The following is a 103,258-nucleotide window of genomic DNA, read 5'->3' as shown; positions in this document are numbered from 1 at the left end:
GACCAGCGTGTTCTGCGGCATCGACTGGGCCACCGACCACCACGACATCGCACTGCTCGATGAAGCCGGCACCCTCCTGAACAAGCTCCGCATCGACGACACCCCCGCCGGCCTCAGCCAGCTCCTGGACCTGCTCGCCCAGCACGGCGACAGCCCAGAGCACCCGATCCCGATCGCCATCGAGACCTCTCACGGACTCCTGGTCGCCTGCTTACGCGCCACCGGCAGACCCATCTACGTGATCAACCCACTCACCGCCGCCCGCTACCGCGACCGCTACGCACTCAGCCGCAAGAAGTCCGACCACCTCGACGCCAAGGTCCTCGCCCACATCCTGCGCACCGACCCCGCAGAACACCGGCCCCTGCCCGCGGACAGCCACCTCGCCCAGGCCATCACCGTCCTGGCCCGAGCCCACCAGGACGCCGTCTGGGACCGCGTCCAAACCGGCAACCGCCTCCGCTCCCACCTGCGCGAGTACTTCCCCGGCTTCCTCACCGTCTTCCGCCACTTCCGTGAAGGCCTCGCCTCACCCGTCACCCGCACCCTGCTCGCCGCAGCCCCCACCCCCACCCAAGCCGCCCAGCTCACCCGCCCGCAGCTGCGAGCGATCCTCAAGAAGGCCGGACGTCAGCGTGAGATCACCGGTGAAGTCGAACGACTCCACGCCCTGCTCCGCGAGCCGCAGATGCACCAGCCGCCCACGATCGAGCAGGCCATGGGCACCAAAGCCCTCGCTCTGCTGCGGCAGTTCAACGCGGCCTGCGCCAGCGCCGACGACCTGGAAGCAGCCACCACCGCCGCCTTCACCACCCACCAGGACGCCGAGATCATCACCAGCTTCCCCGGCCTCGGCGCACTGACCGGCGCCCGCGTCCTGGCCGAACTCGGCGACGACCACACCCGCTTCACCAACCCACGCGCCCTGAAGGCCTACGCCGGATCCGCACCCATCACCAGATCCTCCGGACGCAAGACCACCGTCCTGGCCAGGCACATCAAGAACCAGCGTCTCGCCTCAGCCGGCTACATCTGGGCCTTCGCCGCCCTCACCGCATCCCCCGGAGCACGAGCCCACTACGACCGCCGCCGCCAAGCCGAAGACCGACACGTCGCAGCCCAACGCAACCTCTTCAACCGGCTACTGGGCTGCCTGCACCACTGCCTCATCCACCGCATCCCCTATGACGAGCAGACCGCCTTCCCCAGCACCGCTTGACTGATCAACCGCATCGGATGTCTGTCTCCGCCCCGCTCCAGCCCGGCCGGGGGCCGGGCCGCGCTCAAAGCATGCAGCCGCCTGATGCCAGAGAAGGGGCACGTCGTGGCTCGGGCGGTCGGCTCCGCGATTTTAGGCAGCCACTTTGGCGCGAGCCTCGAAGATCATGGCCCCACCGTCGTGCTTTACCGGGCAGGTCCACAGACTGCCCGACGCGCCGGAAGCTTACGGGGCCATGATCACTCACGCCAAAGCAGCGCCACCCCAAAGCCGCTACGCCGACCTGCGTTGACATCGACACGACAGACTTCGAGGGCTAGCAGACCGTCGGCGCCAGTGTTTTCACCAGATATCGAACAAACCCATGATCTCAACTTACCTGCTAGTAGCCCTTCGGAGCGGGGTCTGAGGCCCCTATGATGTGGCGGTTTCAACACGTGAAAATGAGGGGGATCCATGTTCGAGACGGCCAAGGCTGCAGGCGATGACCAGGATGCTGTCGTGGACGGGCTCGACGTACTGGTGTCCATCGACGACACCGAAGGGCGTTCCGACTCAGGGGACATGGGCATTTTCAGGGGCCGGAGCCAGGACGCCTCGGTCCGGCGAATCCCCACCGCCGTCCTGCGTGAGAACCTCCAGCACACAGTGCGCGCCCTGCAGCAGGTACTCACGGACCTCAGGGTGCCCGACGGCGGGATGCCGTTGCAGCAGGCGCAGGTCTCATTTGAGATCACCGCGACCGGGGGTATCACTATTGTGGGGACTACGGCCCAAGTGGGCGCCAAAGGATCGATCACACTGACTTTCGGCTCCTGATCAGCCGGGGACCACGATGCACTCCTCGTGCCGTGCCCTCTTGATCGGGGTACCAGCGTATCGCGACCCCAATATCGACGACCTGACCTTCGTCACGGATGATATTGCCGAGCTGGCGGAGGCACTAACTGCCGTTGGGTACGAGGTACACGTCCACGACGTAGAAGAGACCGACAGGGAGAGCATCGACTACGCCATCGAGACGTTCTTCCAAAGCGCCGCTCCGGACGAGACACTGCTCCTCTACCTCAGCGGCCACGGGATCCACCATGGCGGCAGGGACTACCTCGTTCCCAGGGGCGCGCGCACGGCCTCCCATGACTTTCGCGGAAAATGCCTCTCGCTCGACTTCAGCGGCTACGTCGAGCGCAGCAATGCTGGCGACGTAGTCGTATTCGTGGATGCCTGCCGTGAGGGTATCGATCTTAGGGAAATGTCGGCGGGCAACGCCGTTGGCTGGTCCGATATGCGAGTCGCGCGTGTCGGCGAGCGCCACTACTGCCACGTATACGCCTGTTCCCCCGGAGAGCGGGCCCGCTACACCCGTGCCGGAAACAGCACCTTTAGCATCTTCTCTCGCGCCCTCAGCACTGTCGTAGCGGACGAGGCGGGCCCCAGCACGCTGCGCGAACTCAAGGAACAGCTGCAGAGCGCGGTGGACGCACTGACTGCCGAACACAAGCTGTTTCGTCAGCAGATCAGGGTACGCACCGAGACGGAGACTGACGACTTCATCGTCTTCAGGCGGCCTGACCAGACCATAAACGGGACCGCAGGTGATCATTCCTGGGCAACAGCGGCCCGCAACCATCCGGCGTGGAAGCAGATCGGCGACGTCCCCGGCGCCGTGGCCATGCGCGCTGCCGCTATGGCCCTCGTCGCCGAGATCGCTCCGCAGGCCGCCCGGGACGAGGCCCTTCTAAGCGAAGACCCCTGGCGGCCCGTCGACTTCGCCGAGCGAATGTCCGCCGGGGTGGGCTGGCTATTGTCGAAGGTTCTCAACCCGGAGAAACTAGCTCTGTCTCCAGCCGAAGCTGCCCTACTGGTCGCCGTGCCCTACCTCTACGTGACGTGTGCGAACCGCGCTGCGGTAGAGGCGCTGGACGTTCAACCCACGACCCTCGACCACATGCCGTCTCCAAGCCCCGCACGGGCGAACTACGAGCAGTTCTTCAACAACCGACAGCGGCTGGTCCGCCGAGCCGTGCTCGCGGCTCAATCGCCCGGCGAGGGCGATCGTGCTGCCGGCATCGCCTGGTGGCTGTTCCGCCGCTGGCTGGCCCGGAAGCCCGGCGGAGCCCAGGAGAGAATCCTGGACGGCCTGCTCGGCCCCGTGGAGAGACTGCTTGATGACGTTCCGGACGAGGCCGACCGCAAGTTGGTCGCTGAACTGTTCGAGCTGAACACCTTGCCGATGTTGCTGCGCTCGCTGCGCACTTCGTTCGATTCAACCACGATCCGGCCGAAACGCCAGCTGGCAGGCGGTGCCGAGGCAGAGCAGCACATCAGGGAGCAACTACTGGTTGTCCTGCTGACGGTAGCGCACCACTTGGCGATCGATCCGGTCCTGCTGTCGGACGTCGTCGTGGAACACCTTGGCATCAGCTACTCCGCAGACGTAAGGCAACTCCACCGGACCATTCAGACGGCCCGCTGGGATCAGCACGGCCGTACCCGCGTCCTCAATGCTGCCTGTCACCATCCGGCAATAGGCCTGGCTTTGCGGCATCAGGCGGCCGCCCTAGACGCCCTGTTCGGCGCGGTCGATGTCCTAGCCAGCAGTGAACCCCAACTGGAGCCATTGCAGGATCTACCAGCGCATGCCACTGCCGACCAGGTACGGCCGGCCGTCGATGCCGGAGGGGAGCCCGCGTACGAGTCGACGGACCTGCGTTTCCGTCTCGCCGACGACCGCATCCAAGAACTCCTCATGGGCGAGCAGTTGTACGGAGATCCGTCCCTGGCCATCCGCGAGCTTTACCAGAACGCCCTGGACGCCTGCCGCTATCGGGGAGCACGCACGCAATACCTGCGGCTGCGGCACACCGAACTCGCGCCTTGGTCAGGTCGTATCACATTCAAGCAGGACGTGGACGAGCGCGGCCGGGCCTTCATCGAGTGCACGGACAACGGCATCGGTATGGGGGAACGTGAACTTCGTGAAGTCTTCTCCCACGCCGGTATGAGCTTCGCCGACCTCCCCGAGTACCTCGATGAGCGAGCTGAGTGGCGTGCGGCGAATATCGAGTTGCACCCCAACAGCCGCTTTGGCATCGGCGTACTCAGTTACTTCATGATCGCCGATGACGTCTCGGTGACCACATGCCGCCTGGACCGCGAAGGTCACCCGGGACAGCGCCTGCGAGTAGACATCGCTGGACCGGGCTCTCTCTTCCATATCCGGGACCTTGGACGGGGGTTCGAGGCCGGCACAACTGTACGTCTATATCTCCGCCCATCCGCCAAATTGCCCTCTTGTACCGATCTGTTGCGACGATTGCTGTGGATCTCTGAGTATTCGGTAGTCGCACAGGACGCAGAGACCCGCTTCGAGTGGGAACCGGACACGTTGTCGCCCGTGGCGCCACTAGGCCCCAGTGATCCGCATATGCCGGGTACGGTTCGCGCAACCGACGCCGTGGTCGATGCCACGTCCCGTGAGGATGTGTGGTGGGCGAGTACCCGGGGCGGCCTCCTCGCGGATGGAGTGTGGATCGGCGTTCCACTGTTCGGAGCCGTGGTCAACCTCACCGGTACGCATGTTCCGCAGCTGACCGTCGATCGCAGGAACACCCTCTCCTACGACAAGGCTCATGTCATGCAGCTGCTGCGCGAGGAGATCCCGGCGCTGCTGCGGGAGGGAGCCGAGGTCTTCAGCCACGATTGGCTGTCAGCACTTGTGGCCTACCACCCGGCGCTGGCAGACGAGATAGCGGAGGCCGCGGTGGCCTGTCGACACACCCCTTGGGTGGTGGGCTGGCAGGAGTTGGACATCGCCTCGGCAGGTTGCTTCTCAATGGACACACATATTTTGGGTGGGGAAGTTTGGGCGGGCATTCCCCCCGCTAGGTTTCCGAAAGCACTCGTCACATGGCGAGTCAAGGTCTGGGTAGCGGCCGGAGCGTTTCCTGGCGTGACGCTCACAGATCCCGAGTTGGTGCCACGCGCACGACCCACGGACATCGGTCTGTTTGTCGAATCAGGATTCGACGAGGGCCCGGGGAGCAAGTTCAGCTCGGAGAGGCGCTACCCGGACGACTGGATTGATGACGAACTTCCAGTACACCTAGGGCACGTGCTGCAGTTCGCATACCTGGTGCAGTGCAGTCCGCAAGAGGTGGCAAACAGGCTAGTGCAGCTCGGCTTACGGCTTCAGGATGGTGTGGTCCTTCCCGAGACCGTCGTGGGTGACGACCTGCTCATCCTCAGTCGTGATCTTGATCGGGAAGCGCCGTGGCTGGATGTCACCGATCCGGTCTCGTTGGGACATGTGCTCGCGGTAGCTGAGCGGACAAAGCGTCGTCCCGCGGAGGTGATCGCCAGACTCGCAGAGTTCGGACTGCGACTCGCCGAAGGAACGGTGTTCCCCGAGGCCGTCGAACCCGGGGATGTAAGCGTCCTCTCCAGAAGAGATCACCTAGGACAGCGCGGTTGGCTGGATGTCACCGATCCGGTCCCGTTGGGACATGTGCTCGCGGTAGCTGAGCGGACAAAGCGTCGTCCCGCGGAGGTGATCGCCAGACTCGCAGACCTTGGGCTGCACCTGCATGACGAAGCCGCCCCGCCAGCGGCCGTGGAGTCAAACGACTTGATCATCTTGAAGGAAGGGCTCAACCCGAACAGGCCGTGGTGGGATATCAGGACGCCGGTGCCGTCGGCGCACGTTCTCTTGGCCGCCCACGTGGTGGGTCAGGCTCCTGAGGATGTGAGGGCCAGACTGGTGCAGCTCGGCCTACGCCTACATGAGGGGGAGGCGGCGCCCGCAGCCCTGGAGCCCAGAGACCTCGCCTTGCTCAATGCGGGCACCGAGCATCAGAGAGAATGGTTGAACTTCGCAAGGCCAGTTCCATTGGGGCATGTTCTGGCGGTGGCTGAGCAAACGAAACATCGTCCCGCGGAGGTAGCGGCCAGGCTTGAGGAACTAGGGCTGCGTCTACCAGAAGCCGCTGTGCTGCCTGAGATCGTTGAGTTCGACGACCTCCTCATACTCAGCAAAAGGCACACCAGGAAGGGTCCCTGGCTGAATGTGGCCGACCCGGTTCCGTTGGGGCATGTAGTGGCAGCGGCCACGCGAATCAATTGGCGTCCCGCGCAGGTAGCGGCCAGGCTTGCGGAGTTCGGGCTGCGTCTGGCGGAGGGTACGGTGCTGCCTGGGAAAGTCGGACCGGATGATCCGGCCATTCTTAGCGTCGATCTCGATCGGGTAGCTCCATGGCTGGACGAGACGACACCAGTGCTGCTGAGCCATGTGTTGCGCGCGGCTGACCGATTGGGGCGTCGCCCTACGGAGGTGGCAGCCCGACTCATGGCATTTGGTTTGCAGGTTGCAGACGGGCCGCCCCAGCTCGATAAAATCGAGCTTGAGGATCTCCGGATGTTCAGTGACCGCGAAGGGATGAACGAATGGCTGGACAGCAAGGCGCCCGTCGAGTTGTGCCATGTCTTCCAGAGTTCCGTTTCCAGCGGACGCCCTATGCCGGAAATCGCGCGTCGTCTTCGCGAACTCGGATTCACCTTGACCGACGACGTGATCTACACCCATGACTAGTAGCGCGCTGTTACGTCGCATAACTTCAATGGTGCAGCGTGGAGCACCAGTCGAGCTCCTGCTTGGCGTCAAACCGTCACCTTCGTGCGTCCCCGCAACCGGCGGCTCCCCAGGCCCCCAATCGGTTTTGTCCTCAACGTGTGGGGCAACACGATCTACGACACATCCTATCGCCTCGCCGGCTTGAGTTTGTTCGTCAGTGGCCTGCTCTCGCCCTCCTTGCGTTAAGCCGTGGAGAGGATTCACCGACGTTGCCTGAACTCCGAAGCGGATCCACCAATGGGGTCAGCAAAAACTGGGACAGCGGCTGGAAACGCCCGAACGGCTACACGAAGGGACCCGGGCGTGCTGCGCTGGCACCTGATGGAACTGGCGCCAAGCCTCAAAAGCCGGCAAGCGCTAGCCGCGGACTATCTGTGGACTAACGGGGGCAGCCTGACACCCCCCGGTCTGCTGGAAGCGCCGTTACCTACGCGGCCTCCGAAGCCGTGTGTTACTCGGTCGGCAAGCCAGGAGACAGCACCGAAGAAGAGGCAGCGTGCTCCGCGCAGACAGCCCACCAGCTCTCGCCACCAGTGTCCACGACACGAACGCTCCACATCGCCGGCGCGGGGCACGGTGCAGCCCAGGAACACTCGCCCCGCGCCGATGCTGTGTCCATGCGGTGGTGGGTCTCCGCCCACGGGCCCAACCACTGAAGTTCCATGCCCCATAGTGAAGCCAACGTTCAACCAGCATCGCTACGCTTGTGCCAGAACTCTGCGACTGAAGCCAACGGAGCATGAGTGTCTAATTGCGTGACAACGCCGACGAACACCGGCGAACGGGTGCGAACGTCTGCGGACCATCAACGCAGGTGAAATGCACACCAGCCCGCGGCAGCGCCCCCACCCCAGTTGCTTCGGGACGAAGAGGTCGTGGGTTCAAATCCCGCCACCCCGACACAGGTCAGAGGCCCATTCACGTGATCGTGAATGGGCCTCTGTCGTGCGTACAGCAGCGGAGTACAGCAACCGCTATGACTCTTGCCGGCCGTCCTCGGCCGTCTGCTCTTCCGCCCGCTTCTGCTGCTTGCGCTTGCCCTTCTTTCCCTGCCCCTCCTTCTTCTGCTTGCTGCCGCCGCCCAGTGCCTTTCCGAGCTTGCGGAGAGCGCGGCGGGTGTCAGCGGAAGGTACGTGGGTGTAGACCTCCATCGTCACCGCGATCTCGGAATGGCGAAGGATCTGCATCGCGATCCGCGGGTGGACGTCGAGCGCGGCCAGGAGCGAGGCGCAGGTGTGTCGGGTGTCGTGCACGCGGATGCGGCGGACGCCGGCGCGCTCACAGCGGCGGTCGAACTCGCGGGTGAAGTTCCTCGGCTCGACCGGGGTGCCGTAGCGGGTCGTGAAGACCATGTCCGATTCCGTCCAGAGATCCTCGGCCCGCTCCTTCGCCGCCTGCTGTTCCTTCTGCCGGAGCCGGAGGGCGGTCAGGCAGATGTCCGGCAGCGGGAGCACCGCCTCCGAGGCCTCCGTCTTGGGCGTGTCGGTGTGAAGGAGACGCCGGCGGACCCGCTGAAGCTGGTGCCGGATGTGCAGCTCCCCCGCTTCCAGGTTCACGTCCGACCATGTGAGGCCGAGCACCTCCCCCTTGCGCAGGCCCAGGACGGGAATCAGTGCGTAGGCGCAGTAGAGGTAGTCGTGCCGGAGCTGGGCGCTCTCCAGGAAGCTGCACGCCTCCTCGACCGACCAAGGTTCGGGACGCTTGCGTCGGGCCCGCTCGACCTTGACGGGCTGGGCGACGTTCTGGCCCACTCGTTCGTCCGGCGTGTGGCGGACCGCGCGGACGTGCCCCGCGAGCTCGCGGAGGCCGGGATCCACGCAGTCCTGGCCACCCTGAGGGAAGCGGTCGGCGGCCAGGAGTTCCGCGACGCGACCGCCCAACTGCCCAGGGAGTACGACATCCTGCTGTCCACACCCGCGGGCCCGGCCGACGCCGGGTAGCGACCGTTTCGCCGGCTGCGCCGCAACTGAGCACCACAGTTGGCCACTTGGTGCTCATCGGGCCAAGGGCATCCGTTCAGTCAAGGACCGCGGTGGCTTCGATCTCGACCAGATGGTCGGGAACGTCCAGTGCCGCAACGCCCAGCAGCGTGGCCGGCGGGACCGGGGTGGTGCCCAGCTTTGCGGCCGCCCGGGAGATCCCCTCGAGCAGCGGTGGCATCTTGTCGGGGGTCCAGTCGACGACGTAGAAGGTCAGTTTCGCCACGTCGTCGAAGGAGCCGCCGGCCTCGGCCAAAGCGGTGCCGATGTTGAGGTAGCACTGCTCGACCTGCGCGGCGAGGTCGCCTTCGCCGACCGTGATCCCCTCGGCGTCCCAGGCGACCTGCCCAGCGATGAAGACCAGCTTCGACCCAGTGGCGATCGACACCTGCCGGTAGACGTCGATCTTGGGCAATCCACTCGGGTTTACCAGGTTGACGGCCATGCTGCCTGCCTCCTTGTCCTGAGCGCCTGTGGGCTCGTGTACGCCCCACGAGGGCACCCTCGGTCTCTTGTGGTTACTCAGGAACCGTAGGAGAGTGAACGCTGACGTGGAAGAACGCACTTTCCAGTGACTGGGGAACCCGATGGTGACCAAGCAGATCAAGGGCCCATCCGAGGAAGCAGACCTCAGGCGCGCGGACTCATTGGCGCGAGAGATCTTCTCCGACGTTGCCAACAAGTGGGCATTCCTGATCATCGAGACTCTCGGTGAACGCACTCTGCGCTTCAGCGAACTGCGGAACGAGATCGAGGGCATCAGTCACAAGATGCTCACCCAGAACCTGCGCATGCTGGAGCGCAACGGCCTGGTCGAGAGAAACGTGCACCCCACCGTCCCGCCGCGTGTCGAATACACCCTCACCGAGCCGGGCCAGGGCCTACGCGCAACCGTCGACGGAATGTGCGACTGGACGCACCGCTATTTCGGGCACATCGAGGCCGCCCGCCACCGCTTCGACGCCTGACAGCTGATCACGGTCTACAGCCGGAGTATTGGACGAGGGTGGCCCCGGACACCGGATCCAGGCCGTCCGCGGCCTTCCTGGACGCCTCCGGCATGGTGGCCCCGGCGGCGGTGTGCACCGCCGCCGGGGCCCATGTGCCCTCTATCCGCCCAGGAGTTCGCAGCCCTGGCCGCACCGACCGCAGCCCGCCTTGTCCGCGGTCGCGGGCGGGGAGCTGTGCGTGCTGTATGCGGGCGTTGGCCGGACCTGCGCTAGAAGGTCAGGTTCCAGGCGTCGATCTTGCCTGTGTCGGAGGCGGCGTTGTCGTTGACGCGCAGCTTCCAGGTGCCGTTCGCGACCTCCGAGGAGGCGTTCACGGTGTAGGTCTGGGCGATGTTGTCGGCGCTGCCGCCGGCACGGTTGTGCAGCGTGTAGACGGTGCCGTCCGGCGCCACCAGGTCGACCTTCAGGTCACCGATGTAGGTGTGCTTGATGTCCACCCCCACCTTGAGGGTGGCCGGGGCGTTGCCGGTCACGCCGGTCACGGCGATCGGGCTCTCCACGGTCGCGTTGTCGTTGACGGCGAAGTCCGCGAGGTTCTCGAAGTACTTGCCGGGCGGCGGGGTGGTCCCGACGGCCTTGAGGGCGTCGACCTGTCCTTCGCCGAAGAACGAGTTGCTGGCCGTCGTGCCCGTGCAGCGGCTGTCCGACGGGCAGGCGATGTCGTTGGCCTGGGCGGCCAGCTTGGCGCGGAGCTGCGCCGGGGTGATGCCCGGGTTGGCGCTGGCGAGGAGTGCCGCGACGCCGACCACGTGCGGGGTGGCCATCGAGGTGCCGCTCTTGCTGCCGTAGCCGCCGCCGGGGACGGTGGAGTACACGTTGCTGCCCGGCGCCGCGACGTCGATGACGCCCTGACCGTAGTTGGAGAACGAGGCCTTGGTGACACCCGTGCCGTTGGCCGCGACCGTGACCACGCCCGGCAGCTCGGTCGGGATGTCGAGGCAGGCGTTGGTGATGGTGCGGGTGACCGGCGTCGAGTCGTTCGGGCTCGCGGAGTCGGTCGTCTTGTGGGCGAGGTCGTAGTTCTCGTTGCCCGCCGCGGCGACCTGGAGGGAACCCTTGCTCTCGGCGTACTCCTGGGCGCGCTTGACGCCCTCGATGATGGCGGCCTGGTCGATGTTGTCCGGGCAGTTGAACTGCCACGGGTCCGTGTAATAGCTGTTGTTGGTGACCTTGAAGCCGTGGTCACCGGCCCAGACGAAGCCGCAGATGGTGTTCTCGGCGAAGAAGAAGGAGTTGCCCGGCTCGGCGACCCGGACCGCGGCGATCTTCACCCCGGGTGCCACGCCGACGACGCCCTTGCCGTTCTTGGCCGCGGCGACGGTGCCCGCTACGTGGGTGCCGTGCGTGTCGACGTCCCGCCACGCGCCGGTACGGGTGTCGGGCTTGCCGTAGGCGCAGGAGACCGAGTCGGCCGCGTCGAAGTTGGGCGCGAGGTCCTGGTGCTGGTCGTCCACACCGGTGTCCAGGATGCCGACCGTGACGGAGGCGGAGCCCGGGTTCACGGCCCAGGCCTGGTCGGCCTTGATCTGGCTCATGTCGGCCCGGACCGGTTCTCCGGCCGGGGTCGAGGACTGGGCCGGATTGGCCGGGAGCGCCGGGTTGTAGGCGTCGGCCGGGACGTCCGAGGTACGCGTGGCGCCGACCTGTTGCACGCCGGCGACGCCGCGCATGGTGGCGGCGAAGGTGCTGGACGCCGAGTGGGCGACGATCACGCCGATGGCGTCGAAGCTCGAGAAGACGGTGCCGCCGTTGGCCGTGATCGCCGAGCGGACCGCCGAGCTGTCACCGGGGGCGGTGATCACGAGGTAGGCACGCGTCCCGGCCACCCAGGCCGCGCTCTGGGATGCCGGCGCGGCGGCAGGAGCGTGGGCCTTGGCGGCCGGCGCGGTGGAGGTGACGACGGGAAGCGTGCCCGCGAGGGCTCCCGGGGCGCCGAACGCGAGAGCGGCACCGAGCGTGGCCGCCAGCACCAGCGTGCGTCTAGGGCGGCTGGATATACGGGGTATCAATGCGTCCTCCGGAGACGGCCCGGCCGTGCTGAGGGCACCGGACGGGCCGTACGAAACGAGTGGTGGATGCAAGATGTCAGGTGCATGCTCTTGCAGGGAAGTGCCTTTCCGCGCAGGGTCGTTCTAGAGGCATGGCTGGAAACAGACGCACTCCGGGCGTCGAGGATCGGGATCCACCGAGAGCTCGGCGACGTCGACCGCCCCCTGGCGTACGCCGCCGGCCTGATGCCGGCCGTGCTGCCCGCACCAGAGCGCCGGACCCGCGCGGGGACCGACACCGCCCGCGCCCGGGTGGCCGTCGGCCACTACCAGGCTCCGACCGCCGTCAAGCGGAGGCCGCCGCCCTGCGTGAACGGCGGCGCACGACGAGGACGCCTGCGGAGGCGAGGGCCGCCGCGGCGGCCGCGGCGGTGGCGACGGTCGTTCGGGAGGAGCCGTGCGGGAGGGGCTCGCCGGTGACCGTGAGCAGCCGGTTTGTGGTCTGCCGGCCGTGATGGCTGAGCGCTGTCAGGGGGTAGCGGCCTTCCGGTACGTCGCCTCGCAGTCGGGCGTGGCCCGCGTACACCGTCCCGCCGTCGTCGCATTTGCAGCCCGGGTCGTCCGCGCTGCCGGTCGTGAGGGCCACCGGGGTGTCGAAGACGGGTGAGCTGACGGTCACCGACTTCTCCCCCGGTTCGGCTCGCAGATCGGTGAGGACCAGCCGGACGTCGCTCCCCGGCCGTACCGGCGCGGAGTCCTCGCCGCCCGGGAAGGCGTCCGGGGGGCCGATGACGAAACGGCTGATCTCCGCCGAGCCCTCGGCCGCGACCTTGAGCCGCGTGGTGGCGACGGTACGGCCGTGACTGGTCGCGGTGGCCGGGTAGGCGCCCGGTCGCAGGCCCGGGCGGATGCGGTGCTCCGTTCCCGCCTTGTTCGTCTGGACCGACTCCGTCGACCCCTTCTTGAGGGGGGTCAGGGTGATCGGCTGCACCAGGGCCGGGGACGTGATCTCGACCCTGTCCCACCCCGGCGGCATTCCCTGGACGCTGAACCAGAGCGTGTCGCCCGCCTCCAATGTCCTGCCCTGAGGCACGTGGTAGTCGAGGCGGACCGCCGTGGAGGGGCCGTCGGCCCTCGGCGGGTTCGCGGCTTCGGCCGACGCCCGATGCGTCGGTCCCGGTAAGGGCATGAGGGCGATACCGGCGACGACCATGGCTCTGGCGACGGTGTCGTGGAACACGATTCCTCCCAGGCGGAGAGGGCTGGGCCGGTGCGGCCCCCATCGATCGGTCGGCCGGGAAGAGGGCTTCGGCGCCCGCCGGGTTGCCGGTTCCCCTGTTTCCGAGCGAAGGGCGAGCTTTTAGTTTTGGGCATATCGGATATAGGGGATGTATCAGTGAGGTTTCTCAGGAAGCGCGGATGGGTCTCGTGGGTCTCGGTGGTGGTCTGGCGGCTGTGAGGCGCAGGGCGCTTGCGCGGGTGGGCATGGCGGTCATGGTCATGGGGGCCTGGGGGCTGGTCGGGGGGTGCGGGGAGGGGGGCGGGGACGGGCCTTCCGTGGGGCTGCTGCTGCCCGGGGGCGGGGACTCCCGGTTCGGGCAGTTCGACCGGCCGCTGATCGAGGGGAAGCTCAAGGAGCTGTGCCCGGACTGTCCTGCGGCCCTGGTCGCCGCCACGCCCGATCCGGCCGTGCAGCGGCAGCAACTGGAGTCGATGATCACCAGGGGCGTGGATGTGCTGATCATCGCCGCCGTCGATCCGGAGCTGCTGCGTCCGTCCGTCGAAGCCGCGCACCGGGCCGGCATCCCGGTCGTCGCCTACGACAGGCTCGCGCAGGGGCCGGTCTCCGGGTACGTGACCTTCGACGGCGCGGAGGTCGGCAGGCTCCAGGCCCAAGGGCTGCTGAAGGCCATGGCCGCCAAGGGGCGGAACGAGCAGATCGTGATGATGAACGGGGCCACCACCGACCCCAACGCCGAGTGGTTCAAGCAGGGGGCGCTCGCCGTCCTCAAGGGCAAGGTGAAGATCGGCGAGTCGTACGACACGGTCAACTGGCGGCCGGAGAACGCCTTCGTCAACATGCGGGGAGCCCTCGCCACGCTGGGCGGGAACAGCATCGACGGTGTGCTGGCCGCCAACGACGCCCTCGCCGGCGCCGTGATCTCCGCGCTCAACGCCACCGAGGTCCGGCCGCTGCCCCCGGTCACCGGTCAGGACGCCGACCTCGTCGCGGTACGGCGCATCGTCAGGGGCGAGCAGTACATGACCGTGTACAAGCCCTTCAAGCCGGCCGCCGACGCCGCCGTCCAGATGGCCGTCGCCCTCGGTCGCGGGCAGGCGGTCGGGTCCATCGCCACCCGCACCGTCGACAGCGCCACCACCGACGACATCCCCTCCGTCCTCCTCCCCTCGGTCTCCGTGACGGTCGACAACATCAAGGACACCTTGGTGAAGGACGGTATGTACACCATCGACCAGGTATGCCCTCCTAGACTTCGGTCGGCGTGCGACGAGGCCGGGATCACCGGCTGAGCGCTCACGGAAGGAGGTGGCCTTGTCGCCAGGCCGCGAGCCGGGCCCCGAGCCAGGGCCCGAGCCAGGACCCGTCCACGGTCGGCCCCTTCTGGCGATGCGCGGCGTGTCCAAGCGGTTCGCCGCCGTCCAGGCGCTGGTGGACGTCGAGCTGGAGATCAGGGCAGGGGAGGTGGTCGCCCTGATGGGCGACAACGCCGCCGGCAAGTCCACCCTGGTCAAGGTGATCTCCGGGGCCGGCCCGGCCGACCGGGGCGTCATCGAGTGGCAGGGCGACGCCATCCAGATCAGGCGCCCCCAGGACGCCCAGGCCCTGGGCATCGCGACCGTCTACCAGGACCTCGCGATGTGCGACAACCTCGACGTCGTCGGCAACCTCTTCCTCGGCCGGGAGATCCACCGGTTCGGCGTCCTCGACGAGGTGGAGATGGAGCGCCTGACCCGCGAGCTGCTGCACACGCTGTCCATCCGCATCCCCGACGTGCGCGTGCCGGTCGCCGCACTGTCCGGCGGGCAGCGGCAGGTCGTCGCGATCACCCGCTCGCTCCTCGGCTCGCCCCGGCTGCTCCTGCTGGACGAACCCACCGCCTCCCTGGGCGTCGAGCAGACCGGTCAACTCCTCGACCTCATCGAGGAGCTGCGCGACCGGGGCCTCGGCGTTCTCCTCATCAGCCACAACATGGGCGACATCAAGGCCGTCGCCGACCGGGTGGCCGTCCTACGCCTCGGACGCAACAACGGCGTCTTCGACGTGAACACCGCCTCCCAGGAGCAGATCATCTCCTCCATCACCGGCGCCGCCGACAACGCGGCAGGCCACCGACCCACCCGCCCGGAGGAGGCATGGCCGTGAGGGGGAGGCAGGGAGACGGGCCGGAGGTGGCCGGCGGCGAGGCGGAGAAAGACGGCGGGCGGCGGACGGTCGCGCGGATCAGGGCGTACGTCGTCCACGGCGTACGCAGGCGGCTGCACGAGCACGATCTCGGTCCCGCCCCCGTCCTCCTCGCCCTCGCCGTGATCTGGGTGGTCTTCCAGAGCCTCAACGGGAACTTCCTCTCCCCGCGCAACCTGTCCGTGCTCAGCGTGGACATCGTCGGCACCGGCATGGTGGCCGTCGGGATCGTGTTCGTGCTGCTGATCGGCGAGATCGATCTGTCCGTGGGCTCGCTCGCCGGGCTCGCGGGCGCCGTGTTCGCTTCACTGAACGTCAACCTGGGGATGCCGGAATGGCTCGCCGTGATCACCGCGCTGTGCTGCGGCGCCGCCGCCGGGGGACTGCACGGGTTCTCCTTCGCCAAGATCGGCGTGCCCGCGTTCGTCGTCACCCTCGCGGGTCTGCTCGCCTGGAACGGGGTGATGCTGTACCTGCTGGGGCCGGACACGTCCGTCAACTTCAGCGAGGACGGCCTGGTCGCCCAGCTGACCAGCCGCTACTTCGGCTCCGGCTTCGTCGTCTACGGGCTGCCGGCGCTCGTCACGGCCGTGTACCTGCTCGCCGCCCGCCGTGAGCGCCGGCGCCGGGCGGCCGCCGGGATGCCGTCCCGGCCTCCGGGCGTGATCTGGGCGCGTACGGCGGTCCTCGCGGCGGTCCTGTTCACCGTGGTCTCCGTCCTGGACCGGTTCGAGGGGCTGCCGCTGGCTCTGCTGATCTTCCTCGCGGTCATCACCGCCTCGGACCTCTTCCTGCGCCGTACGACCTACGGTCGGCAGATCCTCGCGCTGGGCGGCGGCGTGGAGGCGGCCCGGCGGGCCAGCGTCGACGTGACGCGCGTGCGGATCGCGGTGTTCATGGTGTCGGGGACCCTGGCGGCCGTCGGCGGGCTGTTCGTCGCGTCCCGGCTCACCTCGGCGAGCCAGGTGCCGGGCTCCGGGATGCTGCTGATCAACGCGATCGCCGCCGCCGTCATCGGGGGCACCAGCCTGTTCGGCGGACGCGGGTCGGCCTGGTCGGCGCTGCTGGGGGTGCTCATCATCCAGTCGATCGCCTCGGGCATGTCCCTGCTGGGCGTGGCGTCCCCCGTGCAGTTCATGATCACGGGTGGGGTGCTGTACACGGCGGTGGTGGCCGACGCGTTGACCCGACGCGCCCCGAGCCCGCTCGGGCGGCCCTGAGCCGGAGGGGCTCAGGCCCGCCCGGGCGGGCCCGAGGCGGAGGGGGGCGGAGAGGGGTACCGCCGCGGCACCCCTCCCCCGTGCGTCAGGCGCCCAGGTAGACCGGGGCCTTCTGGCGGGGCTTGCCGTGGATGTAGTTGCTGACGGTGCCGTCGGCGGCCAGGACGACCACCGTGTTGTCGTCCTGGAGGACGACGGGGCGGGCCTTGGCGTAGGCCACGGGGAACGTGCCGTGGCCGGTGGTCAGGCGCACCCCGTAGACGCCGTTCCGCTTGACCAGCTTCACGGTCGAGCCGTCGGCGAGCTTGTAGCGGCCGAGCCGGGGGTGGGCCGCGGTGGCCGCGCCCGTCCAGGTGAGGTTTGTGCCGTCGGGGGGGAGCACCAGCGTGCGACCGCCGAACAGGGCGGCGCCGGAGCGGGCGTTCGCGTCGATGAAGCGGATCAGCTTGCCGCCCTGGAAGACGCGGGCCTGGTAGTGGCCGCCTGCGTTGACCCGGAAGATCTGCGCGGTCGTCCGCGCGTCGAGGCGCACGGTGCGGACGAGCTTGCCGCGCTGCGTGCAGTCGGCGGTCAGCGCGGGGAAGGCGACGGCCTGCCACGGGGTGGAGCCGCCCTGGCTGCGCTGGTGGAAGACCGGCTTCGCGCCCAGCACCCCGGTGATCTTCAGGCCGCTGGACAGGTTGACGGGCCTGCTCTGGTCGACGGTCGCGACGACGGCGCCCCGGGAGGTCAGGAGCTTGGCGGACGCGCCGTCGTCGGCGCTGTTGACCAGCCGGACCTTCATGCCGCCGAAGGCGGAGGGGACCGTCCTGACGGCGACACAGTTCGCCTGGTTGGTCGTGGGCACGGCCGGAGCGGCGGCGACCGCGGCGGTCGCGGAGGCGACGGCGGCGGCGGCCGTGCCGACGAGGGCGACGGCGGCGAAGGCGGTGCGGAGTGCGGGGCGCATGACGGCTCCTGGGTACCTGGCATCTGCGGTGACGGTCTCGGTGACCTGCGATGACAACGGTAGAAATCGTCCGCCGCGGAACAGTCCGATCCATGTCACAGCCGTGTGACGAGGCGTCACATCCGCGGTTCCGCGACTCCCCGCGCCCGCAATCGCGCGCCTGGTCGCGTCAGTTGTTCCACGACTCGTCGTACGGGTCCCGGGGCTGTGGCGTGGGGGTCACCGTCGTCGCCTCGAACCAGGGGATCGGGCCGTCGTTGACCGGGTCCCGGCTCTGGCGGGGGGTGTACACGCCGGTGACGCGCAGCCAGGTGTCCGGCTGGAGGACCGGCGGGATGCGGCCGGTGAGGCCGATCTTGACGGGCTGGGCGTCGGCCGCGCAGCAGTTGAGGGCCATGCGGACGAGGTACGGCGTGCCGTCGGCGTCCAGGACGAGGAAGCCGGTGATCTCGATGCGCCGGCCGGTGAGGGTGCGGCCGTGGTCGTACGCGGCGCGGGTCGCGTAGTCGACCACGCTCAGGCGCAGGGGGCCGGTGGGCGGGAGGGCCGCGTAGGCGGGGGGTTCCTGGAGGGCCGTGCCGGTGCGGGTGGCGCTGTAGGAGCCGAGGGCGGGCGGGGCGACCAGGATCAGGGCGAGGAGGGGCAGGAGCAGCAGCCAGGCGATCCGGGGTTCGCGGTGGCCGGCACCGGTGTGTTCCGCGCCGCGCTGCCGGCCTCGTTCGTACCAGGCCGTGGCCAGGGCCGTCGCCACCAGGACCGCGCCCGAGGCGAGGAGGAGGGGTTGCAGGCCCGCCTTGACGTAGCGGAGGTAGAGGTCGGTGGCGCCGGCGTGCAGGAGGGTCGCGCCGAGGAGGAAGAGGACGGCCGACTGGGCCAGGCGGTTCACAGGAGCACCGCCCCGGTCAGTGCCGCCCCCGCCACCGCGAGGACGAACGTCGCCGGGGCGAAGCGCAGGGCGAAGCCCCGGCCGAAGGTGCCCGCCTGCATCGCGAACAGCTTCAGGTCGATCATCGGGCCGACGACCAGGAAGGCGAGGCGGGCCGTCAGCGAGAACTGCGTCAGGGACGCCGCGACGAACGCGTCCGCCTCCGAGCAGATGGACAGGACCACGGCCAGCACGGCCAGCGCGAGGATCGCGACGAGGGGATTGTCCGCGGCGGTGCGCAGCCAGCTCTCCGGGGCGACCGCCTTCAGCGTCGCCGCCGCCATCGCGCCCACGACGAGGAAGCCGCCGGCGTGCGTCACGTCGTGCCGGACCGCGTCCCAGAACGCCGCGCCCTTGGTGCGGCCCACGTGCGGCGGGTGCGCGGGCGGGCGGAGCCAGTCCGTGCGGCCCAGCCGGTGCCAGAGCCAGCCCATCGCGCAGGCCACGGCGAGGCTCGCCGCGAACCGGGCCAGCACCATCTCGGGGTCGCGCGGGAAGGCCACGGCGGTCGCCGTCAGCACGATCGGGTTGATCGCGGGGGCGGAGAGCAGGAAGGCGAGGGCCGCGGCGGGGGTGACGCCCCGGCGGACCAGGGCGCCGGCGACCGGTACGGACGCGCACTCGCAGCCGGGCAGGACCGCGCCCGCCACGCCGGCCACCGGGACCGCGAGGGCGGGGCTGCGGGGCAGGGCGCGGGCGAAGAACGACGGGGGGACGTAGATCGCGATGGCCGCCGACAGCAGGACGCCCAGGACGAGGAACGGCAGCGCCTGGATCACCACCGCCACGAAGACCGTCGTCCAGCTCTGCATCACCGGCGCGGCCAGCGCGCGTCGCAGCGGGCTCTGGAGCAGCACCGTCAGGATCAGCAGGAGGGTGAGGGCGAGGGGGGAGGTGAGCCGGGGGCGGGGTTCACGGCCGGTCGTGCCGGCGTCGGCGTCCGCGTCGTCGTCGGGACGCGCCGCCGCTTCCCCCTGGTGGGGAGCCGTCGCTCTGCTGATGGCCACGGGTGGGGCACCTCCGGGTTCCCTCGCGCTGTCGCCCTGCCCTGCTGGTCCCCCGCCCGTCCCATACGGCCGCGCGGGTCCGCTTGTTCAGCGGCCGCCTGGAACCACCCGTCCCGGTGAGGCAGTCTTCTCCCTCGTGGGGAGCGTTCCGGATCAGGGTGCGCCGCGGGGCGGCGCCGGCGGGCACATGGTGGTGTGCGGGGACGACGGTCTCGCGCACCGGCTGGCCGCCGAGTTGCGGGGGGTCTACGAGGAGCAGGTCACCCTCGTCGTACCGCCCTCCGAGCGTACGGTACGGCCGCCGGTGGTCGGGCGGGCCCGTGCGGTGTCCGCGGCGCTGCTCGACCGGGTGGTGAGCGCGGCCGTGAACCGGGCGTCGGGCAACGGCGGCGGAGCTGCGGCGGGGCCGGGCGCGGGTGGCGGTGGCGGTGGGGGTGAAACCGGCGGTGTGCGGCAGGTGTTGGAGGCCGAGGAGCCGACCGAGGCCGTGCTCGCCGAGGCCGGGGTGGAACGGGCCGCCGCGCTGGCGCTCGTGTACGACGACGACGAGACGAACATCCGCGCCGCCCTCACCGCCCGCCGGCTCAACCCCCGGCTGCGGCTCGTCCTGCGGCTGTTCAACCGGCGGTTGGGCCAGCACATAGAGGAACTCCTCGATCAGGCAGCCGCGTTGGCGGTGGGCGGCGACGGAGACGGGGACAGCGGGGGCGGTGGCGCGGCGGAGGCCTCGACCACCGTGCTGTCCGACGCCGACACCGCCGCGCCCGCGCTCGCCGCGACCGCCGTCGCCGGCACCACGAAGGTCGTCCAGACGGACCGGCTCATGCTGCGGGCCGTCGAACGGCCCCCGCCCCGGCCCGGGCAGTCCGCAAATCCCGCCGGCGGTCCGGCCGGTTCCGGGCCCGCCACGCTCGCGTTGCTGTCCGCGACGAACAACGACCCTTCCTTCGCGGACGGTTCGGAGGCCAGCGGGGAGCAGGGGCCGCTGCTGCTGCCGGACGCGGCGACGGTGGCCGCCACGCGGGGGCGGGGCAGCGTGGTGCTGGAGCAGGTGTCGTACGCGGCCGGGGGCGGGACGCCCGGCGGTCGGGGCGTCGCGGTGGTGGCGCCGTTCGCCTCCCTGTTCTCACGGCGGTTGCGCTGGTCGCTCGCCGGGCTGGTGGCGTGCGTGGTCGCGCTCGCGGTGGCGTTGTGGGTGGTGACCGGGATCCATCCGCTGGGGGCGGTCTATCTGACGCTGCTGGACCTGTTCTCGATCAACGACCCGGCGATCGGGGCGTCCACCGAACGGCAGGTGCTGCAACTCCTGTCGGGGCTGATGGGGTTGCTGTTGCTGCCGGTGCTGCTGGCCGCGGTGCTGGAGGCGCTGGGGACGTTCCGCGGGGCGGGGGCGTTGCGGCGGCCGCCCCGGGGGATGGGCGGGCACGTCGTGCTGCTCGGACTGGGGAAGATCGGCACGCGGGTGCTGACGCGGCTGCGGGAGCTGGACATCCCGGTGGTGTGCGTCGAGGCGGCGCCGGAGGCGCGCGGGCTCGCGGTGGCGCGGCGGCTGCGGGTGCCGGTGGTGCTGGGGGACGTCACGCAGGAGGGGGTGCTGGAGGCGGCGAGGATCGGCCGCGCGCACGCGCTGCTCGCGGTGACCAGCTCGGACACGACGAATCTCGAGGCGGCTCTGTACGCGCGGTCGTTGCGGCCGGATCTGCGGGTGGTGCTGCGGCTGTACGACGACGACTTCGCGACGGCGGTGTACCGCACGCTGCGGGCGGCGCATCCGCAGGCGTTGACGCGGAGCCGCAGTGTGTCGCACCTGTCCGCCCCGTCCTTCGCGGGGGCGATGATGGGGCGGCAGATCCTGGGGGCGATTCCGGTGGAGCGGCGGGTGTTGCTGTTCGCCTCGCTGGAGGTCGCGGGGCATGCGCAGTTGGCGGGGAAGTCGGTGGGGGCGGCGTTTCGGGCGGGGTACTGGCGGGTGCTGGCGCTGGACCGGGGGGAGGACGGGGGGCTGGTGTGGGATCTGCCCGAGTCGTATGTGCTGCGGGGGGTGGATCGGGTGGTGTTGGCGGCTACTCGGCGGGGGTTGGCGGAGCTGTTGGGGCGGCGGGGGCGGCGGTAGGTTGTGCGGCCGGGTTGGGCGGGGTGGTTGTGCGGCTGGGCTGGGGTGGAGCGGGGTGGTTGTGCGGCCGGGGTTAGGCGGGGTGGTTGTGCGGCCGGGCTGGGGTGGGCCGGGGGCGGGTGTCGCTCGGCCGCGCTGGCGGGTGCCGCTGCGCCCACCCGTGCCGCCCCAGCGGCACGACTGCCCGCAGCTACGGCGGGGGGGGGGACGTGCCGCTGCGCCCGCAGCTACGGGGGGCGTGCCGCTGCGCCCGACCGTGCGGCCCCGGCGGCAGGACTGCCCGCAGCTGCGGCGGGGGGGGTGCCGCTGGGCCCGCAACTGCGGGGGCCCGGCCGAGGCCCGGCCCTCGTTCGTTATCGCAGGTGCTTCTGGGCGAATTCGAGTTCCAGGCGGACCTGTTTGATGCGTTCGTCGACCACCAGGGAGCCGTGGCCCGCGTCGTAGCGGTAGACCTCGTGGGGGGCGCCGCGGGACTCCAGGCGTTTGACGTAGTTGTCGATCTGGCGGATCGGGCAGCGGGGGTCGTTGACGCCGGCGGAGATGTAGACCGGCGCCTTGACGTCGTCGACGTACGTCAGGGGCGACGAGGCCGCGAAGCGTTCCGGGACCTCCTCCGGGGTGCCGCCGAGCAGCGTGCGGTCCATCGCCTTCAGGGCCTCCATCTCGTCGTGGTAGGCCGTGACGTAGTCGGCGACCGGGACCGCCGCGATGCCGAGCGCCCACGCGTCGGGCTGGACGCCGAGGCCCAGCAGGGTGAGGTAGCCGCCCCAGGAGCCGCCGGTGAGGATCAGGCGCTCCGGGTCGGCGAGGCCCGAGGAGACCGCCCACTCGCGGACGGCGGCGATGTCCTCCAGCTCGATCAGCCCGACCCGGTGCTTCAGCGCGTCGGTCCAGGCCCGGCCGTACCCGGTCGAGCCGCGGTAGTTGACGCGGATCACGGCGTAGCCGTGGTCCACCCAGGCCGCCGGGGCCGCCGCGAAGGAGTCGCTGTCGTGCCAGGTGGGGCCGCCGTGGATGTCGAAGACGGTCGGCAGCGGGCCGGTCGCGCCCGCCGGCTTCTGGACCAGGGCGTGGATCCGGCCGCCGGGGCCCTCCACCCACACGTCCTCCACCGGCACCGAACCCGGCGACTTCGGCCCGGGCGGGTCGAGGACCACCCCGCCGCTCGTGGAGCGCACCGCGGGCGGCTGGGCGGCGCAGGACCAGAGGTACTCCACGCTGCCGTCGGGGCGGGCCGTCGCCCCGGACACTGTGCCCGGCGGGGTCGGCACCCGCTCCAGCTCGCGGCGGGCCAGGTCGTAGCGGAACAGTTCGCTGCGCGCCTCGAAGCTGTGCGCGACGAGGAGGCCCGAGCCGTCCGGGTACCACTCGGCGCTGACGTCGCCCGGCAGGTCCAGGGCGAGGTCGCTCTCCTCGCCGGTCGCCACGTCCCACACCATCGGCTCCCAGCGGCCCCTGCGCTGGTGGCCGATCAGCAGCCGGGTGTCGCCGTCGACCGGGGCGAAGCCCAGCACCTCCAGGCCCAGTTCCTCGGTGCCGCCCCGGGTGTCGTCGAGCTCGGCGACCGTCGTGCCGTCCGGGCGCAGGACGCGCAGCGCGGAGTGCATGGCGTCGCCGTGCTCGGTGTGCTCGATCGCGATGAGCGAGCCGTCGTGGGAGAGGTCGCCCACGCCTGCCGACTCGCGGTGGCGGTACAGCTCGAACGGGGGCTCGCCGACGCGGGCCACGTGGATCGTGGTGCCGTCCTCGTCGGTGGAGCGGCCCACGACCGCCGTGCGACCGTCGCGGCCCAGGGCCAGGCCCGCGGGGTAGGAGGGGTCCAGGCCGGGGGTGGCCAGCTCGTCCTCGCCGCCCTCGAAGGGCTGGCGGCGCCAGACGCCGAACTCGTCGCCGTCCTTGTCGTCGAACCACCAGATCCAGGCACCGTCCGGGGAGAGCACGCCGTCCGTGGTGCCGTTCGCCCGGTTCGTCGCCTGGCGGCGCTCGCCCGTCGACCGGTCCCACGCGTACAGCTCGTACGTCCCCGTCGCGTTCGACACGAACAGGGAGCGGTCCGGCGCGTCCTCGGCCCAGTCGGGCAGCGACACACGGGGCGCCCTGAAGCGCCTCTCCCAGTCCGGCGTCTCCTCGTGCCGCTGCGGCGCGGCGGACCCCTTGCTCTCAGTCATGGCCCCATACTGCCTGCTCGGAGCGGCAAGTAATCCCCGCGGCCCCCAGCCTGTGGACAACTTTGCCCACGACCCGCCGTTCGTCCACACCCCGCGGGCCGCCGCACCGCGCTTGCCCCGTACCGTTGAGGGCGTGTACCGGTTTCTGCTGACGCCCCGCTGGTGGGGGATCAACGTCTTCGTGCTGCTGGCAATCCCCTTCTGCGTCTTCATGGGGTCCTGGCAGCTGAGCCGGTTCGAGTCGCGCGTCGACGACCAGCGCACCGCCGAGGCGCAGGTGGCGTCCGCCCGCAAGGAGGCGCCGCGGCCGCTCGCGGAGATGCTGCCCGTGGACAAGGCGACCTCCGGCAAGCGGGTCACCGCGACCGGCCGGTACGGCGAGCAGTTGCTGGTGCCCGACCGCGAGCTGGACGGCCGGCAGGGCTTCTACGTGCTGACGCTGCTGCGGACCGACGGCGGCAGGGCGCTGCCCGTGGTGCGCGGCTGGCTGCCCGGCGCCGCCGACGCGGCGAAGGCCCCGGCGCCGCCCGCGGGCCAGGTCACCGTCACCGGTGCGCTCCAGGCGTCCGAGACGCCCGGCGACAACGGCGTGAGCGCGCGCGGGGGCCTGCCGGCCGGGCAGACGGCCGCGATCAGCGCGGCCTCCCTGGTCAACCTGGTCTCCTACGACCTGTACGACGCCTGGGTGACCCTCGACACCGCCGCCCCGGGGACGAAGGCGGTGCCGGCGACCGCGCCGGCGGGCACGGGGCTGGACCTGAAGGCGTTCCAGAACCTCGGGTACACCGGCGAGTGGTTCGTGTTCGCCGGGTTCGTGGTGTTCATGTGGTTCCGGCTGGTGCGCCGCGAGGTGGAGTTCGCGCGCGACGCGGCGCTCGGGATCGCCCCGCGGGACGACCGGGCGCCGGCCGGCGCGGACCCAGCCGCTCAGGAGGACGCCAGCACGCCCGTCCGGTAGACCGTGCCCGCGCAGGCGTTCGCCACCGTCGCCGAGACGCTCGGGCCGCCGCCCTCGGCGGTGTACGTCACCACGACGCTGCCGTCGGCCGTGCCGTCCTCGACGAGCAGCTGCGGGGCCGTGCCCTCGCCGGCGCCGGCCGAGGCCGTGCCGCTGTTCTGCTCGCTCGGGCTGGGGTCGGGCGAGGCCGTGCCGCCGCCGCCCGTGTCGCCGCCGGTGCCGCCGCCCGGGGTGGGGCAGGTCTCGGCGGGGACCCAGGCGAACCGCACGTCGTACGCCGCGCCCGGGGCGAGGGTCAGCCCGGAGGCGTAGCGGGAGGGCCCGGGCAGCTGGGGGGCCTGGCCGCCGGCGGCGTACTCGGCGACGCTGATCTTCGCGGGGTCGGCGGCGCCCTGGGCGGTGGGCGTCAGGGACACCGCGCCGCCGACGGTGCAGCCGTGGTCGGAGACGTTGACGATGTGGAAGCCGCCGTAGACCACGCCGGTCGCGTCGGGGGCGTCGACGCCGGCGGTGGCGGAGCCGAGCTGGGAGGCCGTGCAGGCGGGGGCGGTGGCCTCGCCTGAGGAGGAGGGGCCGGCGCCGGCGGTGGCGCCGGTCGCGCTGCCGGTCTCCTTGTCCTGTTCGTCGCCCTTGCCGGTGTCCTCGTCCTTCTGGCCGGGGCTGCCGTCGGCTGCGTGGGCCGTGCCCGAGACGCCGCCGTCGGGGAGCTTGCTCGCGCCGTCGTCGTCCTGGGTGCGGGAGGCCTGGCCGGCGATCGCGGGGTTGGCCTCGGAGTCGTCGGAGTTCGACACGTGCAGGGCGGCCGGGACGGCGGTGACGACGAAGAGTGCGGCGGCGGCGATGCCGACGGCGGCCTGACGCTTGCGGGCCCTGCGGACGGGCACGGCCCGCCGCAGGTGGTCCAGCGCCCCGTCGCGCGGTTCCATCTCCTGGACCGCCTGGTGGAGCAAGCGGCGCAGTGCCAGCTCGTCCGAGTCGAGCCCGTCGGGGCCCTGGTCGTCGAGGTGGTGGTTCACGGTTGCGTTCCCAGCGTGCGATTGCTTCGGCTGTTGCGTGTGTGGCCGCCCGTGCGGCGGCCGGGCCGGCTCGTCCTGCCGCCCGGTCGACGCGTCCGGCTCGTGCCGCAGGTGTGGGTCCGGCTCCCCCTGGCCGCTCACGCCGGCTCCTGCATGGCGACGCGCAGGGCGGCGATGCCGCGGGAGCCGTAGGCCTTGACGGAGCCCAGCGATATCCCGAGGGTCTCGGCGACCTGCGCCTCGGTCATGTCGGCGAAGTAGCGCAGCACCAGCACCTCGCGCTGGCGGCGCTGGAGGCCCTTCATCGCCTTCATGAGGGAGTCGCGCTCCAGCTGGTCGTACGCGCCCTCCTCGGCGCTGGCCATGTCCGGCATCGGCTTGGACAGGAGCTTCAGTCCGAGGATGCGGCGGCGCAGGGCGGAGCGGGAGAGGTTGACGACCGTCTGGCGCAGGTAGGCCAGGGTCTTCTCCGGGTCGCGGACGCGTTTGCGCGCGGAGTGGACGCGGATGAAGGCCTCCTGGACGACGTCCTCGCAGGAGGCGGTGTCGTCGAGGAGGAGGGCGGCGAGACCGAGCAGGGATCGGTAGTGGGCCCGGTAGGTCTCGGTGAGGTGGTCGACCGTGGTGCCCGCGGCCGCGACGTCCGCGACGGCCTCGGAGTACTCGACGCCGCCCTGGGGTCCGGACGGGCCGGGGACGGGGGCGGGCCGCGCTGCGGGCATGGGCGCGATCACCGGCATGCCGCCGCGCCCGCCGGGCGGGCGGGGGCGCAGGACGGCGCGGGGCGGTCGCAGGACCGCGGCGCGCGCCGCCACAGGGAAGTCGAGTACCTCTGCCACGTCAGTTGGACACGCTCGCGCCCTCGATGGTTGTACGCCCCGGCCACGGCATCAGGGTGTGTTTCCTCCGCCGGCGTCCCGCACCCGCGTCGCGCACCCGGCAGCACCACTGACGGCGTCTCACATGCCCTCATGCGTCCCGCTCTTCCCCTGTATCCCATATGAACGGGCGTCCCCACGCCCTGATCACGGCGTCCCCACGCCGGGACCACACACACCTACACACCCCTGAGGGGTCACAGCCACGCACCCGGAAGGGTGATCGCAAAGACGCTCCCCGCCCCCCGCTCGGTTGCGGGGGACGGGGAGGGAAATCGTCTTTTTCCATACTCAGCGGCAAAGGTGCCCGGTACAAGTGATCCTGACCGTCGACCGGATCACATCCGCGCCCGCGAATGCTATCGACCCGTCAAGCTCTGGCCAGCGCTTTTCCTGGCTGTGCCGGTGTCTCAGGACGGTTCCGCGGCCACCAGTTCCGCGATCTGCACCGTGTTGAGGGCGGCTCCCTTGCGCAGGTTGTCCCCGCACACGAAGAGCTCCAGGGCCGTGGGGTCGTCCAGCGCCCTGCGCACCCGGCCCACCCAGGTCGGGTCGGTGCCCACCACGTCGGCGGGGGTGGGGAACTCCCCGGCGGCCGGGTTGTCGCACAGCACCACGCCGGGCGCGGTGGCGAGGATCTCGCGCGCGCGGTCGACGGTGACCTCGTCCTGGAAGCGGGCGTGCACGGTGAGGGAGTGCACCGTGACCACCGGCACCCGCACGCAGGTCACCGCGACGGGCAGCTTCGGCAGGCCGAGGATCTTGCGGGACTCGTCCCGCACCTTCATCTCCTCCGAGGACCAGCCGTCCTCGCGCAGCGATCCCGCCCACGGCACCACGTTCAGCGCGACCGGCTCGGGGAACGGCCCCCTCAGATCGCCCACGGCCCGCCGTACGTCACCGGGGCTGGTGCCCAGTTCCGTGCCGGCCACCATGGACAGCTGCTGCCGCAGCGCCTCCACGCCGGCCCGGCCCGCCCCGCTGACCGCCTGGTACGACGACACCACGAGCTCGCGCAGGCCGAACTCGGCGTGCAGCGCGCCCAGCGCGACGATCATCGACAGGGTCGTGCAGTTGGGGTTGGACACGATCCCGCGCGGCCGGGCCCGCACCGCGTGCGGGTTGACCTCGGGGACGACCAAGGGCACCTCCGGGTCCATCCGGAAGGCCCCGGAGTTGTCGACCACGACCGCGCCCCTGGCGGCGGCGACCGGCGCCCACCGCTCGGCGACCTCGTCCGGCACGTCGAACATCGCGACGTCGACGCCGTCGAAGGCCTCCTCGGTGAGCGCCGCCACCTCGACCAGCTCACCGCGCACGGCCAGCTTGCGGCCGGCCGAGCGCGGCGAGGCGATCAGACGGATCTCGCCCCAGACGTCGGCGCGCTGGGACAGGATCTGCAGCATGACCGTGCCCACGGCGCCGGTCGCTCCCACGACCGCCAGCGTCGGGCGCGCGGTCGCGCGAAGGACCGTCATCAGCGTCCGGTGCCCCCGTAGACGACGGCCTCGTCGCTGTCGGAGTCCAGACCGAAGGCGCTGTGCACGGCGCGCACGGCCTCCGGCACGTCGTCGGCGCGGGTGACGACCGAGATGCGGATCTCGGAGGTCGAGATGAGCTCGATGTTGACGCCCGCGTCGGACAGCGCCTTGAAGAAGTCGGCCGTGACGCCCGGGTTGGTCTTCATGCCGGCGCCGACGAGGGAGATCTTGCCGATCTGGTCGTCGTAGCGCAGCGAGTCGAAGCCGATGCCGGCCTTGCTCTTCTCCAGGGCGTCGATGGCCTTGCGGCCCTCGGCCTTGGGGAGGGTGAAGGAGATGTCGGTCAGGCCCGTGGAGGCGGCCGACACGTTCTGCACGATCATGTCGATGTTGATCTCGGCGTCGGAGATCGCGCGGAAGATCGCCGCGGCCTCGCCCGGCTTGTCCGGGACGCCGACGACCGTGACCTTGGCCTCGGAGGTGTCGTGCGCGACACCGGAGATGATGGCCTGCTCCACCTGCTTTTCCCCTTGCTGCTGTGTCTTCCGGTCGACCGGCTCGCTGCTGACCCACGTGCCCGGGAGTCCGCTGAAGGACGAGCGGACGTGGATCGGGATGTTGTACCGGCGGGCGTACTCCACACAGCGGTGGAGCAGCACCTTGGAGCCGGACGCCGCCAGTTCGAGCATGTCCTCGAAGGCGATCCAGTCGATCTTCCGCGCCTTCTTGACCACGCGCGGGTCGGCGGTGAACACGCCGTCGACGTCGGTGTAGATCTCGCACACCTCGGCGTCGAGAGCGGCCGCGAGGGCCACGGCGGTGGTGTCGGAGCCACCGCGGCCGAGGGTGGTGATGTCCTTGCTGTCCTGGCTGACACCCTGGAACCCGGCGACGATGGCGATGTTGCCCGCGTCGAGCGAGTCACGGATCCGGCCCGGGGTCACGTCGATGATCCGGGCTTTGTTGTGGACCGAGTCGGTGATGACACCTGCCTGGCTGCCGGTGAACGACTGGGCGCTGTGGCCCAGGTTCTTGATCGCCATGGCCAGCAGGGCCATCGAGATCCGCTCTCCGGCGGTCAGCAGCATGTCGAGCTCGCGTCCGGCAGGGATCGGGGATACCTGCTCGGCGAGATCGATCAGCTCGTCCGTCGTGTCGCCCATCGCGGAAACCACGGCCACCACCTGGTGGCCGTTCTTCTTGGCTTCCACGATCCGCTTGGCGACGCGCTTGATGCCCTCGGCATCGGCTACGGAGGAGCCTCCGTACTTCTGCACGACAAGGCCCACGTGCGCTCCTCGCTCAGTTTGTCTCTGTCCGCACATACACCCTCGTACTGCGGGTCGGCTCAGTTTAACGAGCGTCCGTATGCGGCCCCCCTGGTATCGCATGGTGAGACACACCGCGAGGCCGGGGCCGGTCGCCCGTCAGGACCACCCCTGCCCACTCAAGACGAAGTGATGGCTGTGAATTAAGTATCAAGCAGTTTGGGGGGCCGCCGGGAGGCTACTCAGGGCAGGTTGAGGGCTTCGCCCACGGGCCGCTCGGCTTCGCCCGCGGACTGCTGCCCAGCGGGCCGAGGCGGTCAGCGCAGGCCGAGGCTGTCGCCGATCTCATCCGCCATGACCCGGCCCGCCTCGGCCTCCAGGACGTCGTCGCCCATGTCCTGGTCGGTGTCCAGGCCGTTCAGCTCCTCCAGCGGCTGGTCGAGACGGACGTGGGCGAGGATCGAGTGCAGGGCGCGCAGGGTCGCCGAGGCCGTGGAGCCCCAGTTGGAGAAGTAGGAGAACTGCCACCACCACAGCGCCTCCGAGGTGCGGCCGGCGCGGTAGTGCGCCATGCCGTGGCGCAGGTCGGTGATGACGTCGGTGAGGTCGTCGGAGATCCGGGCCGGCACCGGGGCCTTGCGGGGCTCGTAGGGGTCGAAGACCTCGGAGTAGACGTCCACCGGGTCCAGGAGACGGGCCAGGTTCTCGCGCAGCTCGTCGACGTCCGGCTCCGGGCCGGGATCGGGCTCGTAGCGCTCGTCGGGGACGATGTCCTCGTGGGCGCCGAGGCGGCCGCCGGCCAGCAGCAGCTGGGAGACCTCCAGCAGGAGGAAGGGCACGGCCGAGGCCGGCTCGTCACCCTTGGCGACCTCGGTGACCGCGACCAGGAAGCTCTCGACCTGGTCCGCGATCTGGACCGCGAAGTCGTCCGGGTTCTGGCCGGTCGCGTGCAGCGTGGCGTCAGACATCTAGGAGTCGTCTCCCCTCGAAGGCGCGGCCGAGGGTCACCTCGTCCGCGTATTCCAGGTCACCGCCCACCGGGAGGCCGCTGGCCAGGCGGGTGACCTTCAGGCCCATGGGCTTGATCATGCGGGCGAGGTACGTGGCCGTCGCCTCGCCTTCGAGATTCGGGTCGGTGGCGAGGATCAGCTCGGTCACCGTGCCGTCCGCGAGGCGGGCCAGCAGCTCCCGGATGCGCAGGTCGTCCGGACCGACGCCCTCGATGGGGCTGATCGCGCCGCCGAGGACGTGGTAGCGGCCCCGGAACTCCCGGGTCCGCTCGATGGCGACCACGTCCTTCGGCTCCTCCACCACGCAGATGACGGCCGGGTCGCGGCGCGGGTCACGGCAGATGCCGCACTGCTCCTCCTGCGCGACGTTCCCGCAGACGGCGCAGAAGCGGACCTTGGCCTTGACCTCCATCAGGGCCTGCGCGAGACGCCGTACGTCCGTGGGCTCCGCCTGGAGGATGTGGAAGGCGATCCGCTGCGCGCTCTTGGGACCGACGCCGGGCAACCGCCCCAGCTCGTCGATGAGGTCCTGGACCACGCCTTCGTACAACGGACTGCCGTCCTTCCTGGATTCCCTGCGGTACGTACGGTAGTTGGCCGCCGCCCTTCCTAGGAAGGAGGTGCGGCCATGACGGTCAGAAGGGCAGGCCGGGGATGCCGCTGCCGCCGCCCAGGCCCTGGGCCAGCGGACCCAGCTTCTGCTGCTGGAGGGTCTGCGCGTTCTCGTTGGCCGCGTGGACGGCGGCGACGATCAGGTCGGCGAGCGTCTCGGTGTCCTCCGGGTCCACCGCCTTCGGGTCGATCTTCAGCGCGCGCAGTTCGCCGGCGCCGGTGACGGTGGCGTGCACCAGGCCGCCGCCCGCCTGGCCGTCGACCTCCGTGGCCGCCAGCTCCTCCTGGGCCTGGGCCAGGTCCTGCTGCATCTTCTGGGCCTGCTGGAGCAGCTGCTGCATGTTGGGCTGGCCACCACCGGGAATCACGATCAGCTCCTGTGTCGTACGGCTGTCACGGGGGTCTCCCGCTGTCCTCGGGCGGGAAATCCCGCTCGGCACGAGCCTACGTGGTCTGTGCGGGTGTCGCCCCAGCACTCTTTCGAGTGACTCATGGGTGTGGCCTCTACCTGATCAAGGCCTACTTCCGGGCGGAAAAGCGACGAAACCTTCCTCTTCGGCACCGGCCGGACGGTAGGAAAGGGGCCTGGATCACGGGAACAGCAGGGATCAGTAGGGAGTGCCGGGTGGGTCAGCAGCCAGAGAGGCAGCCCGAGGGCCCGCCCCAGGACGGACGGGGCGACGGGGCGGCCGGGCTGCGGCCGGGCGATCTGGCCGGGCGGGCCTTCCCGCTCGGGAACTGGGGCGAACCCGCCGAGCGGCTCGACGAGCTGTACCGATGGGTGGAGCGGGGCGCGCTGGAGACGGCGTCCTGGTACCTCGCCGACCGGGTCTGGAAGCGGCGGAGCGCGCGGGTGCTGCGGAGCGGGGCCGCGGCGGGCACGGCGGCCGGGGCGGCGCTGCCGCTGCTGGAGGTCACCGGCGCGCTGGGCGGGGCCGCCCGCTGGGGATACCTGGCGCTGCTGCTGGCGGCGGCGTGCGCCGGGGCGGACCGGTTCTTCGGGGTGACGGCGGGATGGATGCGGGACGTGGCGACGGCGCAGGCCGTGCAGCGACGGCTCCAGGCACTCCAGTTCGACTGGGCGTCGGAGAGCGTGCGCGAGGTGCTGGGGCCGGCCGAGGGGACGGCCGCCGAGGCCGCCGAGCGGTGCCTTTCCGTGCTGCGGCGGTTCTGCGAGGACGTCACGGAGCTGGTGCGGGTGGAGACGGCGGAGTGGATGGTGGAGTTCCGGACGGGGGTGGCGCCGATGGGGATCCAGGCCTCGTCCTTCGGAGGGGCGCGCGGGGAGGCGGGGGGCGCGCACGGTCGTTCCGCGCTTCCGCCGGGGGCGGCCGCCCGGCCGAACATGCCCCGGCAGCGGCCGCCCGAGCCGCGCTGAGGCGGCCGGCGGTTCTCAGCCGGCGCGGGTGTACGTCAGCTTCTCGCCGGTGCTCCGGTTGAGGCGTTGCAGCCGGCCGTCGGGGAGGAGGGTGACCTCGGTGGGGGCGCCCGGGGTGCAGGAGGAGAGCGGCTCTCCCGTGGTGACCGTGGACGGGCCTATGGCCAACGGGCCGTCGTCCACGGGCTTGCGGGCGAGGTCCGCGGTGAACTCGCAGTGGTAGCCGTCCCCGTCGGCGACCAGCTTGAGGACGTCGTCGCCCACCTGCCCCTGAGTGAGCGTGAGGCGGCGGGAGTTGGCGCCGCTCGCGTTGTCGATGGTGGCGGACCAGGTCCCGAGATAGGCCTCGGGGACCGCGCCCTCCCCCGGGCTGGACGAGGCGGACGCGGAGGGCGTCGCCGTCGGCTCCCCGGACGTCTTGGGGGCTGTCACGCCCGCTGCGGCCGGGGAGGGGGACGCGCCGGGGCGCGCGTCGGACGTCGCCCCGTCGTCGCCGTCCATCAGCGCATACACCGAGCCCCCGGCGGCGAGCGCGACCACCGCGGCGACGGTGACGAGCAGTGCGCCGGCGCGGCGGCTGCGGCGGGGCGGCTCCGAGGGCTCGTCGCCGCCGTCGGCGTCGTAATGGTTCTGGGGGGCCACGGCGGTGGGGCCGGGACCGTCGGCGTACGGGTTGTACGGGGCCGGCTGCGGCGGGGGGTAGCCGTAGCCGGGCGCGGGGTGGGGGTGCTGGGCGGGGTGACCGTAGGCGGGGTGGGCCGGCACGCCGGCCTGACCCCCCGCAGCGGCGCCGACGACACCGGCTGCCCCGGCCCCCGGCTCCCAGCCCGGCTCGCCTCCCGTCCCGGAACCGGACCGACCCGCGGAGCCTTCGGCGGGCACGGTGGGGACGGGCCCCGGGGGAAGCGGCTCGCTGCGGGGGCCGGTGTGGGCCGGTGGCGTCTCGGGGTTCTCCGTCTCCAGGAGGCGGACCGCGTGCCGGCCCAGCTGCGCCACCAGGGCGCCCGGCAGCCACGGGTCGCGGGACCGGCCGTCGGCGACGGTCTCGTCGGCGCGGGTGCGCCGGAGGATCCACTCCAGCGAAGGACGGGCGTCCGGGTCCTTGCGCAGACAGCCGCGGACCAGGTCGGCGATGCCCTCGGGCAGGCCGGTGAGGTCGGGTTCCTCCTCGGCGATGCGGAACATCAGCGCGTGCGCCCCGTTGTCCGCGGTGCCGAAGGGCAGCCTGCCGGTGGCCGCGTAGACGAGGACGGAGCCGAGGCAGAACACGTCGCACGCCGGGGTGATCCGCTCGCCGCGCACCTGCTCCGGGGACATGAACCCGGGCGAGCCGACCACCGCGCCGGTGCGGGTGAGGCCGTCGTCCCCGGCGACCGTCTCCAGCGCCCGCGCCACGCCGAAGTCGATGACGCGGGGCCCCTCGATGGTGACCATCACGTTGGACGGCTTGAGGTCGCGGTGGACGATCCCGGCCGCGTGGATGTTGGCCAGCGCGTGGGCGAGCCCGGCGGCGAGGATGCGCACCGAGCGCTCGGGCAGCGGGCCGTGGTCATGCCCGACGACCTGCTGGAGGCTCGGCCCGGCGACGTACCCGGTGGCGACCCAGGGCACGGCGGCCTCGGTGTCGGCGTCGAGGACGGGCGCCGTCCAGAACCCGCCGACCCGCTGGGCGTTGCGCACCTCCTGGCGGAACCGCGCCCGGAACTCCTCGCGCGCCGCCAGCTCCGGCCGGACCAGCTTCACGGCGACGGTCCGTCCGCGGTCGGAGCGGGCCAGGTAGACCTGGCCCATGCCGCCGGCGCCCAGCCGCGCGAGCAGCCGGTAGCCGCCGATGCGCTGCGGATCCCCCGCGCCCAGCTTCTCCATGGCCGCCCCGCCTCTCCCCCACAGATGTGATCGAGCCGAGGATAATCCGGCCGTTCGGGGAGTCGCGGGGGACGGGGCCTACGGTTCCATAACGGGCGGAGACTCCGGCGTGTCCCCGGGCTCCAGCGCGTCCGGCGTCCCCGGCTCCAGAGCGTCCGGCGCCCCCGGTTCCAGCGCGTCCAGCACCACGGACAGCCGTTCCAGGACGCGTACGGCCTCGGCGAGCTCCGCCTCCCCGAACGCCTCCGCCAGCCGGTCGGCGAAGGCCGCGTGCTGGGGGTCGATGCGGGCCACCGCGGCCCGCCCCTGAGCCGTCGGCGCGAGCAGCTTGGCGCGCCGGTGGGCGGGGTTGGGCCGGTACTCGGCGAGGCCCCGGTCGACCAGCAGGTCGGCGACGCGCTGCACGCTCTGCCGCGTGATGCCCATCGCGCGGGCGATCCCCGACACCGGCAGCGGTTCGCCGAGCACCGCTCCGAGCACCTGCCACCAGGCGGCGGTGAGCCCGGACGGCCGGGCCAGCTCCTCGGCCACCGCGAGGAACCGGCCGTTCAGCCGGAAGACGCCGAGCGCGCTCCGGCTGAGCAGGTCCTGTCGTCCGACGCTCACCGCGCGGCCGCCTTCTCCAGCACGTCGTACGCCTGCGCGTCGGAGTCGTGGAACAGCCGGTACCAGGCGTCCAGCACCTCCCCCTCGTACACGCCGAGCAGACCGAGGATCTCGCGGGCGAAGGCGACGGGTTCGGTGGGCCCGGCGGTGATCAGCCCCCGGTCGGTGACCGCGTCCGCGTCGGTGTAGTGCTCGCCGCCGCCGTAGCCGGTCGCGGCGAGGTAGAAGGAGACGGCGCCGGTGTGGGCCCGGTCGTCGAGCAGGCCCTCGCGGGCGAGCCCGGCGGTGGCGCCGCAGATCGCGGCGACGGGCGTGCCGGCGTCCAGGAAGGCGCGGGCGGCACGGGCGAAGGGCGCGAGGTCCTGCGAGGTGTCCCACAGGTCGGCGCCCGGCAGGATCAGCAGCGCGCTGTCCTCGGGGCGGAGGTCGGCCAGGGCCAGGTCGGGCTGGATCCGCAGGCCGCCGATGCTTGTGACGGGTGCCGTGGACGGGCCGACCGTGCGCACCGGGTAGCCGGCGCGGGCGAGGTACGCCGTCGCGTGTCCCGTCTCCCAGTCGGCGAGGGTGTCGTAGACGGCGAGGTGCACGGGCTTGCGGGCGGGGGCGCTCATGAGTCCTCCTCGGGGCGGCCTAACAAGGTCATGACAGCATGCTGCCCATTAGGCAGCATGCTGTCAAGCATGGTTACGGCCGTCCCGACGCCCGACAACCTGTCGCGGAAACCCTCACTCGGCAGACAGGACGCCGATACCGGTTCCGCATCCCGGACATTTACGCTCGCCCGCATGACCCCTCAGCCCCACCCCCAGGCCGGCGCCGCCGTGAAGGCCGCGGACCGCGCGCACGTCTTCCACTCCTGGTCCGCCCAGGAGCTCATCGACCCGCTCGCCGTGGCCGGCGCCCAGGGGTCTTACTTCTGGGACTACGACGGCAACCGCTACCTCGACCTGAGCAGCGGGCTCGTCTTCACCAACATCGGCTACCAGCACCCGAAGGTCGTCGCCGCGATACAGGAGCAGGCCGCGAAGCTCACCACCTTCGCGCCCGCCTTCGCCGTCGAGGCCCGCTCCGAGGCGGCCCGGCTGATCGCCGAGCGCACCCCCGGCGACCTCGACAAGATCTTCTTCACCAACGGCGGCGCCGACGCCGTCGAGCACGCCGTCCGCATGGCCCGGCTGCACACCGGCCGCACCAAGGTGCTCTCGGCGTACCGCTCGTACCACGGCGGCACCCAGCAGGCCGTCAACATCACCGGCGACCCCCGCCGCTGGGCCTCCGACAGCGCCTCCGCCGGCGTCGTGCACTTCTGGGCGCCGTACCTGTACCGCTCCCGCTTCTACGCCGAGACCGAGGAGCAGGAGTGCGCCCGGGCGCTGGAGCACCTGGAGACGACGATCGCCTTCGAGGGGCCCGGCACCGTCGCCGCGATCGTCCTGGAGACCATTCCGGGCACCGCCGGCATCATGGTCCCGCCGCCCGGCTACCTGGCCGGGGTGCGCGAACTCTGCGACCGGCACGGCATCGTCTTCGTCCTCGACGAGGTCATGGCCGGGTTCGGACGCACCGGCGAGTGGTTCGCCGCCGACCTGTTCGACGTCACGCCCGACCTGATGACCTTCGCCAAGGGCGTGAACTCCGGCTATGTGCCGCTCGGCGGTGTGGCCATCTCCGGCCGGATCGCGGAGACCTTCGGCAAGCGGCCCTACCCCGGCGGCCTGACCTACTCCGGGCACCCGCTGGCCTGCGCCGCCGCCGTCGCCACCATCGAGGTGATGGCCGAGGAGGGCGTCGTCGACAACGCCCGGCGCCTGGGCGAGAGCGTCGTGGAGCCCGGCCTGCGGCAGCTCGCCGAGCGCCACCCCAGCGTGGGCGAGGTGCGCGGCGCCGGCATGTTCTGGGCGATCGAGCTGGTGCGCGACCGCGAGACCCGCGAGCCGCTGGTCCCCTACAACGCCTCCGGCGAGGCCAACGCGCCGATGCTCGCCTTCAGCGCCGCCGCCAAGAAGGCCGGCGTGTGGCCGTTCGTGAACATGAACCGCACCCACTTCGTGCCGCCCTGCAACGCGAGCGAGGCCGAGCTGAAGGAGGGCCTGGCGGCGCTGGACACGGCGCTGTCGGCGGCCGACGAACACACCGTGTAGGGACACCGCTCCCCGGCCGGACGGCGGACGGCGAGGACCGTCCGCACACCGGATCCCGAACGCGTCGAACGCGTAAGGTGGCGTGCTCGTATTGGAGTACGAACGAGGCGTACGAGCACGCCACCGCACCGCGACGAGGGAGAAGCCCCGACCATGCCCGGCAGCAGCGGCACCGGCGCCGTGACCCGCAGCACCCTGCGGCAGCAGATCGCCGACGCGCTTCGCGACGAGGTGCTGGCGGGCCGGCTCCAGCCGGGCCAGGAGTTCACGGTGAAGGAGATAGCCGAGCAGTACGGCGTCTCCGCCACCCCGGTCCGCGAAGCACTCGTGGACCTGTCGGCGCAGGGCCTTCTGGAGGCCGACCAGCACCGCGGCTTCCGCGTCCACGAGTACTCCGTCGAGGACTTCCGCGGCATGATCGAGGCGCGCAGCCTGATCATCGAGGGCATGTTCCTCGCCCTGGACGAGGGCCGCCAGGGCTTCAAGAACCCCGAGGACCCGCGCATAGCCGCCGCCGTCGCGGGCGTGCGCCGCCGCGGCGAGGAGGCCCAGCGCGCCGCCGCCGCCGGCGACCTCACCGTCCTCATCGGCTACGACCTGCGCTTCTGGCGCGAGCTCAGCTCACTGTTCGGCAACCCCTATCTCGCCGACTTCCTGCACCGGCTGCGGCTGCAGTCCTGGGTGTGCCTGGTGCAGCATCTGCGGCGGCTCAGCGAACTCCGCGGCCACCTGTGGGCCGGACACAGGGAACTGGTCGACGCCCTGTATCACCGCGACACCACCGCCGCCCGCTCACTCCTCGACGCCTACAACGCCCACTCGGTCGCCCTGATCGAGCGGCTGGCCGCCGAATGAGGGGAACGGCCCCAGGCGGCACGAGGGAGACGTACTCCTCGCAGGCGGTCGTCGACCTCTCCGTCGTCATCCCCGCCTACAACGAGGAACGCCGGCTGGGCCCCACCCTCGACGCCGTGACGCGCTACCTCCGGGCGACCGCACACCGCCGGGGCTCCTGGGAGATCGTCATCGCCGACGACGGCTCCACCGACGCCACCCGCGAGATCGTCACCCTGCGCCGCGACCCGCGGCTGCGGCTCGTCACCAGCCCCCGCAACCGCGGCAAGGGCGCGGCCCTGCGCCTCGGCGTCGCCGCGAGCCGGGGCCGCCGCGTCCTGGTCACCGACGCCGACCTCGCCGCGCCCGTCGAGGAGCTGGAGCGACTGGACCGGGCCCTCGCCCAGGGACACGCGGCCGCCGTCGGCTCCCGCGCCGTGGCGGGCGCGACGCTCGGCGACCGCCAGCACCGCTTCCGCGAGTTCCTCGGCGCCGCCGGGAACCTGCTCATCCGCGCGACCACCCTGCGCGGGATACGCGACACCCAGTGCGGGTTCAAGCTGTTCGACGGCGACAAGGCGCGCGCCGCGTTCGCCGCCTCCCGGATGGACGGCTGGGCCATCGACGTGGAAGTCCTGCGGCACTTCCGGCTCTCCGGCTGGCCGATCGCCGAGGTGCCCGTGCACTGGTCGCACCAGCACGGCTCCAAGGTCCGCCCGCTGGACTACCCGCGGGTGCTGCGCGACCTCGTCCGCATCCGCGTCCGGCTGCCCGGATTCGCCGACACGTTCGCCGCGGCGCTCTTCCTGTCCATGGCCGTCGCGCTGTACTCCGGGCGCTTCTTCGACCCCGCCCGCCGCTACCTCACCGACTCGCTCCAGGACCAGAACCAGTGGGAATGGTTCTTCGCGGTGACCGCCGACAACGTGGCCCGTCTGCGCAACCCGTTCTTCAGCGATCTGCAGGGCGCCCCCGACGGCGTGAACCTGATGGCCAACACCGCCATGCCCGGCCTGTCGGTGCCGCTCACCCCGCTCACCCTCCTGCTCGGCCCGGCCGTCACCCTCAACCTGGTGATGACCCTCGGCCTCGCCGCCACCGCCGGCGCCTGGTACTGGCTCATCGTGCGCCGGCTGGTCCGCCAGCGCGGGGCCGCGTTCGCCGGGGCCGCCCTGGCCGCCTTCGCCCCGCCGATGGTCAGCCACGCCAACGCGCACCCCAACTTCGTCGTCCTGTTCATGATCCCGCTGATCGTCGACCGGGCGCTGCGGCTGTGCGAGGCGGGCGGCCGGCGCACCCGGGACGCGGTGGTCCTCGGCCTGATGACGGCCTACCAGCTGTTCCTCGGCGAGGAGGCGCTGCTGCTGGCCGCCCTCGGCATGCTGGTCTTCGCCCTCGCCTACGCCGCCGTGCGCCCCGACGTGGCCCGCCTGGTCGCGCGGCCGCTGCTCGGCGGCCTCGCCGTCGCCGCCGCCGTCTGCCTCCCGCTCGTCGTCTACCCGCTGGCATGGCAGTTCTCCGGACCGCAGAGCTACACGCACATCGAGCACGGGCCCGCCGCCGCCAACTCCGTGCGGGCCCTGCTCACCTTCGCCGAACGCTCCCTGATCGCCGGGGACGCCGACCGCGCCGCCGCGCTCTCCCTCAACCCCACCGAACAGAACGCGTTCTACGGCTGGCCCCTGCTCCTGTTCGCCCTCGCCGTCACGGTACGGCTGTGGCGGCAGCCGGCGGCCCGCGCGCTGGCCTGCACGGCGGCCGTCGCCGCGGTCCTCTCCCTGGGCCCGCGCATCCACGTCCCGCTCAGCGGCGCGGAGATCCCCGGCCCCTGGGCACCGCTCGCCGGCCTCCCGCTCCTCGAATCGGTCATCGTCAGCCGGGTCGCGCTGATCTGCGCACCCGCCCTCGGCATGCTCCTCGCGCTCGCCGTCGGCCGGCTGGCCACGGCCCGCTCCCTGGGCACGCAGTACGTCGGCCTGCTGGCCGTCTGCCTCGCCCTGCTGCCCCTCGTCCCGGCCCCGCTGAAGTCCCAACCGCGCGCCGCGACGCCCGCCTTCTTCACCGACGGCTCCTTCAAGCCGTACGTCAGCCCCGGCGAGACCCTGGTCCCGGTGCCGCTGCCCGACCCGCAGGCCGCCGAGGCCCTGCACTGGCAGACCGAGGCCGGCCTCGGCTTCCGCATGCCGGGCGGCTACTTCAACGGCCCCTACGGCGACGGCGACCGCAGCGGCGTCTACGGCGTCCCGCTGAACTTCACGGCGAGCCTGCTCAAGGACGTGCGGGACACCGGCGTCGCCCAGGTGATCGACGACCGCGCCCGCGCCGAGGCCCGGCGGGACCTCGCCCACTGGAAGGCGGGCGCGCTGGTGCTCGTCCCGCAGCCGCGCGACGCGGTGCTGCGGGCCACGGTGGACAAGCTGGTGGGCCGGCCCGCGCAGTGGGTGGACGGCGTGTGGGTATGGGACCTGCACGGAGGGAGCTGACGCAGGTCGTACCGACTACTCTTCGCAGACCGGGAAGTAGACGAGACCGACGACGAACCCGTTAGGTGAGGAGCCCTCTTTGGCCTGTGACCTGTGGCTGGTACCGCTCGTCGACGTGTTGTGCCACACCCCTGACAACCCGTTCGCGGAGGAGCTCGCGCAGTACAACAAGGTGCTGGCCGAGGCGGGCCTCCCGCCCGTGCCGGTCTACCAGTACATGCCGGGCCTGTCCGGGGACGTCGCCCCGGTGGCCGGCTTCGACTACGACGCCCTGCACTTCCTGCGCCGCGCCTATCTGCTCCAGGTGTGCGGCCTGCCCGTGACCCCCGTCGACGCGCTCGGCGGCGACTACGAACAGCTCCTGGAGATGTTCGAGGCCACGGCCCAGCAGTCCCACCTGGTCTGGCACTACGACCACGCGGGCGCGTACGTCCCCGTCGACTTCCCGCAGCCGCTGTCCAACGACGAACTCCTCGCCGGCGGCGGCCCGTTGGGCTCCGCCCAGTCCCTGTTGCGGGAGCTGGAGAAGGTGGCCCCGTCGATCGGCATCGACCCCGCCAACCCGCCGGCCGCGCCGCAGCCGCCCTCGGCTCCGACCGAGCTGGAGGAGCCCGCCGTGCCGGCGCCGTACGACCCGAGCCCCTTCGCCCGCGAACGGCACGTGTGGCTCGGGCTGCACGCGGCGGCGACGCGGAGCCTCGCCCAGGGGTCGATGATCGTCTTCAGCTGAGCAGGTCCTCCAGTTCCGCGGCGAAGAGCAGCGCGGGGTCGAGGCCCATGCCGGTGAAGTGGCCCGCCAGCTCCAGGGACAGCACGCCGTGCAGGCGGGTCCAGAAGGCCGTCGCGCGATGGAGGGCGGCGGGCGGGGCGGGGTGGCCGGCCGCCCAGTCGCGGTGGTCGGCGAGATGCTCGTCGAAGGGCGTCGCCGGCCCGGACTGCGGCAGTGCGGCGCACGCGTCGAGCAGGACGGCCATGATCTCGGACGCGATCACGGTGATGTCGTCGGGCGCGTGATAGCCGGGGACGGGCGTGCCGTAGACGAGGAAGTACCGCTGGGGGTCGGCGAGGGCCCAGCCGCGCAGGGCGTGCGCGAGCGTCGCCAGAGCGGGCTCACCGGGCTCCCCGGGCCTGCGCGGCCGAGCGGGTCCGGCGGGTTCACCGGTCTCCGCTGCACCTGCGATTTCGGTGGTCTCGGCGGTCCTCGAGACCTCGGCGGACTCCGCCGCCGCGACGGCGGCCGCCGCGTGGAAGGTGTCGGCGAGGCTGCGGTAGGCGTCCCTGATCAACTCGGTGATCAACTCGTCGCGGCTGCCGAAGTAGCGGTACAGCGCGGGCCCGCTCATCCCCATCTTCTTGGCGATCGCGTTGAGGGAGAGCGCTGAGGCCCCCGCCGCGGCGATCTGCTCCCACGCCCGTTCCTTGACCTCCGCGCGCACCTGGGCCCGGTAGCGCTCACGCGGACTCTTCGTGTTCTCCGTGTCCAACATGCGTTAGAGGCTATCACTGACGTTATTGACACTCCCTTTCGCGATGAGTTAGAACTTATAACGAACGCGAGGCCGACTAGCGGTCGAGCGACCAGCGCCGTGGAGGCCGTCATGAACGCCGAAGGACTCGTCGAGGTCGTCCTGCCGGGCAAGGTCGAGCCCGAGGGGCTCCAGGTCCGGCACGGGGCCGTCCCCGCCCCAGGGCGCGGGCAGGTCGTGATCCGGATGGAGGCGACCGGCGTCTCCTTCGCCGAGCAGCAGATGCGACGCGGCCGGTACTACGACCAGCCGCCGTTCCCGTTCGTCCCCGGCTACGACCTCGTCGGCGTCGTCACCGCGACCGGCGAGGGCGTCGACCCCCACCTCGCCGGCACCCGCGTGGCCGCGCTGGTCAAGGTCGGCGGCTGGGCCAGCCATGTGGTCGTCGACGCGGCGGACGCGGTGCCCGTGCCTGCAGGCGTCGGCGCGGCGGAGGCGGAGACCCTGGTCGTCAACGGCGTCACCGCCTGGCAGATGCTGCACCGCAAGGCGCGGGTCCGCCCCGGGCAGACCGTCGTCGTGCACGGCGCCAACGGCGGCGTCGGCTCCGTCCTGGTCCAACTGGCCCTGGCCGCCGGCGCGAGGGTGATCGGCACCGCGTCGGCACGCCATCACGACGCGCTGCGCGAGCAGGGCGTGACCCCCGTCGACTACCGCGCCGAGGACCTGGCCGCACGCATCCGCGCCCTCGCCCCGGGCGGGGTGGACGCCGTGTTCGACCACGTCGGCGGAGCCGGCATCGTCGACTCCTGGCGGCTGCTGGCCCCCGGGGGCACGCTCGTCTCCTACGGCAGCGCCTCCACCCGGGACGCGGAGGGCTCGAAGCAGGCGCCGGTGCTCAAGCTGCTGGGCCGGGTGTGGCTGTGGAACGCGCTGCCCAACCGCCGCCGCGCGTACTTCTTCAACGTCTGGGCCGGGCGGGCCCTCTCCGGGACCCGGTTCCGGGCCCGGCTGCGCGCCGACCTCAGCGAGGTCTTCGCGGCGCTCCAGCGCGGGGAGATCACCCCGCGGATCGCCGCCCGCCTCCCCCTCGCCCGCGTGGCCGAGGCCCTGCGGCTGGCGGAGTCGGGCACGGTCGCCGGGAAGGTCGTGCTCACCCCTTAGCGCCTGCCCCTGACATGCGTGTGCCCCTGGCCGGGGTCGCCGGTCAGGGGCACACGCGTGCTCAAAGCGGACGGTCAGAGGAAGGAGTTGATCTCGATCGTCTCGTCCCGGCCGGGGCCCACGCCGATCGCGGAGATCGGGGCGCCGGACATCTCCTCCAGCGCCTTGACGTAGTTCTGCGCGTTCTTCGGCAGGTCGGAGAACGACTTCGCCTTGGTGATGTCCTCGGACCAGCCCGGGAGGGTCTCGTAGACCGGCTTCGCGTGGTGGAAGTCCGTCTGCGAGTAGGGGAGCTCCTCGACGCGCTTGCCGTCGATCTCGTACGCCACGCAGACCGGGATCTGCTCCCAGCCGGTGAGGACGTCGAGCTTGGTGAGGAAGAAGTCGGTCAGGCCGTTCACGCGGGTCGCGTAGCGGGCGATGACCGCGTCGAACCAGCCGCAGCGGCGGTCACGGCCGGTGGTGACGCCCCGCTCGCCGCCGATGCGGCGCAGCGCCTCGCCGTCCTCGTCGAACAGCTCCGTCGGGAACGGGCCGGCGCCCACACGGGTCGTGTACGCCTTGAGGATGCCGATGACCCGGCTGATCTTCGTCGGGCCGACGCCGGCGCCGGTGCAGGCGCCGCCGGCGGTCGGGTTGCTGGAGGTGACGAAGGGGTACGTGCCGTGGTCGATGTCGAGGAGCGTGCCCTGACCGCCCTCGAACAGGACGACCTTGTCGTCCTCCAGTGCCTGGTTCAGGACCAGGACGGTGTCGGCGACGAACGGCCGGAGCTTCTCCGCGTAGCCCAGCAGCTCCTCGACGACCTGGTCGACGGCGATCGCGCGGCGGTTGTACAGCTTCGTCAGCAGCTGGTTCTTGACGTCGAGCGCCGCCTCCACCTTCTGGGTGAGGATCGACTCGTCGTACAGGTCCTGCACACGGATACCCACGCGGTTGATCTTGTCGGCGTAGGTGGGGCCGATGCCGCGACCGGTTGTGCCGATCTTGCGCTTTCCGAGGAAGCGTTCCGTCACCTTGTCGACAGTGACGTTGTACGGGGTGATGATGTGCGCGTTGCCGCTGATCAGCAGCTTCGACGTGTCGACGCCGCGCTCGTTCAGACCGCTCAGCTCGGAGAGCAGGACCGACGGGTCGACGACGACGCCGTTTCCGATGACCGGCGTACAGCCGGGGGACAGGATTCCGGAAGGGAGAAGGTGGAGTGCGTACTTCTGGTCGCCCACGACGACCGTGTGGCCGGCGTTGTTGCCGCCCTGATAGCGCACTACGTAGTCCACCGAGCCACCGAGCAAGTCGGTCGCCTTCCCCTTGCCTTCGTCACCCCACTGAGCACCGAGCAGCACAAGTGCGGGCACGCGCGTACACCCCTTCCGGGTGGGGCATGTCCAGGGTCAGGGGCGTACGCGGAGGCGCGTGCGACCGCGTGCACCACGACCCTCTTCGGTCGTGGTCCCGCGACCGTCACTGGCCGCCGCGCGACCGTCGTCGGCCGCACACCGTCGGACCCGGATGCCCCGGAATAGACGAAGCCCCTGGCGCAATAGCGCAAGGGGCTCTTGCACAAAGATGCTACCCGAGGAAGCGAGGCAGGACCGAGGTGGCGACTATCGCGACGCCGGACCAGCTGCTGGTGATCATCGATCCGGTCGCCCGGAGGACGGACGGAGAGTCCGTACGGATAGCGAAAGACGTGCTCAGCGCGGGTGCGGCGAGTACGAAGGTGTGTCTGCCGGAAGGGCCGGAGGAGTTCGCGCGGGTGCTGGCCCGGCGGGGTTCGCGGCGGCCGGTGGTCGTCGGGGACGACCGGGCGCTGGTCCGCGCGGTGTCGCTGCTGCACCGGCGGCGGGAGCTGGCGGAGTGCGTGCTGTCGGTGGTCCCGGTGGGCGGCATGCTGGGCGTGGCGCACGCCCTGGGGGTGCCCACGGGCGCGGTGGCGGCGGCACGGGCCGCCCTGGACGGGGCGGAACGGCGGCTGGACCTGCTGGTGGACGACAGCGACGGGGTGGTGCTGGGCGCGCTGCGGATACCGCCCGTGCCGGGGATGGACGGGCGGGGCGGGGTGCGCGGCGGGGGTGGCGCCTCCGGGGGTCTGTACGAGCTTGAGACCGGCGAGGACGGCGGGGGCGGGGTCCGCGTCCGCGGCGAAGGCGGTGGGGGGCGCGGCGCCGGTGAGGGTGTCCGGCCCTGGCCCTGGTTGCGGAGCTGCCAGTCCTTCGTCCGCACCCTGGTCCCCGCTCTGCCCTCCCGCCCCGGGTCGCCCCCTCCCCCGCCGGGACCGGCACGGCTGCGGGTCGAGGTGGACGGGGTGACCCTGGTCGACCTGGACCAGCCGGTGGAGGCCGTCTCGGTGACCGCGGACACCGCCGGCACGGCGATGGTGCGGGTACGGCCCCTGTCGGTCGGCGCGGAGGCGTCCCCCCTGGAGGCCCGCGGCCGCACGGTCACCGTCACCGGCGCGGACTTCCGCTACGGCACGGACGCGACGGTGGCGGGCCCGGTCCGCAGACGCACCTGGGTGGTACGGGAGGGCGCGCTGGGGCTGGTCCTGCCCTCGGGGCGGTGAGGGCGGGGCGGTGAGGGCGGGGCAGGGCGTGGCCGACTGGGGCCGGCGAGGGCTGGGGCCGTCAGGCGATCGTGACGTCCAGTCCCTCCAGCCCCCGGATCACGAAGTTCGGTTTGCGGGACGGAGGGGCCGTCGGCCGCAGGGTCGGGGCCTTCTCCAGCAGGGCTGTCATCGAGGCCGCCAGTTCGAGACGGGCCAGGGGCGCGCCGATGCAGTAGTGGATGCCGGCGCTGAAGGAGATGTGCGGGTTGTCCTTGCGGGTGAGGTCCAGCTTCTCGGGGGCGGCGAACACCTCCGGGTCGTGGTTGGCGGAGCCGAACAGCATCGCGATCTCCGCTCCCCTCGGCAGGACCGTGCCGTCGATCTCGATCTCGTCCAGCACCCACCGCTCGAAGAGCTGCAGCGGGGTGTCGTACCGCATCAACTCCTCCACCGCCGACGGCACCAGGGAGTGGTCCGCGCGCAGGGCGGCCAGCTGGTCCTCGTTGCCGAACAGCGCCCACCAGCCGTTGACCGTGGCGTTCACCGTCGCCTCGTGACCGGCGTTCAGCAGCAGGACGGCGGTGGAGATCATCTCCTGCTCGGTGAGCCGGTCACCCTCGTCGTGCGCCGCGATCAGCCCGGAGATCAGGTCGTCGCCGGGCTCCTCCCGGCGGGCGGCGATCAGCTCCCGCAGATAGTCGGAGAACTCGACCGACGCCCGGACCGCCCTCGCCGCCGTCTCCTGCGGCGGGTTCAGCTCGTACATCCCGCAGATGTCCGCCGACCAGGGGCGCAGCGGGGCCCGGTCCGCCTCGGGGATGCCCAGCATCTCGGCGATGACGGCGACCGGCAGCGGCTCGGCGACATCGGTGAGCAGGTCTCCGCCGCCCTTCTCGACGAGCGCGTCCACCAGCTCGCCGGCCAGCTCGCGCACATACGGCTTCAGCCGCTCCACGGTCCGCGGCGTGAAGGCCTTCGACACCAGACGCCGGATCCTCGTGTGGTCCGGCGGCTCCAGATCGAGCATCCCGTGGTCGTTGAGCGTGTGGAACGGCTCGTGCTCCGCCGGGGGCGCCGTCCGCCCGAAGTCCTCGTGCGTGAACCGGTGCTGATACGTCCGCCCCAGCCGCCGGTCCCGGAGCAGCGCGGACACATCGGCATGGTGCGGCACGAGCCACTGGTTCGTGGCCTCGAAGTACCGCACACGCCCCTTGGCCCGCAGCTCGGCGTAAGCGGGGTAAGGGTCGGCCAGGAACGCCGGGTCCCACGGATCGAAGTCAGCCATGCGGGGACGCTAACCCGGGGCGCCGGGCTCTGACCAGGGGTCTTCCTTGAGATGGTCGATCAACGCGGTGAAGGCGGAGGCGGGGACGGTGAGGGCGGCACGGGCCGGCGCTTTGGAGTCGCGGATGGCTATACGAGGGGGTACGTCCGCGATCTCGACGCAGGTGTTGCCATCGCCGCCGTCGGAGTAGGTGGACTTCCGCCAGTTCATCACAGGTCCTTGGCCAGTCGGTGGATAAAGTCCCGCGACGCCACCGGATCGAGCGACGCCTCCTCCACCCTACGAAGCAACGTGCGAAGCTGCGCCAGTTGGGCTGCTGCGTCGATGAACCCGGTACCCGTGGGCGAATCACGCAGCCCCGTGTCCAACATGGGTACCGCCCCGCCCAGATACATCATCGACGCTCCGGTACCGCCGAAGCCGTCCTGGTCGATGGGGATGACCCGTACTGTGGCGTGCCCATCCTCGATCTTCCCCAGGATGAAACGGAGTTGATCCAGTGAGGCCCGGCGATCCGCTACGCGGACCCGCAGGGCGAACTCGTGCACGATGGTCTCGTACGGCGTGGGCGCGTCCCCCTCGATGACAACGCGCCGACGCAGCCGATGCTCCACACGAGGCGTGACCTCACTGTCGGGCAGTTCAGGGCGCATGTACCTGAACACCGCCCGCGCGTAGTCGGCGGTTTGCAGGAGCCCCGGCACATGCGTGATCACAACCTCGCGGATGAAGGTCGCGTGGTGCTCGGCCTCGGAGACATCCAGGAACACCGGGGGCAACACTCCCCGGTACTCCTCCCACCAACCACGCGTTCGATCGGTGGCCATTTCGACCAACGCGTCGATCAACGCCTCGTCGGTGCACGCGTAGTGGGCCGCGAGGCGCCGCACCCGCTCCTCGCTGGCACCGGAAAGACCCAGCTCCACCTGGCTTATCTGGGCCGAGGTCGAGTTCAGCAGCTCGGCGACCTCGCGTGCCTTCAGGCCCGCGGCCTCCCGCAGGCGACGCAATTCGGTGCCCAGCCGCACTTGCCGCGCAGTGGCGTGGCTCCTCGGCGCCATCCGTAGCTCCTCAACAACCCTTTGGCGATGCCTCGTTCGAGCGTCAGACTACGCGGGCCGGTTGCGAGAGGAGTAATTACTCCTCTACCGTCAGTGACGCACCGCACACGCTACGGAAGTGCACCCCTCCGTCCTGCCACGACGGTCGCGGCGATGCCACCGTTTACCCCACCACCAGTGAACCGGAGTTGCCGCATGTCCGAATGTGAGACCGAGTCCTGGGAGTACTCCCTCCACATCCCCAACGATCCCCGCGCCGTCACCATCTGCCGCCGCACCCTCCGCCTGATCCTGACCATGCACGGCCTGATCCGCCTGGTCGACACGGCGGAGCTGCTCGCCACGGAGCTGGTCTCCAACGCCGTCCGCCACACGAAGGGCCCCGCCGCTCTACGGGTCCACTGGTCGGCCGGCGTGCTCCGTATCGGCGCCTGGGACGCGGACCCCGAACCCACGGAACCGCCGAAGACGCCGAAACCGCTGGACCGCCTCACCGACGCCGAGAACGGCCGCGGACTCGCCCTGGTCCGCGCGTACGCACAGGTGTGGGGCTGGCAACCGCAGTCCACGAACGGCGGCCGCGGCAAGTACGTGTGGTGCGAACTGACGGCGGCATGAGGCGCTCAGCCCGGTGTCACCAGGCGGGCCTCGTAGGCGAACACCGCCGCCTGTGTGCGGTCCCGCAGGCCCAGCTTCACCAGGATCCGGCTCACATGCGTCTTGATCGTGGACTCCGCCACCACCAGCCGCTCCGCTATCTCTGCGTTCGACAGCCCCTGGGATATGAGGACCAGCACCTCCGTCTCCCGTTCGGTCAGGTCGCCGTAGGACGCCTGGGCGGTGCGCGGCAGACGGGGCTCCCCGGACAGCTTCGAGAACTCGGTGATCAGACGCCGGGTGACGGACGGCGCGAGCAGCGCCTCCCCCGCCGCCACCACCCTGACCCCGTCGGCGAGTTGGCGGGCCGAGGCGTCCTTGAGGAGGAAGCCGGAGGCTCCCGCCCGCAGGGCCTGGTACACGTACTCGTCGAGGTCGAAGGTGGTCAGGACCAGCACCTTCGCGGTGCCGTCGGCGGCCACGATCTCCCGCGTCGCCTCTATGCCGTTCAGCTCCGGCATGCGGATGTCCATCAGGACGACGTCCGGAGCCAGTTCACGCACCCGATCCACCGCCTGCCGGCCGTTGACCGCCTCGCCCACGACCTCGATGTCCGGCATCGCGTTGAGCAGGACGGAGAAGCCCTCCCGGACCATCATCTGATCGTCCGCGATCAGTACCCGTATGGTCATGCGCCACTCTCACCCGTCGCCTGCACCGGCAGGAACACCGCCACCTCGTAACCGCCGGCCTCTGTCGCCTCGGCCGTCATCTCACCGCCCAGCATGGACACCCGCTCCCGCATGCCCGTGATGCCGTGTCCCGCGCCGGGCGAGGGCTTCACCAGGGACGGCTGCGGCGGCGGACCGTTGACTATGCGCAGGCCCAGACCGCCGAGGACGTAGGAGACCTCCACCTTGGCCTCCGCGCCCGGAGAGTGGCGCAGGGTGTTGCTCAGCGCCTCCTGGATGATGCGGTACGCCGACAGCTCGACACCCGGCGGGAGTTCACGTATCGCCCCGGTGACCGTCTTGTCGACGCCCAGGCCCGCCTCCCGCACATTGGAGAGCAGCCCGTCCAGGTCGGCCAGGGTGGGCTGCGGGGCGTCGGGCGCCTCGTAGTCCTCGGCTCGGACGACGCCCAGCACACGGCGCAGCTCCGTCAAGGCCGCGACCGCGTTCTCCCGGATGGTGGCGAAGGCCTTCTCCAGCTCGGGCGGCGGGTTCTCCACCCGGTAGGGCGCGGCCTCCGCCTGGATGGCGACCACCGACATGTGGTGGGCGACCACGTCGTGCAGCTCGCGGGCGATGGTGGTGCGCTCCTCCAGCAGCGTGCGCCGGGACCGCTCGTGCTCGGTCACCGTCTGCTGCGCGGTCACCTCCCTCTCGGCCTGCCGGCGTATGTGCCAGAGGGAGACGGCGAGCAGGGCGAACGCGGAGAAGACCAGCATGGACTCGACGTCCGTGGGGTGGCTGTCGGTGAACACCGTCTCGGCCAGGAAGCCGTAGGCCGCCGTCACCAGCCACATCCACGCCGCTGTGCGCGGCCGGGTGCGCACGGCCACCACCACCATCACCGTCAGGTGGGAGATGAAACTGCCCGGCAGCCACGGCCACATGCCGTACACCGTGCCCATGGCGCCGACGAGCGAGCTCGACAGGAGCGACAGCCAGAACGCCCCGACCGGGCGGACCAGCGTCAGCAGCACCGGCGTCAGGACGAACGCGGCGCCCAACAGGCCCATTCCGTCGGAACTCTCGTCCACGGAGACGACCAGTGCCGCCAGCGCGCCGAGGGCCACGACGACCGCGTGCCACCGCCAGGTGGCGTACTCCCGCTTGCGGCCGGTCAGCCGGCGGATCAGGAAGCCGTCGGGTTCCTTGGGAGGCAGCGGACGGTAGGCGAAGGCGTTCCGGAAGAGATCCTGACGCAGTCCGCGCAGGGCGTCCGCGGCCGCCCTGAACTCCGGACTGCGCGGCTGGTGGGCGCCGGGCCGGCGGTCCGGGGGCGTCGAGTGCGTCTGCGTCGTCTGGGGCACGATGAAAACGGTAGGCGGGAGCGGGGGTCCCGGTCGTCACCAGTGAGGGGGGTTCTGCGAGGTCCCTCTCAAGTACTACGGGTCGCGGGGGTCAGTATCCGGAGGGGCGGACAAGGCCCGACTCGTAGGCGAACACGGCCGCCTGCGTGCGGTCGCGCAGGCCCAGTTTCACCAGGATGCGGCCCACGTGGGTCTTCACGGTCTGCTCGGCGACACACAGGTGCGCGGCGATCTCCGCGTTGGACAGGCCCTGCGCGATGAGGCTGAGGACCTCCGTCTCCCGTTCGGTGAGATCACCGACGCGCTCCTTCAGCGGGGTGCGGGGCGAGCCGTTCAGCCGGGAGAACTCGGCGATCAGCTTGCGGGTCACGCCGGGCGCAAGGAGCGCGTCACCGGCCGCGACGATCCGGACGGCCTCCGCGAGCTGCTCGGCGGAGGCGTCCTTGAGCATGAACCCGGACGCGCCGGCGCGCAGCGCGTCGTACACGTACTCGTCGAGATCGAAGGTGGTGAGCACCAGCACCTTGATCTCGGGGGTCTTGACGGTGATGCGCTCGGTGGCCTCGATGCCGTTGTGCTCCGGCATGCGGATGTCCATCAGCACGACGTCCGGGGCCAGTTCCGCGACCTTCTCGACGGCGTCCTTGCCGTCGACCGCCTGGCCGACCACCTCGATGCCGGGCTGCGCGTTGAGCAGCACGGTGAAGCCCTGCCGGACCATCTGCTGGTCGTCGGCGATCAGTACGCGGATGGTCCCGCTCGTCATGTGAGGTCGTCTCCTGTCGTGGTCGGCTGCCCGGACGCCGGTCTCGCCGGCGGCGCCGGGAACTCCGGCACCGCGCGGCGCGGTTCGGGGAAGATCAGTTCGAGGTCCGCGGACGGCTCCACGGCCTCGGCCGGCGGGGGCGCGGCGCCGTCCTTCGGGAGGAAGGCGGAGACCATGAACCCGCCGTGCAGCGTCGGGTGCGCGCTGACGTGCCCCCCGAGCATCGCGGCCCGCTCCCGCATCCCGAGCAGGCCGTGACCGGCGCCCGGGGACGGCCGGACCGACCCGTTCGGGCGGGAGTTGACGACCTCCAGGTGCAGACCGCGCGGCTCGTGCGTGATCCGTACGCACGCACTCGACCCGGGCGCGTGCCGCAGGACGTTGCTGAGCGCCTCCTGCACCATCCGGTACGCCGACAGTTGCACGCCCGGCGGGTACGGCGGCGTCTCACCCTCGATCTCCGCGACGACGTGCAGCCCGGCGGCCCGGGTGTTGTCCAGGAGCGCGTCGAGACGATCCAGCGTGGGCTGCGGGGTGGCCGGGGCGGAACCGGTGCCCGCCGCGCCGAGCCCGTAGGGGTCCTCGGGGTTCTCGGAGCGCAGCACGCCGAGGACGCGGCGCAGTTCGGCCAGCGCCTCCAGGGCGTTGTGGCGGATCCCGGCGAGGTTCTCCTTCAGTTCCTCGGACGGGTTCTCCACCAGGTGGGGGGCCACCTGCGCCTGGATGGAGATCACCGACATGTGGTGGGCGACCACGTCGTGCAGTTCACGGGCGATGCGGTTGCGCTCCTCCAGCAGTGTGCGGCGGCCGCGCTCCTCGGCGGTGATCGTCTCCTGCTCGACGAGCTGACTGCGGGCCTGGCCGAGTCCCCGGAAGGCGGTGCCGACGAGGACCGTCGCGATGAAGATCCCGAGGGCGGAGAGGCCCGTCGACGTGTAGGTCGCCCCGCCGATCAGGCCCTGGAGCACCCAAGTCGTCACAGCGGTGGCAAGCAGCATCGTGAAGGAGACGCGCCGGCGCACCTTCAGCGCGAGGAAAAGGAAGACGATGGTGTGGGCGAGGACTTCGGTGGGCGTCCAGGGCCACGGGGGCCCCGGGAGCGGATGACCCACGAGGACCGGGCGGGCGGCCACCGCGGCGACGACCGTGCCCGCCAGGGACAGCGCCCAGGCCGAGGCCGGCCGCCACAGGGCGGCGACGACCGCGGCCCCCTGCGCGAACGCGGTCACCACCGCGAGCTCCGTCTCCAGGTTGTACCGGCCGAGCTGTTCCAGGCCGATCAACGCGATGCCCAGAGCGGTGTAGCACACCACCGCATACCCAGGCACCCGCAGCCAGCGCGACGCGCGCCGTCGCGGCGAGCCCCCGGAGCCGATGGCGCCGGTCGCTGCGCGCAGGCGGCCGAGGAGGGACCGGCGTGGCGCCGCGGGAGCGGCGCGGTCGGCTGCGCTGCTGGTCTCCTGGCCGGTCATGAGCTCAACTCTAGGCATCGTGGACCGACTTGGCTCGCGTCGTCTCCGAGCGGTACCGGACGTGGACCACCCGGGACCGGCCGCCGCGGACCCGCCTCGATCGCTTCCCGGTTCGTCTCTCGAAGCCGTGGAACGCCGCGCAGCAGACGCCGAGGACGAGGGCGAAGACCGGCAGCCACAGGAAACGGACCGCTATCCAGTGCGGGTCGTCCGGGGAGGTGTGCAGGCCGGGCAGGGGACCTGCGAGGAGGGCGGTGGCGGTGGTCGCCATCAGGGCCGTCTGGTGCCAGAGGAACAGCGTCATCGTGGAGAGGTTCACCAGTGCCACGGCCGTCCAGGCCAGGGGCCTCTCCATCGCCCGGCGCAGAGGCTCGCGCAGCAGAAGGGCCAGACCGCACTGGGCGAGGCCGAAGGTGACGGCGGCCAGCGTGGGCGGGTTGAGGTTCGACACGGCCGCACCGGGGACGCCCACCATCGACGCCGGGTAGCCCGCCCAGCCGACGAGCACCGCGGTCGTCACCGCGCCGCCGACGAGCAAGGCCCAGCCGGCGCGCGGGCGTTCCAGCTCGCCGCGCGTCCAGGCCGCCCCCAGGGTGTACGGCACGAGCCAGCCGGCCGCCAGGTTCACCCAGCCGAGCCAGGCGGGGCCGCCGAGGCCGAAGCGCACAAGGTCCACATGGAGGACGACGGCCAACGGCCACAGGGGGTTCAGCCGGGACAGCAGCGGGGTCGCCGCGGTCAGCGCCGCGAACACCAGCAGGAACCACAGCGGGGACAGCGCCAGCTTCAGCACGGTGTGCACGGTGATGGGCGTCGCCCCGCCGAGGAGGAGGGAGACGGCGATCGCCGTCCACAGCGCCAGGAGGGCCGCGACCGGGGTGAACAGGCGGGCGAGCCGTTTGCGCAGCCAGCCGCCGTAGGTCTCGCCCCGCGCGCGTGACGAGATGCGGCTCCTCGTCGCCACATGGCCGCCGACCATGAAGAACAGGGCCAGGGTCTGGAACGTCCAGGAGACGGGGGCCAGCCAGGGCATGGACGCCAGTGGGCTCGCCGCGCGGAGGGCACCGCCGGGGGAGGCGACCAGGGCGGTCACCAGCCAGTGGCCCAGGATCACACCGAGAATCGCGACGGCCCGGAGGGCGTCCGTGGCTCGGTCCCTCGTGGGGGCTGGGGTGAGGCGGAGGAGTTCACGCATGGGTCACCTCCTCGGTCCGGCCCAGGACGATCCGGGTGATGTTGGTCAGGGATTCCGACCCCGGCCGGAAGTAGTCGCTGTGGCCTCCGGGGCCCGCGGTGAAGACGTCGGCGCCGAAGGAAAGGGACATGGGGTCGGTGCCGAAGCCGAGCTTCGTGCCGAACAGGTCGACCTCGGCATGCGGTACCTCCGCCACCCAGTCGTCCGCGCCCCGGGCCGCCCAGACCCGCGCGCGGGTGCCCAGCTCTCCGGCCGAGTCCGCGCCCGTCCCCGGGCTGCCCAGCAGGACCATGTCGTCCACGTCCAGGCCGTCGGCGGCGCGGCCGCACACGACCGAGCCGTACGAGTGGCACAGAAGACTGGTGTGGGCGGAGGGGCCGGTCACGGCTCGCAGGTCGTCGACGAACTCCCGCAGCACCGGGGCCGCTTCCTCGGCCCGGTCCGCGGTGGCCGCCGTGGTGCTGACCGTGCGGGGAGTGGTGTAGCCGAGCCAGGCGATCACCGCGGTGCGCCGGCCGGCGGCGGAATCCCGGGCAAGGCTTCGGTGCAAGGCCGCCGCCGCCCTGTGGAAGCGTTCGTAGGTGTCGAGCGAGGTGTCCGAGCCCGGTATCAGGATCGCCACGCGCTCGGCGCCCGCGAGGTCGCCGAGGACCTCGACCGCGCGGCCCGTGCCCCGGCCGTCGAAGGCGAGAAGATCTCGGGAAGCACCGGCCAGCGCGTGATCCGCCTCGGCGCGGTGACGGTCCCCGTGCTCCGCGGCCATCCGCGACGCCAGCTCGGCGTTGGCGCGGTTGGCGGCGTAGGTCTGTGTCAGGGTCTGCGCCGTCAGCGGAGCGAGGTCGGCGGGCGGCGGGGCGGGGACGCGGGGGCGGGCCGCGGCGGAAAGGGGGACCGCTATGGCGGCCGTGATCAGGACGGCGAGGAGGGCGCGCAGGCAGCGTCGGGGCAGCCTCGACCTGGGCCCCCTCGACCTGGGCCCCCTCGACCTGGGCTCCCGCGACCTCGGCTCCGCTTCCGGTGTCGCGTCGTTCCGGCTGCGCTCGCGCCTCGTGTCCGCCTGCATCGCCCCGCCCCTCCCGTCCCGGCCGCCCGGGCATCGGGCGTCACAGGATGGGAAGTTACGGATCAGCGGTCGTCGTCAGCGTCCCGCCGCAGGACTCTTCTTCGGCGTAGCTCTCAGGTACTACAGGTACTACGGGTGGGGTCGGGGGTACTACGGGTGGGGTCGGGGGCCGGGGCCCTGCTGGACGGGCGCGGCGCGTGACACCGTCCGGTCCCTCACCACGCCAGTTGTGCGATCTCCTCCGCCACCACCGCGCACGCGTCCGCCAGCGGGTCGATCAGCGGGAAGTGGCCGACGTCCCCCAGCAGCGTCAGGCCCACCATCTCGCCCGCCTTCGCCGCCGCGTCCGCGTACGACTCGGCGACCGCCTGCGGGACGACGAGGTCGGTGCGGCCCTGGACGAGGGTCGTCGCGATCCCGGTCGGGAGGAGCAGCGCGGGGTCGGCGTACGGCTGCCTCTCGGTGAAGTGCTCGTCGCCTCCGAGGAGTTGCCGGGCCGCGTTCCCGCAGACGTCCAGTTTCCCGGCGACCTCGAAGTCCGCGATGGGGGCGAGTGCGACGACGCCCCGGAGCGGGGCCGGGCCGCCGGTGCGCCAAGGGGCGTCGGCGGGCAGGACATGCCGGGCCGCCGCCCACAGAGCGAGGTGACCGCCTGCCGAATGTCCCGTGAGCACCGTGCGGCGGGGGTCCGCCTGCGGGATGGCCTCGCGGGCCAGGGCGGGGAGGGCGTCGAGGGCGGCGGCCACGTCGTCGAAGGTGTGGGGCCAGCGGCCGGCGATCGGGGCGGGGGTCGGTTCCTGTGCCGGTCCCTGTTCCTGGCCTCGGCGGTACTCCACGTTCGCCACGGCGAAGCCTCGTTCGGCGAGGTAGGCCGCGAACGGGGTGATGTGCCGTCGGTCGTACGGTGCGCGCCAGGCGCCGCCGTGCAGGACGACGATCAGGGGGACGGTGTCGGTCGGGGCGCTGCCCTCGCGCGGGGCGTAGAAGTCGATCACCTGGTCGGGGTGGTCGCCGTAGGAGGCGGTGGCGTCGGGGGCGACCGCCGGGTGCGAGAAGGCCGACTCCTCCTCGGCGGCGGCCCGGGCTGCGACGGCGTCGTCCGGCATGCTCCAACCTCTCAGCGGCGAAACGGGGTTCTACGAGTGGGGTGGCGGACCAGGTTTGGGATCGGCCGTTGGCGGGGACGGTATCAGGCCCGTGACGTGGGGGGACACGGGGATATGACGCCGGATCAGGGGTTTGATGGTTCTGCCGGCCGGGGCTCGGGGTGGGGCCTGGTTTTGGGGTGGCCCACCCTCCCCCATCGCCCCAGCAGCACGACTGCCCGCAGCTGAGCAGCTGGGGCGGGAGGCGGACAGCTCGGGGCGTGGCCGGCCGCAGCTGAGGGCGGGCGGCCGCACCTCGGGGTGCGGCCGCCTGTGGGTCAGGCGGTCAGGGTTTCCGCGAGTGTGCGGGCCGCCTTCTCCGTGTCCGCGTAGGTGACGTACAGCGGGGTGAAGCCGAAGCGGAGGATGTCGGGGGCGCGGAAGTCGCCCACCACGCCTCGGGCGATGAGGTGTTTCATGACGGTCGCGGCGTCCTCGCAGCGCAGGGCCACCTGGCTGCCGCGTTCCTCGTGACGCACCGGGGTCAGTGACTCCACGCGGCCCTCGGGGACGTACTCCGTCACGCACTCCAGGAAGAAGTCCGTCAGTGCAAGGGACTTGCTCCTGACCGTGTCGATCGAGACGCCCTCCCACACCTCCAGGGCCGCTTCGAGGGCCAGCATGGACAGGATGTCGGGGGTTCCGACCCGCCCGCGCGGTGCCCCCGCGGCCGGCTCGTAGGCGGGGCGCATGCCGAAGGGCTCGGCGTGCGAGTTCCAGCCGGGGAGCGGGGAGTCGAAGCGGCCCTGGAGATCCCGCCGGACGTACAGGTACGCCGGTGAACCCGGGCCGCCGTTCAGGTACTTGTAGGTGCAGCCGACCGCGAGGTCCACGCCGTGCTCGTCGAGGCCCACCGGCAGGGCGCCCGCGCTGTGACACAGGTCCCAGACGGCGATCGCGCCCACCGCGTGCACGGCGGCGGTGAGCGACGGCAGGTCGTGCAGCCGTCCCGTGCGGTAGTCGACGTGGTTCAGCAGCACCGCCGCCGTGCGGTCCGACAGGGCCGCAGGGACGTCGGCCGGGGCGACGGGCCGCAGCTTGCAGCCGGTCATCCGGGCCGCCGACTCGGCTATGTAGCCGTCCGTGGGGAACGTGGTCGCGTCGACGAGGATCTCGTCCCGCCCCGCTCCCCCCTCCGTCGTCGCCATACGCACCGCCGCCACAAGTGCCTTGAACACGTTGACACTTGTCGAGTCGCCCACGACGATCTGGCCGGCCGCCGCGCCCACCAGCGGGGCGATGCGGTCACCGATCCGCTCGGGCGCCGTCCACCAGCCGCTCTCCTCCCAGGAGCGGATGCGCAGTTCGCCCCACTCCCGGCGGACGACGTCCTCCAGCCGGCCGGGGACGGACGCGGGCAGCGCGCCGAGCGAGTTGCCGTCCAGGTAGACGTCCCCGTCGAGCAGGAACTCCGAACGCTTGAAGGCAAGTAGGTCGTCGGCGTCCAGCTTTGTTGCCTTGGAGGCGAGCTCAGACATAGGACCTCGCCGTCCACAGCTCCGGGAAGACGTTCTTGCGGGCGCGCTTCTCCAGCCACGCCACACCGGCCGAGCCGCCCGTGCCGGTCTTCGCGCCCATCGCGCGCCGGGTGGCGACGAGGTGGTCGTTGCGCCAGCGCCACACCAGTTCGGCGACATCGGTCAACGCCTCGCCCAGCCGGGCCAGTTCGTCGCTCTCGTCGCCCGAGTACAGGGCGGTCCAGGCCGCCTCGACCTCCGGCGACGGCTCGTACCGCAGCGACACGTCACGCGTGAGCACGGCGTCGGGGATCGCGTGCCCGCGCCGCGCGAGCAGCCGCAGCACCTCGTCGTAGAGGCTCGGCTCGTGCAGCGCCTTCTCCAGCTCGTCGTGGACGCGGGGCGCGCCGCGGTGCGGGACCAGCATGGACGCGGACTTGTCGCCGAGCAGGAACTCCATCCGCCGGTACATCGCCGACTGGAAGCCGGAGCCCTCGCCGAGGGCGGAGCGGTACGCGTTGAACTGGGCCGGGGTGAGCTGCCCGAGCGGCTTCCAGGACGCGTTCAGCGCCTCCAGTTCCCGTACGGAACGCTTCAGGGCGGCGATCGCGGTTGGCACGTCGTCGGAGCGCAGGGCGTTCGACGCCGTCTCCCACTCGTGGACGATCACCGTGAACCACAGCTCCATCACCTGGGTGGTGACCAGGAAGACCATCTCTCCGGGATCGTCGGAGAGGGTGTGCTGGAGGTGGGTGAGCACGTCCGCCTTGACGTAGTCCTCGTACGGCGTCGTGCCTGCGAAGTCGAGGTTCGGGGTCTCGGGCTCGAGAGCCTCGTGAGCCTCCTGGGACATCGCTGTCTCCTGTTGTGTACTCCGGGTAGCGGTCCGCCCCTGCCGTTTTCGACAGGGGGCCCCGGTCCCCACGGGCATCCTCCGCAATCGTCACCCGAAAGTGCAAGGTCCGCCCGGTCACACCCGAGAACGCGAGGCCCGCCCGGTCACACCCGAGAGCGGGAGGCCCGCCCGGTCACACCGGTCGGGCCCGCTGCCGTACGGCGCCCGCTAGCCCAGCGTCTGGGCCGCCGTGGCCGAGGAGTCCTTCAGGAACTGCGAGCAGCGCTCGTACTCCTCCTGCTCCCCGATCGCTCCCGCGGCACGGGCGAGGGCGTGCAGGGCGCGCAGGAAGCCGCGGTTCGGCTCGTGCTCCCAGGGCACCGGACCGTGCCCCTTCCAGCCGTTGCGGCGCAGGCTGTCCAGGCCGCGGTGGTACCCCGTACGGGCGTACGCGTACGACTCGACGACGCTGCCCCGCTCGAAGGCGTCGTCCGCGAGCTGCGCCCAGGCCAGGGAGGACGTGGGGTACCGGGCGGCGACGTCGGCGGGGGGCGTGCCCTCGGCGAGGAGCTCGCGGGGCTCGGGGTCGTCGGGGAGGTGGGTCGGGGGCGGGCCCCCGAGGAGGTTCTCGTGAATGGACATGGCCTCCAGTCTGTCACCGACGCGGCGGCCCGCCGGAAACCGGTCGAGCCCGGCGCCCCTCAGGGGGACACCGGGCTCGACCAGGATGCGCGGACCATCGGCCCGCGCACCGCTCTCACGTCACGCGCCGACGGTTCAGCGAGTGAAGTTGAAGTACTTCCACGGCCCGTACACCGTGGAGTTCACGTTGTCGCCGTTGTAGCCGTCGATGTACGCGGAGCGGACACGGAAGCGGTAGCCGGCCGCGCCGTCGCCGTCGAGGGTGACGAGCGACTTGCCGTCCCTGCCCAGCGGGAAGTACTCGGGGTCGCCGCCCGAGTACCAGGCGCCCTGGACGTAGACCTGGAAGTCGAGACGGGTGTACCGGCCCGGGTAGGCGTTGTGCCAGGTGGTGATGAGCGGGTCGGTCGTCTGGTGGTAGGTCTGGTACCAGGTGTTGCCGAACTTCGTCCACTTGTAGTGGCGCGAGAGGGTCGTCGACACGCCGGCGCGGGTGCGCACGCCGGACACGGCCTGGGCCCAGCCGTAGCGGGCGTCGCCGGCGAAGACCGCGGTGACCGTGGTGTCACGGCTCATCCACATCGACGCCGACAGCTTGCCCTTGGCGTTGACGGTGCCGCGCTTGAGCAGCCGCTTGGGCTCCGGGCCCCACGGGTCGGCCCAGATCTCCACGACACGGTTCTTGTAGGTCGGGCCGAGCGTGGCCGTGTACGTCACCGTGGTGGCGTAGTTGACCGTGAGGCCGTTGCGGTCCAGGGTCAGCGCGGTCTTGGCGTGGGCGACCTTGACCAGCGCGGTCCCGGAAGCTGCCGAGTGCTGGGCGTCCCCGGCGTAGGCGACCTTGTAGGTGACGTTCCCGGAGGCCGTCGGGGTGTCCGTGAACGAGAACGCCCCGCCCGCGCCGAGCTTCTTCGTGCCGAGCGCCTTGCCCTGCGGGGCCTCGACGTCGAACCGGGTCACGGTGAGCGGGGTCCCGGCGGGCAGCGGCAGCGTCGCGGCGACCTTGCCGGAGACGGTGAGCGGCTTGGCGCGCTGGGCCGTCGCCGGCGCCTTGACAGTGACCGTCGGCGCGGACTTGGTCGGCTCGTCCAGGACGTACAGACGCGGGTTGGTGTCGTAGTTGTTCGTCACCGCGAAGAGCCGGCCGCCGCCGGGCTCCCAGGCCAGACCGCCGTCGACGAGCGCGTCCCCGCCGCTGCTGCTGCTGGTGTTCGGGAAGTCGTACGTGCGCACGGACTTCGTCTCACCGGGCCGGTAGACGAAGACGTCGTCCCGGTACACCGAGCCGGAGCCCACCGCGACGGTGCCGTCGGCGGCGACGGCCACGGCCGCGCCGCTGTAGTCGCTCGGGTAGGTGCCCACCTCGGCGAGGTCCGAGGTCTGGAAGACGTGGTGCACGTTGCCGGCGTTCGCCGTGATGAGGCGGTTGCCGTCCGGCGTGTAGGCGAGATCGTTGGTGATGCCGGACCACGCGGTGGTGTTGAGCGCGGTGCGGGCCGCGGCGCCCGTCGTCACGTCGTACGTCGCGACGGCGAACCGGTGGTAGGAGGAGCTGGCGGCCGCGATGACGTTCGGGTTCGCGGGCGAGGAGACCAGGCGCGGGGCGCCCGAGTAGTCGGTGTCGGCGTCCTGGTCCAGGGCGACCACCGGCTCGGCGCCGGTCACGTCGACCGAGCCGATCGCTCCGTCGTGGTCGCCGCCGTAGCCGAACCAGACCTTGCCGCCGGCGAGGGCGACGTAGCGCGGGTCGGTGCCCTCGCCGGTCGCGTACCGGGCCTGCTCGGTGACCGCCACGGTGTCCAGGGCCACGACCGCGTCGGCGCCCGGGACGGCGGCGTACAGGCGGCCCGAGTCGGCGGAGAGCGCGAGACCGGTGACACCGGGCAGGCCGGTGACGGAGCCCAGCACCCTGCCCTCGTAGTCGGTGGCGACGACCTTGCCGATGTACGGGTCGCTGATGAAGACCTGCTTGTGGACGCCGTCGACGACGACGTCACCCGTGGACCTCAGCGGCAGGACCTTGCTGCTGTCCGCCGCCGCCGAGCCCGCGCCGCCCACGATCAGTGCGGCGGAGCTGAAGAGGACCGCGAGCGCCGTCGCGGCCGAGAGAGTGCGCTTACGCACGATGAAGAGACCCCCCATTGGTCCTTCGCGCTCCCGACGGGAACGCGGAAACCGCCGCCCCGGACCGGGGCGCGGTGATCCGCAGCGTAGAGCATGCCCCTGACATCCCGCTCCCCGGATTACCGAGGGGAGCGGCTTTCCGGACACACGAGGGCCCGGCGCCGTGCGGGAACACGGGCGCCGGGCCCTCGACATGCCGGAAACCGCTTGCCGATCCGCTTCCCCGGGGAGGGGTTCGGGCCGGTCCGGTCAGGAACTACTTGATCTTCGTGCCCGCCGAGCGCAGGTGCTGCGTCGCCTCGACGACACGCGCCGCCATGCCGGCCTCGGCCAGCTTGCCCCAGGTGCGCGGGTCGTAGGTCTTCTTCGAGCCCACCTCGCCGTCGACCTTCAGCACGCCGTCGTAGTTGCGGAACATGTGGTCGGCGACGGGACGCGTGAAGGCGTACTGCGTGTCCGTGTCGATGTTCATCTTGACCACGCCGTTCTCCAGCGCGGTCGCGATCTCCTCCGCAGAGGAGCCGGAGCCGCCGTGGAAGACGAAGTCGAACGGCTTCGAGCCGGCCGGCTGGCCGAACTTGGCGGCGACGCCCTCGTTCAGCTCCTTCAGCAGATCCGGGCGGAGCACGACGTTGCCCGGCTTGTACACGCCGTGGACGTTGCCGAAGGACGCGGCCAGCAGGTAGCGGCCCTTCTCACCGAGGCCGAGCGCCTCGGCCGTACGGATCGCGTCGTCGACCGTGGTGTAGAGGGAGTCGTTGATCTCGTGGGAGACGCCGTCCTCCTCGCCACCGGTCGGCGTGATCTCCACCTCGAGGATGATCTTCGCGGCGCGGGCCTGCTCCAGCAGCTCCTGGGCGATGGAGAGGTTGTCGGCCAGGGTCTCGGCGGAGCCGTCCCACATGTGCGACTGGAACAGCGGGCCGAGACCCGCCTCGACGCGCTTCTTGGAGATGGCGAGCAGCGGACGTACGTACCCGTCGAGCTTGTCCTTCGGGCAGTGGTCGGTGTGCAGGGCCACCGTCACCGGGTACTTCTCGGCGACGATGTGCGCGAACTCCGCGAGCGCGACGGCGCCCGTCACCATGTCCTTGTTGTACTGGCCGCCCAGGAACTCGGCGCCGCCGGTCGAGATCTGGATGATGCCGTCGCTCTCCGCCTCCGCGAAGCCGCGCAGAGCCGCGTGCAGGGTCTGGGTCGAGGTGACGTTGATGGCCGGGTAGGCGAACTTGCCTGCCTTCGCCCGGTCGAGCATCTCGTTGTAGACCTCGGGGGTTGCGATGGGCATTCGTCCGCTCCTTGGGTGTGCGGGTTGGCGATCTGCGTTGTTACGGCCCTGACCTAGACCTGGGGTGCGACGTCATCGTCGTCCCCATCTTTCCAGACATGGCCCGATGATCCAGCGGGTGTCCACCCGCCGGTCAGTCCAGGCCCAGCTCGTCCTTGGCGTAGGCGTACAGGTACGGCACGCCCGCGCCCTCCTGGATCTTCTCGGCGGCGCCGGTCGCCCGGTCCACGATGGTCGCCACGGCCACGACCTCGGCGCCCGCCTCGCGCACGGCCTCGACGGCGGTGAGCGGCGAGCCGCCGGTGGTGGAGGTGTCCTCGACGACCAGCACCCGGCGGCCCCGGATCTCCGGGCCCTCGACGCGCCGCTGCAGGCCGTGCGCCTTGGCCGCCTTGCGCACGACGAAGGCGTCCAGCGAGCGGCCGCGCGCGGCGGCGGCGTGCAGCATCGCGGCGGCGACCGGGTCCGCGCCCATGGTCAGACCGCCGACGGCGTCGAACTCCAGGTCGGCGGTCAGGTCGAGCAGCACCTGCCCGACCAGCGGGGCGGCCTGCCCGTCGAGGGTGATGCGGCGCAGGTCGATGTAGTAATCGGCCTCGAGACCCGACGACAGGGTCACCTTGCCGTGCACCACGGCCTTGTCCTTGATCTGCTGCAGCAGCGCGCCGCGTGTGTCCGTCATGCCGAACAGCTTAGAGGCGACCCCGTAGGGGGAGCCCAGGGCCCGGGCTCGGGGTCCGGGACTCAGGCCCCGGGGCTCGGGGCCCGGCATCGGACGTGGGGCTCAGAGTCGGGTCCAGCGCCAGGTCGTCGTGGTCTCCAGCGGCTCCAGGGGGGTGACCAGGCGCGGGTGGGAGTTCAGGCCGTCGGGCGGGCCGGTCTGCGGTTCCACGCACACGGCCGCCTCCTGCTCGTCGTAGACGACGACCCACTGCTCGGGGCTGGTCACCTTCAGCTCCAGCCGCCCCGGCCAGGTGAGGGTCACGTCCACGCCGTCGGGCATGCCGAAGCAGTCGTCCCAGGGGCCGGGCTTCGGCTCGACTCGCTCGCCGGTGGGCAGGTGGTCGTCGCCGCGCTCCTCCTGCCAGGCGGGGTCGAAGGCGATGCGCACGCTCTCGCCGCCGAGGTCGCGGTTGAACCAGGGGTGCCAGCCGATCTGCGCCGGGAAGGACGAGCCGTACGTCTCCACCGCCATGGACAGCGTCAGCGCGTCCTCGGTCAGCGCCACGATCTGGGTGACCCGGCCGGGGTAGGGCCAGGGCTCCACCAGGTCGTACGTCAGGACCGCCTCGTCGGCGGAACGGCGGGCCACCCGCCACGCGCCGTCCCGGACGGTGCCGTGGATGGCGTGCGGCGGGGAGTTCAGCGGCATCTGGTGGACGGCCCCGCCGTCGCGGAAGCGGCCGTCCCTGATGCGCCCGCACCACGGGACCATCGGGAAGCAGCCGAACCGCTCCCCCTGGCGCAGCAGCTCCACACCGCCGACGCGCAGCCCCGTGACCCGTCCGCCGTTGCCGGGCCGCACGGTCGCCTCCGCGTCGCCCGCGGTCAGCGTGATGTCTTCGTCGCTCACGGGACGACCCTACCGAGGCGATCAAGAGCGCGCGGGCTCAACGACGGCGGCGCAACGCCCTGCCGACGACGATCGCCGACGCCACGGCGAACGCGGCGGCGGGGGCGGCCCAGCGCAGGATGTCGTTGCGTGCGACTGTCTCCGGGGCGGGGACGGGGGCGTAGCGGCCGCGCGGCGGGGCGTGGTCGACCTCCTCGGCGCTGCGCCCGATCATCGTCCGGCGGGCGTGCGCGGCTTCGGCAGGGGGGCCGTCCGGATCTTCGTCGGGTTCGATGCCGGCGGTTGCGTCGGTTCCGGCGGTGGCTTCCGGTTCGGCGGTTGCATCCCTTCCGGCGGTGGCTTCCGGTTCGGCGGTGGCCTCGGGTCCGGCGCCGGCGGGGAGGCCCGAGGGGGCTTCTTCGGCGGGCGTTTCCGGGGCGGGGGCCGCGTCGGCGGGGGCCGCGTCGGCGGGGGCCGCTTCCGAGGGCTCCGGCGCGTCGGAAGCCGGGCTTCCGCCGGAGGCCTCCGCCGGGGTCTGCTCCGCCCCCTCCCCCAGGTTCTCCGCGAACCGGTTCAGCAGCCGTGCGACCGCTGAGTCGACCGCGTCCGAGGGGAGTTCGGCGATCCGGCCCGCCGCGGACGCCGTGCCCTCGAAGACGACGGCGGTCCCGCCCTCCGACTCCCGCAGTCGCACGGTGAGCGCGAGCTTGACCGTGCCCGTGCCGCGGGCCTCGGTCGCGTCGCCCTCCACGACGTAGCCGCCGTCGCCCTGAACGGTGACACGCAGGGCGCCCCGGTAGGTGATGGTGTGGCCGGCGACGCGCAGCTTCAGCCGGCCCGCGACGGGCTCGGTGCCGGCGTCCTGCTGGAGCCCGGGAACGGCCCGGGCCACCTGCTCGGGGTCGGCGAGGGCCGCCCTCAGCCGCTCGGCCGGAACCGGAACGAACACCTCTTGCTCCATAGATGCGGAGCCTACCCAGGCCCACGCCACCACACCTCCCCTCCGCCACAACTCGGAGCCGACGCCTGCCGCGGTGCCCGCGCCACACGCCTCCGTCGTGGCGCTAGTAACGCGGGTGCAGCAAGGTGGAGGCCCGCAAGCCCTCCGTCCGCTCGCGCAGCTCCCGCTCGCCGGGGTCGAGGCGGAGCCCGGGCGGGCGGTCTCCCGCTGCCAGTACGAAGCCCCAGTCGCCGTCACCGTCGCCGTCGCCGCTCGTGCGGTAGGCGGCCGTGTGCAGCCCCGCCGCGCGCAGTGTGGTCTCGACGGTCCAGAAGGCGTGGGGGCGGGTGGCGACCGGCCCGGCGTGGACGGCGAGCCGGCCCGCGGGGCGCAGGGCGCGGCGGGCCAGGCCGTAGAACTCCTGGGAGTACAGCTTGGCGCCGGCGGTCTCGCCGGGGTCGGGCAGGTCGGTGATCACCACGTCGTAGGCGTCCGGGGGGATCTTCCGCAGGCGGTCGAAGGCGTCGGCGACGGTGACGTGGACGCGCGGGTCGTCCAAGGCGTGCTCGTTGAGGCGGGAGAGCGCCGGGTCGGTGCGGGCGAGGCGGAGCAGCCGGGCGTCGGGTTCGACGACGTCGAGACGGTCGACGCCGGGGCGGGCGAGGACCTCGCGGGCGGCCAGCCCGTCGCCGCCTCCGAGGATCAGCACCCTCCCGTGCGGGCCGTGCATCGCGGGGCTGACCAGGGCCTGGTGGTAGCGGCGCTCGGCGGGGCCGCCGCCGCGGAGCCGGCCGTCGAGGTAGAGGCCGACGGGGCCGCCGTCGGCGTCGCCGGTGAGGACGACCTCCTGGACGCCGGTGCGCAGCGCCACCCGGACGTGGTCGCCGTACATCGCGTGCCGCGCGGCCCGTTCGAAGTCGTCGACGAGGACGGCGGCGGAGGCGAGGACGCCGAGGACGGTGATGCCTGCGACGACGAGGGTCCAGCGGGCGCGGCGGGTGAGGTCGCGGCGGAACAGGCCGAGGACGAGGGCGCCCCCGGCGACCACGTTGACCGCGCCGGTCAGCAGGGAGCTGGTCAGCTGGCCGAGGCGGGGCAGCAGCAGGAAGGGGAAGGCCAGGCCGCCGACGAGCGCGCCGACGTAGTCGGCGGCGAAGAGGTCGGCGACCGCGCCGCCCGCGTCCTGGCGGCGGATGCGCTGGATCAGCTCCATCAGCAGCGGCACCTCGGCCCCGATGAGCAGGCCGATGGCCAGGGAGAACGCGACGATCAGCACCCGGGGTCCGTCAGCCCACAGCCCGCCCCAGTCACCCGTCCAGGCGAACGCCGCGTACAACGCCAGGGCGCTGCAGCCGCCCACCAGGGCGAGCACCACCTCGATCGCGGCGAACCCGGCGGCGGCGAGCGGGCGCAGCCGTTTGGCGGCGAGGGAGCCGATGCCCATCGCGAACACCATCACGGACAGCACGACGGAGGCCTGGGTGACCGAGTCGCCCATCAAGTACGAGGCGAGCGCGACCAGTTCGAGTTCGTACACCAGCCCGCAGGCGGCGCAGACGAAGACGCACACGAGGACCAGGAACCGCCCGGTGCCCTGCCGGACGGGCAGCCGCGCGGGGCCGCGCCAGGGGGGCGGGGCGCCGGGCGGGGCTGGTGCGTGCGACTCGATCACGACTGCGACGTTACGTCACGAGTGCGGCACGCTTCGTCACCCACACGTGTGGAACCCGGCACCGGTCACGCGCCCCGCGTTTGAACCGCCCTCGGCCTGAAGTCGCCGTCGGAGGACGGGGCGTTCGCGAGCGCCGGCGCGCGTACGTCCACCCTTGTGCGCGTCGCCACCAGCTGCCCGTCCTGCGGGTACGCGTGCCAGGTGCGCCAGTGGACGGCCCCTTCGTGCCGCTGGGCGACCAGCGCGGTGAAGGCGTGCGGGCTGCCGGGGAAGACGCCGGCCAGGCCGTGCGGGTGGCCGGAGACGAGGGCAAGCAGTTCCTGGGCGCGCACGGCGAACTGACTGGGCGTCAACTCTTCTACGTGTGCGGCGAACTCGTACTCCCAGTCGCCCACCCGCTTGGCCACGCCGAGGGGCAGCGGGGTGCTGCTGCCGGGGAGGCAGGCCACCGTCTCCGAGCAACTGCCCCGCTCTTCCTCCAGCAGCACCTGGTGCGAGGCGCCGAGGAGTCGCAACTGGACCTTGGCGCCCGACAGTTCGAGGTCGAGGGTGGCCAGGGCGGGCAGCGGTTCACGCCCCAGGGCCCAGGCGAGGTCGGCCGCGCGCGTGTCGGTGTAGGACGTGTGCAGGGTCGTGAGCATGACTCGGCTCCGCTAGAACGCAAAGAGAGGGAAGGTCCGGCACGCCCCGGCAGACACCGGGAGGTCGCCCGGTCGGCCCGTTTCCTGGGGAGGACGTCCGCGCGGGACGTCCGTAGGGGTCCGAGGGGCTGCGTTGGTGGATTGTAGGGAATCATGAACTGTGGCGCCAACACAGCGTTTTTACCCAACTTCGTGGGGTTTCCATCCCCTAGAGGGCTCCACAGCTCAACTGTTCAACAACGGCGCACGCCATGCGGCCCTCGCGCACCACGACGCGCGCCCGCGCGCGACCCCCGAGGCGGCGCGATGCCCGATGCGGCGGGACATGGTGCGACCGCGATACCCGATGCGTCCGGACATGGTGCGACCGCGATACCGATGCGGCCGGACATGGTGCGACCGCGAGGGACGCCCCGGTCAAGGAGCGGACCCTCGCGGTCCGGATACGGCTCCCCCGGGGAGCTCAGCTGCCCCGTGTCAGCTGCCTCCGCCGCATCCGCCGCCTCCGCCGCAGGACGAGCCGCCTCCGCAGGAGCTGCCCGACGACGAGCCGCAGGAGGACGAGCCGCTGCCGCAGGAGCTGCCCGACGAACCGCAGGACGTGCCGGCGCCGCCCCCTCCGGCCCACCAGCCGCTGCTGTGACCGCCCCGGCCGCCCGTGCGGCTGCGGGTACGGCGGGCGCCCGCGCCGCTTCGGCGGGACGAGCCGCCGCCCGTGCGGGCGTGGACGATCAGAGACACGACGAGCACGATGACCGCCGCCGCCAGGATGAGGCCCAGGAGCATGGCGTCACCCTCCTTTCGAATCCCCCGAAGCGGCCCCCCGTGGGCGCCTCGCGCGACGTGTGAGCGTCGCGTGCACGGGGGATTCCCATCCGCCGCGCGGGCCAAAGCGCACTTGAGGAAGTCCAGAGCTTCGGCGCAGGATGACCGGCATGACCTCCACCGCACGTCCCTTCCTCAACCGCCGTCTCACCGAGTTCGGGACGACGATCTTCGCCGAGATGTCCGCCCTGGCGGTGGCGACCGGGGCGATCAACCTCGGGCAGGGCTTCCCGGACACGGACGGCCCCGAGGAGGTGCGGGAGGCGGCGGTGCGGGCGCTGCGGGACGGGCGCGGCAACCAGTACCCGCCGGGGCCCGGCGTCCCCGAGCTGCGGACGGCGATCGTCGAGCACCAGCGGCGCCGCTACGGGCTGACGTTCGACCCCGACACGGAGGTGCTGGTCACCGCCGGCGCCACGGAGGCCGTCGCCGCCTCACTGCTGGCGCTGCTGGAGCCCGGGGACGAGGTCGTCGCCCTGGAGCCGTACTACGACTCCTACGCGGCCTGCATCGCCATGGCGGGCGGCACGCGCGTGCCGGTGACACTGCGGCCGGACCCGGAGCACGCCCGCTTCCGCCTGGACCTGGACGAGCTGCGCGCCGCCCTCACCGACCGCACCCGGCTGCTGCTGATCAACACCCCGCACAACCCGACCGGCACCGTCCTCACCCGTGCGGAGCTGACCGCGATCGCCGAGCTGGCGGTGGAGCGGGACCTGCTGGTCGTCACGGACGAGGTGTACGAGCACCTGGTCTTCGACGACGCCGAGCACGTACCGCTGGCGACCCTGCCGGGCATGCGCGAGCGGACCGTCACCATCTCCTCCGCCGGGAAGACCTTCTCCTTCACCGGCTGGAAGGTCGGCTGGCTGACGGCGGCCCCCGCCCTGGTCACGGCGGTCCGGTCGGCGAAGCAGTACCTGACGTACGTCGCCTCCGGCCCGTTCCAGTACGCCGTGGCGGAGGCACTGAGCCTGCCGGACGCGTACTTCGACGGCTTCCGCGCGGACATGCGGGCCAAGCGGGACCTGCTGTCGGCGGGACTGACGGCCGCGGGCTTCGCGGTCTACCGCCCGGCGGGCACGTACTTCGTCACCACGGACATCCGCCCCCTGGGCGAGACCGACGGCTTCGCGTTCTGCCGCGCCCTGCCCGAGCGCGCCGGCGTGGTGGCCATCCCCAACGCCGTCTTCTACGACCACCGCGACCAGGGCGCACCCTTCGTACGGTTCGCGTTCTGCAAGCAGTCACAGATTCTGGACGAGGCCGTCAAGCGACTGCGGGCAATGTGACACGGGTGAGGAAAACGAGGGCGGAGCGGACCTCACGGCCATGTGCGCTCGATGCGGTCGCTCCTCACCGCGTAGGCAGCGTGCCCCTGCCGGGGACAGCTCTCGCGTCGTCGCGCATCAAGCCTCCCACCCGAGGTCCGACCGCCCCTCAGCCAGCTCAGCCTGCCGCACGAAGTCGGCCCCCCGACCGGCAGTCCCGGCAGCGTCCCGGTGCGGGGGCTCGAAAGGGCCGGTCACAGCCGTCACAGTCCTGGAAGGGCAGCACAAGTGGGCGGGTCGCGATCTGAGGGAGGGGGAGCGGCGGTGGCGCGGGGAGGGGCGTCTCGCGGAGGCGGAAGGCGAGGATGCCTGCCGGACGGGTCTTGAAGCGGTCGGGGAGTCGTGCGGTGAGCAGCTCGGTGATCTCGGGTGCCCCTACCCCCGCAGCCAGCCACTGGGTCACGGCCGGGGCCAGGCGGGTCGCCTCCTGCGCGGAGAGGATGAGGCGCGGGTCGACCCGGCGCAGCGCGGTGAGTACGGCGACGGCCCGCGGGTCTGCGTCGTCGAGTGACGCGGGTGCGGGTTCCACGGCCTCCACCTGCGCGGGCGCCGACGGAGTTCCCCGCACGGGCGCGGAAGGAGGCGCTGCCTGCGCGTTCGGCTGCTTCCGGGGCCGGGGCGGCTTCGGCGGCTCGGGCGGGCCGTCGTCGGGGTCGCCGCCGGGGAGGTCGTAGAAGTACGTCCGGGTACGGATCTGCCCGGTGGGCAGTCGCTCGCGGCGGCGTTCCAGGTATCCGGCTGCTTCGAGTTCCCTGAGTGCTCGGGAGATCAGGATCTCCCCCTCGTCGAAGTGGTCGCACAGTGCGGTGATGGTCACGGGCGTGCCGTCGGGCAGCGAGGAGATGTACGCCGCGACGCCGACCGTGACCGCGCTGCCGCGTCGCTGGGCGAGGGCGTTGGAGATCACGGTGAAGTCGGCCGTGAGGCGGGTGCGGACGTGGATCACGCCGGAGGTCGAAGCTCCAGCGTCGCCGCGCAGGGGCGCGTTAGACTGCGGGTCAGCCATCGGGAAGGTTTCTGCTTCCTGATCGGTCAGGCCCTCGTTCGGGATGCCAGTCCCGGCCGGGGGCCGTCGTCTGTTTGCGGTTGTCGCGGCGAACGTAACCGCCCGTATCCCGCTGCTGCAAGCCGGTCACTCGGACGGGTGACGCGAGCCTCGCAGCCGGGGAGGGTGGGTGGGCGGGAGTTCTTTCCCCCGGTTCTTTCAGGAGGTCAGTGGCCCGCCGGACCTTCGCGGACAGGGGCCCGGTGAGCCCGCAATTCGGACGACGGCCGGGGCCCGGCCGACTCAGGGACAGGTGATGTCCGGACCCCTCAGGAACGGGTGATGCCCGGCCTTCAACTCGCCTGGGAACGCGGCCCGGGAGTCGGCCGACAGGTCCGTACATCCCGAGGCGGTTGCGGGACTCCAGAAGTACTGGACGGGCGGGAGCTGAGCCCTCACACCGGACGAGGCCGCCCCGGCAGTCCTTCGTCAGCGGGCGTCTGCCTCGGGCTCCGGGCGCGGGAGCTCGTCAAGATCGAGGGTGAAGGTGCGGCCGTCGGCCAGGGGGATGGGGAGCTTGCCGGTGCCGTACTTGTGCGTGTGTGCCGCGATGTAACCGGTACCGGTCGGCTGGGTGTGGAGGACGACTTCCTGGGCGTACGGGTCGACGACCAGGTAGATCGGGATGCCGTAGCGGCCGTACTTGGCGGTGCAGTCGTCGTAGTCCTTGCGGGCGGAGGAGGTCGAGACGACCTCGGAGATCAGCAGGACGTCCTCGAAGCTGTAGCGCTTGCCTTCCTTGCGTGCGTCCTCGCGCATGATCGCGAGGTCGGGGGCGGAGTTCTCGTCGGCGGGGAAGTCGATGTAGACATCGGAGGTGACCTTCGCGTGACGGCCGAGAGCGACAGCGGAGTCGATCTGCATCGACCTGATGGTGCTGGAATGCTCTTCGCTCTGCGGAGTCATGATCACCTTTCCGTCGGCTCCGAACAGGACCGTGTATCCCTTGGGGAACTCGGTGTGCACGATCGCGTCGACGCTCATGAACGGCTCCTTCCCGTGTGTGCTCAGGATACGGCGGACAGGGCCCTGTCCCGGGCCCGGCGGCACGGCTGTGAGCCGGTCCGGGCAGGTAGCGGCGCCACCCGCCAATAGGTGTACGAACGAGGAGTCGGCTGGCTGACGGCGGCCCCCGAGCTGGTCACGGCGGTCCGGTCGGCGAAGCAGTACCTGACGTACGTCGCCTCCGGCCCGTTCCAGTACGCCGTGGCGGAGGCACTGAGCCTGCCGGACGCGTACTTCGACGGCTTCCGCGCGGACATGCGGGCCAAGCGGGACCTGCTGTCGGCGGGACTGACGGCCGCGGGCTTCGCGGTCTACCGCCCGGCGGGCACGTACTTCGTCACCACGGACATCCGCCCCCTGGGCGAGACCGACGGCTTCGCGTTCTGCCGCGCCCTGCCCGAGCGCGCCGGCGTGGTGGCCATCCCCAACGCCGTCTTCTACGACCACCGCGACCAGGGCGCACCCTTCGTACGGTTCGCGTTCTGCAAGCGGACGGAGGTCCTGGCGGACGCGACGGAGCGGCTGCGCAAGACATTCGCACCCTGATCCGCGCCGCACGGGGTCCGGGCCGTGGACGGCGAGAGCCCGGCCGGGCCGCGTGGTCGCGGATCGGGCCGGGCTCTCGTGAGGTGTGACTCGCGGGGCGCGGGGGTCAAGTGGTGCGCGCGGGACGGAGTTACTCGTCGCCCTCCTCGGGCTTCTCCGCGTCGTTGACCTCCTGCTCCAGGCCCAGCTGCTCCACGAGCCACTTGTCGAACTCGATGGCCGCCCGCACCCAGCTCACCGTCGAGGAGACGAACAGCTCGATGTTCACACCGGCGCCGATCAGCAGCTGCGCCTCGCCGATGAGGCGGACGGTGCCGTCGTCGTGGGTGTGGGTGTAGACCTTCGGCCACAGGGTGCGACGGTTCCAGTCGTCGATCGCCTCCAGCAGCTGCGGCTTGGCGTCGATCTTGTGCGGCCGGTCGAAGAACGTCCGCACCGAGTAGACCGCCTGCTCCCCCTCACCGCGGAACATGAAGTAGGTGCGGAACTCCTCCCACGGCGCCGCGAGGTCGCCCTCGTCGTCTACGACGTACTTGAGCTCCATCTGGTCGAGGAGCTGCTTCACCAGGTCCTGATCCGGAACGACGGGGCCCGCCGGTGCGGGCTGCGGCTCGGGCTGGCCCCCGAAGTTCGGAATCGAGGACGGGTCGATGGACATATGTGAACACTCCTGCGGTCGTCTGGTCCGTCCGGCCATCAGTGAGACCAGACGTACAACCCACCCTCTCTCTCTTGCCCCGTGACCGGCAACCTGCCCGGCCGGTGTGCCCCGACTACACCGTCTTTCCCGTCGCGGGACCCGTCTCGGCGCCCGTCGCCTGACCCGTCGCGGGGCCCACGATCAGGCCCTCGCCGAAGGCGTCCACGCGGACCGTGTCGCCGTCCTTGACCTCGCCGGACAGGATCTCCTTGGCGAGGCGGTCGCCGATGGCCGTCTGGACCAGGCGGCGCAGCGGGCGGGCGCCGTAGGCCGGGTCGTTGCCCTCGTCGGCGAGCCAGGCGAGGGCCGCGTCGGTGACCTCCAGGGTGAGCCTGCGTTCGGCCAGCCGCTTGGCCAGCCGGTCGATCTGGAGCCTGGCGATCCGGCTCAGCTCGTCCTTGGACAGCGCCGAGAAGACGACCAGGTCGTCGAGCCGGTTGAGGAACTCCGGCTTGAAGGAGGTGCGGACCACCTCCAGGACCTGTTCCTTCTTCTCCGCCTCGCTGGTGAGCGGGTCGACCAGGAACTGGCTGCCCAGGTTGGAGGTGAGCACCAGGATGACGTTGCGGAAGTCGACCGTGCGGCCCTGCCCGTCGGTCAGCCGGCCGTCGTCGAGCACCTGGAGCAGGATGTCGAAGACCTCCGGGTGCGCCTTCTCCACCTCGTCGAGCAGGACGACGCTGTACGGCCGGCGGCGCACCGCCTCCGTCAGCTGGCCGCCCTCCTCGTAGCCGACGTAGCCGGGCGGGGCGCCGACCAGGCGGGCGACGCTGTGCTTCTCGCCGTACTCCGACATGTCGATGCGGACCATGGCCCGCTCGTCGTCGAAGAGGAAGTCGGCGAGCGCCTTGGCCAGTTCGGTCTTGCCGACGCCGGTCGGGCCGAGGAAGAGGAAGGAGCCGGTGGGCCGGTCGGGGTCGGCGATCCCGGCGCGCGAGCGGCGCACGGCGTCGCTCACCGCGCGCACGGCCTCGGTCTGGCCGATGAGGCGCTTGCCGAGCTCGTCCTCCATGCGCAGCAGCTTCTGCGTCTCGCCCTCCAGCAGCCGGCCGGCCGGGATGCCCGTCCAGGAGGCGACCACGTCGGCGATGTCGTCGCTGCCGACCTCCTCCTTGACCATGGTGTCCTTGGCGGCCTCTTCCTCGGCCTCCGAAGCGGCTTCCAAGTCGCGTTCCAGGGAAGGGATCTCGCCGTAGAGCAGCTTGCTGGCGGTGTCGAAGTCGCCGTCGCGCTGGGCGCGTTCGGCCTGGCCGCGCAGTTCGTCGAGCTTCTCCTTCAGCTCGCCGACCCGGTTGAGGGACTGCTTCTCCTTCTCCCAGCGGGCGTTGAGACCGCGCAACTCCTCTTCCTTGTCGGCGAGATCGCGGCGCAGCTTGTCCAGGCGCTCCCGGGAGGCCGGGTCGGTCTCCTTGCCGAGGGCCAGCTCCTCCATCTTCAACCGGTCCACGGCGCGCTGGAGTTCGTCGATCTCGACGGGGGACGAGTCGATCTCCATGCGCAGCCGGGAGGCGGCCTCGTCGACGAGGTCGATGGCCTTGTCGGGCAGGAAGCGGGAGGTGATGTACCGGTCGGAGAGGGTGGCGGCGGCGACCAGCGCGCTGTCGGCGATCTGCACCTTGTGGTGCGCCTCGTAGCGGCCCTTGAGACCGCGCAGGATGGCGATGGTGTCCTCGACCGTCGGCTCCGCCACCAGCACCTGCTGGAAGCGGCGCTCCAGCGCCGGGTCCTTCTCGATCCGCTCGCGGTACTCGTCGAGGGTGGTCGCGCCGACCATGCGCAGCTCGCCGCGGGCCAGCATGGGCTTGAGCATGTTGCCCGCGTCCATGGCGGAGTCGCCGCCCGCGCCGGCGCCCACGACGGTGTGCAGCTCGTCGATGAAGGTGATGATCTGGCCGTCCGAGTCCTTGATCTCGGCCAGGACGGTCTTCAGCCGCTCCTCGAACTCGCCGCGGTACTTGGCGCCGGCCACCATCGCGCCCAGGTCGAGCGCGACGAGCCGCTTGTTCTTCAGCGACTCGGGGACGTCGCCCTTGACGATCCGCTGGGCGAGGCCCTCGACGACGGCGGTCTTGCCGACGCCCGGTTCGCCGATCAGGACGGGGTTGTTCTTGGTGCGGCGGGAGAGCACCTGCACCACGCGCCGGATCTCGGTGTCCCGCCCGATGACGGGGTCGAGCTTGCCCTCGCGCGCGGCGGCGGTGAAGTCGGTCCCGAACTTCTCCAGCGCCTTGTACTGCCCCTCGGGGTCGGCGGTGGTCACCCGGCGTCCGCCGCGGGCCTTCTGGAAGGCGTCCACCAGCTTCTTCGGGGTGGCCCCCTGCCGGGAGAGCACCTCGGCGGCCTGCCCGCCCTTGGCGGCGATGCCCATGAGCAGGTGCTCGGTCGACAGGTACTCGTCCCCGAGGTCCCTGGCGCGTGCCTGCGCGTCGGCGATCACGGCGAGCAGCTCGCGGTTGGGCTGCGGGGGCGCGACGGTGGAGCCGGCCACGCTGGGCAGCGAGCCGAGCACCTTCTCCGCGCCGGCCCGCACGGCTGCCTGGTCGGCGTCCACGGCGGCGAGCAGATCGACGATGTTCTCGTTGTCCTGGCCCTCCAGGAGAGCCAGGAGCAGATGGGCGGGGGTCAGATCGGGGTGGCCCCCGGACAGGGCCCGGTTGCCGGCCGCCTGGATCGCGTCCCGGCTCCGGTTGGTCAGCTCGGCGTCCACGTTCGCTGTCTCCTCCTTGCGTCAGCCGTCAGCACCTGACTCACACAACGTACACAAACTTGAGTCTATTCCACTCAAGGTGCGGTCGGGCGCCGCACGGCCGCTAAGTTCCCCACCATGGCCGCATACCCCCAGGACCCGGGCTCTCCCGACGCGCCGTACCTCGCCTTCTGGCGGGAACGGCACGTGTGCACGCTGACCACGCCCCGCCCCGACGGCTCACCGCACGTGGTGCCCGTCGGAGTGACATACGACCCCGAGGGGCGAACGGCTCGGGTGATCGCCGACCAAGCGAGCCGGAAGGTGCGCAACGTGCTGGCGGCGGGCCCCGAGGGCGCGCGCGTCGCCGTCTGCCAGGTCGACGGCCGCCGCTGGGCCACCCTGGAGGGCCGCGCCTTCGTCCACACCGACCCGGAGCGCGTCAAGGACGCGGAGACCCGCTACGAGGAGCGCTACGGCCACCCACCCCGCCCGAACCCCACCCGCGCGGTGATCGAGATCAAGCTGACCCGAGCGATGGGGAAGGGCTGAGGTCCGCAAACCCGCGGAGCGGGCCGGTTGTCGTCCGGTGGGTGTGTGACCTGATCGTGGGGGTGGTTCTCGGCCACCGGCGGATCGTCGCCGCGTCCGCACAGGTCCGGAAATGTCGCCGGAAACTGCAGCGGCGTCACCGTGTTCAGGTCACGGTGACGCCGCTGCGGGGGGAAGTACCTGAGCGATCTGTTACGACGGGGGAATCGCGTCAGGCACTGCGGGGGGTGGCTGAAACTGTCCTGGAGGCGGCCGGACCGGCCGGCTCGGCCAGCTGGTGGTCGCGCTGATCCAGGTTCACGAAGATCATTCCGTACCGGATGGCGCATCTCACGGGCTGCGGCGCCCCCCGAGGCCGCCGAAGGCACTTGTACGCCCGTACGTCGCCCTCCTCGTCCCGCGTCACCACGACCGGCTCCCCGAACACGGCCACCATCAACGAGTCGCCGTTGTGCGGGATCGCGGTGACCAGGTCGATGAAGTGCCAGCCGGAGCGGTAGGCCGTGGCCATCTCGCGGCGGAAGGAGCGGTCGTCGGGTGGAGTGGTCACATCAGGCTCCGGATCCGTCCGCCGTGCCGGACGTCGGGTCCTCGGGAGCCGGCCCCGTGACGGGAGCCACCGGCCAGTGGCTGTCCGCCAGCGTGACGGTCGTTGCGGACTGCGGCCAGTGGCTGTCCGCCGTCACCTCGTCCTTCACGTCGGAACGGGCGCTCAGCACCCCGATGGCCACCACGGCGGAGAGGGCGGCAACAAGTACCGAGCGAAGCATTTTGTGGCACATGGTCGGCCTCGTCCTCACTTGAAAGTCTCCTCTTCCCCCGTCGGTAAAGACGATGGCTCATTCGGGCACGTCATGACCACAGGATCGATGCATCATGTTCCTGCATGTTCAGGACCCTGGGGGGTGGAGATCTCGTGGCAAACCGGACCAAAGCAACGCATCCCCATGCGGTGACCCAACTGTGCGAGGAAGGTGGCCGACTTTACGCCAACGCCCTGCGCACGGGGAGGGTCGCCCGTGTGGACGCGGAGTCCGCGCCTTGCCTGGTGGACCTCGCCCTGCTCGTCCCCGATCCCGACGACGCCGACTGGCTGCGTCCGGTTCCGCCCAGCGTCGCGCTCGCCCAGCGACTGCACCCCATCGAGCAGGAGATCAACGAACGCCGCCGGCTGTCCGTCGAACTCGCGGACGTCTTCGAGCCGTTCCTCGCCCTGAGCGCCCAGTCCGCCACCACCGACCACTCCATCACCGTGCTGGAGGGCGCCGCCCGCATCAACGAGGCCCTCAACCTCGCCACCGGCCAGTGCCGTTCGGAGATGCTCACCATCCAGCCCAGCGACGACCGCTTCTCCGAGCGCAGCCTCGCCCTGGGCCTCGAACGCGACCGCCCCATGATCGAGCGCGGGGTGCGCATCCGCACCCTCTACCAGCACACCGCCCGCCACAGCCCGGAGAAACTGGGGTACGTGGCCCAACTGGCCAACGGCAAGGTCGAGTACCGCACGATCGCCGAGGTGGTGGAGCGCCTCATCGTCTGCGACGAGACCGTCGCCTTCATCCCCGCCCGCGACGACCAGCAGGTCGCCCTGGAACTGCGCCACCCCGGCCTCGTCCGCTACCTGGTGAAGGTCTTCGAGTTCATGTGGGCCCGCGCGGTCCCGCTGAGCGCCGGCGCCCCCTACGAGACGGACCCCGGCGGCATCACCGACATCCAGTACTCCATCGCCAAGCTCCTCGTCGAGGGCCACGTCGACGAGGCCATCGCCCGCCGCCTCGGCATGAACGTACGGACCTGCCGCGCCCACATCGCCAAGCTCGCGGCGATCCTCGGCAGCGGCAGCCGCGCCCAACTCGGCTTCCTCATCGCCCAGTCGGGGATCCTGGAGCGCGAGGACTGACCCCCGCCGGGGGCGGCGCCGCCCCGCCGAGCGGCTTGTCCAGGCCGACCTGCGCGATGCGCACGCCCAGTTGGGTACGGCTCGCCGCGCCCAGGGTCTCCGAGAGGCGGGCGATGTGCGCCCGGCAGGTGCGCACGCTGATGCCGAGGCGCTCCGCGATCACCGCGTCCTGGTGCCCCTCCGCGAGGAGCGCCGCGATGGACTGCTCCCGGTGCGAGACGCCCTCGATACGGGTGTCGGGCAGCGGCGCGGTCAGCGGGATCGCCAGCCGCCACAGCCGCTCGAACACGGTGACCAGGTAGGCGATCAGCCCCGGGTGGCGCAGCTCCAGCGCCATGGTGCGGTCGGCGTTGGCGGGGATGAAGGCGACCGTGCGGTCGAAGAGGATCAGCCGGTCGATGACCTCGTCGAGCGTGCGGGCCTCCACCGCCGGGCCCATCAACTCCAGGTAGTTCAGCAGCCCTTGACCGTGCCGGGCCACATGCGTGTACAGGTCGCGCATGCGCACGCCACGGCCGCGCAGCGCGAGCGCCCGGTGCAGCCCCTCGGACAGTTCGTGCTCGCGCCGGATGCCGCCCGGCTGGACGGTCAGCACCTCCGTGGTGCACGCCCCGGTCGCCTGGTCCAGGGCCGCCTGGATGCGCGCGTCGCCGTCCAGGACGCGGATCGCCGCGCCCTCCCCGACGGCGGCGGACGGCGCCGGCCCGCCGAGGCCCGCGTACCGCTCGAACGCGGCGACCGCCGCGCCCATCCGCCGCCGGCTCGCGCTCACCTCGTCGTAGAGGCCGTGCAGCAGCCGGGTCATGACCTCCTGCGGGGAGGTCGGCACCAGCCAGTCCATGTCGTCGGGGTCCGGGTGGAGCAGGGCCAGCTCCAGCAGACAGGGCACCTGCTCGGCGTCACCGCGGGGCACCCGGCCCCGGCGCACGGCCCGGGAGTACACGCGGTCTCCCGCCTCGCACAGCCGGTCGGCGCCGTGTGGATGGTCCTGCGCCCCGTGCCCGGCCATCGCCCGTCCCACCCCCGCTGCCCGCGGCCGTCGGCGCCGCAGGTGTCGGTGCCGGTGCCGCCGGCGCCTGTGCGCCTGATTTCCGCAGCGCAACTATGCGCGGCCGGGACCGGCTCCGCAACAACGGCAGGGGGCACGCGGTGTGCGTGCCCCCTGCCGTTGTCGCCGAGCCCTGGTGGGTTACTTCAGGCCGATGGAGTTGCAGGCGGACTTGTACTCCGAGGTGCAGATGTCGGACACCTTGTAGATGCCGTCCTCGATGACGGTGCTCTTGATGTTGCTCTTCGTCAGCGCGACCACGGGAACCAGGTTGGCCCGGATGCCCTTGTCGGTGGGGCTGTCGACCGTGTCGCGGGTCAGGGACTCGAACTGGAGGTCACGGCCCCGGACCTTGGCGACGGCCATCGCCGCGGCGGCGGCCGCCATCTGCGGGTAGGGCTTGTAGACGCTCATGTACTGCTCGCCGCTGACGATCCGCTGCACGGCCGGGAGTTCCGCGTCCTGGCCGGTGACCGGGGGCATGTCGTCGTCGCTGACGCCCGCCGCCTTCAGCGCCTTGATGACGGCGCCGGCCATGGCGTCGTTGGCGGAGTACACGGCGGCGATCTTGCTCGCGCCCATCTTGGAGATCGCCTTGGCCATGTTGGCCTTGGCCTCCTTCGGGTCCCAGTCCTTGGTGTCGAACTTCTCGGCGATCGTCACCCGGCCGCTCAGCTCCGACAGCGCGCCCTGCTTGAACTGGGCGGAGTTCGGGTCGGTGAGCGAGCCGTTCATCATGACGATCTGGTCGCTGAGGTCGGCCGTCCCCAGGGCCTCCACCAGGGTGCGGCCCTGGACCTCGCCGACGAGCTCGTTGTCGAAGGAGACGTACGCGTCGATCGGGCCCTGGGCCAGGCGGTCGTAGGCGATGACGGGGATGCCCGCGTCCTTGGCCTTCTTCACCGTGCTCGCGATCGCCTTGGAGTCGACGGCGTCCAGCAGGATGACGTCGACCTTGTCGTCGATCATCCGCTCCATCTGGGTGACCTGGGTGGAGTTCTTGGCGTTCGCGTTGGCGTACTGGACGCTGCCCTTGTTGTTGGTGAGTTCGGCGACCTTGGACTTGATGATGGGGTAGTCGAACTGCTCGTAGCGGGTGTTCGTCTCCTCCGGCATGAGCAGGCCCACGGTGAGGTCGTCACCCTTGGTCGGTGTCGCCTCGCCCGCTTCCTCCGTCGCGCCCAGCATGCCGCAGCCGGCGAGCGAGAGGGACAGCGTGGAGGCAACCACGGCTATGGCGATACGACGCATTCGGGGGCTCACTTCAGGTGCGTTCCGGACATCGGGTGCGACATGCTGACCCAGGTGTCTGAAAAGACAACGCGGCGGCGACCGTCGACGTCAAGCCGAACTACTTAACGAAGTAACAACATCACCCTCCGCTCAGCATGTGAAGACACATGGAGACGACACGGAGGGCACGTCACGAATGGGCGAAGAACCGCGCACTTCACAGGGGCGCTTCCTCAACTCGCCCCCGGCGCGGATCTCAACGCGCCCCGGGGTCGTGCTTCTTCAACGACGCCTGCACCTCGGCGGCGTACGCCCCCTCCCACCATGGGATCGTCTCCACCAGCACCGGCTTGATACCGGACGCCAGCACCAGGGCCCGCCCCGGAGGCATCGCACCGAGATCGGAGACCCCGAGGACGCGTTCACGGCGCGTGGACTCACTGACCGTACGGTTGCCTGACCAGCCGCCGAACTCCGACTCACGGCTCGTCTGGTACTCGCGCAGGTCGAACTCGCCCGCCAGTTCGCTCAGATCGCCGAGGAACCGGGTGTCGGAGACGCCGCCGCCGTAGACGCGCACGTTCGCGGCCGACCACAGCTTCTCCATGCCGCGCTCGCCCCACACCTCGATGCCCTGCGCCCAGGACTGCAGGATCGTCATCAGGATGATGCCGCGCGAGCCGTAGTGGGAGTACAGGTCGGGCAGGGAGCGCCAGCGGCACACGTTGGCGGCCTCGTCGAGCACGCCGACCAGCGGCAGCGGGAGCCGGCCGCCGCGCTGGGTGGTGGCGTACTCCTCGGCGGCCTCGACGACGGCCACGGTGAGCGCGGTCACGAGCGGCCCCGCGGAGTCGCGCCCCTCCCGGGAGAGCGAGTACAGGGTGCCGCCGGTGCGGACGAAGGCGTGCGGGTCGAACTGCGGCGCGTGCGGGTCGGCGGGCGGGGTCACCCAGCGGTTGACCTCCGGGTTGACCAGGCAGGACGCCATCTGCTGGGCGACGCCGTAGATACCGCTGCGCTGCTTGTCGGGGGCGCTCACGACGCCGGCGAAACCGTCGGCGGACATGGTGTGCCCGGCGCCGCGCAGGATCCGCTCCGGGGTGTCGTCCTTGGGGTTGGACAGCCAGGTGTAGATCTGGGTGATCGGCGCCTTCGCACAGGCCGCGGCGAGCAGCAGGTTGGCCAGCAGGTCCTGGCCGGCGGGGTCGAAGAAGGCGTCGGTGGAGGCGTTCGCGTCCCGCGACCCGCTCGCGAAGTGGTCGGCCATCTTGCGGGCCTTGGCGACGTCGGTGACGTACGTCAGCGGGTTCCAGTACCAGCTCGGCGGCTCGGCGGCGACCTGCTGCGGGTCGAACACCCAGACCGGCCCGCGGGCGCTGCGCGGGCCGCGCGTCGCGTCCACGACGTCCCGCTTGTTGGAGGTGACGAGCACCGCGCCCGGCCCGTCGAGGATCGCGGGGATCGCCCGCCGGGTGGTCTTGCCGGTCCGCGGGCCCCAGATGTCGACGTGCATGTCCTCGTACGACCCGAACAGCGGCTGCCGGCCCTTCACGGACCGCCCGATGAACACGCCGGGCGTGCCCGCCCGCACCCCGAGCCGCTCGGCGGTGGCCGCCGCGCCCTTCATGGTGAGCTTGCCGAGCTCCTCGCCGCGCGCGAGGTGCCGGGCCGCGCCGTCCACGCCGGGCTTGTTCCGGATCCGCTGCCGCACCCGGTAGGCGGCGAGCACCAGCACGCCGACCAGCAAGGCCTCCCCGGCGGCGACGGCGCTGGCCGCGGAACCCGGCCAGCTGTAGTCGCCCTTGACGACGGCCACGAGGAACGACAGCGGGTTCGAGGGCGGCGCGGGCGCGTCGGCGTACGACGCCCCCACCTTGGCTGCCAGCCAGGCGCCGGCGCCGCACAGGAGGACGATCGCGACGACGATGACGATCTCGAGAGTCCAGTCGTCCTCGGCCCGAGGCTTCTTCTGCTGCTCAGCACTCACCGGCGGGGCTGGCCTTTCTGGGGGTGGGGTGGGGTGCGGCTCTTCCGGGGTGCGGTCAGGCCTTGTCCGGGGCGAAGACGAAGACGCCCTCGCTCGTCGCCATCACGGTGTGGCCGTCGCTCATGCGTTCGAGGACGTCGATCTCGTCGTTCAGGGGGGTGTCGGGGGCGAGATCGGTGGCCAGGATCTTCTTGGTGCGCATGTCGAGGGCGGCAAGTCCGGTGTCACCGACGAACGTGTACAGCACGTCGGCGGTGGGGAGGGCCACCGGCTCGATGTCCTGTTCGTCCTTCTCCTGCCGCCAGAGTTCCTTGCCCGTCTCCGTGTTCCAGGCGACCGCGCCGCCGCCGAACTGGGTGACGACGCTCTTGCCGTCCGGGGAGACGACGACCACCGGCTCGTGCGCGTCGTTGGGGTCGAGGTAGGTCTTGGGGCCTTCCACGAGGGTGCGGCCCGTCTTGAGGTCGACCACCGTGAGCAGCGCGTCGTAGGTGTCGTCCTTCAGGCCCCAGGCGAGCAGGCCCCGGTCACCGGTGAGCGGGAAGAGCGAGGCGGCCGCCTTGTCCCCGGCCTTGGTCTGCGCGGCGACGGCGGCGGGCAGGGCGACGCCCTCGGTGTTCCACAGGTCCTTGCCGGTGAGACGGTCACTGACCTGAAGCCGCTGACCGCTGACGTGGAAGTCCGCGAGGGACGTCTCCACGCGGTAGCCGAAGCCGGGACCGATCGGGGCGTGCTTCTCCCACCGGTCCTGCACCTGGACGGTGGCGCCGCCGCCGAGCGGGGCGTAGGAGCCGCTGTCGTTGTCCTCGTCCAGACGCACGTGCCCCGCCTCGACCGTGAGATCCGTGCGGTCCTCGCCCTCGTAGGCCGAGCTGCCCAGCTTCTCGCCGGAGGGGGCGTACATGGTGTACGTCGTCCTGACCGACGCCTTCTTCAGACCACTCGCCGGGGCCTCGTCGCCGTCGACGGCCAGGAGGGCCGGTGTGCCGTCCTTCCACTGGCTGATCTGGAAGAACTCGGCGGGCACGAGGTCCCGGTCGCTCGACCAGCCGCTGCCGGGGATCTCGACCTCGACCGACGTGCGTTCCCGGCCCGTGGCCGCGTCGAACAGGCGGGCCCGGAAGCGGTACTCCTCCGGCGTTCCGCCCGTGTTGTCGGGGTACGTCGTGGTGTCCTCGGTGAGGACGACGGCGTCGCCGAGCACACAGGTCTGCGCCTTGTCCCCGATGACCCGGCTCGTGGCCCGCTGCACCGGGTCCCCCGGGCAGCCCTTCACGGCACCGGTCTTCACAGCCCATACGGGCTTGCGGGACAGGCCCGGCAGCGCGGCGCCCCCGTACACCGGGCCCGGGGCGGCGGACGCCGATGCCTTGGGCGTCGCCTTCCCGGTGGCGCCGGCCTTGGCCGTGTCATCGCCGACGCCGCAGCCGGCGACCAGCCCGATGCATGTGAAGGCGCTCGCGGCGTGCAGGAGGTGACGCTTCATCGGTGACTTCATGCTCCCTTTTCGTTCTGTGTGCCGTCGCCCTCGACCGCGTTCGTGCCCCGTGGGACGGGGACGCGGTAAACGCCGGTGATCTTGTCCTGGTAGTCCCACTTGCTGAACTCGACCGACTTGCCCGGACGCGGGGCATGGAGGATCTTGTGGCCCTTCGGGTCCCAGACGAGGCCGACGTGGCCCGAGGACCCGTCGGACTCCGGCCGGAAGAAGATCACGTCGCCGGGCTGGGCCTGGGACAACGGCACCTCGTACTTCTTGAGGTACGGCTCCTGACTGCGCGTCGTCGTCCCGATGTCGATCTTCCCGTTGCTGGCCATGTAGTAGGCCCACTGCGTGAAGCTGGAGCAGTCGAAGCTGGTCGGGTTGCGGCCCTGGAGCCGCGGCGCGCCGTACACGTAGGGGACGCCGATGCCGCGCTGAGCCCAGCCGAGGACCGCGCGGATCACCGGGTCGTCGGAGTCGGGCAGGACACCCGAGGCGCCCGCGCCGTCCGGGGCCACGGCCGCGCCACCGGTGTCGGCGGCGCAGTCCGCGTACTCCGCGTCCTTGCCGCCCTCGTCGGAGCCGGGGACCGTGCCGTAGTCGGGGTTGGCGGTGACCTTGCCCCGCATCCACCCGTCGGGGTCGACCATGCCCGGTCCCTGGTCCCGGCCGCCCACGAAGGGGTTGTCGACACCGGGAAGCAGCACCTCCCAGTGCAGGTGGGGTCCGGTGACGTTGCCGGTCGCTCCGACCGTCCCGATCTGCTGTCCGCGTTTGACGCTCTGGCCCACGGACACCTTGATCGAGGTCTGGTGGGCGAAGAGGGTGATGACGCCGCCCGTGTGCTGGAGCTTGGTCATGTTCCCGTACGAGCCGCCGGGGCCCGCGTGGACGACCTTGCCGTCGGCCGGAGCGTAGATCGGCGTGCCGGAGGCCGCGACGAGGTCGAGCCCGGTGTGGTAGCCGAGGCTCCACATACGGCCGCTCTTGTGGTACGGCGTGCCGACCGTGTACGAGCCCTGCTTCATGGGCCACTGCCAGTCCTTGCCCGTGGCGGGCTCGTCGGCGAACGACACGGTGGTGACGCGGCCGGTCCCGCCCGAGTACGCGGCCATAGCCATGGCGGTGGTGGTTTCCCCATCGCCGCCCTCGTCCAACGCCGGTGTCGACCAGGAGCGCGGTGAGGTGGCGGCGATGCTGAGCGCGGAGCCGGGCTGGGCGTTGTTGCCGATCGGCTCGGGGATGTCCGACTGCTGTCCGAGGGTGGGGAAGCCGGGGTTCTTCTCGATGGTCTCCTTCAGATGCGCGTACCAGCGCTTGATGAGGGCTTGGTCGCCGGTCAGCGTGCCGCGGTAGCGGGCGGCCTGAGTGAGGACCACACGGGGGTAGATCGTGTTGGACGCGGTGGAGCCGGAGTAGGTCAGCAGCGCCTTCCAGGGCTCGGTCTCGGCCTTCTTGGCGTGCAGGAAGTTGGCGGCGGCCCAGGCCGCGTCGTCGATGTTGTAGAGGTCCTTCTTGCCGTCGCCGTTGCCGTCGGCGCCGTAGTCCTTCCAGGCCGGCGTGCCGAACTGGAGGATGCCCATGTATCCGGCGGAGTTCCGGCCGCCCGGCGCGGCCGACTTGTCCTGGCCGAACTTGGTCTCCTGGTACATCTGCCCCGTGATGAGCGTCCAGTCGAGGCCGTCGTAGCGGGCGGCGGCACGCATCGCCGCGAGGATCATCCTGGGCGGGATCTCGTTGCGCGCGGTCTCGCTCGGCATGTACATCTTGCCGGCCGGCATGACCGGGTTGGTGGCCGCGGCGTCACCGGTGTTGCCGGCGTTCGCGTTGTCGGAGTAGTCACCGCAGTCGGCCGCCGCGGCACCGGCGCCGATGCCGCCGACGAGGCCGCCCAGGATGGCCAGGACGAGGGTGCCGACGCCGGCGACCGGCAGGCATCCGACACCGCCGAGCAGCCAAAGCCACTTGGTGTTCTTGTTGCCGTCGCCGCCCTGCCCGCCGGAACCGCGCTGAGCCGCGGCCTTGGCCGCCTTGGCCGCCTTGGCGACCTTCGCGGCCTTGCCGGCTGCGGCCAGTACCGCCGGTGCCACCATGCCGGCTCACGCCCCCGAGTCGTCGGACGCGCCCACGTCGCCGAGGCCGAAGACGTCGAACCCGGAGACCAGCCAGTCGCCGCTGTCCTCCCTGACCGTCACCAGCCACCTGTTGGACTCCACGGTGGTCTCACCGCCCACGGTGTACCGGGCCGTCACCTCGACCAGGCTGGAGATCGAACGGCCGCTGTCGCCCACCAGGTCGGCCGAGACGACGGCGTCCCGCACCACGACGGCCGCGCCCTCGGAGGAACACTGTCCGGCTCGGCAGTTCGCCCACTCCTTGCCGGTGGGCAACGCGGTCGCCTGCTTCATCCGCGTGTCCCGCGTGGTGAGCGCGAGCAGGGGGGCACTCCAGGCAGCGGGCCGGCTCGTGTGGTCGTACGTGGTGAGCCCGGCCATGTACCGCACCATCACGGCGTGGGCCTCGGCGGCCTGGGAGGCGGACACGATCGGGGCGACCGAGGCGCCCGCCGACGCGCTGCCGGGAGTCTGTCCGGCGTCGCCGGAGGTCTGCTCGTCGTGGCCCGCGGTGGCGCTGGGCACGGCCGAACCGCCCTGCGCGTCGCCGCCGTCGTCCCCGTCGTACCCGTCGAAGACCGTGAACACGGTGAGCACGGCGATCAGGAGGAACCCGAGCACGCCCAGGGCCAGAAGCCCCGTGCGCTTGTTCTCCTCAGGCATGTCCACGCTTTTGCGCCTCCCTTGTGCTGAGCCGGTACGGCGGGTGACCGGGACACGGTAGGGGGCGTCGGTCCGAGACAGTCGCGGGCTTTCCCGGCGGGGAAAGTTCGGGAAAAGGAGGCGGCAGCCCGGGAGAGGGGGATCACTCCGGGCGAGGATCCACCGGCAGTGGGTCGAACGGGTAGGGCGTGTGGCCGTCTTTCGGGGAGCAGGCTGCGAAGGGGCCCAGGTCGGAGTCCATCAGTACGCGCAGGTGTGGGTCGGCGTGGTGCAGCCACCACGTCGACATGCCGAGCGCCGCGTCCTGGCGCAGGTGCTCCCAGGCCAGCCAGAGCGCGGAGAGGCGGGCGCCGGCCTCGGGGTGCTCCCACCACTTCGGGCACCAGGTGGCCGAGGAGCCGTTGACGCGGCGGCGGATCACCTGGGACAGGTAGTCGGAGACGAAGACGAACACGTCGGGGAAGAAGAACTCCGGTTCCTCGGAGGTGGATTCGGTACCGGTCATCGTTCGACTCCCACGGGCTGCTGCTGGACGACGGGCGGCGGCAGAGTGAGGGCCGCGGCCGGGTTCAGGACTCCATGACCCGCGGTCGGGCCCCGCGGTGCGGCGGGACGGGCGACGGGGCGTATGTCGACGCCGGGGAGGAACTCACTGCCGGCGACCCGCCGCGCGGGCTCGGCCCGGGCGTTCAACTCCTCATAGGTGTCGGCGAGTTTCAGACGCCAGAGGGCCGCTTCATGACTTTCGCGCAGCTTCCCGGGCACATCGACCGCGCCGAGCTTCCCGGCGAACTCCTGCGGGGAGCCCGCCGGGTCGAAGTCGTCCATGCGCACCTGAGCCCGTATCGCGTCGTCCGCGATCAACTCGTCTATCTCCGGAGGGAGATGACCGTGCCGGGGCGCGGGGAGAGGGAACCGGATGCCGTCCCGGCCGACCTTGTCGTGGGCGAGCAGACGCGGGAGTTCGTCCTTGCCGAGGACCGAGGTGCTGATGATGTCCGTGGCGAAGGCGACGGCGGGCCCCTGGGCGGCCTCCGCGTACCGCCGGGAGACCGTGGACCACACCTCGGGGGCAAGCGACTCCACCTCGGCGGCGTCCAGTTCGTAGTCCTTGACCAGCGCGCCCCGCACATGCTCGTTCCACAGTTGGTAGGAGTCGAGCAGGCTGCCGGCCGGGGAATCCTCCAGTACCTGCAAGCCCCGGGACTCACCGCAGGCCTGCGCCAGGAACCGGTGGCCCACCGGTTCCGGCGCGCCCTCGGGCTGCGACATGAACGACCAGAACGCCCGCACGTCGCCGCGGCCCTCATGGGTGACGGACTCGTTGCGCGCCACGTCCCGTACGAAGGACGGCAGGTCCGGCAGCTCCCGGCCCTGTGCGCGGGCCGCCCGCCAGTCGGCGTAGATCCGGTCGGCCACCGCGGCGCCCTCCGCCCTCGACCGCGGCTCCGCCCGCCGTGCGGCACGCTGTCTCTCGACGGCGTCCGCGATCTCGGCCGGCGTCGGAGGGGAGGCAAAGCTCACTCAGCCCGCCGTTCCCCGGCTGCCGGATACACGGAGAGGCTGATCATCGATCCGCCGGGCTGGTCGCGCGTCCACGTGGGGAAGGACACCGACTGGTCCAGGACGAACACCGCGCCCGCGCCGTCCCGGCCGCCGGTCGTCCAGTGAGCCATCCGGTACGGGCTGCGGCGGCGCAGCCGGGACTCGCGGTCCTCCCAGAACGCGGGGTCCGGCGGCTCGGGGAAGTCCTCGGCGTCCCACGCTCCCGTCCAGACCGGAGCCCCCAGCACGCCGGCGGCCGCGGCCACGTACGCCGGCCACTGCTCGTCCGCGGCGGCCAGCACGGCGCCGTTGGCGTCCGCCGCGTCGGCCTTCACGTGCCAGGCGCGGTAACCGACGCTGGAGACGGGAGCCCAGTGGCCGTTCGAGTAGAGGGTCAGCTCGTTCCCGCTCGGGCCGCGCACCACCAACTGGCGGTCGAACGTGAGGGGTTCCCACCCCTGCCGGCCGGACCACTCCCGCAGCTCGCGCTCGGGCCCCCAGGGGGGTCCGGGCCACACCGAGGCCCAGTCCGCCTCCCGCAGCGCCGCCAGCTCGGCGGCGAGGTCCTGAGCCGTACGGCCGGTCGTCTCCGTCAGCATGGCCACCCCTCTCGATCAGGCCGTCACGTCAGGAAGATACCGAGCAGCAGCAACGCCACCACGATCGCGCCCATCACGATCCGTGCGGTCGGATCCTCGCGTTCCCACAGGTCGTGGACGACCGCCCAGCCCGTCAGACGCGCGGCGCGGCCGCCGTGGACGCCGGGGGCCTCCTGCGGTTCCTCCATGTCGTCCCGGCCCTCCGCGGGACCCTGCTCGGGGTCCTCGTCGAAGCCGACCGGCAGCCCCTGCTGCTCCTGCGCCACCAGCACCATCTGTTCGAGCAGTTCGGGAATCGTGTTCGGCGTGAGGGGATAGGCGAAGGTGCCGTACGGCGTCCGCACGCACAGCCGTGACTGCCAGGGGTTGCCGGGCTCGTAGCCGTCGACCCAGGCGTGGTCGGCCTGGAGGACCTGCTCGGTCTGCGGCGCCGCCGGCGTGAGGGAAGCCTGAGGCGGCTCGGGCGCCGGCGTGACCTGCGGGACCGGCTCGACCGGTTGCGGCTGCCGGGGGATGCCCGCGGCGCGGGGATCGGGCTGCTGCGGGTTCCCGCTGTGGTCGCTCAACTCTCGTCCTTCGCCGGGTCCGTGGGGCCAGAGGATGCTGCCGGGTACGTCGGGCAGACGCGCCCAGCGCATTGTGGGCCGAGGGCGGTCCGGTGCGACGGTCCCACTCTCCCGACGCGTTCCCGACACCTTTCCCGGCGACTTTCCTCCCGGCGGCCCGGCGGGAATCCCCGCTCTCCCGGCAGGGAAAAGCGCGGCGGTCGCGTGACGTGTCTTTGCCACACTGCCAGCGCACCTGGCAGGGCCAGGGGCCCGTCATGCGGTGCGGTCACGCCCGCGCAGGCGGACGGGGAACCGACTCGCTGGAGTGACCGACTCGATGACAGACCACAACAGCGCTGCCGGCGCGGTCGGCGGGGGCCGGCCTCCGGCGCAGCCCGGGTCCCTCGGTCCTTCCCAGCAGCAGTCCGCGGCGCAGCCCCAGCAGCAGTCCGCAGGGCAGCCCCAGCAGTCCGCGCAGGACCCCCAGCAGGCCTGGCAGACCCCGGCACAGGCGCCGCAGGCCCCCGCCCCGCAGGCCTCCCCGCCGCAGCAACTCCCCTCCGACGCGGCCCGCGCCCAGGTCGCGGCCGCCTGGGTGCGTAACGCCCCCCGGGCCGGCCAGGCCGCCGTACCGTCGCTGCCGCCGCGCGAGACACGCCCCCAGGGCGAGTCGAAGAAGGACAAGCGCGAGCGGGAGCGGGCGGAGCGCAAGGCTGCGTACGAGAGGAAGAAAGCGGAGAAGGAGCAGCGCAAGCGGGGCGGCGCGACGCCGACGGCCCCTGCGACTACTGCGGCCGCGCCGACCATGTCGGCGACGCCGACGGCGGCCGTGAGCCCGCAGACGCCCGCCGTCACCTCCACACCCATACCCGCCGTCACCTCCACACCCGCACCCGCACCCGCCCTCACCCCCACGGCCGCCGCCCCCAAGCCCGCCCCGCCCCGCAGCTTCGACGTCCCGCGCCCCGGCGGCCGGATCCCCGGCGGCGGGCGTCGTACGCACGTCGCCCTGCGCGCCACCCTCCTCATCACCGTCTGCGCTCTCGCGCTCGGCTCGTGCGGCGTGATGGGCCTTGTGGTCGGCAAGTCGTCCGGCACCACGGCCGCGGGCCTGGACGCCGGCGACGCCGCCCGGTACCGGCTCACCGAGTTCCCGACCGAGCAGGCGGCCGCCTTCGCGGAGCAGTACGCCCAGCTGTGCATGACGTTCTCGCCGGACACCTCGTCCGCCCGGCGGGCCGAACTCGCGCGGTACAACTCCGCCGGCGTCGACCCCGAGTGCGGCTGGAGCGGCGAGGGCTCCGGCAAGGCCGTGTCCACCGCCTGGGACGGCACCGCCGAGAAGCTTCCCGAGTACGGCGAGCACGGCCGCTACATCGGCGTGCAGGTCCGTTCCGAGGACGGCACGCTCACCACGCTCACCGTCCCCGTGTACGTGAAGGACCTCAAGACCGGCGAGGGCATGCGGGTCGCGGGCGACGTCGGCCAGATGCCGATGCCGGCGGCCGCGGACGTGCCCGAGGTGGACCAGCGCGGGGAGGTCGTCGACGACGCCCTGTCCACGCAGCTCCAGCAGAAGGTCCTGCCGGGCTACTTCACGGCCTGGGGCGCCTCCGACACGACCGCCATGGCCCGCTTCATCACCCCGGACGCCACGCTGGCGGCGACCACCGGCCTCTCCGGCCGGCTGACCGCCCCGCAGGTCGGCGCCGTCGTCGCGCTGGCGCCGCCCAGCGTGCAGAACAGCAAGCCGTACAGCTACGACGCCGGGCAGGCCGTGCAGGTGCGCGTGTCCGTCGACTGGAGCGACGCGAAGGGCGTCGTCGTGCGCCGCGCCTACCGGATGACGGTGGTGAACACGGCCCAGGGCTGGTTCATCAAGGACGTCCGGGGCGGTGTCCTCGACGCGGAGGGCGGCCGGGCCGACGGCGACGCCGACAGCGGCCCCACGACGGCCTCCCCGTCGGCCCCCGCCCCCTCCGGCGCCCCCGCTCCCGCCCCCTCGCCGTCGCCCTCCGCGGCCGCCCCCAGGCCGTCCGCGAAGCAGCCCGGCAAGCCCTGACGGGAAACGCCCCGGCGCGTCCCGCAGCACTCACGACCACGTCACCACCCGAGAGGAACCACCATGTACCTGGCCGCCGGTACGACGCTGAACGACATGTTCGGCGAGATCGAGACGATCCTGCGCAACGCGGGCACCATGGTCGCCGTCATCGCCCTGCTCATCCTCGGCATCCGGATGCTGCTGTCGATGAAGCGCGGCGACGGCATGCGCGAGGCCTTCCAGGGCTTCGGCATGATCGCGCTCGCCGCCCTGATCATCGGCGGCGCCGGCGGTCTCGCCGGTGTGCTCATCGGTCTCGGCACCCAGATCGGCGGCGGCAACTGACGCCTGGCACGGGCCGCGTCCCGACCGCCCGTCAGCAGCCGTACAGCCGTCCCTAGCAGGGGAGTTCGCAGACATGAGCCAGGAGGCGCCGGAGCCGCTGGTCGCCTACGACCACACCGACCTGGTCAACCGCCCCAAGCGGATCTGGAACTGGGGCAACATCCCGCTGCCCGGCCTGCTGCTGCCCGCGCTCGGCGCGGCCTTCGGCTTCGGACTGCTCTGGCTCATCACGCTGTTCACGGTCTCGGCGTTCCTGCCCTTCCTGGGCATGTCGATGTGGACGTCGGTCCTCTACTTCGGTCCGCCGTTCGCCGTCTACTTCATCTGGGGCCGGCCGCTGCCGTCGGCGCTCACACTGAGCCAGCAACTGGTGGTGTGGGCCGACTGGTGGCTCCAGCCCAAGCGCCTCCAGGGCCTCGCCGCCGACCAGGAGCCGGAGGAGCTGCACTGGCAGGTCATCCTCTGGACCCCGGGCTCGCCGCGCTGGCAGGCCCGCTACGACGCCGCCCGCCGGGCCGCCGCCGAGCGCGGCAGCGCGTTCGCCGCGGCCAGGCGCTGACCCACCGCTTCCGCCACCTCCGACCGACGTCTTCTATCCGCGGGATGACTACTCCATGTTCATGCTGATCCTCCTGGGCGGGGCGGCCGCCTTCTTCGTGGTCGCCATGATCATGGCCGCCACCTCGAGCAAGAAGCAGGGCCAGGGCGGCCGGACGCAGTCGTCCTCGTCGCGGAGCTCCTCGCGCGCCCGGCAGTCCGGCTCGTCCTCCGCCGCGCGCCGCGAGGACCTCCGCCTGCCCTACCGCTACGCCGACGACATGATCTTCGTGCACGGCGACTCGGTGTGGACCGGTCTCGTCCTGCCCAACGCCATCGACGAGTACCTCAACGCCGGCGAGCTCCAGGCGATGGCCGAGGGCCCGGCCCGCGGTCTGCTCAACCTGGCCCGCGGCGACCGGGGCGTGGAGTGCCACTACCGCAAGGTGTACCAGCCGATCACCGCACTGACCTGGGCGGAGGAGCTGAACGCGGTCGCCTGGGACCCGACGGAGAACTACAAGGCGTACAACCTGCGCAAGGCCGAGTACCAGGAGCGCATCGGCGCCAAGCGGGAGCGCAACATCCTGCTGGTGAAGCTCGGTTCGCTCAAGCGCGCGAGCGGCGGCACCGGGGTCATGGCCCAGGACGACGAGCCGTACGACGAGCCCGGACTGCTCCAGGGCGTACGCGGCGCCGCCGACCAGGCCGCCGCCACCGCGACCGGTGTCGCCGACGAGCACCTGGCCCCGCATGTCGTCGCCGAGTGGGCGCAGGTCGCCACCGAAGTCCACGAGAGCCTGGAAGGCCTCAAGGGGTCCCCGCTCAGCCGCGAGGAGCTCGTCTGGCTGATCCGCAAGCCGCTCCACGGCGACCTGCCGGTCCCGCCGGAGCCGGTGCTCGGCTCGCGCGCCTGGGGCCCCGACCAGTTCGACCTGGTCGTCGACTTCTCCGGCGAGAACCGCAAGACGCACATCGTGCTGCACCAGTACGACGAGGTGACGGGCGAGCAGCAGACCAGCTACACCACCACCCTCGTCGCCGCCAACTGGCCCGCCGAGACCCGCTTCCGCCAGTCGACGGCCTGGGCCCGTTACGCCGCCCAGCACGTCGACTTCCCCGTCGAGATCGACATGCGGTTCACGCTCATCCCGTATCTGAGGTTCAAGGACCGCGCCGACAAGATCCGCGGCAACCTCGTCGACGAGATGAACGACATGGCCAACTCCGGCCGCACCCCCGACACCAAGCTGGCCAGCCAGGTCACCCGCGCGCAGGAACTCGTCGACGACATCGACGAGCACAAGATGCCGGGCATGGAGGCGCAGATCCGCTTCACCATCTCGGCTCCCGACGTACGGGAGTTGGAGCGTCGCCGCCGGGTTCTGGAGATGCAGTTCAAGCAGGACCTGAAGGTCACGCTGCTGCGTCCGAGCCGCCAGCAGTGGCGGCTGCTGCAGTCCCAACTCCCGGGTGATGCACCCAAGCTGCCGATCGCGCCGTATCTGCGCCTCCAGGAGGTGGAGCAGCTGGGGGCCGGACTTCCCACCGCCGGAACGGAGTTGGGCGACAACCCGGAGACCCGCTCCGGCAAGCGTCTGGGCTGGGTCGGCAACCTGGTCGGCTGGGCGGGCAAGATGCCGGTCCACTACTCGCTGCACGTGGGCCCGGCCCGCAACGACGGCGGCGGCCTCGCCATCGTCGGCGCGTCCGGCGGCGGCAAGTCCTCCCTCGCCCTGCAGAAGTTCTACGAGGAGTCGGAGTCCGGCGTCCGCTGCCTGGTCATCGACCCCAAGACCGACTTCGCCCAGCTCTGCTACTACCTCGCCTTCGGCGCCCAGGTGAACGACCCGGCGTTCGCGGCCGACGCGGAGTCGGGCGTGCTGGGCACGCCGGCCAGCCGGTTCCAGCCGGTGAACCCGGAGTTCTGGGCCGAGACGGAGGTCGTCGACCTCCTCAAGGGCCAGGCGGGCGTGCTCGACCCGTGGGTGATCGCGAGGGACGTCCCGGCGGGCCGCCTGCTCGCCGAGTCGATGCTCCGGGGCTTCCTCGGCGACGACGACTACCAGCGCGTACGCCTGCCCGTCATCGAGGCGATGGCGACCGTCATCGGCCGCTACAACTCCGCGATCCGCCAGGCCGTCGAGCAGGGCCACACCGCCCGCGACGCCGAACTCGCCGTACCGCGGCCGACGTTGTGGCAGGTCGTCGACGAGGTCGTGGCGGCGTACGACCACGCGGTCGCGTCCGGCGACCGCGAGGCGCAGAAGGACCTCAAGCTCGCCCAGATGCTCCTCACGGAGCTGCGCACGCTCCCCTACGCCCGGCTGGCCTTCGCCGAGCACCCGCAGCCGCTGTCCAGCATGCGGGGCCGCCGCACGGTCATCACCCTGCGCGGCTTCCAGTCGCCGGCCGCCTCCGACCCGCGCAACTGGAACCCGGCGGAGCGCCTCGCGGCGACGGCCCTGATGGCGGTCGTGGAGCTGGGCAGCCAGATGCTGGACGTCGGCTACGAGAAGAACCCGGTGACCGGCCAGGTCGGTCTGCGCCCCAAGGCGCTCTTCGTCGACGAGGCGTACGTGGTCACCGCCACGGAGTCGGGCCGCGACCTGATGCGCCGGGCCCTGAAGCAGGGCCGCTCCTACCTGGCCGTGACGGTCCTGATCACCCAGCAGGCCATCGACCTCGTCCAGATCGAGGACTCCGAGGCCCGCAGCGGCGGCGCGAACCAGATCCACACCGTGTTCGCGTTCAAGCAGAAGTCGGCCCAGGAGGCGTCCCTGGTGGCCCCCCTCCTCGGCCGCCCCGAGGACGACCCCAAGGTCATCGCCGCCCTCCAGGACCTGCGCACGGGCGTCTGCCTCCAGCGCGACGCCGACAAACGCGTCGGCACAGTCGCCGTCGACCTGGTCTTCAAGGAGATCCTCGCCGCCACCGACACCAACGGCACCACCCGCCCGGCCCGCCAGGGCGTCAACCCCCCGCTGAGCGTATGGGACTGGACGTTCCTGCAGGAGGCGGAGGAGGACCCCGCTGCTCCTTCCCAGCCGGAACCGGCCGCCCAGCCGGCATGACGTACGGCCCAGGCCGGGCCCCTGTCACGCCACCGCCTCACAACGCCATCACGCCAAGGACGGACACCATGCGAACCCAGCGAGCGCTCACGGCAGGCGCCGCCCTCATCGCGCTGACGGGAGTGGCGGGCTGCGGAGGCGGTGACGACGACGGGGGCGCGAGCACCGGCGACGACCGGAGCTCCGCGAGCGGGCTGCCGAAGGCCGCGGATCTGGCGTCCGTCGCGTCCTACCTGAACGAGTACACCTCCTGCCAGGACCTGACGGCCGGCGCCAAGTACGACGCCGGTCACCAGGGCGACGGCCGCGCCTGGGGCACGGACGAGGCCGCGGACCCCTCCTGGGCCATCAAGGAGCGCGGCGTCTGCACCGACAGGGCAGGCCGCCCCGTCGTCCTCCTGGTCGTCTCCGACATGACGAAGTTCCAGACGGCCGTCAAGAAGGACGGTTCCGAGTTCCTCGTGGGCGAGGACTTCGCGGTCGTCCCGGTGGGCGACGAAACCGTCCGAAGCCTGCAGGGGTCCGGCCTGCGGTTCCTGACCTGCGACGCGGACTTCTCCGCCCCGAGCGGCGCCGAGAAGAAGCCCGGCCTCGTGGACGGCTGCGTCCTGACTGATCATCTTCCCGGATAGGCGGGTAACACCATGCGCATCAAGCGAGCAATCACTGTCGGCGCCCTCCTCCTCATGTCGGCGTCCTTGACGGCCTGTGGAGGCGACGAAGGCAACAGCGACGGCGACGGCAAGGCAGGGAGCCCCGGGCTGCCGGACGCGGCGGACATGGCGTCCATCGAGCAGTTCATGAACAAGTACACGTCCTGTACGGGCCTCACCCCCGGCGACGAATACGACGACTCCGCCCTGCGGGACAAGGACCCCGCCTGGGGGGAGGATCTGGACAACGATCTCCCCGACTGGGGGATCAAGGAACGCGCCGTCTGCCGGGACGCGTACCACGATTCCAACACCCTGGTCCTGGTGTCGGACATGAAGAAGTTCCAGGCCAAGCTCAAGGCGGGGAACTACAGCGGCCTTCTGGCAGGCAAGGACTTCCTGGTGGAGCCGGGCGACGACCAGACGCTCAAGGAACTCAAGGCGTCCGGCCTCAAGTACCTCTCGTGCGATCCCGGCCTCCACCTGCCCAGCGGCTACAAGCAGGAGCCCGCGCTGGTCGAGGGGTGCGTACTCACCGACTACTTCCCCGCCGAAATCTGATCCCTCCGAAGGGCTTCTCATGCTGACCCGCATCCGGCCGCGCCCGGGCCGCCCGACGCGCCCTCGGACGAGGCGATCCCTGCGCAAGGCACTCGTCTCCACCGGTGTCGCCGCGCGGGCCATGCTCTTCCTGGTACTCGCGGTGGTCGCGCTCTCGTTCTCCGCTCCGCAGCAGGCACACGCTCTCTTCGACACGTGTGACTGGACGTCGGACAGCATCGACCAGATGGCCGACATGCCCGGCCCCGCTGCGGAGAACGTCTTCCCCTCGGTGAAGCAGTGGGACGGCAAGCGCGAACTCGTCTCCGGCGCCACCCGGATGGACGGCCCCGCGTCGAAGTACACCCTCTACGAGCTCAGCGCCATGCGAGGACTCAACTGGTCCTCGACGCAACAGAGTCGGAGCCAGGCCCAGGAGGGCGAGCGCGGCAAGCCGGCCGGCGGCGACGACTGCAGCCTCCAGAACGAGATCTACAACAGCATCGCCCAGGCCATCTTCGACATGAGCAAGATCGTGAGCCGGGCCGCGATCAGCATCAAAGAGATCTCCTCCAACCCGAGCCCCCTGGCCGCCCTGTACGACGGCTCGGTCTCAGGTGACGACAGCGTCGTCGACCGCCTGAACAACGGCGTCTTCAAGCTGGCCGTGCCCACCATGATCCTGCTCACCGGCTTGTGGGTGTTCGGCAAGTGGCGCAAGGGCGACATGCGTGAGGTCTGGTCGGGCGTGGGCTGGGCCGCCTTCGTCGTGATCGCGGTGTCCGCGTTCCTGGTCGACGGGAACTACGTGACCGTGGTCGAGAAGGCCGACTCGGGCATCGCGCAGGTGAACGCCGCGCTGACCGAAGCCGTGCTGGACGGCTCGGTGAACGACGTCAACCCGCCGTGTGATCTGCCCGCCAACGCACCCCAGCGCGGCATGCGGATATCGAGCTGCGCCATGTACGACACGCTTGCCTTCCGGCCGTGGGCCATCGGCCAGTTCGGCGACCCGGGCAAGGACCGGATGGAGTACAAGGGCGGCGGGAAATGCGAGTTCGGCACGGGCAAACGATGCACGGACCTGCGCGCCAAGCAGGTGTCCGTCCAGTCGGTGTCGAACATCGAGTACTACCAGAACCCGTCGCAGGCCGAGATCGAGCAGGACGCGAAGGACATCATCAAGGCCAAGGAGAACCAGTACGGGGAACTGCGCAACTACATAGCCAAGAACGAGAGCGCCCGTGTCTACGAGCAGTGGGCCGGCCACAAGCCCGCCAACCGCATCAGCATCGGCGTCTACGCTCTGGTGGCTTCCCTCATCGTCGGCCTGATGGTGATCGTGCTCAGCGCCCTGACGCTCCTGTGGCACGCGGTCACGCTCATCATGGTGATCCTGCTGCCCCTGGTCGCGATTATCTCGATCCACCCGACCCAGCAGAAACTGCTGCGGGGCTGGTGGCAGACCTTCGTGCACAGCTTCGTCCTGCGCGCGGGATTCGGCGTGATCCTCACGATCCTGCTGCTCTTCTACCAGCTGATCCTGCCGCTCCAAGTCCCGCTGGGCATGCAGCTGCTGATGCTTCTCCTGGTCACCGTCGCCGTGATCACCTTGTTGAAGAACCTGCTGTCCGGCAAGTTCTCCCCGCAGGTCGCGGGCGCGGACGACGCCCTGGGCGTCGGGGAGGCGGCCGGCGCGGCCGGCGGCAACCTGACCGACAAGGCCGCGGGTCTGGTCAAGCCCAAGGACGGCACGATGGGCCGGGTCGCGGGACGCGTGGCGGGCACGGCGGCCCGGAACGTCGACCGGCGACTGCTCGGGGCCAGGTTCCAGCGCGCCGGGTTCCTCCCGGTGGGCCAGCGTGAGCAACGCCAGGCCGCCTACGAGGGCACGCGGATGACGCACAAGAACTACCGGTCGATGGTCAAGGAGAACAAGCAGGAGCGGGAGGAAGCCGAAGAGGCCAAGCGCACCCGGCGCACCGGCCGGGTGAGCGCAGCGGTGCCGAACAAGGGCGCCGACCCGTCGGCGGCACCGCAGCCGACCCCGCAGCAGCCCGCCCAGCCGCAGCCCCAGCCGAGGCCGGCAGCCACCCAGGCCCAACCGCCTGCGCAGCAACCGTCGATCCCCCGCCCGGCGGCTCAGCCTCAACCGCCCGCACCCTCCGCTCCCACCCCACCCCCACCCCCGCGCGACCCCCGCGGCCCCAGCGGCCGCGTCTGACCCCGACCGCCCGTCCACCTCACCCCGAGGAGCCACCCCATGCCCGCCCTGACCGCCGACCGCAGCCCCGACCGACTGGTCGCGGAACTCGAGCGGCTCATCGGCGTGGACTGGCCCACGGTGTGGGCGGGAATCCCGGAGGACGCGGAGAAGCGCGACCGCTGGTGCGCGGGCTTCGGGTGGCGCCCGCTGTGGTTCCAGGGCGGCCTGCGGGTCCGTACCGAACAGGGTGGCCGCCTCCTCCTCGCCTCGGCCGCCCCAGGCAGCCCGGTGAGCCGTGTCGAGCACACGGCGTGGTCGGCCCGGGCCCGGGGGACGGACGAGAACGAGCGGGTCACCGAGCTTGCGGAGGCCCGCTGGGCGTCGTACCTGGACGCGCTGCGTGGCTTCATGGGCGCGCCCCGGTGGAACGGCACGTGGAACGCCCCCGACTTCCCGGAACTGCCCGGGCGCGGCCCCTGGTACAGCCCCCAGTGGCGTCTGGAGCACGGGGACCCGCACCGGGTCGCGGTGTGGTCGTTCCGTACGCCCGAGGCACCCGTGATCGAGTTGCAGATGACGCTCGGGACGGGTTCCGAGGCCGAGCCGGCGCCCGCCGATGCGAGGATCGGGCTCAATTGCCACGGCCACGGCACACCGGGAAACAACGGCCCGGTCGATCGGCACTGACGTACGAGAAACAGAGGCGGGAGCGCACATGCCGACTTTCGAGATCGACGAGTCGCCGCAGCAGTTGGGCAGGGAACTGGCCGGCCTGGAGCACGTCGACTGGCCCGCGGTCTGGGCCGGACCGCCCAACCCGGGCCAGGCCCTGGACGACTGGTGCGCGCTGTTCGGCTGGAAGCCGCTGGCCGAGGACCGTGTCCTCAGCGTGCGCACCGCCACGGACGGCCGGCTGACCCTCACCCCCGTCGTCGAGGGCGGCTGGAGCCCGGTCAGGTCGCTCGGCTGGACCACCTGGCACCTGCGGGCCGACAGCTCCGACGAGAACGACCAGGTCCTGCAGACGGCCTCCGAGGCCTGGCCCCGGTACGAGGAGGCCGCTCGGGCCGTGCTCGGCACACCGGAGTTCTCCGGCTCCTGGGACTCGCCCGACTTCCCCGAACCCCGGGGTCGCGGCCACTGGCTGCCCTCCCACGAGCGCCGCCTGCGCAACCGCAACCCCTACCGGCTCGCCGTCTGGCGCGGCGCGGGCGCAGAGGAACCGACGATCGCGCTCGAAGTGTTCAGCGGAGGGGTCACGCCGTCGGGGGCAGGCCTGCGGGGCGTCACCATCAACGTGGGCTGCTATCCCCAGGAGACCGAGTGAGCGAGGCCACCCTGGTCCGGACGCCTGTCCAACGTGCGCTGGCCCTTCAGACCGCCCACGGTGCCGCTCTCGAGGAGGGCGAGGGCGAGCGCATCGCCTACGAGATCATCGACGCGGCCGCGGCGGCCGGGAAGACGGTCGAGGAGTACGTCGTCGAGTACGCCAAGGGACTCGACGTCTCGGCCCCTCGCGAGGGCATGAAGTCCGCCTTCTGGTCGTACGGGATACCGCACCCGGACCTGCCGGTGGACAAGGTGCTCAGCAGCCAGTTCCTCGCCGCCGTCTGGACCGACATGGAGAACGGCAACGAGCCCGACAGCGCCCGCTATCTGGAGGGCACACCGGGCGGGCAGGTCCTGGACAAGCTCCACCTGTGGAACCCCGACGTCTACAAGGTGCTCGGTCTCAACGAGCAGCAGGGCAACGCCCTGGCACGCGAGGCCTGGAGCGCCGTGTCGGAGAACTACGCCAAGGCCACCGACGGCGAGGCGATCGTCTTCGGCGGCGAAATCGTCCCGTGGAGCGTCGCCTACGAGACGGAGATGCCCCGGCTGCGCAGGGGCACCGGGCCCGAGAACATCCACTTCATGTACGAACTGCCCGAAGAGCTGCTGAAGGGACTCCCCCCGGAGAGCCGGCAGTTGCTGTCCGACGGGTCCGTGCGGTCGCACGTGCACTTCAAGGCTCCCGATCCGGCCAATCCGCCGACCCAGAAGTACTGGGAGGCCGGCTACCTGGACCTTGAGCACCTGCGGTCGCTGCCCACCCCCGAGGCCCAGCGTGCCGCCATCCTCGAAGCGTGCGAGCGGGTGGCCCTGGTGGATGCCCAACAGGCCGAAGCCGAGCGGCAAGCGGAAGCGGATCTGAGCACGGAGCAAGAGATCTCCGGGCCCGCCGTCGAGGAGCAACAACGGACTCAGATCGCAACTCCTTCCGTCAGCACCCACGGCGTCTTCCTGCCCGGTGTCACGGTCAACGCCCACGCGGCGGTGTCGCAGCCGGTGACGCGGGCCGGAACCACGCCCACCGGCACGCACGGGGTCTTCCTGCCCGGCGTCGAGGTGGAGGCCAAGAACGTTGTGGCGCCGAGTGCGAGCAACGCTGCCACGACACCTACGCATGCCCCTTCGACCCCTGAGAAGTCGACCGACCCGGGCCTGGGAATGTGACCACGCGATGCCAACCCTCGCGCCCGCCCGACGGAGCCCCCATGTGCCCCGGCGGCCGCGTCCGACCTCGACCCGCCCGTCCATCCCGCCCCGCCTTGAGGAGCCACCCCATGCCCGCCCTGACCGCCGACCGCAGCCCCGACCGACTGGTCGCGGAACTCGAGCGGCTCATCGGCGTGGACTGGCCCACGGTGTGGGCGGGAGTGCCGGAGGACGAGGAGAAGCGCGGCCGCTGGTGCGCGGGCTTCGGATGGCGCCCGCTGTGGTTCGACGCGGGGCAGTGGGTCCGTACGGCCGAGGGCGCCCGCCTCCACCTGGCCGCGGTCGCCCCCGGACGTCCGGTCACCTGCGTCGAGCAGGTGCTGTGGTCGGTGCGTGCCGTCTCGGCTGCGGAGAACGAGGCCGTGTCCTCGCTCGCCGCGACCAAATGGCCCGGCTACCTGGATGCCGTCCAGGCGGTCCTGAGCGCCCCCACCTGGCACGGCGACTGGGACACGCACGGCTTTCCGGCCCCGCCCGGCCGCGCGTACTGGGGCGACGACGAGTGGCGCCGGGAACACCGCGACCCGTACCGCCTGGCGGTCTGGTCCTTCCGTACGCCGGGAGCTCCGCTGTTCGTGCTCAAGGCGGGCCTCTCGCCCGGTACGGCGGCGGGCTGGGGGCCTGGCAGTGCGACGATCTCCCTGGCCTGCCACGGGCCGGCCGACTCCGGGGACGAGGGCCCCGGCTGGCTGTTGTGACGACGAGGAACCCGAGGAGCTGATCATGGGACTCACTTCAGGTCCGAAGGACCGAACCCCGCAGGAACTGGTCACCGAACTGCGCGGACTGACGGACGTCGACTGGCCGACGGTCTGGGCGGGCCCGCCGTACCCGGGCGAGGGCCTGGACATGTGGTGCGCCCAGTTCGGCTGGGCCCCGACAAGCTTCGAACGCGTCCTGCAGATCCGTACCGACACCGGCGGTTCCTTCACGCTCAACAACCTCGGCGGCAGCTGGGCTCCTGTGACACACGTGCGCCATTGGCTCTGGGGAGCAAGTGCCGAAACCGTCGAGGACAACCCCGCCCTGCTGGAAGAGGCAGCCCGCGTCTGGCCCTTGTACGTGACTGCCGCCTCCGCCGAGCTGGGCGAACCGACTTGGGAGGGAGCTTGGGACGCCGACGACTTCCCGCAGAAACTCGGGAACCACGATGTCGGCTCACGGGACTACCGGCATGAGCAGCAGGACCCCCACCGATTGGCGTATTGGCTGCCGCGCGAGGCGACTGCCCCGCTGGTTGTCATGGAGATCTCGCTCAAGGCGGACAGCGCCGGACCGGCGCCGCGCCGTGGCGCCGCCAACCTGTCAGTCGCGTTCCACCCGAGGCCGATCGAGATCGGAGGACTGTGAGTCCCCAGCCGATACCCAAGTACATCGAGCGGCTCGCCCTCGAACTGGCCAACGCGGAAGCGGAAAAGGCTCAGCAGGCCAGCACGAGGGAGGGTGCTCGGGAAATCGCCCGTCGTCTGGAGGCTGAACGTGAGGCCGGCGGCTTTCCGTCGGTCAAGGAGTACATCGCGGCCCTTACGAAGGATCCGCAGGGCGTTGCCCCCGCCGACGGCACGCAACCCACCAGCGCCTTCTGGTCACACGGGACACCCCACGCCGAGGCGCCCCCGAACTGGCTGGGCGAGAACTTCCTCGACAATCGCTACGTCGCCGAAGCCTGGGCCGTTTCACAGAACAAGCGCAGTCCCGGCTCCGCCCAGACTCTCGAGACGACGGACGGCGGCCGTCGGCTGAACGCGATGTACCTCTTCCAGGACTCGGTCCGCAATGCCCTCGGTGGCGACGAGCAGGGCTACACGTACGAGTGGGCACGCGACTGCTGGGGCGACATCTCGCAGACCTACGCCGAAGCCGCCCAGGGCCCCGTCGTGGTCTTCGCCGAGACCGCCCACACACGATCGATCCTCTACAAAAGTGAGCTCCCCACCCTGCAGGCCAACCAGTATGTCGGCGTGGAGGAAGTCCACTTCGCCTACAGCGCCCCGCAGGGATGGTCGCAAGAGGCGCGGGACGAACTCGGCACGGACGCGGTGCGCGCCCAGGTCCAGGTCGACGACCCGACCCTCCCGCACTACGTCGATCCAGCGACGTACGCGACGCAGGATCCGGTCGCCCGCAAGGCCGCACTCGAGGCTGAATGCGCCTCGGTAGCAGACGAGCGCGAGCAACGAGCCGCCGAGAGAGCGACGAACACCTCGACAGAAGCGGTGGCGCCAAAGGCTCCTGAAGCCGAGGCACCGGCGAGGGAAACACCGGAGCAGACAGCGAAACCGCATGCTTCCCTGCCCGTCTGGCAGTTGGGCTTCAAGCCCACCCCCGTCAAAGCCGAAGCCGCCCCGACCGCGTCCGCCGCCGAGTCGAAGGCCCCGCCCTCCCCCGACCTCGGCAG

General features: G+C 71.4%; 91 protein-coding genes and 1 pseudogene (1 of these 92 cut by a window edge). 35 read left to right on the top strand and 57 right to left on the bottom strand.

Annotated features, from left to right (window positions below; genetic code table 11):
* Nucleotides 1-7: 7 nt before the first annotated feature.
* The 3 genes from ACFYXA_RS26645 (at nucleotide 8) to ACFYXA_RS26635 (ending at nucleotide 6,806) form a co-directional block, all read left to right on the top strand.
* On the top strand, nucleotides 8-1,219 hold the full coding sequence (locus tag ACFYXA_RS26645) for an IS110 family transposase (RefSeq protein WP_389037190.1): 1,212 nt from the start codon (nucleotides 8-10) through the stop codon (nucleotides 1,217-1,219).
* A gap of 456 nt (nucleotides 1,220-1,675) precedes the next feature.
* Entirely contained in the window at nucleotides 1,676-2,038 is a 363-nt protein-coding gene (locus ACFYXA_RS26640) for a hypothetical protein (RefSeq protein WP_389037145.1), read from the top strand.
* 40 nt (nucleotides 2,039-2,078) lie between these two features.
* Complete coding sequence (locus tag ACFYXA_RS26635) at nucleotides 2,079-6,806, top strand: caspase family protein (RefSeq protein WP_389037142.1); 4,728 nt, start codon at nucleotides 2,079-2,081, stop codon at nucleotides 6,804-6,806.
* 1,016 nt (nucleotides 6,807-7,822) lie between these two features.
* Here the strand turns inward: ACFYXA_RS26635 and ACFYXA_RS26630 are convergent.
* Nucleotides 7,823-8,599, bottom strand: coding sequence for a site-specific integrase (locus ACFYXA_RS26630; RefSeq protein ID WP_389037139.1), 777 nt, complete (start codon nucleotides 8,597-8,599; stop codon nucleotides 7,823-7,825).
* Nucleotides 8,600-8,614: 15 nt separating this feature from the next.
* On the opposite strand from ACFYXA_RS26630, the gene ACFYXA_RS26625 reads away from it, so the two are divergent.
* Nucleotides 8,615-8,788, top strand: a complete 174-nt coding sequence (locus ACFYXA_RS26625) for a DUF2267 domain-containing protein (protein ID WP_389037136.1) — start codon at nucleotides 8,615-8,617, stop codon at nucleotides 8,786-8,788.
* A gap of 76 nt (nucleotides 8,789-8,864) precedes the next feature.
* On the opposite strand, the gene ACFYXA_RS26620 is transcribed toward ACFYXA_RS26625, so the two are convergent.
* On the bottom strand, nucleotides 8,865-9,272 hold the full coding sequence (locus ACFYXA_RS26620) for a RidA family protein (protein WP_266571041.1): 408 nt from the start codon (nucleotides 9,270-9,272) through the stop codon (nucleotides 8,865-8,867).
* A 142-nt stretch (nucleotides 9,273-9,414) separates the two neighbouring features.
* Here ACFYXA_RS26620 and ACFYXA_RS26615 point away from each other — a divergent pair, with 142 nt between their 5' ends.
* Complete coding sequence (locus ACFYXA_RS26615) at nucleotides 9,415-9,795, top strand: helix-turn-helix domain-containing protein (RefSeq protein WP_099498680.1); 381 nt, start codon at nucleotides 9,415-9,417, stop codon at nucleotides 9,793-9,795.
* A gap of 251 nt (nucleotides 9,796-10,046) precedes the next feature.
* Here the strand turns inward: ACFYXA_RS26615 and ACFYXA_RS26610 are convergent, their stop codons facing one another.
* The gene (locus ACFYXA_RS26610) at nucleotides 10,047-11,807 is read right to left on the bottom strand and encodes a S8 family serine peptidase (RefSeq protein ID WP_389037131.1); all 1,761 of its coding nucleotides are present in this window, start codon (nucleotides 11,805-11,807) and stop codon (nucleotides 10,047-10,049) included.
* A 364-nt stretch (nucleotides 11,808-12,171) separates the two neighbouring features.
* Entirely contained in the window at nucleotides 12,172-13,065 is an 894-nt protein-coding gene (locus ACFYXA_RS26605; protein ID WP_389037128.1) for a hypothetical protein, read from the bottom strand.
* 188 nt (nucleotides 13,066-13,253) lie between these two features.
* On the opposite strand from ACFYXA_RS26605, the gene ACFYXA_RS26600 reads away from it, so the two are divergent.
* From ACFYXA_RS26600 to ACFYXA_RS26590, 3 genes are all read left to right on the top strand, one after another.
* Complete coding sequence (locus ACFYXA_RS26600) at nucleotides 13,254-14,357, top strand: sugar ABC transporter substrate-binding protein (RefSeq protein WP_389037187.1); 1,104 nt, start codon at nucleotides 13,254-13,256, stop codon at nucleotides 14,355-14,357.
* A 97-nt stretch (nucleotides 14,358-14,454) separates the two neighbouring features.
* A complete protein-coding gene (locus tag ACFYXA_RS26595) occupies nucleotides 14,455-15,210 on the top strand; it encodes an ATP-binding cassette domain-containing protein (RefSeq protein WP_130438561.1) in 756 nt (251 codons plus the stop codon).
* The gene (locus ACFYXA_RS26590; protein ID WP_389037124.1) at nucleotides 15,201-16,469 is read left to right on the top strand and encodes a sugar ABC transporter permease; all 1,269 of its coding nucleotides are present in this window, start codon (nucleotides 15,201-15,203) and stop codon (nucleotides 16,467-16,469) included. The genes ACFYXA_RS26595 and ACFYXA_RS26590 overlap by 10 nt, the downstream gene beginning before the upstream one ends.
* Nucleotides 16,470-16,554: 85 nt before the next feature.
* Here ACFYXA_RS26590 and ACFYXA_RS26585 read toward each other — a convergent pair whose 3' ends face one another.
* From ACFYXA_RS26585 to ACFYXA_RS26575, 3 genes are all read right to left on the bottom strand, one after another.
* Nucleotides 16,555-17,418 carry a hypothetical protein gene (locus ACFYXA_RS26585; RefSeq protein WP_389037121.1) on the bottom strand — a complete coding sequence of 288 codons (864 nt, stop codon included), beginning with the start codon at nucleotides 17,416-17,418 and terminating at the stop codon, nucleotides 16,555-16,557.
* Nucleotides 17,419-17,587: 169 nt separating this feature from the next.
* Nucleotides 17,588-18,304 (bottom strand): TIGR03943 family putative permease subunit, encoded by a 717-nt coding sequence (locus ACFYXA_RS26580; protein WP_389037118.1) that lies wholly within the window; start codon nucleotides 18,302-18,304, stop codon nucleotides 17,588-17,590.
* Nucleotides 18,301-19,350: a permease gene (locus ACFYXA_RS26575; RefSeq protein WP_389037115.1), complete on the bottom strand. Its 1,050-nt coding sequence runs from the start codon at nucleotides 19,348-19,350 to the stop codon at nucleotides 18,301-18,303. The genes ACFYXA_RS26580 and ACFYXA_RS26575 overlap by 4 nt, the downstream gene beginning before the upstream one ends.
* Before the next feature lie 187 nt (nucleotides 19,351-19,537).
* Here ACFYXA_RS26575 and ACFYXA_RS26570 point away from each other — a divergent pair, with 187 nt between their 5' ends.
* On the top strand, nucleotides 19,538-21,463 hold the full coding sequence (locus ACFYXA_RS26570; protein WP_389037184.1) for an NAD-binding protein: 1,926 nt from the start codon (nucleotides 19,538-19,540) through the stop codon (nucleotides 21,461-21,463).
* A 353-nt stretch (nucleotides 21,464-21,816) separates the two neighbouring features.
* On the opposite strand, the gene ACFYXA_RS26565 is transcribed toward ACFYXA_RS26570, so the two are convergent.
* Complete coding sequence (locus ACFYXA_RS26565; RefSeq protein WP_352244779.1) at nucleotides 21,817-23,631, bottom strand: prolyl oligopeptidase family serine peptidase; 1,815 nt, start codon at nucleotides 23,629-23,631, stop codon at nucleotides 21,817-21,819.
* 133 nt (nucleotides 23,632-23,764) lie between these two features.
* Here ACFYXA_RS26565 and ACFYXA_RS26560 point away from each other — a divergent pair, with 133 nt between their 5' ends.
* Nucleotides 23,765-24,589, top strand: coding sequence for an SURF1 family protein (locus tag ACFYXA_RS26560; RefSeq protein WP_389037111.1), 825 nt, complete (start codon nucleotides 23,765-23,767; stop codon nucleotides 24,587-24,589).
* Here ACFYXA_RS26560 and ACFYXA_RS26555 read toward each other — a convergent pair.
* The 7 genes from ACFYXA_RS26555 to ACFYXA_RS26525 form a co-directional block, all read right to left on the bottom strand.
* The gene (locus ACFYXA_RS26555; RefSeq protein ID WP_352244777.1) at nucleotides 24,559-25,605 is read right to left on the bottom strand and encodes a hypothetical protein; all 1,047 of its coding nucleotides are present in this window, start codon (nucleotides 25,603-25,605) and stop codon (nucleotides 24,559-24,561) included. The two genes, ACFYXA_RS26560 and ACFYXA_RS26555, sit on opposite strands and share 31 nt — an antisense overlap.
* A 137-nt stretch (nucleotides 25,606-25,742) precedes the next feature.
* Nucleotides 25,743-26,444: a SigE family RNA polymerase sigma factor gene (locus ACFYXA_RS26550; protein WP_389037108.1), complete on the bottom strand. Its 702-nt coding sequence runs from the start codon at nucleotides 26,442-26,444 to the stop codon at nucleotides 25,743-25,745.
* A 449-nt stretch (nucleotides 26,445-26,893) separates the two neighbouring features.
* Nucleotides 26,894-27,961 carry an aspartate-semialdehyde dehydrogenase gene (locus ACFYXA_RS26545; protein ID WP_352244774.1) on the bottom strand — a complete coding sequence of 356 codons (1,068 nt, stop codon included), beginning with the start codon at nucleotides 27,959-27,961 and terminating at the stop codon, nucleotides 26,894-26,896.
* Nucleotides 27,961-29,253: an aspartate kinase gene (locus ACFYXA_RS26540; RefSeq protein WP_130438579.1), complete on the bottom strand. Its 1,293-nt coding sequence runs from the start codon at nucleotides 29,251-29,253 to the stop codon at nucleotides 27,961-27,963. The genes ACFYXA_RS26545 and ACFYXA_RS26540 overlap by 1 nt, the downstream gene beginning before the upstream one ends.
* 296 nt (nucleotides 29,254-29,549) lie before the next feature.
* The gene (locus tag ACFYXA_RS26535; RefSeq protein ID WP_352244773.1) at nucleotides 29,550-30,200 is read right to left on the bottom strand and encodes a DUF5063 domain-containing protein; all 651 of its coding nucleotides are present in this window, start codon (nucleotides 30,198-30,200) and stop codon (nucleotides 29,550-29,552) included.
* On the bottom strand, nucleotides 30,193-30,792 hold the full coding sequence (recR, locus tag ACFYXA_RS26530) for a recombination mediator RecR (RefSeq protein ID WP_130438583.1): 600 nt from the start codon (nucleotides 30,790-30,792) through the stop codon (nucleotides 30,193-30,195). Before recR ends, ACFYXA_RS26535 begins: the two co-directional genes overlap by 8 nt.
* 85 nt (nucleotides 30,793-30,877) lie before the next feature.
* Nucleotides 30,878-31,222, bottom strand: a complete 345-nt coding sequence (locus tag ACFYXA_RS26525) for a YbaB/EbfC family nucleoid-associated protein (protein ID WP_130438585.1) — start codon at nucleotides 31,220-31,222, stop codon at nucleotides 30,878-30,880.
* 257 nt (nucleotides 31,223-31,479) lie between these two features.
* Between ACFYXA_RS26525 and ACFYXA_RS26520 the strand changes: the two genes are divergently transcribed.
* Complete coding sequence (locus ACFYXA_RS26520) at nucleotides 31,480-32,232, top strand: SLATT domain-containing protein (RefSeq protein WP_389037101.1); 753 nt, start codon at nucleotides 31,480-31,482, stop codon at nucleotides 32,230-32,232.
* 15 nt (nucleotides 32,233-32,247) lie between these two features.
* On the opposite strand, the gene ACFYXA_RS26515 is transcribed toward ACFYXA_RS26520, so the two are convergent.
* The 3 genes from ACFYXA_RS26515 to ACFYXA_RS26505 form a co-directional block, all read right to left on the bottom strand.
* Nucleotides 32,248-34,098 (bottom strand): serine/threonine-protein kinase, encoded by a 1,851-nt coding sequence (locus ACFYXA_RS26515; protein WP_389037099.1) that lies wholly within the window; start codon nucleotides 34,096-34,098, stop codon nucleotides 32,248-32,250.
* Between the two features lie 78 nt (nucleotides 34,099-34,176).
* Nucleotides 34,177-34,704 carry a MarR family winged helix-turn-helix transcriptional regulator gene (locus ACFYXA_RS26510; RefSeq protein ID WP_389037096.1) on the bottom strand — a complete coding sequence of 176 codons (528 nt, stop codon included), beginning with the start codon at nucleotides 34,702-34,704 and terminating at the stop codon, nucleotides 34,177-34,179.
* Complete coding sequence (locus ACFYXA_RS26505; RefSeq protein ID WP_389037093.1) at nucleotides 34,701-35,315, bottom strand: DJ-1/PfpI family protein; 615 nt, start codon at nucleotides 35,313-35,315, stop codon at nucleotides 34,701-34,703. Before ACFYXA_RS26505 ends, ACFYXA_RS26510 begins: the two co-directional genes overlap by 4 nt.
* A 174-nt stretch (nucleotides 35,316-35,489) precedes the next feature.
* Here ACFYXA_RS26505 and ACFYXA_RS26500 point away from each other — a divergent pair, with 174 nt between their 5' ends.
* The 4 genes from ACFYXA_RS26500 to ACFYXA_RS26485 all read left to right on the top strand — a co-directional run bounded on the left by ACFYXA_RS26500 (nucleotide 35,490) and on the right by ACFYXA_RS26485 (nucleotide 40,892).
* The gene (locus tag ACFYXA_RS26500) at nucleotides 35,490-36,845 is read left to right on the top strand and encodes an aspartate aminotransferase family protein (protein WP_352244768.1); all 1,356 of its coding nucleotides are present in this window, start codon (nucleotides 35,490-35,492) and stop codon (nucleotides 36,843-36,845) included.
* 153 nt (nucleotides 36,846-36,998) lie between these two features.
* Nucleotides 36,999-37,700, top strand: a complete 702-nt coding sequence (locus ACFYXA_RS26495; RefSeq protein ID WP_352244767.1) for a GntR family transcriptional regulator — start codon at nucleotides 36,999-37,001, stop codon at nucleotides 37,698-37,700.
* Nucleotides 37,697-40,162: a glycosyltransferase gene (locus ACFYXA_RS26490; RefSeq protein ID WP_389037088.1), complete on the top strand. Its 2,466-nt coding sequence runs from the start codon at nucleotides 37,697-37,699 to the stop codon at nucleotides 40,160-40,162. The genes ACFYXA_RS26495 and ACFYXA_RS26490 overlap by 4 nt, the downstream gene beginning before the upstream one ends.
* Nucleotides 40,163-40,241: 79 nt before the next feature.
* Nucleotides 40,242-40,892, top strand: a complete 651-nt coding sequence (locus ACFYXA_RS26485; protein ID WP_130438599.1) for a hypothetical protein — start codon at nucleotides 40,242-40,244, stop codon at nucleotides 40,890-40,892.
* On the opposite strand, the gene ACFYXA_RS26480 is transcribed toward ACFYXA_RS26485, so the two are convergent.
* Nucleotides 40,885-41,649 (bottom strand): TetR/AcrR family transcriptional regulator, encoded by a 765-nt coding sequence (locus ACFYXA_RS26480; protein WP_389037084.1) that lies wholly within the window; start codon nucleotides 41,647-41,649, stop codon nucleotides 40,885-40,887. The genes ACFYXA_RS26485 and ACFYXA_RS26480 overlap by 8 nt on opposite strands.
* Before the next feature lie 111 nt (nucleotides 41,650-41,760).
* On the opposite strand from ACFYXA_RS26480, the gene ACFYXA_RS26475 reads away from it, so the two are divergent.
* A complete protein-coding gene (locus ACFYXA_RS26475) occupies nucleotides 41,761-42,792 on the top strand; it encodes a medium chain dehydrogenase/reductase family protein (RefSeq protein WP_389037081.1) in 1,032 nt (343 codons plus the stop codon).
* Nucleotides 42,793-42,866: 74 nt separating this feature from the next.
* On the opposite strand, the gene ACFYXA_RS26470 is transcribed toward ACFYXA_RS26475, so the two are convergent.
* On the bottom strand, nucleotides 42,867-44,150 hold the full coding sequence (locus ACFYXA_RS26470; protein WP_130438605.1) for an adenylosuccinate synthase: 1,284 nt from the start codon (nucleotides 44,148-44,150) through the stop codon (nucleotides 42,867-42,869).
* A 242-nt stretch (nucleotides 44,151-44,392) separates the two neighbouring features.
* On the opposite strand from ACFYXA_RS26470, the gene ACFYXA_RS26465 reads away from it, so the two are divergent.
* Nucleotides 44,393-45,358, top strand: coding sequence for a diacylglycerol kinase (locus tag ACFYXA_RS26465; protein WP_389037078.1), 966 nt, complete (start codon nucleotides 44,393-44,395; stop codon nucleotides 45,356-45,358).
* A 61-nt stretch (nucleotides 45,359-45,419) separates the two neighbouring features.
* Here the strand turns inward: ACFYXA_RS26465 and ACFYXA_RS26460 are convergent, their stop codons facing one another.
* Genes ACFYXA_RS26460 through ACFYXA_RS26450 form a run of 3 tightly spaced genes read right to left on the bottom strand, consistent with a single transcriptional unit; the run spans nucleotide 45,420 to nucleotide 47,686 of the window.
* On the bottom strand, nucleotides 45,420-46,625 hold the full coding sequence (locus tag ACFYXA_RS26460) for a cytochrome P450 (protein WP_389037076.1): 1,206 nt from the start codon (nucleotides 46,623-46,625) through the stop codon (nucleotides 45,420-45,422).
* A gap of 9 nt (nucleotides 46,626-46,634) precedes the next feature.
* Nucleotides 46,635-46,835 (bottom strand): DUF397 domain-containing protein, encoded by a 201-nt coding sequence (locus tag ACFYXA_RS26455; protein WP_389037074.1) that lies wholly within the window; start codon nucleotides 46,833-46,835, stop codon nucleotides 46,635-46,637.
* On the bottom strand, nucleotides 46,835-47,686 hold the full coding sequence (locus ACFYXA_RS26450) for a helix-turn-helix domain-containing protein (protein ID WP_389037071.1): 852 nt from the start codon (nucleotides 47,684-47,686) through the stop codon (nucleotides 46,835-46,837). The genes ACFYXA_RS26455 and ACFYXA_RS26450 overlap by 1 nt, the downstream gene beginning before the upstream one ends.
* Nucleotides 47,687-47,881: 195 nt before the next feature.
* Here ACFYXA_RS26450 and ACFYXA_RS26445 point away from each other — a divergent pair, with 195 nt between their 5' ends.
* Nucleotides 47,882-48,304, top strand: coding sequence for an ATP-binding protein (locus tag ACFYXA_RS26445; RefSeq protein WP_389037068.1), 423 nt, complete (start codon nucleotides 47,882-47,884; stop codon nucleotides 48,302-48,304).
* A 5-nt stretch (nucleotides 48,305-48,309) separates the two neighbouring features.
* Here the strand turns inward: ACFYXA_RS26445 and ACFYXA_RS26440 are convergent, their stop codons facing one another.
* The 18 genes from ACFYXA_RS26440 to ACFYXA_RS26355 form a co-directional block, all read right to left on the bottom strand.
* The gene (locus ACFYXA_RS26440) at nucleotides 48,310-48,975 is read right to left on the bottom strand and encodes a response regulator (RefSeq protein WP_389037065.1); all 666 of its coding nucleotides are present in this window, start codon (nucleotides 48,973-48,975) and stop codon (nucleotides 48,310-48,312) included.
* Entirely contained in the window at nucleotides 48,972-50,321 is a 1,350-nt protein-coding gene (locus ACFYXA_RS26435) for a sensor histidine kinase (RefSeq protein ID WP_389037062.1), read from the bottom strand. The genes ACFYXA_RS26440 and ACFYXA_RS26435 overlap by 4 nt, the downstream gene beginning before the upstream one ends.
* Before the next feature lie 91 nt (nucleotides 50,322-50,412).
* Nucleotides 50,413-51,087, bottom strand: coding sequence for a response regulator transcription factor (locus tag ACFYXA_RS26430; protein WP_130438619.1), 675 nt, complete (start codon nucleotides 51,085-51,087; stop codon nucleotides 50,413-50,415).
* Nucleotides 51,084-52,559, bottom strand: a complete 1,476-nt coding sequence (locus ACFYXA_RS26425; RefSeq protein ID WP_389037058.1) for a sensor histidine kinase — start codon at nucleotides 52,557-52,559, stop codon at nucleotides 51,084-51,086. Before ACFYXA_RS26425 ends, ACFYXA_RS26430 begins: the two co-directional genes overlap by 4 nt.
* A 10-nt stretch (nucleotides 52,560-52,569) precedes the next feature.
* Nucleotides 52,570-53,754 carry an acyltransferase gene (locus tag ACFYXA_RS26420; RefSeq protein WP_389037055.1) on the bottom strand — a complete coding sequence of 395 codons (1,185 nt, stop codon included), beginning with the start codon at nucleotides 53,752-53,754 and terminating at the stop codon, nucleotides 52,570-52,572.
* On the bottom strand, nucleotides 53,747-54,817 hold the full coding sequence (locus ACFYXA_RS26415; protein WP_389037052.1) for an alpha/beta hydrolase: 1,071 nt from the start codon (nucleotides 54,815-54,817) through the stop codon (nucleotides 53,747-53,749). Before ACFYXA_RS26415 ends, ACFYXA_RS26420 begins: the two co-directional genes overlap by 8 nt.
* Nucleotides 54,818-55,032: 215 nt before the next feature.
* Nucleotides 55,033-55,923 (bottom strand): alpha/beta hydrolase, encoded by an 891-nt coding sequence (locus ACFYXA_RS26410; RefSeq protein WP_389037049.1) that lies wholly within the window; start codon nucleotides 55,921-55,923, stop codon nucleotides 55,033-55,035.
* A 317-nt stretch (nucleotides 55,924-56,240) separates the two neighbouring features.
* Entirely contained in the window at nucleotides 56,241-57,440 is a 1,200-nt protein-coding gene (gene kynU, locus ACFYXA_RS26405; RefSeq protein ID WP_389037046.1) for a kynureninase, read from the bottom strand.
* Complete coding sequence (locus ACFYXA_RS26400; protein WP_130438631.1) at nucleotides 57,433-58,272, bottom strand: tryptophan 2,3-dioxygenase family protein; 840 nt, start codon at nucleotides 58,270-58,272, stop codon at nucleotides 57,433-57,435. Before ACFYXA_RS26400 ends, kynU begins: the two co-directional genes overlap by 8 nt.
* A gap of 210 nt (nucleotides 58,273-58,482) precedes the next feature.
* A complete protein-coding gene (locus ACFYXA_RS26395) occupies nucleotides 58,483-58,896 on the bottom strand; it encodes a DUF3151 domain-containing protein (RefSeq protein WP_351090354.1) in 414 nt (137 codons plus the stop codon).
* 135 nt (nucleotides 58,897-59,031) lie between these two features.
* Nucleotides 59,032-61,020 carry a YncE family protein gene (locus tag ACFYXA_RS26390; RefSeq protein WP_389037042.1) on the bottom strand — a complete coding sequence of 663 codons (1,989 nt, stop codon included), beginning with the start codon at nucleotides 61,018-61,020 and terminating at the stop codon, nucleotides 59,032-59,034.
* A 256-nt stretch (nucleotides 61,021-61,276) separates the two neighbouring features.
* Complete coding sequence (fbaA, locus tag ACFYXA_RS26385) at nucleotides 61,277-62,308, bottom strand: class II fructose-bisphosphate aldolase (protein ID WP_352244753.1); 1,032 nt, start codon at nucleotides 62,306-62,308, stop codon at nucleotides 61,277-61,279.
* 133 nt (nucleotides 62,309-62,441) lie between these two features.
* Nucleotides 62,442-62,990 carry an orotate phosphoribosyltransferase gene (pyrE, locus tag ACFYXA_RS26380; RefSeq protein ID WP_130438639.1) on the bottom strand — a complete coding sequence of 183 codons (549 nt, stop codon included), beginning with the start codon at nucleotides 62,988-62,990 and terminating at the stop codon, nucleotides 62,442-62,444.
* Nucleotides 62,991-63,092: 102 nt separating this feature from the next.
* A complete protein-coding gene (locus ACFYXA_RS26375) occupies nucleotides 63,093-63,881 on the bottom strand; it encodes an aldose 1-epimerase (RefSeq protein WP_352244752.1) in 789 nt (262 codons plus the stop codon).
* Between the two features lie 37 nt (nucleotides 63,882-63,918).
* Nucleotides 63,919-64,821: an SRPBCC domain-containing protein gene (locus ACFYXA_RS26370; RefSeq protein WP_389037037.1), complete on the bottom strand. Its 903-nt coding sequence runs from the start codon at nucleotides 64,819-64,821 to the stop codon at nucleotides 63,919-63,921.
* 103 nt (nucleotides 64,822-64,924) lie between these two features.
* A complete protein-coding gene (locus ACFYXA_RS26365; protein ID WP_389037035.1) occupies nucleotides 64,925-66,472 on the bottom strand; it encodes a polyamine aminopropyltransferase in 1,548 nt (515 codons plus the stop codon).
* Nucleotides 66,473-66,537: 65 nt separating this feature from the next.
* A complete protein-coding gene (locus ACFYXA_RS26360) occupies nucleotides 66,538-67,113 on the bottom strand; it encodes a DUF2617 family protein (RefSeq protein ID WP_389037032.1) in 576 nt (191 codons plus the stop codon).
* Between the two features lie 477 nt (nucleotides 67,114-67,590).
* Entirely contained in the window at nucleotides 67,591-67,899 is a 309-nt protein-coding gene (locus ACFYXA_RS26355) for a hypothetical protein (RefSeq protein WP_389037029.1), read from the bottom strand.
* A 140-nt stretch (nucleotides 67,900-68,039) separates the two neighbouring features.
* On the opposite strand from ACFYXA_RS26355, the gene ACFYXA_RS26350 reads away from it, so the two are divergent.
* A complete protein-coding gene (locus ACFYXA_RS26350; protein WP_389037026.1) occupies nucleotides 68,040-69,230 on the top strand; it encodes a pyridoxal phosphate-dependent aminotransferase in 1,191 nt (396 codons plus the stop codon).
* 157 nt (nucleotides 69,231-69,387) lie between these two features.
* Here ACFYXA_RS26350 and ACFYXA_RS26345 read toward each other — a convergent pair whose 3' ends face one another.
* The gene (locus ACFYXA_RS26345; protein ID WP_352244745.1) at nucleotides 69,388-70,275 is read right to left on the bottom strand and encodes a hypothetical protein; all 888 of its coding nucleotides are present in this window, start codon (nucleotides 70,273-70,275) and stop codon (nucleotides 69,388-69,390) included.
* A gap of 468 nt (nucleotides 70,276-70,743) precedes the next feature.
* Nucleotides 70,744-71,298: a Uma2 family endonuclease gene (locus tag ACFYXA_RS26340; protein ID WP_104783153.1), complete on the bottom strand. Its 555-nt coding sequence runs from the start codon at nucleotides 71,296-71,298 to the stop codon at nucleotides 70,744-70,746.
* Nucleotides 71,299-71,424: 126 nt separating this feature from the next.
* Here ACFYXA_RS26340 and ACFYXA_RS26335 point away from each other — a divergent pair.
* A pseudogene (locus tag ACFYXA_RS26335) lies at nucleotides 71,425-71,865 on the top strand (aminotransferase class I/II-fold pyridoxal phosphate-dependent enzyme); the annotation flags it as partial.
* Nucleotides 71,866-71,995: 130 nt separating this feature from the next.
* Here ACFYXA_RS26335 and ACFYXA_RS26330 read toward each other — a convergent pair.
* Both ACFYXA_RS26330 and clpB read right to left on the bottom strand, forming a co-directional pair.
* Complete coding sequence (locus ACFYXA_RS26330) at nucleotides 71,996-72,523, bottom strand: YbjN domain-containing protein (protein ID WP_352244741.1); 528 nt, start codon at nucleotides 72,521-72,523, stop codon at nucleotides 71,996-71,998.
* Nucleotides 72,524-72,638: 115 nt separating this feature from the next.
* The gene (clpB, locus tag ACFYXA_RS26325; protein ID WP_389037020.1) at nucleotides 72,639-75,272 is read right to left on the bottom strand and encodes an ATP-dependent chaperone ClpB; all 2,634 of its coding nucleotides are present in this window, start codon (nucleotides 75,270-75,272) and stop codon (nucleotides 72,639-72,641) included.
* A gap of 117 nt (nucleotides 75,273-75,389) precedes the next feature.
* Between clpB and ACFYXA_RS26320 the strand changes: the two genes are divergently transcribed.
* Complete coding sequence (locus ACFYXA_RS26320; protein WP_352244739.1) at nucleotides 75,390-75,803, top strand: TIGR03618 family F420-dependent PPOX class oxidoreductase; 414 nt, start codon at nucleotides 75,390-75,392, stop codon at nucleotides 75,801-75,803.
* Between the two features lie 211 nt (nucleotides 75,804-76,014).
* Here ACFYXA_RS26320 and ACFYXA_RS26315 read toward each other — a convergent pair whose 3' ends face one another.
* Both ACFYXA_RS26315 and ACFYXA_RS26310 read right to left on the bottom strand, forming a co-directional pair.
* Nucleotides 76,015-76,353, bottom strand: coding sequence for a hypothetical protein (locus tag ACFYXA_RS26315; RefSeq protein ID WP_389037017.1), 339 nt, complete (start codon nucleotides 76,351-76,353; stop codon nucleotides 76,015-76,017).
* Nucleotide 76,354: 1 nt separating this feature from the next.
* The gene (locus ACFYXA_RS26310; protein WP_352244738.1) at nucleotides 76,355-76,573 is read right to left on the bottom strand and encodes a hypothetical protein; all 219 of its coding nucleotides are present in this window, start codon (nucleotides 76,571-76,573) and stop codon (nucleotides 76,355-76,357) included.
* Between the two features lie 116 nt (nucleotides 76,574-76,689).
* On the opposite strand from ACFYXA_RS26310, the gene ACFYXA_RS26305 reads away from it, so the two are divergent.
* Nucleotides 76,690-77,703, top strand: a complete 1,014-nt coding sequence (locus tag ACFYXA_RS26305; RefSeq protein ID WP_352244737.1) for a helix-turn-helix transcriptional regulator — start codon at nucleotides 76,690-76,692, stop codon at nucleotides 77,701-77,703.
* Here the strand turns inward: ACFYXA_RS26305 and ACFYXA_RS26300 are convergent.
* From ACFYXA_RS26300 to ACFYXA_RS26255, 10 genes are all read right to left on the bottom strand, one after another.
* A complete protein-coding gene (locus ACFYXA_RS26300) occupies nucleotides 77,666-78,712 on the bottom strand; it encodes a helix-turn-helix transcriptional regulator (RefSeq protein ID WP_352244736.1) in 1,047 nt (348 codons plus the stop codon). The two genes, ACFYXA_RS26305 and ACFYXA_RS26300, sit on opposite strands and share 38 nt — an antisense overlap.
* A 180-nt stretch (nucleotides 78,713-78,892) precedes the next feature.
* A complete protein-coding gene (locus tag ACFYXA_RS26295) occupies nucleotides 78,893-80,002 on the bottom strand; it encodes a substrate-binding domain-containing protein (protein ID WP_352244735.1) in 1,110 nt (369 codons plus the stop codon).
* 238 nt (nucleotides 80,003-80,240) lie between these two features.
* On the bottom strand, nucleotides 80,241-81,971 hold the full coding sequence (locus ACFYXA_RS26290) for a type IV secretory system conjugative DNA transfer family protein (protein ID WP_389037011.1): 1,731 nt from the start codon (nucleotides 81,969-81,971) through the stop codon (nucleotides 80,241-80,243).
* A gap of 55 nt (nucleotides 81,972-82,026) precedes the next feature.
* On the bottom strand, nucleotides 82,027-83,457 hold the full coding sequence (locus ACFYXA_RS26285; protein ID WP_352244733.1) for a PQQ-binding-like beta-propeller repeat protein: 1,431 nt from the start codon (nucleotides 83,455-83,457) through the stop codon (nucleotides 82,027-82,029).
* 8 nt (nucleotides 83,458-83,465) lie between these two features.
* Nucleotides 83,466-85,547, bottom strand: a complete 2,082-nt coding sequence (locus ACFYXA_RS26280; RefSeq protein WP_352244732.1) for a peptidoglycan DD-metalloendopeptidase family protein — start codon at nucleotides 85,545-85,547, stop codon at nucleotides 83,466-83,468.
* Nucleotides 85,548-85,553: 6 nt separating this feature from the next.
* Complete coding sequence (locus ACFYXA_RS26275; RefSeq protein ID WP_352244934.1) at nucleotides 85,554-86,231, bottom strand: hypothetical protein; 678 nt, start codon at nucleotides 86,229-86,231, stop codon at nucleotides 85,554-85,556.
* Nucleotides 86,232-86,373: 142 nt separating this feature from the next.
* Nucleotides 86,374-86,736 (bottom strand): DUF4913 domain-containing protein, encoded by a 363-nt coding sequence (locus tag ACFYXA_RS26270; RefSeq protein ID WP_352244731.1) that lies wholly within the window; start codon nucleotides 86,734-86,736, stop codon nucleotides 86,374-86,376.
* Nucleotides 86,733-87,755 carry a hypothetical protein gene (locus ACFYXA_RS26265; protein ID WP_352244730.1) on the bottom strand — a complete coding sequence of 341 codons (1,023 nt, stop codon included), beginning with the start codon at nucleotides 87,753-87,755 and terminating at the stop codon, nucleotides 86,733-86,735. Before ACFYXA_RS26265 ends, ACFYXA_RS26270 begins: the two co-directional genes overlap by 4 nt.
* Nucleotides 87,752-88,375, bottom strand: coding sequence for a hypothetical protein (locus ACFYXA_RS26260; protein WP_352244729.1), 624 nt, complete (start codon nucleotides 88,373-88,375; stop codon nucleotides 87,752-87,754). Before ACFYXA_RS26260 ends, ACFYXA_RS26265 begins: the two co-directional genes overlap by 4 nt.
* Before the next feature lie 23 nt (nucleotides 88,376-88,398).
* Nucleotides 88,399-88,941 carry a hypothetical protein gene (locus ACFYXA_RS26255; protein ID WP_389037003.1) on the bottom strand — a complete coding sequence of 181 codons (543 nt, stop codon included), beginning with the start codon at nucleotides 88,939-88,941 and terminating at the stop codon, nucleotides 88,399-88,401.
* A gap of 319 nt (nucleotides 88,942-89,260) precedes the next feature.
* Between ACFYXA_RS26255 and ACFYXA_RS26250 the strand changes: the two genes are divergently transcribed.
* The 13 genes from ACFYXA_RS26250 to ACFYXA_RS26190 all read left to right on the top strand — a co-directional run.
* Nucleotides 89,261-90,985 carry a conjugal transfer protein gene (locus tag ACFYXA_RS26250; RefSeq protein WP_389037000.1) on the top strand — a complete coding sequence of 575 codons (1,725 nt, stop codon included), beginning with the start codon at nucleotides 89,261-89,263 and terminating at the stop codon, nucleotides 90,983-90,985.
* Nucleotides 90,986-91,048: 63 nt separating this feature from the next.
* Entirely contained in the window at nucleotides 91,049-91,312 is a 264-nt protein-coding gene (locus ACFYXA_RS26245; protein ID WP_130438683.1) for a hypothetical protein, read from the top strand.
* A 73-nt stretch (nucleotides 91,313-91,385) separates the two neighbouring features.
* Nucleotides 91,386-91,871, top strand: a complete 486-nt coding sequence (locus ACFYXA_RS26240) for a hypothetical protein (protein ID WP_352244724.1) — start codon at nucleotides 91,386-91,388, stop codon at nucleotides 91,869-91,871.
* A 55-nt stretch (nucleotides 91,872-91,926) separates the two neighbouring features.
* Complete coding sequence (locus tag ACFYXA_RS26235) at nucleotides 91,927-94,923, top strand: ATP-binding protein (RefSeq protein ID WP_352244723.1); 2,997 nt, start codon at nucleotides 91,927-91,929, stop codon at nucleotides 94,921-94,923.
* A gap of 68 nt (nucleotides 94,924-94,991) precedes the next feature.
* A complete protein-coding gene (locus ACFYXA_RS26230; RefSeq protein WP_389036994.1) occupies nucleotides 94,992-95,555 on the top strand; it encodes a hypothetical protein in 564 nt (187 codons plus the stop codon).
* 12 nt (nucleotides 95,556-95,567) lie between these two features.
* Nucleotides 95,568-96,137, top strand: coding sequence for a hypothetical protein (locus ACFYXA_RS26225; protein ID WP_389036991.1), 570 nt, complete (start codon nucleotides 95,568-95,570; stop codon nucleotides 96,135-96,137).
* A gap of 19 nt (nucleotides 96,138-96,156) precedes the next feature.
* Nucleotides 96,157-98,340 carry a hypothetical protein gene (locus ACFYXA_RS26220; RefSeq protein WP_389036988.1) on the top strand — a complete coding sequence of 728 codons (2,184 nt, stop codon included), beginning with the start codon at nucleotides 96,157-96,159 and terminating at the stop codon, nucleotides 98,338-98,340.
* 39 nt (nucleotides 98,341-98,379) lie between these two features.
* On the top strand, nucleotides 98,380-99,009 hold the full coding sequence (locus ACFYXA_RS26215; protein ID WP_389036985.1) for a hypothetical protein: 630 nt from the start codon (nucleotides 98,380-98,382) through the stop codon (nucleotides 99,007-99,009).
* Nucleotides 99,010-99,037: 28 nt separating this feature from the next.
* Entirely contained in the window at nucleotides 99,038-99,649 is a 612-nt protein-coding gene (locus ACFYXA_RS26210; protein ID WP_352244718.1) for a hypothetical protein, read from the top strand.
* Entirely contained in the window at nucleotides 99,646-100,818 is a 1,173-nt protein-coding gene (locus ACFYXA_RS26205; RefSeq protein ID WP_352244717.1) for a hypothetical protein, read from the top strand. The genes ACFYXA_RS26210 and ACFYXA_RS26205 overlap by 4 nt, the downstream gene beginning before the upstream one ends.
* A gap of 110 nt (nucleotides 100,819-100,928) precedes the next feature.
* A complete protein-coding gene (locus ACFYXA_RS26200; protein ID WP_389036981.1) occupies nucleotides 100,929-101,558 on the top strand; it encodes a hypothetical protein in 630 nt (209 codons plus the stop codon).
* Between the two features lie 25 nt (nucleotides 101,559-101,583).
* The gene (locus ACFYXA_RS26195; protein ID WP_389036978.1) at nucleotides 101,584-102,210 is read left to right on the top strand and encodes a hypothetical protein; all 627 of its coding nucleotides are present in this window, start codon (nucleotides 101,584-101,586) and stop codon (nucleotides 102,208-102,210) included.
* Nucleotides 102,207-103,258, top strand: the 5' portion of a protein-coding gene (locus tag ACFYXA_RS26190; RefSeq protein ID WP_389036975.1) for a hypothetical protein. It continues 28 nt past the right edge of the window; 1,052 of the gene's 1,080 nt are visible here — the first part of the coding sequence; it begins with the start codon at nucleotides 102,207-102,209; the stop codon falls past the right edge of the window. Before ACFYXA_RS26195 ends, ACFYXA_RS26190 begins: the two co-directional genes overlap by 4 nt.

The organism is Streptomyces sp. NPDC002566, from assembly GCF_042889585.1.
Taxonomy (GTDB): domain Bacteria; phylum Actinomycetota; class Actinomycetes; order Streptomycetales; family Streptomycetaceae; genus Streptomyces.
Note: the sequence above shows the minus strand (reverse complement) of the source record. Positions and strands in the feature narration are given on the sequence as shown.

Bases quoted from the DNA above. Each gene is read 5' to 3' on its own strand.
- ACFYXA_RS26640 (WP_389037145.1), top strand. From the start codon at position 1,676: ATGTTCGAGACGGCCAAGGCTGCAGGCGATGACCAGGATGCTGTCGTG.
- ACFYXA_RS26620 (WP_266571041.1), bottom strand. From the start codon at position 9,272: ATGGCCGTCAACCTGGTAAACCCGAGTGGATTGCCCAAGATCGACGTC.
- ACFYXA_RS26615 (WP_099498680.1), top strand. From the start codon at position 9,415: ATGGTGACCAAGCAGATCAAGGGCCCATCCGAGGAAGCAGACCTCAGG.
- ACFYXA_RS26595 (WP_130438561.1), top strand. From the start codon at position 14,455: ATGCGCGGCGTGTCCAAGCGGTTCGCCGCCGTCCAGGCGCTGGTGGAC.
- ACFYXA_RS26590 (WP_389037124.1), top strand. From the start codon at position 15,201: ATGGCCGTGAGGGGGAGGCAGGGAGACGGGCCGGAGGTGGCCGGCGGC.
- ACFYXA_RS26585 (WP_389037121.1), bottom strand. From the start codon at position 17,418: ATGCGCCCCGCACTCCGCACCGCCTTCGCCGCCGTCGCCCTCGTCGGC.
- ACFYXA_RS26570 (WP_389037184.1), top strand. From the start codon at position 19,538: ATGGTGGTGTGCGGGGACGACGGTCTCGCGCACCGGCTGGCCGCCGAG.
- ACFYXA_RS26565 (WP_352244779.1), bottom strand. From the start codon at position 23,631: ATGACTGAGAGCAAGGGGTCCGCCGCGCCGCAGCGGCACGAGGAGACG.
- ACFYXA_RS26545 (WP_352244774.1), bottom strand. From the start codon at position 27,961: ATGACGGTCCTTCGCGCGACCGCGCGCCCGACGCTGGCGGTCGTGGGA.
- ACFYXA_RS26535 (WP_352244773.1), bottom strand. From the start codon at position 30,200: ATGTCTGACGCCACGCTGCACGCGACCGGCCAGAACCCGGACGACTTC.
- ACFYXA_RS26515 (WP_389037099.1), bottom strand. From the start codon at position 34,098: ATGGAGAAGCTGGGCGCGGGGGATCCGCAGCGCATCGGCGGCTACCGG.
- ACFYXA_RS26505 (WP_389037093.1), bottom strand. From the start codon at position 35,315: ATGAGCGCCCCCGCCCGCAAGCCCGTGCACCTCGCCGTCTACGACACC.
- ACFYXA_RS26500 (WP_352244768.1), top strand. From the start codon at position 35,490: ATGACCCCTCAGCCCCACCCCCAGGCCGGCGCCGCCGTGAAGGCCGCG.
- ACFYXA_RS26495 (WP_352244767.1), top strand. From the start codon at position 36,999: ATGCCCGGCAGCAGCGGCACCGGCGCCGTGACCCGCAGCACCCTGCGG.
- ACFYXA_RS26490 (WP_389037088.1), top strand. From the start codon at position 37,697: ATGAGGGGAACGGCCCCAGGCGGCACGAGGGAGACGTACTCCTCGCAG.
- ACFYXA_RS26480 (WP_389037084.1), bottom strand. From the start codon at position 41,649: ATGTTGGACACGGAGAACACGAAGAGTCCGCGTGAGCGCTACCGGGCC.
- ACFYXA_RS26475 (WP_389037081.1), top strand. From the start codon at position 41,761: ATGAACGCCGAAGGACTCGTCGAGGTCGTCCTGCCGGGCAAGGTCGAG.
- ACFYXA_RS26460 (WP_389037076.1), bottom strand. From the start codon at position 46,625: ATGGCTGACTTCGATCCGTGGGACCCGGCGTTCCTGGCCGACCCTTAC.
- ACFYXA_RS26455 (WP_389037074.1), bottom strand. From the start codon at position 46,835: ATGAACTGGCGGAAGTCCACCTACTCCGACGGCGGCGATGGCAACACC.
- ACFYXA_RS26450 (WP_389037071.1), bottom strand. From the start codon at position 47,686: ATGGCGCCGAGGAGCCACGCCACTGCGCGGCAAGTGCGGCTGGGCACC.
- ACFYXA_RS26445 (WP_389037068.1), top strand. From the start codon at position 47,882: ATGTCCGAATGTGAGACCGAGTCCTGGGAGTACTCCCTCCACATCCCC.
- ACFYXA_RS26440 (WP_389037065.1), bottom strand. From the start codon at position 48,975: ATGACCATACGGGTACTGATCGCGGACGATCAGATGATGGTCCGGGAG.
- ACFYXA_RS26430 (WP_130438619.1), bottom strand. From the start codon at position 51,087: ATGACGAGCGGGACCATCCGCGTACTGATCGCCGACGACCAGCAGATG.
- ACFYXA_RS26425 (WP_389037058.1), bottom strand. From the start codon at position 52,559: ATGACCGGCCAGGAGACCAGCAGCGCAGCCGACCGCGCCGCTCCCGCG.
- ACFYXA_RS26420 (WP_389037055.1), bottom strand. From the start codon at position 53,754: ATGCGTGAACTCCTCCGCCTCACCCCAGCCCCCACGAGGGACCGAGCC.
- ACFYXA_RS26415 (WP_389037052.1), bottom strand. From the start codon at position 54,817: ATGCAGGCGGACACGAGGCGCGAGCGCAGCCGGAACGACGCGACACCG.
- ACFYXA_RS26410 (WP_389037049.1), bottom strand. From the start codon at position 55,923: ATGCCGGACGACGCCGTCGCAGCCCGGGCCGCCGCCGAGGAGGAGTCG.
- kynU (WP_389037046.1), bottom strand. From the start codon at position 57,440: ATGTCTGAGCTCGCCTCCAAGGCAACAAAGCTGGACGCCGACGACCTA.
- ACFYXA_RS26400 (WP_130438631.1), bottom strand. From the start codon at position 58,272: ATGTCCCAGGAGGCTCACGAGGCTCTCGAGCCCGAGACCCCGAACCTC.
- ACFYXA_RS26395 (WP_351090354.1), bottom strand. From the start codon at position 58,896: ATGTCCATTCACGAGAACCTCCTCGGGGGCCCGCCCCCGACCCACCTC.
- fbaA (WP_352244753.1), bottom strand. From the start codon at position 62,308: ATGCCCATCGCAACCCCCGAGGTCTACAACGAGATGCTCGACCGGGCG.
- pyrE (WP_130438639.1), bottom strand. From the start codon at position 62,990: ATGACGGACACACGCGGCGCGCTGCTGCAGCAGATCAAGGACAAGGCC.
- ACFYXA_RS26370 (WP_389037037.1), bottom strand. From the start codon at position 64,821: ATGGAGCAAGAGGTGTTCGTTCCGGTTCCGGCCGAGCGGCTGAGGGCG.
- ACFYXA_RS26360 (WP_389037032.1), bottom strand. From the start codon at position 67,113: ATGCTCACGACCCTGCACACGTCCTACACCGACACGCGCGCGGCCGAC.
- ACFYXA_RS26355 (WP_389037029.1), bottom strand. From the start codon at position 67,899: ATGCTCCTGGGCCTCATCCTGGCGGCGGCGGTCATCGTGCTCGTCGTG.
- ACFYXA_RS26350 (WP_389037026.1), top strand. From the start codon at position 68,040: ATGACCGGCATGACCTCCACCGCACGTCCCTTCCTCAACCGCCGTCTC.
- ACFYXA_RS26345 (WP_352244745.1), bottom strand. From the start codon at position 70,275: ATGGCTGACCCGCAGTCTAACGCGCCCCTGCGCGGCGACGCTGGAGCT.
- ACFYXA_RS26340 (WP_104783153.1), bottom strand. From the start codon at position 71,298: ATGAGCGTCGACGCGATCGTGCACACCGAGTTCCCCAAGGGATACACG.
- ACFYXA_RS26330 (WP_352244741.1), bottom strand. From the start codon at position 72,523: ATGTCCATCGACCCGTCCTCGATTCCGAACTTCGGGGGCCAGCCCGAG.
- ACFYXA_RS26320 (WP_352244739.1), top strand. From the start codon at position 75,390: ATGGCCGCATACCCCCAGGACCCGGGCTCTCCCGACGCGCCGTACCTC.
- ACFYXA_RS26310 (WP_352244738.1), bottom strand. From the start codon at position 76,573: ATGCTTCGCTCGGTACTTGTTGCCGCCCTCTCCGCCGTGGTGGCCATC.
- ACFYXA_RS26305 (WP_352244737.1), top strand. From the start codon at position 76,690: ATGTTCAGGACCCTGGGGGGTGGAGATCTCGTGGCAAACCGGACCAAA.
- ACFYXA_RS26300 (WP_352244736.1), bottom strand. From the start codon at position 78,712: ATGGCCGGGCACGGGGCGCAGGACCATCCACACGGCGCCGACCGGCTG.
- ACFYXA_RS26295 (WP_352244735.1), bottom strand. From the start codon at position 80,002: ATGCGTCGTATCGCCATAGCCGTGGTTGCCTCCACGCTGTCCCTCTCG.
- ACFYXA_RS26285 (WP_352244733.1), bottom strand. From the start codon at position 83,457: ATGAAGCGTCACCTCCTGCACGCCGCGAGCGCCTTCACATGCATCGGG.
- ACFYXA_RS26280 (WP_352244732.1), bottom strand. From the start codon at position 85,547: ATGGTGGCACCGGCGGTACTGGCCGCAGCCGGCAAGGCCGCGAAGGTC.
- ACFYXA_RS26275 (WP_352244934.1), bottom strand. From the start codon at position 86,231: ATGCCTGAGGAGAACAAGCGCACGGGGCTTCTGGCCCTGGGCGTGCTC.
- ACFYXA_RS26270 (WP_352244731.1), bottom strand. From the start codon at position 86,736: ATGACCGGTACCGAATCCACCTCCGAGGAACCGGAGTTCTTCTTCCCC.
- ACFYXA_RS26260 (WP_352244729.1), bottom strand. From the start codon at position 88,375: ATGCTGACGGAGACGACCGGCCGTACGGCTCAGGACCTCGCCGCCGAG.
- ACFYXA_RS26250 (WP_389037000.1), top strand. From the start codon at position 89,261: ATGACAGACCACAACAGCGCTGCCGGCGCGGTCGGCGGGGGCCGGCCT.
- ACFYXA_RS26245 (WP_130438683.1), top strand. From the start codon at position 91,049: ATGTACCTGGCCGCCGGTACGACGCTGAACGACATGTTCGGCGAGATC.
- ACFYXA_RS26240 (WP_352244724.1), top strand. From the start codon at position 91,386: ATGAGCCAGGAGGCGCCGGAGCCGCTGGTCGCCTACGACCACACCGAC.
- ACFYXA_RS26235 (WP_352244723.1), top strand. From the start codon at position 91,927: ATGTTCATGCTGATCCTCCTGGGCGGGGCGGCCGCCTTCTTCGTGGTC.
- ACFYXA_RS26230 (WP_389036994.1), top strand. From the start codon at position 94,992: ATGCGAACCCAGCGAGCGCTCACGGCAGGCGCCGCCCTCATCGCGCTG.
- ACFYXA_RS26225 (WP_389036991.1), top strand. From the start codon at position 95,568: ATGCGCATCAAGCGAGCAATCACTGTCGGCGCCCTCCTCCTCATGTCG.
- ACFYXA_RS26220 (WP_389036988.1), top strand. From the start codon at position 96,157: ATGCTGACCCGCATCCGGCCGCGCCCGGGCCGCCCGACGCGCCCTCGG.
- ACFYXA_RS26215 (WP_389036985.1), top strand. From the start codon at position 98,380: ATGCCCGCCCTGACCGCCGACCGCAGCCCCGACCGACTGGTCGCGGAA.
- ACFYXA_RS26210 (WP_352244718.1), top strand. From the start codon at position 99,038: ATGCCGACTTTCGAGATCGACGAGTCGCCGCAGCAGTTGGGCAGGGAA.
- ACFYXA_RS26200 (WP_389036981.1), top strand. From the start codon at position 100,929: ATGCCCGCCCTGACCGCCGACCGCAGCCCCGACCGACTGGTCGCGGAA.
- ACFYXA_RS26195 (WP_389036978.1), top strand. From the start codon at position 101,584: ATGGGACTCACTTCAGGTCCGAAGGACCGAACCCCGCAGGAACTGGTC.